112 protein-coding genes, 1 tRNA gene, 1 other RNA gene and 1 riboswitch (2 of these 115 cut by a window edge) are annotated in these 115,343 nt (G+C 38.7%); of the genes, 60 read left to right on the top strand and 54 right to left on the bottom strand.

Annotated elements, in window-relative coordinates; all coding sequences use genetic code 11:
* Both BVC88_RS05200 and BVC88_RS05195 read right to left on the bottom strand, forming a co-directional pair.
* A protein-coding gene (locus BVC88_RS05200) for an NAD-dependent succinate-semialdehyde dehydrogenase (RefSeq protein WP_175574376.1) crosses the window boundary here: on the bottom strand, positions 1-358 show its 5' end (the start). 1,013 nt of this gene lie to the left of the window's left edge; 358 of the gene's 1,371 nt are visible here — the first part of the coding sequence; the start codon lies at positions 356-358; its stop codon lies off the left edge, out of view.
* Positions 355-753: a rhodanese-like domain-containing protein gene (locus tag BVC88_RS05195; RefSeq protein ID WP_075349893.1), complete on the bottom strand. Its 399-nt coding sequence runs from the start codon at positions 751-753 to the stop codon at positions 355-357. The genes BVC88_RS05200 and BVC88_RS05195 overlap by 4 nt, the downstream gene beginning before the upstream one ends.
* A gap of 69 nt (positions 754-822) precedes the next feature.
* Between BVC88_RS05195 and BVC88_RS05190 the strand changes: the two genes are divergently transcribed.
* Complete coding sequence (locus BVC88_RS05190; protein ID WP_075349595.1) at positions 823-1,326, top strand: metallophosphoesterase family protein; 504 nt, start codon at positions 823-825, stop codon at positions 1,324-1,326.
* Between the two features lie 974 nt (positions 1,327-2,300).
* The gene (gene hisS, locus BVC88_RS05185; RefSeq protein WP_075349594.1) at positions 2,301-3,668 is read left to right on the top strand and encodes a histidine--tRNA ligase; all 1,368 of its coding nucleotides are present in this window, start codon (positions 2,301-2,303) and stop codon (positions 3,666-3,668) included.
* Here the strand turns inward: hisS and BVC88_RS05180 are convergent.
* A complete protein-coding gene (locus tag BVC88_RS05180) occupies positions 3,665-3,946 on the bottom strand; it encodes a hypothetical protein (protein ID WP_075349593.1) in 282 nt (93 codons plus the stop codon). The genes hisS and BVC88_RS05180 overlap by 4 nt on opposite strands.
* 169 nt (positions 3,947-4,115) lie before the next feature.
* Between BVC88_RS05180 and BVC88_RS05175 the strand changes: the two genes are divergently transcribed.
* Both BVC88_RS05175 and BVC88_RS05170 read left to right on the top strand, forming a co-directional pair.
* Entirely contained in the window at positions 4,116-4,451 is a 336-nt protein-coding gene (locus tag BVC88_RS05175) for a YbaB/EbfC family nucleoid-associated protein (protein WP_075349592.1), read from the top strand.
* On the top strand, positions 4,448-5,446 hold the full coding sequence (locus BVC88_RS05170; protein ID WP_075349591.1) for a glycosyltransferase family 2 protein: 999 nt from the start codon (positions 4,448-4,450) through the stop codon (positions 5,444-5,446). Before BVC88_RS05175 ends, BVC88_RS05170 begins: the two co-directional genes overlap by 4 nt.
* On the opposite strand, the gene BVC88_RS05165 is transcribed toward BVC88_RS05170, so the two are convergent.
* Positions 5,443-5,661: a PspC domain-containing protein gene (locus BVC88_RS05165; protein WP_075349590.1), complete on the bottom strand. Its 219-nt coding sequence runs from the start codon at positions 5,659-5,661 to the stop codon at positions 5,443-5,445. The two genes, BVC88_RS05170 and BVC88_RS05165, sit on opposite strands and share 4 nt — an antisense overlap.
* A 139-nt stretch (positions 5,662-5,800) precedes the next feature.
* Between BVC88_RS05165 and BVC88_RS05160 the strand changes: the two genes are divergently transcribed.
* The 4 genes from BVC88_RS05160 (at position 5,801) to BVC88_RS05145 (ending at position 16,706) form a co-directional block, all read left to right on the top strand.
* A complete protein-coding gene (locus BVC88_RS05160) occupies positions 5,801-7,519 on the top strand; it encodes a tetratricopeptide repeat protein (RefSeq protein WP_075349589.1) in 1,719 nt (572 codons plus the stop codon).
* Between the two features lie 475 nt (positions 7,520-7,994).
* Positions 7,995-11,249 (top strand): SusC/RagA family TonB-linked outer membrane protein, encoded by a 3,255-nt coding sequence (locus BVC88_RS05155; protein ID WP_075349588.1) that lies wholly within the window; start codon positions 7,995-7,997, stop codon positions 11,247-11,249.
* 54 nt (positions 11,250-11,303) lie between these two features.
* Complete coding sequence (locus BVC88_RS05150) at positions 11,304-13,037, top strand: RagB/SusD family nutrient uptake outer membrane protein (protein ID WP_075349891.1); 1,734 nt, start codon at positions 11,304-11,306, stop codon at positions 13,035-13,037.
* A gap of 138 nt (positions 13,038-13,175) precedes the next feature.
* The gene (locus BVC88_RS05145; RefSeq protein WP_075349587.1) at positions 13,176-16,706 is read left to right on the top strand and encodes a VCBS repeat-containing protein; all 3,531 of its coding nucleotides are present in this window, start codon (positions 13,176-13,178) and stop codon (positions 16,704-16,706) included.
* On the opposite strand, the gene BVC88_RS05140 is transcribed toward BVC88_RS05145, so the two are convergent.
* Entirely contained in the window at positions 16,707-17,468 is a 762-nt protein-coding gene (locus BVC88_RS05140; RefSeq protein WP_075349586.1) for a creatininase family protein, read from the bottom strand. It lies immediately after the preceding gene.
* Positions 17,469-17,555: 87 nt separating this feature from the next.
* Here BVC88_RS05140 and BVC88_RS05135 point away from each other — a divergent pair, with 87 nt between their 5' ends.
* The 4 genes from BVC88_RS05135 to BVC88_RS05120 all read left to right on the top strand — a co-directional run bounded on the left by BVC88_RS05135 (position 17,556) and on the right by BVC88_RS05120 (position 21,670).
* Entirely contained in the window at positions 17,556-18,545 is a 990-nt protein-coding gene (locus tag BVC88_RS05135) for a N(4)-(beta-N-acetylglucosaminyl)-L-asparaginase (protein WP_075349585.1), read from the top strand.
* Positions 18,542-19,285 (top strand): copper homeostasis protein CutC, encoded by a 744-nt coding sequence (locus BVC88_RS05130; protein ID WP_075349584.1) that lies wholly within the window; start codon positions 18,542-18,544, stop codon positions 19,283-19,285. Before BVC88_RS05135 ends, BVC88_RS05130 begins: the two co-directional genes overlap by 4 nt.
* Positions 19,282-20,820 carry an FG-GAP repeat domain-containing protein gene (locus BVC88_RS05125; protein WP_083639011.1) on the top strand — a complete coding sequence of 513 codons (1,539 nt, stop codon included), beginning with the start codon at positions 19,282-19,284 and terminating at the stop codon, positions 20,818-20,820. Before BVC88_RS05130 ends, BVC88_RS05125 begins: the two co-directional genes overlap by 4 nt.
* A gap of 388 nt (positions 20,821-21,208) precedes the next feature.
* Positions 21,209-21,670 carry a CBS domain-containing protein gene (locus tag BVC88_RS05120; protein ID WP_075349583.1) on the top strand — a complete coding sequence of 154 codons (462 nt, stop codon included), beginning with the start codon at positions 21,209-21,211 and terminating at the stop codon, positions 21,668-21,670.
* Positions 21,671-21,695: 25 nt separating this feature from the next.
* Here the strand turns inward: BVC88_RS05120 and BVC88_RS05115 are convergent, their stop codons facing one another.
* From BVC88_RS05115 to BVC88_RS05100, 4 genes are all read right to left on the bottom strand, one after another.
* Positions 21,696-22,871, bottom strand: a complete 1,176-nt coding sequence (locus BVC88_RS05115; protein WP_075349582.1) for a trans-sulfuration enzyme family protein — start codon at positions 22,869-22,871, stop codon at positions 21,696-21,698.
* A gap of 92 nt (positions 22,872-22,963) precedes the next feature.
* A riboswitch (SAM riboswitch) is annotated at positions 22,964-23,066 on the bottom strand.
* Positions 23,067-23,126: 60 nt separating this feature from the next.
* Complete coding sequence (gene pth / locus BVC88_RS05110) at positions 23,127-23,687, bottom strand: aminoacyl-tRNA hydrolase (RefSeq protein ID WP_075349581.1); 561 nt, start codon at positions 23,685-23,687, stop codon at positions 23,127-23,129.
* Between the two features lie 77 nt (positions 23,688-23,764).
* Positions 23,765-24,346, bottom strand: coding sequence for a 50S ribosomal protein L25/general stress protein Ctc (locus BVC88_RS05105; RefSeq protein WP_075349580.1), 582 nt, complete (start codon positions 24,344-24,346; stop codon positions 23,765-23,767).
* Between the two features lie 27 nt (positions 24,347-24,373).
* Positions 24,374-25,300, bottom strand: a complete 927-nt coding sequence (locus BVC88_RS05100) for a ribose-phosphate pyrophosphokinase (RefSeq protein WP_075349579.1) — start codon at positions 25,298-25,300, stop codon at positions 24,374-24,376.
* 301 nt (positions 25,301-25,601) lie between these two features.
* Here BVC88_RS05100 and BVC88_RS05095 point away from each other — a divergent pair, with 301 nt between their 5' ends.
* Positions 25,602-28,319: a M14 family metallopeptidase gene (locus BVC88_RS05095; protein WP_075349578.1), complete on the top strand. Its 2,718-nt coding sequence runs from the start codon at positions 25,602-25,604 to the stop codon at positions 28,317-28,319.
* A gap of 78 nt (positions 28,320-28,397) precedes the next feature.
* On the opposite strand, the gene BVC88_RS05090 is transcribed toward BVC88_RS05095, so the two are convergent.
* Positions 28,398-29,255, bottom strand: a complete 858-nt coding sequence (locus tag BVC88_RS05090; RefSeq protein ID WP_075349889.1) for a dienelactone hydrolase family protein — start codon at positions 29,253-29,255, stop codon at positions 28,398-28,400.
* 69 nt (positions 29,256-29,324) lie between these two features.
* Here BVC88_RS05090 and BVC88_RS05085 point away from each other — a divergent pair, with 69 nt between their 5' ends.
* A complete protein-coding gene (locus tag BVC88_RS05085) occupies positions 29,325-30,041 on the top strand; it encodes an EcsC family protein (protein ID WP_075349577.1) in 717 nt (238 codons plus the stop codon).
* A 91-nt stretch (positions 30,042-30,132) separates the two neighbouring features.
* Here BVC88_RS05085 and BVC88_RS05080 read toward each other — a convergent pair.
* A tRNA-Gln gene (locus BVC88_RS05080) sits at positions 30,133-30,205 on the bottom strand.
* Between the two features lie 307 nt (positions 30,206-30,512).
* Between BVC88_RS05080 and BVC88_RS05070 the strand changes: the two genes are divergently transcribed.
* On the top strand, positions 30,513-30,758 hold the full coding sequence (locus BVC88_RS05070) for a hypothetical protein (protein WP_075349575.1): 246 nt from the start codon (positions 30,513-30,515) through the stop codon (positions 30,756-30,758).
* Between the two features lie 70 nt (positions 30,759-30,828).
* Here the strand turns inward: BVC88_RS05070 and rplI are convergent, their stop codons facing one another.
* The 4 genes from rplI to BVC88_RS05050 all read right to left on the bottom strand — a co-directional run bounded on the left by rplI (position 30,829) and on the right by BVC88_RS05050 (position 32,987).
* Positions 30,829-31,272: a 50S ribosomal protein L9 gene (gene rplI / locus BVC88_RS05065; RefSeq protein WP_075349574.1), complete on the bottom strand. Its 444-nt coding sequence runs from the start codon at positions 31,270-31,272 to the stop codon at positions 30,829-30,831.
* A gap of 35 nt (positions 31,273-31,307) precedes the next feature.
* Positions 31,308-31,559, bottom strand: a complete 252-nt coding sequence (gene rpsR, locus BVC88_RS05060) for a 30S ribosomal protein S18 (protein WP_057937597.1) — start codon at positions 31,557-31,559, stop codon at positions 31,308-31,310.
* Entirely contained in the window at positions 31,556-31,927 is a 372-nt protein-coding gene (gene rpsF, locus BVC88_RS05055) for a 30S ribosomal protein S6 (protein ID WP_075349573.1), read from the bottom strand. The genes rpsR and rpsF overlap by 4 nt, the downstream gene beginning before the upstream one ends.
* 130 nt (positions 31,928-32,057) lie before the next feature.
* Complete coding sequence (locus BVC88_RS05050; protein WP_075349572.1) at positions 32,058-32,987, bottom strand: coiled-coil domain-containing protein; 930 nt, start codon at positions 32,985-32,987, stop codon at positions 32,058-32,060.
* Between the two features lie 23 nt (positions 32,988-33,010).
* Between BVC88_RS05050 and BVC88_RS05045 the strand changes: the two genes are divergently transcribed.
* Complete coding sequence (locus BVC88_RS05045; RefSeq protein ID WP_075349571.1) at positions 33,011-33,601, top strand: methyltransferase; 591 nt, start codon at positions 33,011-33,013, stop codon at positions 33,599-33,601.
* On the opposite strand, the gene BVC88_RS05040 is transcribed toward BVC88_RS05045, so the two are convergent.
* Both BVC88_RS05040 and apaG read right to left on the bottom strand, forming a co-directional pair.
* Positions 33,590-34,393, bottom strand: coding sequence for an O-methyltransferase (locus BVC88_RS05040; protein ID WP_245803598.1), 804 nt, complete (start codon positions 34,391-34,393; stop codon positions 33,590-33,592). The two genes, BVC88_RS05045 and BVC88_RS05040, sit on opposite strands and share 12 nt — an antisense overlap.
* Complete coding sequence (gene apaG / locus BVC88_RS05035; RefSeq protein WP_075349569.1) at positions 34,371-34,757, bottom strand: Co2+/Mg2+ efflux protein ApaG; 387 nt, start codon at positions 34,755-34,757, stop codon at positions 34,371-34,373. The genes BVC88_RS05040 and apaG overlap by 23 nt, the downstream gene beginning before the upstream one ends.
* A 62-nt stretch (positions 34,758-34,819) precedes the next feature.
* On the opposite strand from apaG, the gene ung reads away from it, so the two are divergent.
* Positions 34,820-35,482, top strand: a complete 663-nt coding sequence (ung, locus tag BVC88_RS05030) for a uracil-DNA glycosylase (protein ID WP_075349568.1) — start codon at positions 34,820-34,822, stop codon at positions 35,480-35,482.
* A gap of 41 nt (positions 35,483-35,523) precedes the next feature.
* Here ung and lepB read toward each other — a convergent pair whose 3' ends face one another.
* The 7 genes from lepB to BVC88_RS04995 all read right to left on the bottom strand — a co-directional run bounded on the left by lepB (position 35,524) and on the right by BVC88_RS04995 (position 43,420).
* On the bottom strand, positions 35,524-36,600 hold the full coding sequence (gene lepB, locus BVC88_RS05025) for a signal peptidase I (protein ID WP_075349567.1): 1,077 nt from the start codon (positions 36,598-36,600) through the stop codon (positions 35,524-35,526).
* Positions 36,601-36,614: 14 nt separating this feature from the next.
* Positions 36,615-37,337 (bottom strand): 4-hydroxy-tetrahydrodipicolinate reductase, encoded by a 723-nt coding sequence (dapB, locus tag BVC88_RS05020; RefSeq protein ID WP_075349566.1) that lies wholly within the window; start codon positions 37,335-37,337, stop codon positions 36,615-36,617.
* 3 nt (positions 37,338-37,340) lie between these two features.
* Positions 37,341-37,937, bottom strand: coding sequence for a DUF5683 domain-containing protein (locus tag BVC88_RS05015; protein ID WP_245803597.1), 597 nt, complete (start codon positions 37,935-37,937; stop codon positions 37,341-37,343).
* Between the two features lie 2 nt (positions 37,938-37,939).
* Entirely contained in the window at positions 37,940-38,851 is a 912-nt protein-coding gene (locus tag BVC88_RS05010) for a ParB/RepB/Spo0J family partition protein (RefSeq protein ID WP_075349565.1), read from the bottom strand.
* Between the two features lie 2 nt (positions 38,852-38,853).
* A complete protein-coding gene (locus BVC88_RS05005) occupies positions 38,854-39,636 on the bottom strand; it encodes a ParA family protein (RefSeq protein ID WP_075349564.1) in 783 nt (260 codons plus the stop codon).
* Between the two features lie 321 nt (positions 39,637-39,957).
* Positions 39,958-41,763: a membrane protein insertase YidC gene (yidC, locus tag BVC88_RS05000; protein ID WP_075349563.1), complete on the bottom strand. Its 1,806-nt coding sequence runs from the start codon at positions 41,761-41,763 to the stop codon at positions 39,958-39,960.
* 40 nt (positions 41,764-41,803) lie between these two features.
* Entirely contained in the window at positions 41,804-43,420 is a 1,617-nt protein-coding gene (locus tag BVC88_RS04995) for a CTP synthase (protein ID WP_075349562.1), read from the bottom strand.
* 254 nt (positions 43,421-43,674) lie between these two features.
* Here BVC88_RS04995 and BVC88_RS04990 point away from each other — a divergent pair, with 254 nt between their 5' ends.
* From BVC88_RS04990 to BVC88_RS04970, 5 genes are all read left to right on the top strand, one after another.
* Positions 43,675-44,451, top strand: a complete 777-nt coding sequence (locus BVC88_RS04990) for a hypothetical protein (RefSeq protein ID WP_075349561.1) — start codon at positions 43,675-43,677, stop codon at positions 44,449-44,451.
* Positions 44,452-44,566: 115 nt separating this feature from the next.
* A complete protein-coding gene (locus BVC88_RS04985; protein ID WP_075349560.1) occupies positions 44,567-44,968 on the top strand; it encodes a hypothetical protein in 402 nt (133 codons plus the stop codon).
* 941 nt (positions 44,969-45,909) lie between these two features.
* Entirely contained in the window at positions 45,910-46,467 is a 558-nt protein-coding gene (locus tag BVC88_RS04980; RefSeq protein WP_083639009.1) for a hypothetical protein, read from the top strand.
* Positions 46,464-47,894, top strand: coding sequence for a CCA tRNA nucleotidyltransferase (locus BVC88_RS04975; RefSeq protein WP_075349559.1), 1,431 nt, complete (start codon positions 46,464-46,466; stop codon positions 47,892-47,894). The genes BVC88_RS04980 and BVC88_RS04975 overlap by 4 nt, the downstream gene beginning before the upstream one ends.
* Positions 47,895-47,917: 23 nt before the next feature.
* A complete protein-coding gene (locus BVC88_RS04970; RefSeq protein ID WP_075349558.1) occupies positions 47,918-48,625 on the top strand; it encodes a tetratricopeptide repeat protein in 708 nt (235 codons plus the stop codon).
* Between the two features lie 562 nt (positions 48,626-49,187).
* Here BVC88_RS04970 and BVC88_RS04960 read toward each other — a convergent pair.
* The 7 genes from BVC88_RS04960 to BVC88_RS04930 all read right to left on the bottom strand — a co-directional run bounded on the left by BVC88_RS04960 (position 49,188) and on the right by BVC88_RS04930 (position 53,505).
* Positions 49,188-50,579: a S41 family peptidase gene (locus BVC88_RS04960; protein WP_075349886.1), complete on the bottom strand. Its 1,392-nt coding sequence runs from the start codon at positions 50,577-50,579 to the stop codon at positions 49,188-49,190.
* Between the two features lie 74 nt (positions 50,580-50,653).
* Positions 50,654-51,364 carry a cell division ATP-binding protein FtsE gene (locus tag BVC88_RS04955; RefSeq protein WP_075349556.1) on the bottom strand — a complete coding sequence of 237 codons (711 nt, stop codon included), beginning with the start codon at positions 51,362-51,364 and terminating at the stop codon, positions 50,654-50,656.
* A 6-nt stretch (positions 51,365-51,370) separates the two neighbouring features.
* On the bottom strand, positions 51,371-51,574 hold the full coding sequence (locus tag BVC88_RS04950) for a fructose-6-phosphate aldolase (RefSeq protein ID WP_075349555.1): 204 nt from the start codon (positions 51,572-51,574) through the stop codon (positions 51,371-51,373).
* 43 nt (positions 51,575-51,617) lie between these two features.
* Complete coding sequence (fsa, locus tag BVC88_RS04945) at positions 51,618-52,277, bottom strand: fructose-6-phosphate aldolase (protein WP_075349554.1); 660 nt, start codon at positions 52,275-52,277, stop codon at positions 51,618-51,620.
* 177 nt (positions 52,278-52,454) lie between these two features.
* An RNA gene (ffs, locus tag BVC88_RS04940) (signal recognition particle sRNA small type) lies at positions 52,455-52,541 on the bottom strand.
* A gap of 151 nt (positions 52,542-52,692) precedes the next feature.
* A complete protein-coding gene (locus BVC88_RS04935) occupies positions 52,693-52,923 on the bottom strand; it encodes a hypothetical protein (protein ID WP_075349553.1) in 231 nt (76 codons plus the stop codon).
* Between the two features lie 39 nt (positions 52,924-52,962).
* Entirely contained in the window at positions 52,963-53,505 is a 543-nt protein-coding gene (locus BVC88_RS04930) for a hypothetical protein (protein WP_075349552.1), read from the bottom strand.
* A 317-nt stretch (positions 53,506-53,822) separates the two neighbouring features.
* Between BVC88_RS04930 and BVC88_RS04925 the strand changes: the two genes are divergently transcribed.
* The 8 genes from BVC88_RS04925 to BVC88_RS04890 all read left to right on the top strand — a co-directional run bounded on the left by BVC88_RS04925 (position 53,823) and on the right by BVC88_RS04890 (position 61,537).
* Positions 53,823-55,235: an anthranilate synthase component I family protein gene (locus BVC88_RS04925; RefSeq protein ID WP_075349551.1), complete on the top strand. Its 1,413-nt coding sequence runs from the start codon at positions 53,823-53,825 to the stop codon at positions 55,233-55,235.
* Between the two features lie 9 nt (positions 55,236-55,244).
* Positions 55,245-55,811 (top strand): anthranilate synthase component II, encoded by a 567-nt coding sequence (locus tag BVC88_RS04920; protein WP_075349550.1) that lies wholly within the window; start codon positions 55,245-55,247, stop codon positions 55,809-55,811.
* Between the two features lie 83 nt (positions 55,812-55,894).
* Positions 55,895-56,905 (top strand): anthranilate phosphoribosyltransferase, encoded by a 1,011-nt coding sequence (trpD, locus tag BVC88_RS04915; protein WP_075349549.1) that lies wholly within the window; start codon positions 55,895-55,897, stop codon positions 56,903-56,905.
* Between the two features lie 8 nt (positions 56,906-56,913).
* Complete coding sequence (gene trpC, locus BVC88_RS04910) at positions 56,914-57,732, top strand: indole-3-glycerol phosphate synthase TrpC (RefSeq protein WP_075349548.1); 819 nt, start codon at positions 56,914-56,916, stop codon at positions 57,730-57,732.
* Positions 57,732-58,361, top strand: a complete 630-nt coding sequence (locus BVC88_RS04905; RefSeq protein ID WP_075349547.1) for a phosphoribosylanthranilate isomerase — start codon at positions 57,732-57,734, stop codon at positions 58,359-58,361. Before trpC ends, BVC88_RS04905 begins: the two co-directional genes overlap by 1 nt.
* Before the next feature lie 20 nt (positions 58,362-58,381).
* Positions 58,382-59,560, top strand: a complete 1,179-nt coding sequence (gene trpB, locus BVC88_RS04900) for a tryptophan synthase subunit beta (RefSeq protein WP_075349885.1) — start codon at positions 58,382-58,384, stop codon at positions 59,558-59,560.
* A gap of 181 nt (positions 59,561-59,741) precedes the next feature.
* On the top strand, positions 59,742-60,515 hold the full coding sequence (gene trpA, locus BVC88_RS04895; protein ID WP_075349884.1) for a tryptophan synthase subunit alpha: 774 nt from the start codon (positions 59,742-59,744) through the stop codon (positions 60,513-60,515).
* A gap of 2 nt (positions 60,516-60,517) precedes the next feature.
* Entirely contained in the window at positions 60,518-61,537 is a 1,020-nt protein-coding gene (locus BVC88_RS04890; RefSeq protein ID WP_075349546.1) for a bifunctional 3-deoxy-7-phosphoheptulonate synthase/chorismate mutase, read from the top strand.
* A gap of 141 nt (positions 61,538-61,678) precedes the next feature.
* Here the strand turns inward: BVC88_RS04890 and BVC88_RS04885 are convergent, their stop codons facing one another.
* Both BVC88_RS04885 and BVC88_RS21120 read right to left on the bottom strand, forming a co-directional pair.
* Complete coding sequence (locus BVC88_RS04885) at positions 61,679-62,842, bottom strand: 6-bladed beta-propeller (protein ID WP_075349545.1); 1,164 nt, start codon at positions 62,840-62,842, stop codon at positions 61,679-61,681.
* 10 nt (positions 62,843-62,852) lie between these two features.
* On the bottom strand, positions 62,853-63,110 hold the full coding sequence (locus tag BVC88_RS21120; RefSeq protein WP_139316527.1) for a hypothetical protein: 258 nt from the start codon (positions 63,108-63,110) through the stop codon (positions 62,853-62,855).
* 208 nt (positions 63,111-63,318) lie between these two features.
* On the opposite strand from BVC88_RS21120, the gene BVC88_RS04880 reads away from it, so the two are divergent.
* The 6 genes from BVC88_RS04880 to hisIE all read left to right on the top strand — a co-directional run bounded on the left by BVC88_RS04880 (position 63,319) and on the right by hisIE (position 67,623).
* On the top strand, positions 63,319-63,486 hold the full coding sequence (locus tag BVC88_RS04880) for a helix-turn-helix domain-containing protein (protein WP_175574375.1): 168 nt from the start codon (positions 63,319-63,321) through the stop codon (positions 63,484-63,486).
* A gap of 267 nt (positions 63,487-63,753) precedes the next feature.
* A complete protein-coding gene (locus BVC88_RS04875) occupies positions 63,754-64,539 on the top strand; it encodes a phenylalanine 4-monooxygenase (RefSeq protein ID WP_075349543.1) in 786 nt (261 codons plus the stop codon).
* 82 nt (positions 64,540-64,621) lie between these two features.
* Positions 64,622-65,218 carry an imidazole glycerol phosphate synthase subunit HisH gene (gene hisH / locus BVC88_RS04870; protein WP_075349883.1) on the top strand — a complete coding sequence of 199 codons (597 nt, stop codon included), beginning with the start codon at positions 64,622-64,624 and terminating at the stop codon, positions 65,216-65,218.
* 82 nt (positions 65,219-65,300) lie between these two features.
* The gene (gene hisA, locus BVC88_RS04865) at positions 65,301-66,017 is read left to right on the top strand and encodes a 1-(5-phosphoribosyl)-5-[(5-phosphoribosylamino)methylideneamino]imidazole-4-carboxamide isomerase (RefSeq protein WP_075349542.1); all 717 of its coding nucleotides are present in this window, start codon (positions 65,301-65,303) and stop codon (positions 66,015-66,017) included.
* A gap of 105 nt (positions 66,018-66,122) precedes the next feature.
* Positions 66,123-66,878 carry an imidazole glycerol phosphate synthase subunit HisF gene (gene hisF, locus BVC88_RS04860; RefSeq protein WP_075349541.1) on the top strand — a complete coding sequence of 252 codons (756 nt, stop codon included), beginning with the start codon at positions 66,123-66,125 and terminating at the stop codon, positions 66,876-66,878.
* A 124-nt stretch (positions 66,879-67,002) separates the two neighbouring features.
* Positions 67,003-67,623 carry a bifunctional phosphoribosyl-AMP cyclohydrolase/phosphoribosyl-ATP diphosphatase HisIE gene (hisIE, locus tag BVC88_RS04855; RefSeq protein WP_217694742.1) on the top strand — a complete coding sequence of 207 codons (621 nt, stop codon included), beginning with the start codon at positions 67,003-67,005 and terminating at the stop codon, positions 67,621-67,623.
* A 64-nt stretch (positions 67,624-67,687) separates the two neighbouring features.
* On the opposite strand, the gene BVC88_RS04850 is transcribed toward hisIE, so the two are convergent.
* The 8 genes from BVC88_RS04850 to BVC88_RS04815 all read right to left on the bottom strand — a co-directional run bounded on the left by BVC88_RS04850 (position 67,688) and on the right by BVC88_RS04815 (position 74,872).
* On the bottom strand, positions 67,688-69,007 hold the full coding sequence (locus tag BVC88_RS04850; protein WP_075349540.1) for a S41 family peptidase: 1,320 nt from the start codon (positions 69,005-69,007) through the stop codon (positions 67,688-67,690).
* A gap of 56 nt (positions 69,008-69,063) precedes the next feature.
* The gene (locus tag BVC88_RS04845; RefSeq protein WP_075349539.1) at positions 69,064-69,456 is read right to left on the bottom strand and encodes a Dabb family protein; all 393 of its coding nucleotides are present in this window, start codon (positions 69,454-69,456) and stop codon (positions 69,064-69,066) included.
* Between the two features lie 94 nt (positions 69,457-69,550).
* Positions 69,551-70,441: a hypothetical protein gene (locus tag BVC88_RS04840; RefSeq protein ID WP_075349538.1), complete on the bottom strand. Its 891-nt coding sequence runs from the start codon at positions 70,439-70,441 to the stop codon at positions 69,551-69,553.
* 124 nt (positions 70,442-70,565) lie between these two features.
* Complete coding sequence (typA, locus tag BVC88_RS04835; RefSeq protein ID WP_075349537.1) at positions 70,566-72,371, bottom strand: translational GTPase TypA; 1,806 nt, start codon at positions 72,369-72,371, stop codon at positions 70,566-70,568.
* 152 nt (positions 72,372-72,523) lie between these two features.
* Entirely contained in the window at positions 72,524-73,219 is a 696-nt protein-coding gene (locus BVC88_RS04830) for a hypothetical protein (RefSeq protein ID WP_075349536.1), read from the bottom strand.
* The gene (locus BVC88_RS04825) at positions 73,216-73,839 is read right to left on the bottom strand and encodes a hypothetical protein (RefSeq protein WP_075349535.1); all 624 of its coding nucleotides are present in this window, start codon (positions 73,837-73,839) and stop codon (positions 73,216-73,218) included. Before BVC88_RS04825 ends, BVC88_RS04830 begins: the two co-directional genes overlap by 4 nt.
* Positions 73,836-74,525 (bottom strand): hypothetical protein, encoded by a 690-nt coding sequence (locus BVC88_RS04820; protein WP_075349534.1) that lies wholly within the window; start codon positions 74,523-74,525, stop codon positions 73,836-73,838. The genes BVC88_RS04825 and BVC88_RS04820 overlap by 4 nt, the downstream gene beginning before the upstream one ends.
* On the bottom strand, positions 74,525-74,872 hold the full coding sequence (locus BVC88_RS04815; RefSeq protein ID WP_075349533.1) for a PadR family transcriptional regulator: 348 nt from the start codon (positions 74,870-74,872) through the stop codon (positions 74,525-74,527). Before BVC88_RS04815 ends, BVC88_RS04820 begins: the two co-directional genes overlap by 1 nt.
* Before the next feature lie 185 nt (positions 74,873-75,057).
* Between BVC88_RS04815 and BVC88_RS04810 the strand changes: the two genes are divergently transcribed.
* Positions 75,058-75,972 (top strand): glutaminase, encoded by a 915-nt coding sequence (locus BVC88_RS04810; RefSeq protein WP_075349532.1) that lies wholly within the window; start codon positions 75,058-75,060, stop codon positions 75,970-75,972.
* Between the two features lie 92 nt (positions 75,973-76,064).
* Here BVC88_RS04810 and BVC88_RS04805 read toward each other — a convergent pair whose 3' ends face one another.
* The gene (locus tag BVC88_RS04805; RefSeq protein ID WP_075349881.1) at positions 76,065-76,517 is read right to left on the bottom strand and encodes a YciI family protein; all 453 of its coding nucleotides are present in this window, start codon (positions 76,515-76,517) and stop codon (positions 76,065-76,067) included.
* A gap of 1,143 nt (positions 76,518-77,660) precedes the next feature.
* On the opposite strand from BVC88_RS04805, the gene BVC88_RS04800 reads away from it, so the two are divergent.
* The 3 genes from BVC88_RS04800 to BVC88_RS04790 are packed head-to-tail and all read left to right on the top strand — an operon-like array spanning position 77,661 to position 80,188.
* On the top strand, positions 77,661-78,458 hold the full coding sequence (locus BVC88_RS04800; protein WP_075349531.1) for an MlaE family ABC transporter permease: 798 nt from the start codon (positions 77,661-77,663) through the stop codon (positions 78,456-78,458).
* A gap of 3 nt (positions 78,459-78,461) precedes the next feature.
* Entirely contained in the window at positions 78,462-79,214 is a 753-nt protein-coding gene (locus BVC88_RS04795) for an ABC transporter ATP-binding protein (RefSeq protein WP_075349530.1), read from the top strand.
* Positions 79,211-80,188 carry an MlaD family protein gene (locus BVC88_RS04790; RefSeq protein ID WP_075349529.1) on the top strand — a complete coding sequence of 326 codons (978 nt, stop codon included), beginning with the start codon at positions 79,211-79,213 and terminating at the stop codon, positions 80,186-80,188. The genes BVC88_RS04795 and BVC88_RS04790 overlap by 4 nt, the downstream gene beginning before the upstream one ends.
* A gap of 8 nt (positions 80,189-80,196) precedes the next feature.
* Here BVC88_RS04790 and BVC88_RS04785 read toward each other — a convergent pair whose 3' ends face one another.
* Positions 80,197-81,204, bottom strand: a complete 1,008-nt coding sequence (locus tag BVC88_RS04785) for an endonuclease/exonuclease/phosphatase family protein (protein ID WP_245803596.1) — start codon at positions 81,202-81,204, stop codon at positions 80,197-80,199.
* A gap of 201 nt (positions 81,205-81,405) precedes the next feature.
* On the opposite strand from BVC88_RS04785, the gene acnA reads away from it, so the two are divergent.
* Entirely contained in the window at positions 81,406-84,177 is a 2,772-nt protein-coding gene (acnA, locus tag BVC88_RS04780) for an aconitate hydratase AcnA (protein WP_075349527.1), read from the top strand.
* Between the two features lie 164 nt (positions 84,178-84,341).
* On the opposite strand, the gene BVC88_RS04775 is transcribed toward acnA, so the two are convergent.
* Positions 84,342-85,103, bottom strand: coding sequence for an energy transducer TonB (locus BVC88_RS04775; protein ID WP_075349526.1), 762 nt, complete (start codon positions 85,101-85,103; stop codon positions 84,342-84,344).
* Between the two features lie 140 nt (positions 85,104-85,243).
* Between BVC88_RS04775 and pgi the strand changes: the two genes are divergently transcribed.
* Positions 85,244-86,887 carry a glucose-6-phosphate isomerase gene (gene pgi, locus BVC88_RS04770; RefSeq protein WP_075349525.1) on the top strand — a complete coding sequence of 548 codons (1,644 nt, stop codon included), beginning with the start codon at positions 85,244-85,246 and terminating at the stop codon, positions 86,885-86,887.
* A gap of 48 nt (positions 86,888-86,935) precedes the next feature.
* Positions 86,936-87,385 (top strand): GNAT family N-acetyltransferase, encoded by a 450-nt coding sequence (locus BVC88_RS04765; RefSeq protein WP_075349524.1) that lies wholly within the window; start codon positions 86,936-86,938, stop codon positions 87,383-87,385.
* A gap of 6 nt (positions 87,386-87,391) precedes the next feature.
* Here BVC88_RS04765 and BVC88_RS04760 read toward each other — a convergent pair whose 3' ends face one another.
* The 4 genes from BVC88_RS04760 to recQ all read right to left on the bottom strand — a co-directional run bounded on the left by BVC88_RS04760 (position 87,392) and on the right by recQ (position 92,835).
* Positions 87,392-87,847: a gliding motility lipoprotein GldH gene (locus BVC88_RS04760; protein WP_075349523.1), complete on the bottom strand. Its 456-nt coding sequence runs from the start codon at positions 87,845-87,847 to the stop codon at positions 87,392-87,394.
* Entirely contained in the window at positions 87,840-89,219 is a 1,380-nt protein-coding gene (gene ricT, locus BVC88_RS04755) for a regulatory iron-sulfur-containing complex subunit RicT (RefSeq protein WP_075349522.1), read from the bottom strand. Before ricT ends, BVC88_RS04760 begins: the two co-directional genes overlap by 8 nt.
* A 133-nt stretch (positions 89,220-89,352) precedes the next feature.
* Positions 89,353-90,642 (bottom strand): phosphoribosylamine--glycine ligase, encoded by a 1,290-nt coding sequence (gene purD, locus BVC88_RS04750; RefSeq protein ID WP_075349521.1) that lies wholly within the window; start codon positions 90,640-90,642, stop codon positions 89,353-89,355.
* Between the two features lie 15 nt (positions 90,643-90,657).
* Positions 90,658-92,835: a DNA helicase RecQ gene (gene recQ, locus BVC88_RS04745; protein WP_075349520.1), complete on the bottom strand. Its 2,178-nt coding sequence runs from the start codon at positions 92,833-92,835 to the stop codon at positions 90,658-90,660.
* 95 nt (positions 92,836-92,930) lie between these two features.
* Between recQ and BVC88_RS04740 the strand changes: the two genes are divergently transcribed.
* Both BVC88_RS04740 and BVC88_RS04735 read left to right on the top strand, forming a co-directional pair.
* A complete protein-coding gene (locus tag BVC88_RS04740; RefSeq protein ID WP_075349519.1) occupies positions 92,931-93,899 on the top strand; it encodes a KpsF/GutQ family sugar-phosphate isomerase in 969 nt (322 codons plus the stop codon).
* Between the two features lies 1 nt (position 93,900).
* A complete protein-coding gene (locus BVC88_RS04735) occupies positions 93,901-94,974 on the top strand; it encodes a mannose-1-phosphate guanylyltransferase (protein WP_075349518.1) in 1,074 nt (357 codons plus the stop codon).
* A 32-nt stretch (positions 94,975-95,006) separates the two neighbouring features.
* On the opposite strand, the gene rlmB is transcribed toward BVC88_RS04735, so the two are convergent.
* A complete protein-coding gene (gene rlmB / locus BVC88_RS04730) occupies positions 95,007-95,783 on the bottom strand; it encodes a 23S rRNA (guanosine(2251)-2'-O)-methyltransferase RlmB (RefSeq protein ID WP_075349517.1) in 777 nt (258 codons plus the stop codon).
* Positions 95,756-96,991 (bottom strand): GWxTD domain-containing protein, encoded by a 1,236-nt coding sequence (locus BVC88_RS04725; protein WP_075349516.1) that lies wholly within the window; start codon positions 96,989-96,991, stop codon positions 95,756-95,758. The genes rlmB and BVC88_RS04725 overlap by 28 nt, the downstream gene beginning before the upstream one ends.
* Before the next feature lie 61 nt (positions 96,992-97,052).
* On the opposite strand from BVC88_RS04725, the gene BVC88_RS04720 reads away from it, so the two are divergent.
* Positions 97,053-97,829 carry a class I SAM-dependent methyltransferase gene (locus BVC88_RS04720; RefSeq protein WP_075349515.1) on the top strand — a complete coding sequence of 259 codons (777 nt, stop codon included), beginning with the start codon at positions 97,053-97,055 and terminating at the stop codon, positions 97,827-97,829.
* Positions 97,830-97,907: 78 nt separating this feature from the next.
* Here the strand turns inward: BVC88_RS04720 and BVC88_RS04715 are convergent, their stop codons facing one another.
* Entirely contained in the window at positions 97,908-100,895 is a 2,988-nt protein-coding gene (locus BVC88_RS04715; protein ID WP_075349514.1) for a glycosyltransferase family 117 protein, read from the bottom strand.
* Between the two features lie 171 nt (positions 100,896-101,066).
* Between BVC88_RS04715 and trxA the strand changes: the two genes are divergently transcribed.
* The 13 genes from trxA to BVC88_RS04650 all read left to right on the top strand — a co-directional run bounded on the left by trxA (position 101,067) and on the right by BVC88_RS04650 (position 113,181).
* The gene (trxA, locus tag BVC88_RS04710; protein WP_075349513.1) at positions 101,067-101,387 is read left to right on the top strand and encodes a thioredoxin; all 321 of its coding nucleotides are present in this window, start codon (positions 101,067-101,069) and stop codon (positions 101,385-101,387) included.
* 90 nt (positions 101,388-101,477) lie between these two features.
* The gene (locus tag BVC88_RS04705; protein WP_075349512.1) at positions 101,478-102,899 is read left to right on the top strand and encodes an MBL fold metallo-hydrolase; all 1,422 of its coding nucleotides are present in this window, start codon (positions 101,478-101,480) and stop codon (positions 102,897-102,899) included.
* Between the two features lie 96 nt (positions 102,900-102,995).
* Positions 102,996-104,399 (top strand): hypothetical protein, encoded by a 1,404-nt coding sequence (locus BVC88_RS04700; RefSeq protein ID WP_075349511.1) that lies wholly within the window; start codon positions 102,996-102,998, stop codon positions 104,397-104,399.
* Between the two features lie 24 nt (positions 104,400-104,423).
* Positions 104,424-105,005 carry a YeeE/YedE family protein gene (locus BVC88_RS04695; RefSeq protein ID WP_075349510.1) on the top strand — a complete coding sequence of 194 codons (582 nt, stop codon included), beginning with the start codon at positions 104,424-104,426 and terminating at the stop codon, positions 105,003-105,005.
* A 10-nt stretch (positions 105,006-105,015) separates the two neighbouring features.
* Positions 105,016-105,501: a DUF6691 family protein gene (locus tag BVC88_RS04690; RefSeq protein WP_075349509.1), complete on the top strand. Its 486-nt coding sequence runs from the start codon at positions 105,016-105,018 to the stop codon at positions 105,499-105,501.
* Between the two features lie 253 nt (positions 105,502-105,754).
* Positions 105,755-106,909, top strand: coding sequence for an MFS transporter (locus BVC88_RS04685; RefSeq protein ID WP_075349508.1), 1,155 nt, complete (start codon positions 105,755-105,757; stop codon positions 106,907-106,909).
* Between the two features lie 4 nt (positions 106,910-106,913).
* The gene (locus BVC88_RS04680; RefSeq protein ID WP_075349507.1) at positions 106,914-107,633 is read left to right on the top strand and encodes an acyl-[acyl-carrier-protein] thioesterase; all 720 of its coding nucleotides are present in this window, start codon (positions 106,914-106,916) and stop codon (positions 107,631-107,633) included.
* Between the two features lie 100 nt (positions 107,634-107,733).
* Positions 107,734-108,789 carry a c-type cytochrome gene (locus BVC88_RS04675; RefSeq protein ID WP_075349506.1) on the top strand — a complete coding sequence of 352 codons (1,056 nt, stop codon included), beginning with the start codon at positions 107,734-107,736 and terminating at the stop codon, positions 108,787-108,789.
* Positions 108,789-110,129: a hypothetical protein gene (locus tag BVC88_RS04670; protein ID WP_075349505.1), complete on the top strand. Its 1,341-nt coding sequence runs from the start codon at positions 108,789-108,791 to the stop codon at positions 110,127-110,129. The genes BVC88_RS04675 and BVC88_RS04670 overlap by 1 nt, the downstream gene beginning before the upstream one ends.
* Before the next feature lie 408 nt (positions 110,130-110,537).
* The gene (locus BVC88_RS04665; protein WP_075349504.1) at positions 110,538-111,527 is read left to right on the top strand and encodes a fatty acid desaturase family protein; all 990 of its coding nucleotides are present in this window, start codon (positions 110,538-110,540) and stop codon (positions 111,525-111,527) included.
* 3 nt (positions 111,528-111,530) lie between these two features.
* Complete coding sequence (locus BVC88_RS04660) at positions 111,531-112,724, top strand: DEAD/DEAH box helicase (protein ID WP_083639008.1); 1,194 nt, start codon at positions 111,531-111,533, stop codon at positions 112,722-112,724.
* A 10-nt stretch (positions 112,725-112,734) separates the two neighbouring features.
* On the top strand, positions 112,735-112,974 hold the full coding sequence (locus BVC88_RS04655; protein WP_075349503.1) for a cold-shock protein: 240 nt from the start codon (positions 112,735-112,737) through the stop codon (positions 112,972-112,974).
* A 12-nt stretch (positions 112,975-112,986) separates the two neighbouring features.
* Positions 112,987-113,181: a cold-shock protein gene (locus tag BVC88_RS04650; protein ID WP_075349502.1), complete on the top strand. Its 195-nt coding sequence runs from the start codon at positions 112,987-112,989 to the stop codon at positions 113,179-113,181.
* A gap of 70 nt (positions 113,182-113,251) precedes the next feature.
* Here BVC88_RS04650 and BVC88_RS04645 read toward each other — a convergent pair whose 3' ends face one another.
* On the bottom strand, positions 113,252-114,253 hold the full coding sequence (locus tag BVC88_RS04645; RefSeq protein WP_075349501.1) for a 2-hydroxyacid dehydrogenase: 1,002 nt from the start codon (positions 114,251-114,253) through the stop codon (positions 113,252-113,254).
* Positions 114,254-114,310: 57 nt separating this feature from the next.
* Between BVC88_RS04645 and BVC88_RS04640 the strand changes: the two genes are divergently transcribed.
* Positions 114,311-114,736, top strand: coding sequence for a Dabb family protein (locus BVC88_RS04640; protein ID WP_075349500.1), 426 nt, complete (start codon positions 114,311-114,313; stop codon positions 114,734-114,736).
* On the opposite strand, the gene BVC88_RS04635 is transcribed toward BVC88_RS04640, so the two are convergent.
* Both BVC88_RS04635 and msrA read right to left on the bottom strand, forming a co-directional pair.
* On the bottom strand, positions 114,737-115,144 hold the full coding sequence (locus BVC88_RS04635) for a hypothetical protein (protein WP_075349499.1): 408 nt from the start codon (positions 115,142-115,144) through the stop codon (positions 114,737-114,739). It abuts the gene before it with no gap.
* Positions 115,145-115,274: 130 nt separating this feature from the next.
* Positions 115,275-115,343 carry the final stretch of a peptide-methionine (S)-S-oxide reductase MsrA gene (msrA, locus tag BVC88_RS04630; protein WP_245803595.1) on the bottom strand. Its footprint extends 1,005 nt past the window's final position, so the window shows 69 of its 1,074 coding nt (coding positions 1,006-1,074); its start codon lies beyond the right edge, outside the window; the stop codon is at positions 115,275-115,277.

The raw sequence follows: 115,343 nt of genomic DNA, 5'->3' as shown, positions 1-115,343 counted from the left end.
GTTTTACCTTGGCTTTTGCACCATCAGGTAAATCAATTCTGAGATCTGCCAAAAATGATTCAGCTTGGTCTGCATAGTAATCGCAGACCCAGGCGCATTTTTCAATTTCAGATCTAGATTCTTTAATGACTTTACCCATCTCCAGCGAGATCAGTCGAGCATATTTCTCTTTTTGATCTCTCAGTCTTTGACCTGCTTTCTTCATTAATCCAGACCTGAATTCAAAGCTCGTTTTCTTCCAAGTATCAAAAGCTGCATCACCATTGGCAAGTGCAGTCTCTATTTCCTGTTCAGATGGGGAAGTGAATTTTTTCAGGATTTCTCCTGTGAATGGATTAATGGAAGAGATTTGGGTCATTTTTCGATTGGTTTGCCTTCCTCTGTCCAGGCAGTTATACCGCCTTCAAGCATGTAAACATTTTTGAAACCGGCTGCTTTCATCAATGCACCAGCTTTTGCTGTTCGCTTGCCTGATCGACAATAGAGTAGGTACGTTTTATTTTTGTTTAGGCTTTCAATTTTCTCTGGAAAGCTTTCATCCAGAAAGTCAAAATTTAAAGCATTTATCAGGTGTCCTTCTGCCATTTCTTCTGGCGTCCGTACATCCAAAACAGCGTTTTTCTTCTTTTTTGCCATTTTCTCAAAAGTTTCTACACTGACTACAGTGGCAGAATCGGTACTTTGAGCAAGTGCAAAATTGAACTGGAGGAGAAAAAGAGCGAAGGCGAAGTAGAGGATTTTTGAAGTTTTCATAGCGAATAAGTTTGATGTAAAGATTTGCAATTCCATATTGAAATGAAAATTTAAACACTTTCAATTCAAATGTCCACGAAGATCGCTCTCATTTCTGACTCTCACAGTTACATTGATCACAAAACGCTTACCTATTTGCAAGATTGTGATGAGATCTGGCATGCCGGAGATATTGGTTCTATGGAAGTCATGAGGCAATTGCCTTCCGGAAAGACTATTCGAGCTGTTTTTGGAAATATTGACGATGCCGAAATACAGGAAAGCTATCCTGAATGGTCTGTTTTTTCTCAGGAAGGGGTTAAAGTGGCTATAACTCATATTGGGGGAAAGCCGCCTCGATATGCGAAAGGGGTGAAACAACATCTAAAAGAGATTCAGCCACAAGTGTTTGTTTGTGGGCATTCCCATATCTGCAAAGTGGAATTTGATTCAAATTTGAATTGCTTGTACATGAACCCCGGTGCAATTGGGCAGCAAGGTTTTCATGTGATGCGTACCTTGCTGCTTTTTGATTTGGAGCAAGGTCAGGTGAAAAATCTTAGAGTGGTAGAACTAGGCAAACGAGGAAAATGAAAATAGGCCCACGTCCATGTCTACCTAGCACGCCCTAAGAATGATAAACTTCAGAAACCTCCGGTTGAGACATATTGAGAGTGAATTTCCGTTTTGGAGGTGAATTTTGATTGGAGCTTTAAAACATTCCGTTTTAAATGACTACGGCACTGTAAAACCATTACCAGGCTATTCTTTGTTCTTTTGGCTTGGCCCAAAAGAACCAAAAACCCAAGACATGGAAATGCTTCTCCCCACATGCCACCGCCGGCCCGCTTCCATGTCCACCCACCGCGCCCTAAGAATGATAAATTTCAGAAACCTTCGGTTGAGACATATTGAGAGTGAATTTTCGTTTTGGAGGTGAATTTTGATTGGAGCTTTAAAACATTCCGTTTTAAATGACGACAGCATTGTAAAACCATTAATAACCCCGGGTGAGGTACGAAACCCGGGGTAGAGAGAAATAGGCTGATAGGTCTCCCGCGCAGGATTTACCCTTGGAAAAGGAAGGTAACCGCGGGAGGATGGAAACGGATCTTTTCATCACAAAAAAATATTAAGAACTCCATTAAAATCATGGTAATATCATTTTAAACCAATTTACCTTGGCTGAATCCAGTGAGTTCGAAAGGGTTTAAAATAAAAAAGACGACCAAAATAGTCGTCTTTAAAAAGATATCAGGGAAAGATTACTTTCCGAAAGATTTTTTAAGCTCTTCAACGTCCACGTTTTTAATTACTGGCATAGAACATAATTGCTTGATCTTAATAACACGTGTGGTCTGACTTTGTCTTTTTCTTTTTAGTTTTCTCTTAAGCGTAGTAACTGCCATGGTCGTATGTTTTTAATGAGTTGTTTCGAAACGAATCGCAAAAGTAAGGAAACATTTCTTTTTTGCCTAAGATAAATGTGGAATAAATTACTTCTGTTTTGCCATTTGATCCGGTGTTTCCCTTTTTTTGAATAAATTTGAAAGCTAATCACCAATAAAATATCAATGCAAAAGCCAAGTCTTCCAAAAGGAACCCGTGATTTTGGGCCAATCCAAATGGCAAGAAGAAACTATATCCTGGATCAAATTCGCTCTACCTTTCAGCTTTTTGGCTATAATCAGATCGAAACTCCCGCAATGGAAAATCTCAGTACCCTGACCGGAAAGTATGGAGACGAAGGAGATCAGTTACTTTTTAAGATTTTAAACAGTGGAGATTATTTAAAAAATGTAAATGCTGCGGACTTGGAAAAAGGAGCGGCTGCTACACTTTCCAAAGTTTCTGAAAAGGGACTTCGTTATGATTTGACTGTACCATTTGCGCGATTCGTCGTGATGAATCGCAATGATCTTACATTTCCTTTTAAGCGTTTTCAGATTCAACCTGTCTGGAGAGCCGATCGTCCTCAAAAAGGGCGGTATAGAGAATTTTACCAATGTGATGCCGATGTAGTCGGGACGGATAGTTTGGTTTGTGAAGCTGAGATTATTTTGATGATCCGAGAAGTGTTTGCAAAGCTCAAGCTGACAGATTACAGCATCAAATTAAATAATAGAAAGATTTTAACCGGAATCTCTGAAGCCATCGATGCGGCTGGCAAGGAAGGTCCTCTCTGTGTAGCTATTGATAAATTAGACAAGATAGGTTGGGATAAAGTACAGGAAGAATTACTCTCCAGAGATTTTTCAAATGCTTCCCTTGAAAAGCTCGCTCCATTAATTACTCTTTCGGAAAATTTTGAGGGGAAGATTCAATTCCTGAAAAAATTCCTTTCAAGAAGTGAAGTTGGCCTTCAAGGGGTGGCTGAGTTGGAAGAATTGGCGTACACTTTAACAGGTATGGGAGAAAATCTGGATTTTGTAGATTTCGATGTGATGCTGGCTAGAGGCTTGTCCTATTATACTGGGGCGATTTTCGAAGTTAAAGTGAATAATGCTTCGATTGGATCTGTAAGTGGCGGAGGTCGATATGATAACCTGACAGGAGTATTTGGTTTATCAGGTGTGTCGGGAGTCGGTTTTTCTTTTGGAGTGGATCGTTTATATGATGTGTTGGAGGAGTTGGATCTCTTTCCTGAGGAAAGTCTTCAAACATCAAAGATTTTACTTTGTCATTTCGACGAAAAGGGATTTACCTATGGTTTATCACTTGTACAGCAATTTAGAAAAGCAGGAATCAAGGCAGAACTTTATCCTGATTTGGCCAAAGTGAAGAAACAATTTGAGTTTGCCACGAAGAAGGGGATTCCTTTCGTGGGAATCTGCGGAGATAATGAAATAAGTGAAAGTCTGATTTCAATTAAAAATCTAGACACTGGGGATCAGGAAAGTATGACCTTGGAAGCAGCTTTTGCGAAGCTGACCTAATCAACTTTGTGGATTGCATTAATAGGAATTACCATGCCTCCTTTGAGAGAGATGAAATCATTTCCAACAGCCCATATAGTAGTTTCTACTTGAAAGATTCTACTATCTGCGGTTTCGAAGATAAGTTTTACTTTAGATTGGAGGAGATTTCCCAAAGTTTGGGCTCTCTGCAAGTCAGCAAATCGTCTTTTGAGATCGTCTGGAGTTAACAGAACTTCTTTCTTGGAAAATTGAAAATTTGAAATTTGTTCTTTGTCGATGATTTCTATCGTTTTCATAGGTTGATTATTTAGTACTTTGAGATACTTATAATCATCTGTAAATGTTACAGAAAATTACCTTATGGATCATATAAACGATCTTTATCAGTGGATAATTTTGATATTTTAATATTTTAAAAAATAAAATTCTGAATTGATTCTATAATTTGAATTTAAATAAAAAAACATGTTTGATTTAATGGGAATGATGGGCAAAGTAAAAGAAGCCCAAGCCAAAATGAAAGAAGCTCAGTCCAAGTTGCATCTGCTTACGGCAACAGGAGAATCGGGTGCAGGATTAGTCAAAGTGACCGTCAACGGGGAGCGTAAAGTATTGACGATTGATATGGATGAGAGTCTTTTATCCCCGAAAGACAAGGAAATGTTAAGTGATTTGATCGTGGCTGCTACAAATATTGCGATGCAATCAATTGATCAAAAGATCAAAACTGAGATGAAAGCTGCAACAGATGGAATGCTGCCGAATATCCCGGGGATGGACCTAGGTAGCATGTTTGGATGAAATCTTGCGCCATTGTCATATTGAATTATAACGGTGAAGAGACCATGGCGACATTCTTGCCATCGGTTATTGAGAATAGTTCAAATGATATTTGGGTAATTGATAATAATAGTACAGATGAGTCTTTGGAGTTTTTGAAACAAAACTACCCTCAGATTCTGCTGCTCCAATCTCCCGAGAACTTTGGCTTTGCAGGAGGATATAATTGGGGTTTGGATCAGCTGAAAGGAAAATATAAATACTATATTTTATTAAACTCTGATGTAGAAGTCACTAAATCCTGGGACGAAAGTCTAATTGAAAATCTTGAGTTGAATCCAGATTTTTCGGCATTTCAGCCAAAGATTTTGTCTTGGAAAAATAAGAGCCTTTTTGATTATGCCGGTGCAGGTGGTGGATTTTTAGATTCCTTTGGCTATCCATTTTGCAGGGGTAGAATCTGGGATTCCATCGAGACGGATTCCGGTCAATACGATGATGAAATTCAAGTGGACTGGTCATCCGGAGCTTGTATGATCCTAAGAGCAGAAGTCTTTCACCATTTAGGAGGATTTGATTCCGATTTCTTTGCCCACATGGAGGAAATAGATCTTTGTTGGAGGATGCGAAAGTCCGGTTGGAAGATTGGATATTCTGGTAAAACCGCTGTTTATCATCTAGGAGGTGCGACTCTTGATCGTGGAAGTCCCAAGAAACTTTACCTCAATATAAGGAATAGCCTAAGTATGATTTATAAGAATGTGAACGGACGAAGTTTCACATTTATATACGTAGTAAAATTTTTCCTTGAAAATTTTGCAGCATGGAGCTATTTGCTAAATGGACAAAAACCTTTAGCTCAGGCTATTTGGAAAGGGTATTCAGATTTTAAGGCAAAAAAGAGAAAGATTTTAAAAACAGAGTCATCGAAAAATGAAACTCCAAGTAAAAGCCCAGTTCGATTTATATTTTGGAACTGGAAAATTTTAGGTAAAAAATCATTCCAAGAGCTTTAATCAAAAAGAATAGGATTATTTTTCTTTCTAAAATAAGTTCTGATTTTCATCATCATCGCCATAGAAACATAAAGTATCACAGGCGATCCCATAGTGATGAAAGAAGCATAAATAAAAAATAAACGAATACTGTCTATAGGGAAATTAAGTTTTTCACCAAGCTTGGAACAAACCCCAAATGCGTGCTCCTCAAAGAATAATCTTAACTTTTCCATGGTTTCAAAAGGCTTAATAACTTTAAATTTATTAAAAAAGATAGGAATAAAAGCAAAACTAATGCAGAATCAACAAGTTAACACGCAAATATTCAGTCTCTTTTGTTTGTATTTTCTGTTTAGCTGCAGTTCAATAATAGTGCCTGAAAGTAATTTTCTGGAAGATGCAAAGGTAACACCTACAAATCTTGAATACCTACGTGACTCAATCCGATTTGAAGTGGAAGGCAAAATTCTTGTGGAATCTGTGATGATTCCACGTGACCCGATCGTCCGTCTCGAAATGAGATCTCCTGAAAAAAAACTTGCATTGGGAGAGCTTGAACTTCAAAAAGGGTTTGATGCCTATCGATTCAAAAAAGCTTTTACCATTCCCTATGAACAATGGATGGATGCTAGTTTATTGGAACTTCAATTCAATCAGGGAGAAAAAAATCTACCTGATCCAGATGAGCGAAAGGTTTTGGCAAGAGGAATCATTACAACTCCCTTGATGGCAAAAGTAGGAAAGGTCTATCCAAATGAGCCAATTCCAGATGTGGGCTTATACATTCCTACAGGTGTGGCAGCAATTGATATGAGCCGGTCTAGAGTTTTTGAGGTTTTATACAAACCAGGATCATCAAAGTTGGATTTAACCTCATCTAATGTCGAGGTAATTGAAAATCTAAAAACTTTTATCACCGAAAATCCTTCAATCATTAGCTTAAGAATAACCGGGATACAATCTCCGGAAACGAGCGAAGGGAAAAACAGCAGGTTGGGAAAAGATCGTGCAGATAACCTTTATCAATATTTGGCTGAGTCAGGACTGATGATGCGTGACAGTTTGACTGAGGTGAAATCAAGGTGGAATGATTGGTTTGATTTTCGATTGCTTCTTAGAGATTATTCCAAAATCTCCACTCAACGAAAGGATGAGTACTATTCGGTATTATTGAGTGGTGCAGAATTTCTGGATCAAGCGGAACAATTGAAAAAGATTTCCGGATTTTCTACTGTTTCAAGAGATCTTTTTCCAAGGCTTCGTGCCGCTAAAATTGAAATAGAGGCAAAACCGCTACCGGGATTGGATCAGAAACAAGCCATGGAGCTCAGAGAAATCTTAGACGAAAATAAGTTAGGGAAGTCACTGGACCTTGGTGAGTGGTCGATCGCTGGTGAGTTTTCTCCCAGATTACAAGACAAAGAAGTCATCTATAGTAAAATGACGGAGCTTTTTCGATCTGCATTGCCTTACAATAACCTGGCTGTAGTGAAAATGAGAATGGCCCAGCGTACACTTGATCCGGAAATCAAATCCAAGCTTTGGGAGGAAGCATTGGGGCTTTTAAATCAAGCATCCCGATTGGAGACTAGTCCTTATGTTTTGCATAATCAAGCTCAAATCATGATTTTAAAGGGTAATTATTGGGATGCCTACAAGAAACTATCTGATGCGTCGATACTTACAAAAAACGAAGACTTTTTGAAAATAAATGAAAGTCTGAGGGGAGCTTTGGATATAATACGAGGAGATTACAAATTGGCGACGCTTCGATTTGACTATCCTTATACTCAGGCAAAAGACTATTTCAACAAGGGTCTAGCTTACTTTTTGGCGAAGGATTATGGGAATGCAAGTCTATCATTTGAAGAATCGGTGATTGCTGATCGAGAATACGGCTATGGTTATTACGGCCTTGCGATGGTAGCTTCAAAAAATGGGCAGAAAGAGGTTGCCATTATTCAGTTAAAGAAAGCCATAGATACCAATGAGTTAATTTATCAAAGGGCTTTGATAGACCCTGTTTTTGAGGAAATTAGAAGCGAGCAAGCGTTTTTTGATATTTTCCGACAAAATATTTTTCAGAATTGAATTACAAAATCTTACCTGTCAAATATGTTTTTGAACTTTTCATGTTAAAATGCTGAATTGATAGCTGTTATCTTTTTGTTAATTCTTTTTTTCCTTTAACTTCATCTTGATAAAACCTATTTTTCAATGCTTTCTTCCACAAATTAAGATGAAAAGCCAAATATTATTTATGGTTTAAAATTTGAAATTTGTTTAAGAATCTTTAACATTGGAGATTAAGTATGAGACAAAAACCCAAAATATTTGCCAATGACCTATTAGCTAGTGATTACTACATCCCGCCCCGCATTCCAATAGATGCTCTCAAACCTATTGGTATTTCTTTAAGTCGGTTTTCAAATAACCAAGGTATAGTCGCAATAGAGTTCTGAATTTCAGACAATTATCTATTGCAATTATTTTGAGCGATATCGCAAACGATTGCATTAACAATTAAAGACAAGTTTTTAAATTATTCTTGTTACCCAATCTATCTATGTTTATGAAAAATCTTTACAAAAGTCTAGGTGCATTCTTAATGCTCCTGATGCTATCCAGTGCTACGGCCTTCGCACAGAAGACTGTAACTGGAACAGTGCTTGACGAGTACGATGTAGGACTTCCAGGGGTATCAGTCCTCGTGAAAGGAACAACTACAGGTACCGCAACTGATATCGATGGAAAGTTTTCCATCAATATCCCAAATGACCAAGCTGTACTTGTTTTCTCCTTTATTGGTTACACCAAAGTGGAGCAAGTGGTAGGATCCAGAAGTGTTGTGGATCTTAAAATGAAGCCAGATGAGCAGACGCTTACTGAGCTTGTTGTTACTGGTTATACCATTGACAGCAGAAGAGAGACTACTGGTGCGATTGCAACAGTGGATCCAAAGGACCTTACAGTAATACCAACAGGTAACGTAGAGCAAACCCTTCAGGGTCGAGTTTCTGGTGTTACAGTAATTACAAACGGTCAGCCAGGTACTTCTTCAATTGTCCGAGTTCGTGGTTTTGGAGCCTTCGGTGGTAATAACCCTTTATACGTTGTTGATGGAGTTCCTGTAGGAAATACAGATTTCCTTAATCCTGATGACATTGAATCTACCACTATATTGAAGGATGCTGCTGCTGCTTCTATTTATGGAGCAAGAGCTGCAAACGGTGTTATTATCTATACTACCAAGAAAGGTAGAAGAGGTGATCAAAAATTACGAGTGGATTACAATGGTATGTTTGGTGTTACTAACCCAGGTCAAGGTTTAGATATGATGAATCCTCAGGATTTCGCAAACACCACATGGTTAGCTGAGACAAACCAAGCTAGAATTGATGGAAGAGCTCCTGCATATGGACATCCTCAATTTGGTTCAGGAGCTACTCCTGTCCTTCCATATTATATCAACGTAGGTGGTGTAGCTGGTGTAGCTGGTCCGTTCTCTGCTGACAGAATTGAGCAGGAGCGTGCATTGTATAACACAGACCCATCTAAAGGTCCAATTTATCAGCTTGTTAGAGCTGCTACTGGAGAAGGAACAGATTGGTATGATGCTTTGACAAGAAACGCGCCGTTGAATAGACATTCAATTGGTTTGAATGGTGGGTCTGAGACAAGCAGATTCTATATCGGCTTAGGTTATCAGGATCAGGCAGGTATCATGATCGTAAATAATTTCAAAAGAATCACCTTTAGAGCAAACTCCGAATTTGATGTAACAAACAAATTAAGAATCGGTGAAAACTTCCAGGCTACATATCGTCAGGTATTGGGTCAGCAAGGTGGAGCTGGCGGAGCAGGTGTTTCTAGGGACGAAAATGATATCCTTCAGGCCTTCCGTATGCCATCAATCATTCCAGTTTATGATGAGTTTGGTGGATATGCAGGTACTGCAGCAAGAGGCTTTAACAACCCTAGAAATCCAGTAGCAAATAGAGACGGAATTAGAGATAACAGAGGATATTCATCCAGTGCATTTGGTAACGTCTATGCTGAGTATGATATCTTGGACAATTTGACATTTAGAACCGCTGTGGGTATCGATTATTCAAGTAACTACTTCTGGGGATATTCTAGATTGCAATATGAGAACTCAGAAAATAACTCTGCATTCGGATACAATGAAGGTTCAGGATTTAACTTTGGCTGGACATTCACAAACACTGTGTCTTGGAAGGAGACTTTTGATAAGCATGCATTTGATGTGATTTTAGGTCAGGAAGCATTGAATACAGGTGCTGGTAGATTTATGAGTGCAAATGGTCAGAATCCATTCTCAAGAGACCCAGACTTTATCAATATTTCAAACTTGCCAGTTTCTACAAGACAAGTTAACTCTGGACTTTACAGAGGAGTAAACTTTAACTCTTATTTTGGCCGTGTTAATTATACATACAACGATAAGTACTTATTCAGTGGAGTTGTAAGAAGAGACGGTTCTTCAAGATTTGGATCTAACAATCGTTACGGTGTATTCCCTGCATTCTCTGCAGCTTGGAGAATTTCTTCTGAAGGATTCCTTTCTGGCGCGACTTGGATTGATGATTTGAAAATCCGAGGTGGATGGGGACAAATGGGTAACTCAAACAACGTGGATCCAAACAACCAATATTCCTTATTTGGTGGTGACGTAGGAGCTTCTTCTTATGATATCACAGGGTCTAACTCTTCAGCTGTAATCGGTTTCAGAAGAACCCGAATTGGTAACCCAAATGCACAGTGGGAGACTGCTGTAACTACTAACATTGGTTTTGACGGTACTTTCTTTAATGGACGTTTGGATGTGATCTTTGATTGGTGGAAAAAGGATACTAAGGACTTATTATTCACAGTTCCTATTCCTCAAACTGCGGGTCCTAACGCTTCGCCTCCTTCTGTAAACATTGGACAAATGCTTAACAGAGGTTTAGATCTATTGGTTAGTACGAGAGGTAACTTATCAAGTGAGTTTACTTACGATTTGACTGTAACTGGTTCTGTTCTGAAGAATGAAATCGTTGCTCTAGCTCCAGGTTTGAATGTTATTACTTCCGTAAACCCTTCTTTTAGAGGGATACAGCCAATTCGAAATTCTGTTGGACAGCCTCTTTCCACTTTCTTTGGATATAATGTAGTAGGCTTGTTCAGAAATGCTGAAGATGTGTCAAGTCATGCTACTCAAGATGGAGCTGCTCCAGGTAGATTCAAGTTTGAAGATGTTGACGGTGATGGAGAAATTACCCCAGATGATAGAGTCAATTTGGGTAATCCTATTCCTGATTTTACTGGTGGTGTGAATTTCACTGTTGGGTATAAAGGATTTGACCTTTCTGCTTACTTATACACTTCTATAGGAAATGAGATTTTCAATCAGTCTAAGTGGTTTACCGACTTCTTCCAGACTTTTGAAGGCGCTGCAATTTCAGAGCGTTTGAAAAATGCTTGGACTCCTGAGAATTTGGATGCAACTATCCCAGTGGTAGAGAAAACTTCTAACTTCTCAACTTCTAACGTTGCTAATTCATTCTATGTGGAAAATGGATCTTACTTGAGATTGCAGAATGTGACTTTAGGTTACACGCTTCCTGCAACCTTATTGGAAAGATGGAGACTGGAGCGATTGAGAGTATTCGCATCTGCGAACAACCTCTTTACAATCACAGGTTATGAGGGTCTTGATCCTCAGGTAGGTGGCGACGCTGACTTAACATTTGGTATTGACGTAGGTAACTATCCAGTTACTCGTGGTTATACTTTCGGTTTGAATCTCAGCTTCTAAGCTTAAACACTATAAATGAAATCGAGTTATAGAAACTATAATAGATTAAAACAGATGAACAATTTTAAATTAAAAATCGGAGCGTTACTGTCATCAGGATTGATGATGGTAGCAGTGAGTTGTAGCGATGATTTCCTTGATGTTGCGCCGACAGGATTGTTGGCGGAGGCTCAGTTGACTTCGCTTGCGGGTATTGATGCTTCTTTGATTGCTGCTTATTCTCAAGTTAATGGTAGAGGCAATAGATTGGCTTCTCCTTCTAACTGGGTTTGGGGAAGTATCAGAGGTGGAGAAGCTAATAAAGGTACTGACCCTGGAGATTTTACAACTATTAACCCTATTCAGAGATTCGAAATAAACTCTGCTTCTGGTGATGTTGGAGCTAAGTGGGCGGGAGCTTACGAAGGAATAGCAAGGGCAAATAACGTTTTGCGTTTATTGCAAAACCCAGGTCCGGACGTTACTCCAGGAGATGTGACAAGAATTTCTGCTCAAGCAAGATTCTTAAGAGCTCATTATTACTTTGAATTGAAGCGTGACTATGGTAATACTCCTTATGTTGATGAGACTTTGGATTATGGTAGTGGCTTGGAAGATGTTAGTAATAATGTTGACCTATGGCCTTTGATTGAAGCTGATATGAAGTTTGCAGCAGATAATCTTCCACCTACTCAGCCTCAAGTTGGTCGAGTAAACTCTTGGGCAGCTAAGTCATACCTCGCAAAAATTTACTTGTATCAGAATAAGTTCGGAGAAGCGAAAACCCTCTTTACAGATGTAATCAATAATGGTGTAACAAGTAATAACTTAAAGTATGGCTTAGTACCTTATTATGATGATGCTTTCAGAGGAGCTAATGATAACCATGAGGAATCTGTATGGGCTTATCAAGCAGCTGCTGGTACTGGTTCTGTAAACAATGCAAATCCAGAATTTGATTTGAACTTCCCTTACAATACCGGCCCATCTGGTCCAGGTAACTGTTGTGGATTCTTCCAGCCAAGTTTCTCTTTTGTGAACGCATTTAGAACCAATGCAGCTGGTCTTCCATTGTTGGATAAGTCTTATAATAACCCTGCAAACAGAGTGAAAAGTGATATGGGCATTCAAACAGCTGATCCTTTTACTCCTGACACAGGAAACTTAGATCCAAGAGTTGATCATACAACTGGAAGAAGAGGTATTCCTTACCTAGGATGGCAGGATTTCCCAGGCGCAGCTTGGATCAGAAACCAGCCAAACGGTGGACCATATTCTCCTAAGAAGTATGTGTATGCAAGATCTGAGCAAGGTACTTTCCAGGATAACTCTTCTTGGACTCCAGGATATACTGGTATTAACTTCATGATTATCCGATTTGCTGATGTATTATTGATGGCTGCTGAGGCAGAAATCGAGACTGGTGGATTAGAGGTAGCTAGAGGTTATGTAAACCGTGTAAGAACAAGAGCAATGAACTCCAAGTTGATGCGTGAGGATGGTACTATGGCTGCTAATTACGTAATAGGTACGTATGACTCTCCATGGACTGATGCTGCAACTGCAAGAGCTGCTGTGAGAATGGAAAGAATGCTTGAATTAGGTATGGAAGGTCACAGATTCTATGATCTAGTGAGATGGAATACTGTTCAAGCTGAGCTTGACTTCTATTTTGCACTTGATGGAGTAGAATTGGCTGCTGCGCTTGGTGGCGCTAAGTTCACCGAAAAGTATAAATTAGTTCCAATACCTCAAGACCAGATTGACTTGGTAGGATCAGACATTCTGATTCAGAATCCAGGTTTCTAATCTTAAGTATTAGAAGTATTATTTAAAGGAAGGCTGAAAAGCCTTCCTTTTTTTTATGACAATCAAGTACATATTTTTTCCGCCTTTGTCTCAAAAGTGGTAATTTCAAAGTTCCCAAGCACCCAAATTGATTAATCTATGAAGTTTTCTAAATCTAGCCTTTTGGCTGTGGCCCTATTTGTTTTCTTGTTTTCATGTACTCAAGAATCCAAGTTGTTTAAACTTAAAACCCCAAAGGAAACTGGTGTTGATTTTTCCAATCAAATCACAGAATCCGATTCATTTAATATTCTTACCGATGAATATATTTTTAATGGCGGTGGTTTGGCAGTTGCTGATTTTGATCAAAATGGTCTCCCTGACTTGTTTTTTACAGGCAATCAGGTCTCAAATAGACTTTACCTGAATCAAGGGGATTTTAAATTCAAGGATATCTCGACAAGCTCTGGGATAGAAGCGAAAGATCGTTGGAGCACAGGGACCACTGCGGTCGATATCAATGGAGATGGGTGGATGGATATTTATGTCGCGACAGCAATGAAGACAGGCGAAGGTGAGCGGAATAATCTTTTATTTGTCAACCAAGGGAAAGATGCTGCGGGTAATATTTCATTCTTAGAACAAGCAAAGCAATATGGAATTGCAGATTCAGGAAATGGAATGGGAGCCTCTTTTCTAGATTATGATCTTGACGGAGACTTAGACTTATACGTCCTTAATAATGAGCAGAGCAAAGTAACCCCATCGAATTATCGAGAGAAAATAGTGGATGGATCTGCTATTAATAATGATAAATTCTATAGAAATAATGGTGATGGAACTTTCACAGACGTTACAATTGAAGCAGGAATCACAATTGAAGGCTTTGGACTTGGGTTGGTTGTTTCGGATTTAAATAATGATGGATGGCCTGATATTCACGTCAGCAATGATTATGTGACTAATGATATTCTTTATATAAATAATCAGGATGGTACTTTTTCCAATCGTTCCAAGGATTTTTTAAGGCATCAGAGCCAGTTTTCCATGGGATCCGATATCTCTGATTTTAATAATGATGCGCTCCCTGATTTGATTACAATAGATATGTTAGGGGAGGACAATTTCAGAAAGAAAACCACCATTGGGAAAAACTCCTACCAAGTCTATATCAGTAACGAGCAGTGGGGCTATGAATACCAATACGTTAGGAATATGCTTCAGATGAACAATGGAGCTGGAGTTCCATTTAGTGAAATCGGGATGCTGGCAGGAATTTATCAGACAGATTGGAGTTGGGCACCACTTTTTGGAGATGTTGATAATGATGGATTGCGGGATTTATTAATTACCAATGGATTTCCCAGAGATATTACCGATAAGGATTTTGCAAATTATCGGGCAGATGTAGGTGGAGTAGCCAGCATCCGTCAGTTGTTGGATTCAATTCCAATTGTCAAAATTCCTAATTACTCTTATCGAAACAATGGAGATTTGACTTTCAAAGATTCGGGTGAAGAATGGGGATTGAATATTCCTTCCTTTTCAAATGGTGCGGCCTATGTGGATTTGGATCAGGATGGAGATTTAGATTATATAGTTAACAATATCAACGATCCGGCTTTCATCTTCGAAAACACCTTAAATGATGCTAAAGAAAAGCCAAATTACCTTCGGATTAAACTCCAAGGTAAAGCATCGAATCCAAGTGGTCTTGGTGCGAAAGTTTCCTTGAAATTAAGTGATGGTTCAATTCGCTACCAAGAGCAGCAAATTGTTCGTGGATACATGTCTTCAATTGAGGATATCTTACATTTTGGGCTTGGTGATTTCTCTAATGTACCTACGGTCGAAGTAATTTGGCCTGATGGGAAGATTTCAACACTTTCAAATGTTGAAGCAAATCAAGTCTTACAAGTCAGTTACGCAGAATCAAAACAAGGAAAATTTTCTGTTGCTATTCTTGAGTCTGCTGAAGTAAATCCTTTATACAAAGAGGTTTCGAATGAACTTGGGATTAATTTTATCCATGAGGAAGCAGATAAAGTGGATTTCAATATTCAGCGAACTATTCCACATAAATTAAGTCAGTATGGTCCTTCTCTTACCGTTGGTGATGTAAATGGTGATCAGTTAGAGGATTTGATTGTAGGTTCATCGGCTGGGTTTTCTCCAAAATTATTCACTCAAAAATCAGATGGCACTTTCACTGAGAAAGAGTTGATTCCTGGAGAAAATTCAAATTTTGAGGAGATGGGTATGCTTCTTTTCGATTTGGAAAATGATGGAGATCTTGACCTATATCTAGTAAGCGGAAGTAGTGAGTTTGTTCCCGATTCGGACGAGTACTTGGATAGACTATACTTGAATGACGGTATGGGAAATTTTACTTTGAATAAAAATTTCTCAGCTGCAAAAGCAAGTGGTACGACTGTAAGAGGAGCAGATTTTGATGGCGATGGTTTTATTGATCTTTTTGTTGGTGGGAGAACTCCAATTGCGAAATACCCAATCGCCGATAAAAGCTTTCTATTCAGAAATAATCAGGGAATGCTTCAGGATGTCACTGATGAGCTGGCCCCTGAGCTTAGAAATATTGGAATGGTGACAGATGCCATTTGGTCTGATGTGGATTTAGATGGGAAGGTAGATTTAGTAGTCGTTGGCGAATTGATGGCAATTACCATCTTTAAGAATGATGGGTCTAAATTCTACAAAATGTCAACTACCGGTTTGGAGAATCATCTGGGATGGTGGAATTCGATTGCCTCTGGAGATTTTGACCAAGATGGAGATACAGATTTCATTGTAGGCAATTTAGGCGAAAACAATCCCCACCATCCTACAATGGAACAGCCTGTTAAAATTTATGCAAAAGATTTCGATGGAAATGGAAGTATGGATCCTGTCACTTTTGCATACTATAAAGACCGATCAGGTGTTTACAACTCTTATCCTAGTCATTTTTGGGATGATTTATATGGTCAAAGTACCCTTTTCCGAAGGAAATACGAGCGGTATAAATCCTATGCCTTGAGCACCGAGAATGATCTTTTCACTACTGAAGAAAAGGAAGGAGCAGTCATTTTGACTGGGAATTATGATAAGTCCGCATTTATTAAAAATAATGGTGATGGTACTTTTGAAGTACATAGATTGCCAACAGCTGCTCAAATAGCTCCGGTGAATGGGATATTGACTGAGGATGTAAATGGGGATGGTTATCTGGACGTGCTTTTGGTAGGGAATGACTTTGGAAATGAGATCTTCACAGGAAGATTGGATGCGCTGGTAGGACTTGTTCTATTGGGGGATGGCACTGGAGGATTTACCCCTGTCAGACCTAATGAGAGTGGATTTATTGTACCTGGGGATGCAAAGGCATTGGTGAAATTAAGTTCCGCACAAGGCCCCTCTCTCCTGATAGCTTCCCAGAATAGAAATTCGCTCCTTGTATTTAAGAAAGAGGAAAAAGACTCCGGTATGCGAACACTTACCCCGTCGTTAAACACAATGGCAATTATCGTCGAACTTGAAAGTGGAAAAAAACAACGGTTTGAAACCTCTTTAGGTGCAGGCTTTATATCTCAATCATCAAGAGAGATTTCCCTCCCAAAAAATTTGAAATCCATTACAATTATTGATTACAAAGGAGAAAGTACTCAGTTGGATTTAAATTCTTTGGATTAATTAAACATAGATTTGTCCGGGCTTTGCCTCACAAATATCCAAGATAAGATCCGCGACTTTGTCAGTAACATCTTCAAAATAGAGCCTTCCTTTTTCCGGGGAGGCTTTTTTTGGATTACCGATTCCAGTATCAGTGCTGACTTCAGACCATTTTCGCTCAGCCCATGCCCATTTCTCCCGAACACCCTTAATTATGGATTTTTTCTCATCTCCCATTCCGGCTTGGTCTAGAGGAAGTACAAGCTCCGGATGAAGATGCATGATCAATGCCGTTTCCATTTCATCAGCATGATCACCTGATTCTTCGAAGTACTTTGATTTGTCCAAAGCCTGAAACCAATTACAGGTAAATAGTAACATATCAGGAAATTTCAATCCCAGTTCTCGGAGCATGGTTTTAAAATCATTTCCCCCATGGCTATTGATAATCAAAAACTTTTTTATCCCTTGTCTATCCAAAACAGTCAAAATATCCTGAAGTATCAGTAACTGCGTGCTCGGATTTAAATTGATGTCTAAATAAATATCTGATTGTCCTGTATTTACACCAAAAGGAATCGTAGGCATAATCGTCACATTTGCTCCTTTTTCCCAAGCTTTTTTCCCGGAAATCTCAGCCACAGCATCTGCTTCATAGACATCCGTACCATAAGGCATATGGTAATTATGGGCCTCAGTGGCTCCCCAGGGTAAAACTGCCAATTCGAAACGATGGGTCTTTAGATCTTTCCAATTTGATTCTTTAAGTAGATAGGGTTTCATTTGATAGATTTTAAATGATTTGAATGAAAAATAAGCCGATTTAGAGGCATTTTTAATAATTTGAGAATCGATTCTAAAATACGTCTTATGTCCCAAAGAAGAAAGTTTATAAAGCAATCCCTGATTGGGACTGCCCTTTTTATCCCAAGTATTTCCACAGCTTGTGCTGCTGATGAAAAGCAAAACTCCAGCGAGTTAGGTGAAATGCCATTAATTCTATCTACATGGAATCATGGGCTACCTGCAAATCAGGCTGCGATGGATAGTCTTACTGCTGGAGGGACGATTTTGGATGCAGTTGAAGCAGGGGTTCGAGATACTGAATTGGATATGGATAATCTTTCGGTCGGGCTTCAGGGACTTCCTGACCGTGAAGGAATCACCACCCTCGATGCATCGATTATGACTGGTGATGGAAATTGTGGTTCGGTGGCTTTCGTGAGACAAATAAAGCATCCAATCACGCTTGCAAGAAGAGTAATGGAAAAAACACCACATGTCATGCTAGCCGGAGAGGGGGCTAGGCAGTTTGCGATAGCTGAGGGCTTTCCTTTGGAAAAAGAGGAACTTAGCCCTAAAGCGGCAATTGAATACGAAAAATGGAAAAAAACTAGCCAATACAAGCCAATCATCAATATTGAAAATCACGATACCATAGGAATGATTGGAATAGATGCTAAAGGGAATATGGCAGGGAGCTGTACCACAAGTGGTCTGGCTTACAAAATGCATGGTAGAGTAGGGGACAGTCCTATAATTGGAGCTGGTCTTTATGTAGATAATGAAGTAGGTGCCGCTACTGCCACTGGTTTGGGAGAAACAATTATCAAGATTTGTGGTAGCTTCCTGATTGTGGAATTAATGCGTCAGGGGAGAACTCCTCAAGAAGCTTGTGAAGAAGCAGTGAGAAGGTTGATTTCAAAAAATAAGAATATCAACGATATCCAAGCTGGATTTCTTGCGATCAACAAAGAAGGTGTCACAGGAGCTTTTGCGGTTCATCCTGGATTTAATTTTGCCAAAGCAACTCAAAGCGGAAACGTGTTAATTGATTCAAACTCTCACTTTAAACCATGAGTAAAATTCTTCTTGAAGCGCCCGTTTATAGTTTGGAGGCTTGTATGCAAGCAGCGGATGCTGGCGTAGATCGACTGGAGCTTTGTTCTAATTTCCCGGAAGGGGGAGTGACCCCAAGTGCCGGAATGCTCAAGATTCTTAAATCAGAAATTGATCTTCCAGTTTTTGTAATGATCCGTCCTCGAGGTGGTGATTTTGCTTATTCTCAGAAAGAATTGATGGTAATGAAGCGTGATATCGAGATTCTTGGAGAGTTAGGGACTGATGGATTTGTCTTTGGCGTTTTAGACTTTCAGGGAAAAGTGAATGTTGATGCCTGCGAATCGTTGATTCGCTCCGCAAGCGGAAGGCCTTGTACTTTTCATCGTGCTTTTGATGCTTCATCAGATTATTTTGATTCTTTAGAGAAAATCATTGCCTGTAAATTTCAGCGAATTTTGAGTTCAGGCGGGAAAAATACAGTAGAAGAAGGGGTTCCATTATTAAAGGAATTGATGGAAGTCGCCAAAGATCGAATTACAATAATGCCAGGTGGAGGTACCAAGCCAAAGCATGTCACGGAACTCAAAAGGACCGGATTTCTTAGGGAAATCCATGCCTCTTGTAAGATTTGGAGACCTTCAAAAAATCAATTTATCAATCCGGATTTATCATTTTCTGATGATCCCAAATCTTTTTCCCATCATTTAGAAATAGATCAAAACATAGTTAATGAATTTTTGGAGGTGCTGGATCAATGAAGATTAGAGTTTTAATTGGAGTAGTTATTTCAATAATTTTTGCATCCTGTAATCCTATTTCAGAGCGAAAACAGCCACCTCTGACATTAGAACAGCTTGCAACCATCGATTTAAAATTGAATGGGGAGCAATTGGCAAATGCTTATTGTGGAAGTTGCCATCTAAAACCTGAACCTTCAATTCTTGATAAGAAGACTTGGTCTGAAAATGTACTTCCTGATATGCGGAAAAGGATGGGGCTTTATTTAGAATCCGATTTTGGATCTATACTTCCTGAGGATGCTGGCGTACCCGAAGGTATTTATTCCAAAGCGCAATTGATTCAACGAGATGACTGGCAAAAAATCCTTGATTACTATCTTGAAAATGCTCCGGAAAATCCCTTGCCACAGGCAAAAAAAGAAAATCCAAGAGTTGGGATTCTCGGGTTTGAGGTCATTCAGCCAAATTATGATTTCATCTATCCCAACCTGACTACCATGGTGAGAATCCATCCTGAAACAGGGGATTTATGGTTGGGGAATCGCTTCCGGAAGCTATTTGTGCTGGATTCGAAAAATAGTTTTCGGCAGAAAGATTCAATTGAGACCGATATAGCTCCAGTGGAAATTGAATGGCTTGAAGGAGGGAAGTTTGAATTATTGACTATGGGACTAATGGATCCTTCCAATGACTCTATTGGTTCGCTCTCAGTTTTTTCAAAAGAGGGTAAAGGGTGGAAAAGTGAAAAAATTCTGGATAGTTTGATGCGCCCTGTACATCAGCTTAAAGCGGATTTGGATGGAGATGGAAAAAAAGAATATGTCACCGCGCAATTCGGAAATCATCTCGGAAAACTGGCCTTGCATTTTGGCAATGGGGAAGAGAGTATTTTAAATGCTCAGCCAGGTGCAAGAAGAACAATTGCTAGAGATTTAGATCAGGATGGCGATTTGGATTTGTTGGTTCAGATGACTCAATCTAACGAAGGGATTTTGGAGCTGATTAATGATGGTAAAGGAAATTTTTCTTCAAAATATGTATTGAGATTTCAACCAGCCTTCGGGTCAAGTGATTTTCGATATGATGATATGAATGGAGATGGGTTTGATGATTTGATAGTAGTAAATGGTGATAATGCAGATCAATCCCAAATTCTGAAAAACTATCATGGAGTTCGGATATTCTTGAACAATGGAGAAAATGAATTTGAAGAATCTTGGTTTTACCCGATGAATGGAGCAAGTGGCTTGGAAGTCGAAGATTTCGATGGAGATGGTGATCTAGATATTTTTGCCTTGGCATTTTTTCCGGATCCGAGCCAAAAACCTTCCCAGGATTTAATTTATTTCAGGCAGGAATCTCCCAGTAAATTCACTCCTTTTGTATTGGCTGAAAAGTTCGATTCTCATTGGTTGACCATTACAAAAGGAGACGTTGATCGAGACGGAGATGCTGATGTGGTGGTGGGTACATTTGAGTTTGATGATTTATATAAAAAGCCTTCAAAAAATTGGAAGCCTTTCATTCTCTTAAAGAATACCTCCGCTAAATAGGATTGCTTGATTCCAGCCTCTGTTGTTCTATGGGGAAAGTTTGTTTTTTGATATTTGGTTTAATTGGAAAAAATCATAATTACATGATTTTTCTAGAAAGATGCGAGTTGACTTATTTCTTTGCTTTTCTAGAGGGATGTCGGATGACCGTTGACTGATGTAAACCAAATTTAGGTCTAACCCTAATTTTATTAGGGCTATCTCTTTCTACTGATGTAAAGGCGGGTATACATATTAAATTAAAAGCATAAAGTTTTCTCAAAATAATAAACTGGATATAAGAATATATTCAGTTTATTATTTTGATTATTTAGTTTTTCAAAACTCTTATTTGCTATTTCACTATTTTTTCAGTAAGTTATTTTTCGCTCAATAAATTATTTTAGTCATGGTAAAAAGTTTTCAAGGGGTTCGAGTGGTAGAACCAAAAAAGGCTCCAATTCAAAATATCACTGTTAAGGATCATATGTCTACCAAATTAATCACTTTCAAGGAGGATGATACTATTGAACAGGTTATGGAGGCCTTGACAAAGAAGAAAATCTCAGGTGCGCCTGTAGTTGATCATTCTGGGGCCTTGGTAGGTATTATTTCAGAGGTCGATTGTCTCCGGGAGATCATCAAGGGGAAATATTCCAATACTCCCAAATTTCCTGCAAAAGTGAGTGAACATATGACCAAGGACGTGATTACACTTTCACCTGATCTTTCACTTTTTGATGCGGCACAAAAATTTTTGGAATTGAGAATAAGGAGATTCCCTGTCCTTAAAGAAGGGAAATTGGTAGGGCAAATTAGCTTGAGTGATGTGATTCGCGCCTTTCCAAAGCTAAATCAAACTACTTGGTAAAAAGAAAGCCCGAAAAGGGCTTTTCTTATTTTGACTGATCTAATGCTTGTGACACGTCTGAGATAATGTCTTCAAAATGCTCCAATCCTACAGATAATCTAATCAATCCATTAGTGATTCCCACCTGTTGGCGCTCCTCTTCACTAAGTTTGCTGTGAGTGGTCGAAGCGGGATGAGTCACAATACTCCTGCTATCTCCAAGATTTGCAGTTACAGAGATCATCTTAAGCTTGTCTATGAATCTCTGAGCTCGCTCCAATCCTCCTTTTAGATCCAAAGTAATAATTCCACCTCCTTGACTCATTTGCTTTTTGGCTAAATCGAACTGCGGATGAGATTCTAAAAAAGGATATTTTACAAAATTGATTTCTTTAGTTCCATCGAAATACTCGGCAACTTTTAAGGCGTTGGAGCAATGTCTATCCATCCGAACACCGAGCGTTTCCATACTCTTTGAAAGAATCCAGGCATTGAACGGTGAGATTGCAGGCCCAGTATGACGAGTAAAAAACTGGACTTCTTTGATCAAATCAGCCCTTCCAAGTATTAATCCTCCTAAGACTCTTCCTTGTCCATCGATGTATTTGGTAGCGCTGTGAGTCACTATATCTGCTCCCCATTTGGCTGGTTGTTGCAAATAAGGGGTAGCAAAACAATTGTCTACCACTAAAATCAAATTATGCGCCTTTGAAAATTTACCAGCCCATTCCAAGTCAATGATCTCCAGTCCCGGATTAGAAGGGGTTTCAATAAAAAGCATTTTGGTGTTTGGTTGAACCAGTTTTTCCCAATTCTCAAAATCGGAAATATCACCATAAGTCGAAGTGATTCCCCATTTGGGAAATACTCTTGTAAGCAGTTGGTGTGTAGAGCCGAAAAGTGACCTAGCAGCTAGAACATGATCCCCTTGCTGAAGTAATGAAGCAATACTTCCAAACATCGCAGCCATACCAGATGCAGTGGCAATACCATCATCAGTTCCTTCGGCTGAACAGACTTTCTGGATCAAATCACTTGAATTTGGATTCGCATACCTGGAATAAATATTACCCTCGATTTCATCCGCAAAAGTTGCTCTTGCTTCTTCTGCTGAATCAAAAGTAAAACTTGAGGTCAAATAAAGCGGTGCGCTGTGTTCCTTTTGGTTAGACTTGGAAGGGGAAATCCGGATAGAATTGGTTTCGAAATGTGTACTCATCATGGTGTGGGTTTAAAATAGACTTTCCAGAAAGATTCTAAGAAATCTTACCCGATGAGAATCAAGAATAAAAAATGGGATTAAAGATGTAAGCCAATTTATCATTCCCGGATCGGGTAGGATTTGGCACCTTTTCGAAATATCGAATGGTTGCCAGAGGGTCATAGAGCCTAATCTCTCGCCTCTTCTTTATAAATCAGTTTCCTGAAGTGAGTACAAATAAATGCCGAATAACTGGAAATCCAAAATTTGGATCAATCAATCGTTGAATTGATTCATTGTCCGCTCAATACCAATGGTACAAAAGGCTAGAATCATTTCAATGGCCTTGTCCATCATGGCTGGCAAGGCATCAAACTCGCTTTGGGTAAATCTGCCCAAAACAAAGTCTACTTGCCTCCCTTTTGGAAAATTATCTCCAATTCCCATTCGGAGACGGGGGTAATTTTGACCACCAGTAAGTTCTTCAATGTTTTTTAGCCCATTATGACCGGCAGCACTTCCTTTAGGTTTCATTCTTAGCTTTTCGAAAGGAATAGCCACATCATCCACCACCACCAGAATATTTTCTTTCTGGATTTGAAGGGTTTTCATCCAATAATTTACTGCCTTTCCACTTAGGTTCATGTAGGTCGTGGGCTTGATCAAATGAATAGATCTGCCTTTATGTTTGAATTCTGTTTTGAATGCAAGGCGATCGCTAGTCCAAGTACATGATTCTTTTTCAGCTAATCTATCTAAAGTCAAAAAGCCAATATTGTGTCTTGTGAGCTCATACTCAGGACCAATATTCCCCAATCCTATAATTAAGTATTTCATTTTTCGATTCTAAAATGCCATGAAAATAAAAAATCCTGCCTAAAAGGGCAGGATTTAGAATTAATTTATAGAAAAGATTATGCTTCTTCGCCAACCTTCTTACCTCTAAGTGCTCTTGGAATTCCAATAGTCACGATAGAAACGTTTGGACTAGTCAAGATTTCAAAACCTTCTACAGATAGATCTTCAACTTTGAAAGATTTACCTAAGTCAAGCGAAGAAATATTCACCTCAACGAAATCAGGAAGTGAATTTGCAAGACCCTTAACTTTAAGAACTCTGGTTTTTAATTCCAACTTACCACCTTTGGCAATACCTGGGGAGTTTCCTACGATTTTAACAGGAATTTCAAATTTAATTGGCTTTTCTTCAGAATAAGCAACAAAATCAGCATGAAGGATCATTTCACTAACTGGGTGAAACTGTGCATCTTTCAAGATCGCTTTGATGATTTTTCCTTCGATGTTCAACTCAACTAAGTGAACTTCAGGAGTGTAAATTAAGTCTCTGAACAAAATGATCGGAGAGTAGAAATGAATCTGCTCTGGAATACCTGGTCCGTAAACGACGCAAGGAACATTGCCAGCTTCTCTTAGCTCAGTTAGACTTGCACTGTCGAGATTTGCTCTTTTAAACCCTATAACCTCTAGTGTTTTCATATATGTGTATTTTAAAATTGGTTCTCTTTAAATAAATAAGGAACTGATTGAAGTGTTTCCTGTCACTGCATGAATCGCTTTTCCAAACAATTCAGCTACAGTCAGCGCTCTGATCTTTGAAGATGACTGCTTCATCGAAATCGTGTCTGTAATAACAAGTTCTAACAATTTCGAATTTTCAATATTTTCGTAAGCCTTTCCAGAAAGGACTCCATGTGTAGCAATAGCTCTTACTGAAGTTGCTCCTTTCTCAATGAGGATTTCAGCAGCTTTGCAGAGCGTGCCTGCTGTATCTACCAAATCATCTACGAGAATCACATCTTTTCCTTCTACATCACCAATAACCTGCATGGATGCAATCTCATTGGCTCTTTTTCTATGCTTATCACAGACTACCATTTCTACCTCAAAATGCTTGGCGTAGGCCCTTGCTCTGGCTACTCCTCCCACATCTGGTGCTGCGAAAATCATATTTTCCAACCGCAGTGAGTTCAAATAGGGCACAAAAATAGCTGATCCATTCAAATGATCCAAAGGTATGTCGAAAAAACCTTGAATTTGTCCGGCATGAAGGTCACAAGTCATGATTCGATCTGCTCCTGCAGAAGTGAGCATATTAGCAATTAGCTTAGCTGCAATAGACACACGAGGTCTATCCTTTCGGTCTTGACGAGCATATCCGAAGTAGGGGATCACTGCGCAAACTTTATATGCACTTGCACGCTTAGCCGCATCAATCATGAGGCAAAGCTCTAACAGATTGTCACTTGGAGGTGTGGTGCTTTGCACTAAGAAGACGGTACAGCCTCTAATAGATTCGTCAAAACTTGGAGACAGTTCCCCATCGCTGAATTTAGAAAGGGTGAGCTCTCCCAACCTCTTCCCATAACTTTTAGCGATTTTTTCTCCTAATTTTTGACTGTTTGTTCCGGCAAAGATTTTGACCTCGGACATAGCTGAGTAGTTTTTTTGAAAGAAATTTAGCTTGGTTAGGCAAAAGTAACAATTCCTTTTTAGGAAGGCTAAATCCTATGAAGACATTCAAAAGTTTCTTCTCTCTATTTTTTGGTTAAGGCAGAAAACATATGAAAATACTTCAAAAGTATCTGGGATGTGTTAAACCATTTCTAGACTTCAATGCTTAAAATTCCCGATCCTGTAATTTTTTGACATAAACAGAGAATACTTCCACTTCCCCTTAGTTTTTCATGCTATTTTAGGAATTAGGTCCTATTTCGAACCAAATTATACCCTTATGAGAATACGTTTTACATTCTTTGTTCTGCTGCTCTTTTGCGTTGCAAATCTATCCGCGCAGAATATTCCAACACCAAAATCCCATTTTGGATTTGATATTGGCGATGATTATATGCTCGCTAATTTTACTCAGACTGAGGCTTATTTTAAAAAAGTAGCAGATGCTAGCGACCGGGTTCGACTTAGCAGTATTGGAAAGACCGAATATGGTCGTGAGCAACCAATGATGATCGTAACTGCTCCTTCAAACTTTGCGAAGCTTGACCGCTATAAAGAGATTTCTCAGAAACTAGCTCGAGCCGAAATGAGCCGTGAGGAAGCCGAGCAGCTGATTATCGAGGGGAAACCTGTCGTTTGGATTGACGGGGGGCTTCATGCAAATGAAGTAGTAGGTCCTCATCAATTAATCCAAACACTTTATGAATTGGCATCTAGGAATGATGCTGAGACCATGAAGATTTTGGATGAGGTGATCATTCTTTTGGTTCATGCTAATCCTGACGGAATGGAAATCATGTCCGATTGGTACATGCGAAAAGAAGATCCGACCAAGCGTGACCAGAATATTCCTATTCTTTATCAGAAATATGTGGGTCATGATAACAATCGTGATTTCTACATGAACAATATGAGTGAAGCTGAGAATATGTCCCGTCAGCAATACATTGAGTGGATCCCTCAGATTATCTATAATCACCACCAATCTGGACCTGCTGGTACTGTAGTTGCCGGACCTCCTTATCGTGATCCGTTTAATCATGTATTTGATCCCTTGATCATCACTAGTTTGGATGCAGTAGGTGCTGCAATGATTAATCGTCTTCACCAGGAAGATCGTCCTGGCTATACAAGACTGGGAGGCTCAGTCTTTTCTACTTGGTGGAACGGTGGATTAAGAACCACACCTTATTATCACAACCAAATAGGAATCTTGACAGAGATTATTGGAAACCCGACTCCTTCCAGTGTCCCTCTAGTTCCAGACAGATTAATTCCTAACAATGCAAATCCTTTCCCAATTACTCCAAGGGATTGGCATTTTAAAACTTCGATCGATTACTCAGTTTCTTTGAACTATGCGATTTTAAATCATGCAGTTAGGAGTGGCGATGATTTGCTTCGTAATATCTATATCATGGGAAGAAGATCTATTGACCGAGGAAACACAGATACATGGACCATGTATCCAAAAAATTCCCAGGCAATAGAAGCTGCTTATGCCAAGGCTCAAAAAGCAAAAAAAGAGGATGATGAGGAAGAGGCATATTTTGGTTTCAGATCTGGAGTTCCCACTCAATTTTATGATTCAATCTATAAAGATCCTTCAAGAAGAGATCCAAGAGGGTATATACTTTCTGCAGATCAGCCTGATTTCCCTACTGCAATCAAATTTTTAAATGCATTGATTAAGTCTGGAATCCAAGTTCATCAGGCTACTAGTGATTTTAAAGTCAATGGAAAATCATACCCTGCCAATTCCTACATCGTCAAAACAGCACAGGCTTTTCGACCTCACGTGATTGACATGTTTGAGCCACAAGATCATCCAAACGACTTTCTCTATCCAGGAGGCCCTCCAATTCGGCCATATGATGCTGCTGGTTGGACGCTGGCTTTTCAAATGGGTTCTGAGATTGATAGGATCTATGAGGATTTCTCAGGCCCTTTTAAAGCTTTACCATACGGAGAGCTTCAAACTCCTCCTTCCAAAGCTCTTGCCAATGGATCTGGGTATCTTTTAGATGCAAGGAATAATAACAGTTTTATGGCTGTGAATGACTTATTAAAAGCCAAAGTGAAAGTCTATAGAACAACTACAGCCTCCAACGGGATGCCGGCGGGGTCTTTTTATATTTCAGGTGGGAAAGCACTTTTGAGTAAAGCAGCAACTGAGTATGGGGTTTATCCAGAGCCGGTAGCAGCAATGCCAAAGGGTGCCAAAGAGATTAAGCCTTCAAGAATTGCACTTTATGACTATTATGGAGGTTCAATGCCATCTGGATGGGTACGCTGGATGATGGAGCAGTTTCATTTTGATTACCAACTGCTTTTCGCCAAGGAGATCAATGAAGGTGGACTGAATGATAAATATGATGTCATACTGTTCATTGGTCCAGGTATTCCAGGTCCGAACCAAGGCCGCTATGGAAGATCACTTCCTAAGCCTGAAGAGGTCGACTCCAAATATCATCACATGCTGGCAAGTTTTACCAAAGCGGAGTCTGTACCACAGTTGAAATCCTTCTTGGAAAAAGGCGGAGAAATTATCACAGTAGGTTCGGCTACAGATCTAGCTTTTCATTTAGGCTTACCTGTAAATGATGCATTGGTAGAATTGAATGAGAAGGGTGTAAGTAGGCCATTGAGTGGAGAGAAATATTATATCCCAGGATCTGTGCTGGAAATGCATGTCGATAATTCAGTTCCAATAAACTATGGCATGGGAGATAAAGCCTATATCATGTTCAATCGAAGTCCAGTATTCACCCTTTCGCCAAATGCGACCAATCAGGGAGTGAAGCCAATTGCTTGGTTTGGTGAGGAAGCGCCATTGAAAAGTGGATGGGCTTGGGGGCAATCCTATTTGAAAAACGGGGTAACAGCGTTTGAAGCAGAAATAGGAAAAGGTAAATTCTATGCTTTTGGACCTGAGATCACGTTCCGAGCTCAATCTCATGGTACGTTTAAAATGCTTTTCAACGGCTTATACAAGTAATCTTAATTTTCATTAAACAAGAAAAGCTATCAATTCCAATTGATAGCTTTTCTTGTATTAGTTTGTAGAGGATATAATTTAAACTTGAAATTTCCCTCTTAGATAGGTGATTGCCATTTCGTATGCTTCAGCGCTTGCTTCTGCATCATACTTAGGGTTGCTTGGGTTTGAAAATCCATGAACAGCTGGGAAGATTTTATAGGTCAACTTTTTGCCTGCCTCATCCATCTTTGAAGCAAAATCCTTGATGATTTCTTCAGAGATATATTGCTCCGTCGCAAAAAGACCCAAAACATCCGAATTCAATTTTTTGAGTTGCTCCAAATCTCTTACAGGCATACCATAGTACATTACTGATCCTATATTTTGTTCGGCAGTGATTAAAGCAGAACGAAGTGACCAAGCACCACCGAAGCACCAGCCTACATTAGCGATTTTAGCATTGGATCCAGCTAGTGCTTGTGCTCCTTTCACGATAGCTGTAAGTCGATCTTCATTTGCGCCCTGCATTAGTTTACCGGCTTCCTGAGGATTGGATGTGACTTGTCCATCGTACATGTCAAGAGCGATTACATTAACTTTTCCTTCCAGATCATGATAGAATTCATCAGCTTTAGATTTAATATGATCGTTTAGCCCCCACCATTCTTGGTATACAAAGAGCCATTTATCTGATGGTCCGTTTGATTTGATCAAATAGCCACTGGCGGTTTTTCCATCTGCTGTAGGATAAGTGGTCATTTCTCCATTCCCTGAAAATTCAATTTCTAAAGGAGCAGGGTGAAAAGATGCAAACCCAGGAGAATTTACAAACTGAGCCATGTCATCGGAATGACAGATGGTGATGTTCGTAAAAGGATCTATATTTTTTTGTTTTTCATTTGGGAAAAGAAAACCCCCTAACAGAAGAATGAGTAAATAAATAGGCTTAATCATATTGTTTAGATTTGGTATGTGGAATGATAGAGTAACCTGAAATTCCAATTTAAGTTTTTCAAACAGGAAATGGATAATTATACAAATTATGCGCATGCAGAACTAGGACTATGGCTATATCAAATGAAAAAGCCTCCTAGTTTCACAGGTCGGATTACTCATGGGATTCAAAGTAAAATTAATGACTGGATTCCTGAAAAAGTGCATCTGGCAATAACCACGGCTATTGAAAATATGGTGAAAGCGGTTATTTCGGGTTCAAGTTGGATTGTTCCTAAGCCTCACGAAAGTCTATCATTAAAGCAGCGAGAGTTCAAAGTAAGAAATAGAATTAAATGGTATAGGAATACCGCCTCAGTTGAAGGAGCGGTCACAGGAGCAGGAGGAATTCTGCTTGGTTTTGCGGATTTTCCTGCTTTTCTAACTATCAAAATGAAAATGCTTTTTGACATTGCAGCGCTTTACGGCTTTGATACCAAGAATTACCAAGAGCGTCTATTTCTACTGTATATTTTTCAAATCAGTTTTTCAACCCAAAGTAGGAGAAATGACTTAATTGGATTATTGGAAAATTGGGAGAGTTACCGCCATGATCTGCCAGAAGATTTGGGTGCTTTCGATTGGAGGACTTTTCAGCTGGATTATAGAGATTATATTGATTTGGCTAAGCTGGCTCAGCTCGTCCCAATAATCGGAGCAGGAGTGGGAGCGATAGCTAATTACAGATTGACAGAACACTTAGGGAAAAATGCAATGAATGCTTATAGGCTTCGAATTTTGAAATAGCCGGAAAGTGATCCCTTCACTATTTTATTAATCTGAAATAGAGTCGAACTAATAAAAAAAGCCCCGAATCTTTCGAATCGGGGCTTTTCTGTTGGTCTACTAGGGCTCGAACCTAGACTCTTCTGAACCAAAATCAGACGTGTTGCCAGTTACACCATAGACCAGTTTGACTCCTGAAACCTGGTAGGGTTCTTTAAAGTGTGACAAAGGTAGAATCTTAGCTGTTTTTTTCCAAACCAAGAATTAAAGTTTTTCCATTTTTTCAATAAATGCCTTTAGATCAGGGGGAAAAAAATGCTGGATAATTTCTTTTGAAATGGGAAAGTTTCAAAAAGATCATTTTTTTTGACTTATGCAATCGATTGAAAATTATGATTGTGATAATTATTGATGCTAAAAATTGTAAAAACAAAAATATTTATTCAGTTTTGGTCATAATTCATCAAGAAAACTACCAAACCTTAAAAAACTATGCAAATCGAAAAATTAGAAAAAACAGTTCCTGAAGTAGTTCAGAAGTTAGAGAAAGTAAAAGGTGGAGAAACTTTAGCTGCAGAATTATCTTGGTGCTGGGTGAGCTTCCAAAATGATCAAAATCCTATTGGAGTAATTCAAAAAGGAGAAGAGGCTATTGCGCTTTTTAAAGAAGCTAGAGAGAAAAACAGCAAATCTGTATCAAAAAAATTGATTGAAAGCTTTGAAAAGGCTTTGAGCTAAGTATCAAAAAGCTTAAGACATAAAAAAAACCCCGATTATTCGGGGTTTTTTTATGGGATGTGGATCAGTATTATTCTGCTACCACCAAGAATTTAGCTTGAGTTTTCACTTCTCTATGAAGGTCAACTTCTGCAGTAAATTCACCAGCTCCGTCTACAGGAGTGTTGATAGAGATTTTTTTACGATCAATTTCGATTCCGTGAGTAGCTAACGCGTCAGCGATTTGAAGTGTAGTTACTTTTCCGAAAATTTTACCTGATTCACCAATTTTTGCTTTGATCTCCAAAGTGATCGCTTCCACTTTAGCAGCGATGTTTTCAGCTTCTGTCTTGATTTTTTCAGCTTTATGAGCAGCTTGCTTGATGTTTTCAGCAAGAATCTTTTTGTTCGAACCTGTTGCTAAAACTGCAAATCCCTGGGGGATAAGGTAGTTTCTTCCGTAACCTGGCTTTACATCAACCAAGTCATTTTTATAGCCAAGACCTTTGATGTCTGTCTTTAGAATGATTTCCATTTGTAATGTTCTTTAATGTTGGACGATACAAGAAATTATTTCAACCCATCGGTTACGAATGGCAACAAAGCCAAATGTCTTGCTTTTTTGATGGCCTGAGCCACTTTTCTTTGGAACTTTGCAGAGTTACCTGTAAGTCTTCTTGGAAGGATTTTACCTTGCTCATTAACAAACTTCAACAAGAAATTAGGATCCTTGTAGTCAATGTACTTGATGCCGTGCTTCTTGAATCGGCAATACTTTTTTCTGATTTCGCCTCTATTGATTGGCTCGTTTACTAGTGTCATTTGGCAGCTTCCTCCTTAGCTTCAACTTTTTTGTTAAACTCTCCTTTTCTTCTTCTTTCGGCGTAAACAATTGAATGTTTGTCCAAAACAGTAGTCAAGAATCTCATCACTTTTTCATCTCTTCTAAATTCTAATTCGAATTTACGGATGATCGTTGGATCGGCCTTGAACTCAACCATCACATAGAAACCAGTAGTCTTCTTGTCGATAGCATAAGCCATCTTCTTGAGACCCCAATTTTCCACATTAATGACATCTGCCCCCTCTTCTTTTAACAAGTTTACAAACTTGTCGACAGTATCCTTCATCTGAACATCAGACAAAACGGGAGTTAAAATGAATACCGTCTCATAATTTCTTTGGAACATTTTGTAATGTGTTTAAGGAATTTGAATAAACAGACCGCAAAAGTAGTGGAATATCAGCTGTTTTCCAAATCATTATCCAAATGAAACGCGAGGTAAAAGTAAAAAAAAACCTCCCGTAGGAGGCTTTCGTTTATTTTACAGTGAAACTCTTCGAGCCAACTTGATAATTGTCTACAAAAATCCTGACTTCATGTGGTCCAGATACATAATCAGACCCTTTTTCATAGTAGAATACTAGTTCATTACCGGAATTGTCAAAGATCACATCTTGCTTAACAGTGTAGAATTGCTCATTGCCATTCATCATAAATGTTCCAGAACCCTTAGCTACATCAAAAATAGGTTGTGAATTAGGTGCTAAAACCTGTACGTAAATATTTCTCGGGCCTTTTTCAGCTACCTTATTGTCAGCTAGATTGAAGCTTACCTTTATTCGTTCGATTTGTCGGTTCTTAAAGTCTTTTGTGGTTTCCACTCGCTCTTTTCCTTTTGAATTTACTGCTGAAATCGATATGTTTTCAGCCTTCAGCATGGAGGCCACATTGACTTTTGCCTGTAGATTCTCTCTTTGAATATTCAATTGTGCCACTTCTTCTTCAATCTCGGCTTGAGTTGTTTTCAAATCTTGATTTTCAGAGTAAAGCTGCTGATTCATAGCACGTAGTTCAAGGATTTCCTGATCTTTTTCGGCGATCATTCCATTGTATGAATTGATTTTAGCATTTAGTGTAGCTATCTCAGATGCGCTTCTCTGACGGGATGAGTTACGTTCTGCAACTAATTGATTCTTTACTTCCTCTAGAGCTTTGATGTCTCCTCCGAGCTTTTCAATCTCTTGGATTCTGAGGTCTAACTGATAAGTAACGGAGTCTAATCTTTTGTTTAGATCGTTATTCTCTGTGGAAAGGATTAAGATTTCTTCTGTCTTTTTTGTACGATCTACGTAGTCAGTGTATAGCTTGATTCCACTAATGATGACTAGCAAGACCAAAACAATAATAATAATGTTCTTACCTTGTCCTTTCTTTTGAGCCGAATTTTTTTCAAATTCTGAATTCATAACTGAATTAATTTATAGGGATTATGATGTTTTTAGATGAAAACTACTGGACCGACAGGTACAAATTAGGTAAGACCGGTTGGGATATTGGGTTTCCATCTCCACCCATATTGCAATATTTAGACCAATTTGAAAATAAGGATGTTAAGATCTTGATCCCTGGGGCAGGAAATGCATATGAAGTAGAATATGCTTACGAAAATGGCTTCCAAAATGTGCATTTGCTAGATTTCTCTTCAGAGCCTATTCAAAGATTTAAAGCTAAAAATCCTGAATTTCCTGATAATCAAATTTTTCTGACTGATTTTTTTGAGCATCAAGGTCAATACGATTTAATTATTGAACAAACTTTCTTTTGTGCCTTGGATCCAGAACTTAGACCTGATTATGTTTCCAAAATGAAAAGCCTCCTCAAGCCCGGAGGAAAACTTGTTGGAGTGCTGTTTGATAGGAAATTCGATTTTGAAGGACCTCCTTTTGGAGGGGATAAGGTGGAGTACCTCAGTTATTTTGATCCGTTTTTTGAGATCAAAACTTTTTCGCCTTGTTATAATTCTATTCCTGAAAGGTTAGGTTCTGAGCTATTTATTATCCTGGAAAACTCAAAAGTCTAAGATTAGATGAGTTTTTTCGCCTGGGAATTGAAAGAATAAAACTCCTATTTCATAAAAATCTAAGCTCAATTTTACCTCGGGAAATTCTTGGATTTCTTTCCAAGCCTTTTCCATGCCTTTTGACCAATGAATATCTCCAATCGCAATGATTGATTCTGGACTTGTTTTTGAAATCAATTCTTTAAAAGACTTCATTGTGCCTTCGTAAGTATGGTTGGCATCAATAAAAGCAAAATCAATTTTCTTAATCTCGCTTAGCTCTTCAGGCAATGTGAAATTAATATCACCCGCCACGAATTTGACTTTGGATAGTTTGGAATCACCCTTTGCTACCTTTATTAATTCATCGGAAGCTTCAAATGTTAAAAGTTTGGTTTTTGTCACTTTATTAAGATATCGAGTAGTGATTCCTACACAGGTTCCTAATTCAATGACAATTTCCCCGTTTGTTTGAGTGCAAAAGTACTGCAGGAGTTGTGCAAATTTTCGGTTACTTGTACTGTATTTGGTGATTTTCGCTACTTCCCGAATAGGAGTGTTGACTTTTTTTGAACCTGCGCCTAGGTCAAGTACTGGAATTAACGTTTGACTTTGAAGAAGCTGATTTCTGAATTCTTCGATTTCAAGATCAGTATTTTTTCTTTCTTCAATAAATTTGAATAATTCCTTGTAGTGGTTGTATAATAACGGGGATTGAAGTGCGTATTTATCTTCTTTTTTCAGCCAATAAGAAAGGTACGCGAGAAAGGAATAGACCTTTTCGTTCAAATCAATTGTGGAAAATATTAGCAATCATCTGGAATTCTGGAACCTTTACTTCGATAGACTTTCCATCCATCAGCCGCTCCATAAAATATGAACCTCTCATTTTCCCTAAGCCTGATTTGAGGTTACAGCCAGACACATAACTATGCGACTCTCCGGGTTCTAAAATAGGTTGTTGGCCCACAACACCATTGCCTTCAACGATTTTTGGGGTTTCCGCAGCATCAAAAATCTCCCACTTTCTTCTTAAAAGTTGAATAGTCTGGTTGCTTTTGTTTTCAATGTTTACCTTGTAAGTAAATACATAATGATGTTGATGAGGACTAGAAAATTCTGCCTGATAGGTTACCTCTACACTGACTTTGACTCCGTCTGTTACTGCTGTGACCATTATGATTGTAGGTTGAAAGACTGTAAAGATACAATTCCAAATTAGAAATTCAATAATTATACATGGAAGTACAAATTGAACCCTCCTGGAAAGATGCTCTAAGTTCCGTTTTTGAACAAGAATTTTTTAAAGGATTAGTTTCCTTTGTGAAAGACGAGTTCAGACAAGGAAAAGTTTTTCCTCAAGGAAAAGATATATTCAATGCCTTTGAGCATTGTCCTCTAGATAAGGTGAAAGTGGTGATTCTTGGACAGGATCCTTATCATGGTCCGAATCAAGCACATGGTTTATCTTTCTCTGTGAGACCAGGGACTCCTTTTCCACCGAGTCTTCTGAATATTTTTAAAGAGATCAAAACAGACTTAGGGATTCCCATGCCTCCAAATGGAGATTTGACTCGATGGGCTGATCAAGGTGTATTCTTGCTTAATGCAACTTTGACAGTGAGAGCTCATGAAGCAGGATCCCATCAGAAAAAGGGCTGGGAGGAGTTTACTGATGAGGTGATTAGACTGATCAGTGTAAGAAAGGAGCATGTTGTTTTTTTGCTTTGGGGAGCATACGCACAGAAAAAAGTTGATTTGATCGACCAATCAAAACATTTGATTCTGAAAGCACCTCACCCAAGCCCCCTTAGTTCGCATCGAGGATTTTTTGGGTGTAAGCATTTTTCCAAAACGAATGACTATCTAATCGCCCAAGGTAAAGAACCAATAAATTGGTAAGAAAGAACGCCTCAAGAATATCATTCCCGAGGCGTTCTTTCTTATTCTATTCCTTTAAAGAATCTACTCCATCGAATTTTACTGAACATGGACTCATCTTTATCAAGTGAGAGCCAGAGAAACCATGCTTTGCCCACAATGTGATCTTCTGGTACAAATCCCCAATATCTTGAATCATAGGAATCGTGCCGATTGTCACCCATCATGAAATAATAATCTTGAGTAAAGGTATAGCTGTCCACTTTTTTGCCATCGATTAAAAGTTGGCCTTCTCTCAATTCCACATTTTCCAAGCCTTCATATTTCTCAATTGCAAAGCCATATTTTACTACATTCTCTTGAGTCATTTCAATTGTCCAGCCTTTCGCGGGAATTTTAAGTGGGCCGTAATTATCTCTATTCCAGCCAACCATATTACCATCAGGGAATATCCCTGTCTCCCCGGCCCCTGCAGATTGAATTCTTTTGGTCACAGAAGTAACCACAGGAGAGGATTCGAGTCTTTTAATTATTTCCTCTGTTGCAAATACCAAGTATCCAGCTCCATTACTAAAAGTCCCGAAGCTATCCTGATTTATACCGTATTCTTTGAAGAACTCTGCGTTTAAAGGTCTATTGGTAATTACATCATAGGAGAACTGCATCTCTTCTGGTTTGAATCCTACCTCTCCATTAACAATCAATTCACTTAACTTTATTTCAATTATATCACCAGGAGTACCCACTGCTCTTTTGATATAGTTAGTCTTGAGGTCGGTCGGGTATTGGAATTCTGTTGGATAGTTGAATACTACTACATCATTTCTTTCAACATCTGAAAATCCAGGAAGTCTATAATAGGGAAGTTGAATTGCATCACTATAGGAAGGGATCTCAGTACCCCAAATTTTTTGGTGAGTCAATGGTACTTGAAGAGGAGTTTTAGGGATCCTAGTTCCGTAATGCATTTTACTTACAAATAGAAAATCTCCCACTAGAAGGGATTTTTCCATTGAGGCTGTAGGGATTGTAAAGGGTTCTAGAAGTAGCCATCTGATTAAACTGGCAGCTACTACAGCAAATACAAGGGCGTCTACCCATTCTCTTGCCGGTGATTTTTTTGCTTTAGATTTACTCATATTAGGTTAAATGTTCAGAAAGATAGAAAATCATCCATAGAAAGTACCCCTTTCTTATCTTGAATCCACTCAGCAACTAAAATTGCACCAAGTGCAAAACCTTCTCTGCTATGAGCGGTATGTTTGATCTCAATGGTGTCTATCGTGGAAGTATAACTAATGATGTGCGTTCCAGGCGCAGGGTCTATCCTTTTGGATATAATTGGAAGTGAATGTTCATTTACACTTATCTGATCAGCTAATTGCCAGGTATTCAAAGAATCAATGTTACCAAGGATGCCTTCCGCAAGTGTGATAGCTGTGCCTGAAGGAGCATCTTTTTTGGCTGTGTGGTGGATCTCTTCAATAGCAGCTTGATATCCAGAAGTTTCATTCATCAGTTTAGCCAGAAACTGATTTACTTTAAAGAAGATATTGACTCCTATGCTGTAATTTGAGGCATAAAAGAATGTGCCATTTTTAGACTCAGTCAGGTTATCCAATTCAGCTTTTTGATCGAGCCATCCAGTAGTTCCAGATACAATTGGGATTCCTTTTTCTAAAGACCATTTAATGTTGGTGACAGCAGCTTCTGGTTGACTAAATTCAATAGCTACATCAACAAGTGAAGAATCTAATTTTTCTAAATCTGCAGTATTATCAATATTTATTTTTCCGACAATTTGATGGCCTCTTGATTCGGCGATTGCACCGATTAGTTGCCCCATTTTTCCATAGCCGAGTAAAAGAATTTTCATTATTTAAAATTTCAATTTGATAGAAAAGCCAACGGAATTATTATTAGCTGAGAAACTCTCGAGTTTAGGATCAATCTTTAATGCCAAATCATCTGATATATCAAACCCTGAAAGGTGTGCGTCAACGTTTGCATCAATTAGATTGAGTGCATAGATCGCTCCCAAAAGTATATAGCAAAGGTCTCGATTTCCCCTCCAATAATCTACATTTCGAACCAGTCCGTCCCGATTTAGATTTGGGAAATCTGTTGGCTCTCCATTGTCAGAAGCAATTAATGCTTCTTTGAAAACCTGATACCTGGTGTTATTATACCCGATAAAATATACATCCGTGATCAAGCCAGCATAAATGATTGGTACTTTCCAAGCCTTTTCATTGTAAACCTGTCCTGCTCCAGGAAGGATTGCTGAAAGCATGGTTGCCTTTCTTGGATTTTTTGGGAGATTGGAGTAATCCGGTTTTACTTTCTTTACAGGTTTGGGCCTGCTGGTTACTTCTTGACCGAAGGAAAATTGTGATGTAAGTAAAAACAAGAATATAAAGGCAACCAATGGTAGCTTTGCAAAATGGTAGCTATTATTTGGTTTGGGTAAGTTCAAGTTTAAATAAGATCGAGAATTTCTAAAATTCTGTTCAGGTCAGAAGTTGAAGTGAAAGGGATTTTGATCTCACCCTTATTCTTAGAATTCGTTTTCAAAGCCACTTTTGTTCCAAAATGTGAAGCAAGTTTCTGTTGAAGTTTGTTGATTTCGTATTTTTTAACAGGATCCAACTCTACTTTTTCTTTCTTTTCGGATCCGCCTTCGCTTAGTGCTTTCACCAAAGCCTCTACTTTTCTCACACTTAATTCTTCTTCAAGAGCTTTGTTGAATATAGCCAGTTGCTTGTCTACGTTTTCAATATTGATCAAAGCTCGGGCATGCCCCATTGAAAGTCTTTGATCGCGGATAGCTGCCTGGATTGTGGGAGGGAGTTTTAGTAATCTAAGGTAATTGTTGACAGTAGTTCGGTTTTTTCCAACACGGTCACCAAGCTCTTCTTGCTTAAGATCACATTCGGCGAGAAGTCTCTGGTAAGATTGCGCTATCTCCAGTGCATTTAGATTTTCTCTTTGAATATTTTCAATTAGCGCCATTTCCAGCATCTGCTGATCATTGGCAGTACGTACGTAAGCAGGAATTTCTGTCAATCCTGCCAACTTTGATGCTTGAAATCTACGCTCTCCTGAGATAAGTTGATACTCATCTGTATCAAGTTTCCGAACAGTTATTGGCTGGATTATCCCTTGAACTTTGATGGATTCTGAGAGTTCAAGCAAAGCCTCCTTGTCAAAATAGACTCTAGGCTGATAAGGGTTGACTTGAATCTGAGTAACTGGGATTTCAAATATTCCCGTTTTGACTACTTCAGGAAGGAGGTCTTCAGATTTATGTTTTGCAGGACTATCTTCTAGCAAAGCACCTAATCCTCTTCCTAATGCACTTTTTTTCTTTATGGGTTTTTGATCTGCCATGATTAATTAGTCACTGTAGTAAGGCCGTTGCGCTGAGCTATCTCAGCAGCCAAATTCATATATGCAATTGCGCCTTTACCATCTGCATCAAATGCGATAGCTGGCAATCCAAAACTCGGAGCTTCACTTAATCTCACATTTCTTGGGATGATGGTTTCGAAAACCATTTTTTTAAAGTGAACTCTCACTTCTTCCACTACCTGATTTGAAAGTCTCAGGCGCATGTCATACATAGTCAACAAAATACCTTCAATTTCGAGATCAGGGTTGAGGCGAGTCTGAATAATCTTGATCGTATTTAATAATTTCCCCAATCCTTCCAAGGCGAAATATTCGCATTGTACGGGAATAATGACAGAATGAGCAGCCGTTAAGGCATTGATTGTGATTAGGCCAAGTGAAGGAGAGCAATCAATGATAATAAAATCATAGACATCAGTTAGTCCTGAAATTACTTTTTTCATTTTCTCCTCCCGATTTTCCATGTTAATCATCTCGACTTCTGCACCTACTAGATCAATATGAGATGGCACCAGATCAAGATTTGCGATTCCTGTAGAAACTATAATTTCACTGACGTCGATACCATCTACCATACATTCGTAAATGCTGGTATTAACAGCCTTTGGGTCTTGTCCCAGACCTGAAGTGGTATTAGCTTGAGGGTCAGCGTCGATAATTAGAGTTTTGTATTCCAAAACAGCCAGACTAGCTGCCAAATTCATCGCTGTGGTAGTTTTACCTACTCCGCCTTTTTGATTAGCAATTGCAATGATTTTTCCCATGTTGGTTTGAAAGGAGATTTTGAATGTCAATATTAATCAAAATCGGCTCTTTTCTGTTGGATTTTGATGTTTTTTTAAGGCTTGCTCTTAATGACTCTGGTACTGACTAAACGGGTGATATTTGTCTAGCGTACTGATTATCAAAGAATTTTTATTCTTTTTTGGGTATTTAGGTTAACATTTTTTATGTGTACTCAGAAACTCTTCTATCCTGAACTATAGATTTGATAAATAACTGAGCTTTATCAGAAATCATCCGAAAATTGGAATGTTTTACCAAGAAAAGGATAAAAAAAGAGCCTTATTTAAGGCTCTTTAATTTTATTTTTTCCGATTAGAATCTGCAGCTTTCATCGCATCTTCCAGTTTTTGTTGGAATTTTGACTTCTTTTTATTCACATTTTTCACTTTGCTTTCATCCACTTTTGCTCTGATTTTCGCATCATCCACAAATAGTTTGATTAGTGCTTGCTGACCAAAAGTCACCATGTTGGATACAAAGTAATAGAAACTCAAACCAGCAGGGTAGGAGTTAAGAATAAACATGAACATCACTGGCATAATGTATCCCAAGTTTTTCATTGGTCCAGTGGCAGTTGTCAACTGATTGTTGAAATGAGTATACACGATCTGAGACACAGTCATCAAGAGTGTAAATAAACTCACATGAGATCCGTAAAAAGGGATTGTGAATGGGAGTTTTAGGAAAGTGTCATACGTTGATAAATCAGATGCCCAAAGGAAAGATTCTTGGCGAAGCTCGATTGCATTTGGGAAAAAGAAGAACATCGCAAACAAAAATGGCATTTGAAGTACCAATGGCAAGCAACCCGAAATCGGACTAACCCCGAGTTGGGAAAATAGCTTCATCTGCTCCTGTTGCATTTTGGTAGCATCATCACCATACTTCTCCTTCAGTTCATCGATTTCCGGTTTGATTACTCTCATCTTAGCCATTCCTATATATGACTTATAAGTCAATGGAAACAAGGCTAATTTGATCAGAAAGACGATAATGATAATGATTACACCATAATTGCTGAAAAACTTTTCAAGGAAAGCAAACAGGTTTACAATAATGTACTTATTCACCCAGCTGACAAAGAAGTATCCCATGTCCACATTGTCCTCAAATCCTGGAGTAACTTTTTTCAGGACTTTGTATTTGTCGGGACCGAAATAAAAGGTGAAGCCAGCTTTTCCATCTACCAATGGAATATTGAAGGCCGCGCTCATATTTCGTACAATAGTGCTGTCTGTTGGAGTGGACTGAGTAATCTTTACAGATTGAAATGTACTGTCAGAGATAATTGCTGCTGAGAAAAACCGTTGACTAAAGGAGATCCATTTCACTGGTTCTTCAATTGTCTCCTCCTCTAAATCATCGCCAGCACCTAAATTATCAAATGAGCCTGAGGCAGTGTAATAGTTTAATCTTGATTGACGCTTTGACTCAGCCAAATTGCTTTCCTGCGCCTTAATTTGATAATCCCAAGAAAAAGAAATTGAATTGCCTGTAAAAACCCCTGAATAACGGTCTATTTCAAAAGTCTTCTTCAGTTCATAGGTGCCGTCTTTTAGGATAAACTTATGAGTCAACTGGCCACTTTCTGTTGCTGCCGAAAATGTCAAGGTTTGTGTTTTTACTCCCTCTTCATCCACTGTGCTCTCAATTGAGCTATTGAAATAAAGATCATTAAGATTGATTTGGCCTGATTTTGTGTCAATCATAAAGTTCATCTGTGAACTTTTCTCGCTGATCAAATCCAGCGGATTCATATCCCAGCTCTTGTACTCTTTCAGAATGACTTCTTTGACATTGGCTCCCTTACTTGAAATTTTGACTTGGATAAGATCGTTCTCCAGAAGAACATCTTCTTCAGTACCCATTGTCATAGCCGCAAGGACTCCATATGTAATGATTCGAGATTGACTTAAAATGCTGTCATTTTCGATAGCTTGTGCAATATCCGGCGAAGCAATACTGCTTGCAGGATCTATGGCTTCTGTTTGAGTGATTGCTACAGTTTCTCCTTCGGGAATTTCCGGTCCACTCGCAAAAAAGATAGAGTAGATCAAAATTACTGCAGCGAAAAGAATCAAACCTGTTGCTTGATTTTTGTCCATATTGTTAATCGTAATTCCTGAATCAACTCAGGAGGGTAAATTATTTTAATTTATTATCTATAGCAGCTTGGATGAATTTCACAAACAATGGCTGCGGATTTAAAACGGTACTTTTGTATTCTGGATGAAACTGAACACCAACAAACCAAGGATGGTTTTTCAGCTCGACTATTTCAACTAATCCTGTTTCCGGATTTTTTCCGGAGGCTATCATGCCTTTGCTTTCGATTTGCTCCAAAAAGGAGTTGTTGAATTCATATCTGTGGCGGTGTCGCTCTTGGATTTTAGTTTTTCCATAAGCTGCATAAGCTTTGCTAGATTTTTTCAGGTCGCAAGCATACGAACCTAATCGCATTGTTCCACCCATTTGATCCACTTTCTTTTGTTCTTCCATCAATGCGATCACTGGATATGGAGTATTTGGGTCCATTTCAGTGCTATTTGCATTTTCCAGACCAAGCACATTTCGGCTAAATTCGATCACGGCTACCTGCATGCCAAGACAAATTCCCAAAAATGGAATTTTGTTTTCTCGCGCAAAGCGTACAGTTTCTATTTTGCCTTCAAAGCCTCTTTCTCCAAACCCTGGAGCTACAACGATTCCATCCAAATCTTTGAGTTTGCTTTTGAAATTATCAGAGTTGATTTCTTCTGAAGAAATCAACTTCAAGTTGACCTCACATTCGATGGATGCTCCGGCATGAGTGAATGCTTCAATAATTGATTTATATGAATCTGGAAGTGATACATATTTTCCTACCAAACCAATGTTTACAGCCTGGGTTGGGTTTTTTAATTTGCCCAAGAAATCTTTCCAATTGTCCAGATTAGCATTCGTTTTTGAAGAAAGCTTCAACTTGGACATCACTCTCTCATCAAGTTTTTCTTTCTTCATTAGCAGTGGTACATCGTAGATAGACTCTGCGTCCATTGCTTCGATGACACTATTTAATTGAACGTTACAGAAAAGCGCTAATTTCTTTTTCACATCCGGGGGTAAGTGATATTCAGTCCTACAAACTAGGATGTCCGGTTGAATACCAGCTTCCAGCAATTGCTTAACAGAATGCTGGGTCGGTTTGGTTTTAAGTTCTTTTGCTGCTTTTAGAAAAGGTATCAAAGTCAGATGGATGACCAAGAAATCATTGGGAGAAAGATCCCATTTTGCCTGTCTCACCGCTTCAATAAATGGTAGGGATTCAATGTCTCCCACACATCCGCCGATTTCAGTGATTACTACATCGTATTTTCCCTCTTCACCCAGTTTATAAAAATTGGACTTAATCTCATCTGTAATGTGTGGGATCACTTGAACAGTTTTTCCCAAATAGTCGCCTTTTCGCTCTTTTGTAATGACATTATTATAGATTCTACCCGTAGTGATGTTGTTGTTTTGAGAGGTAGGGATATTTAGGAATCGCTCGTAATGTCCCAGGTCAAGATCCGTCTCGGCTCCATCATCAGTGACATAGCATTCCCCATGTTCGTATGGATTCAAAGTTCCCGGATCAATATTCAGATAGGGGTCAAATTTTTGGATGGTGACACTAAAGCCTCTGGATTGAAGCAGTTTGCCAAGTGAAGCGGCAATAATGCCTTTTCCTAGCGAGGATGTCACTCCTCCGGTAATAAAGATGTATTTCGTGTTGGAAGCCATAAGAAGGGCGAGTGGTGAAATTGTTTGGTTTCTTATGGGATACAAAATTAGGGAAAATTCCTGAGTAATGACCCTTTTTCAAAAAGTTGCATTTACATTTTTGAAAGCAGTGATCAGTTCTGTTAAATCTATTTATTGACACTTAGTGTCAAAAGTTTTTGAAATGAATAGGAATGATCTACTTTTAATTGTCGGTTTGAGCATTAAGATTTTATGTTCTTCCCAAAAAGTGGAATTCTTAAACAAATTATACTATGAAAAGAATCAGAAGAAAAATTATCCTTACCGGACAGAGATCCAATTCAATGAATTTGACATTAGACGGATTTCAATTTTTGAGTAAAGAATATCTGTATTTTGATCCAGTATCTTTGTTCTCTGAGATAGATTGGACTAATTATGAAAATAGTGTAGATACTTTAAATCATGTTTATGGTAAACTCTTTGATGAATTTGTAATCGAAAATAAGACTTTGGTTTGTTATTGGCCTAGTTCTAACTTTCCTGATAGTCATTGGTTTGATCTACTTAGTCTAGCTGCAAAAGCCAGTGTGTCCATTGAAATTAACCTTTTGAACGAGAGTGAAAATATAACTGAAGAGATTCCTGAGGAACTTCAACATACATGGAAAAAATTTATTTTAGAAATGGTAGATTCATTGTCTGAGGATATCAAATTAAATGAGGGGCTTGAAGAAATAGCTCACCTTAAAAGTAGTGATCAATCTATTATTATATATTGTCAAAAGGATTTAGAAAAATACAAATACTTTTATTTGACATCCTCTCAGGAGATTTTCCAATTTGAACCGCAATATGAATTTGAGAAGAAAGAAAATATAGACTACGTGGAAGAATTTAATGATTTCGAATCATTAGTTGAACAAATTCAAAGAAAAACCGATCTAAGTTTATTTGAAAGTTCTTTTTTCAACGCTGCGTTAGAAAAGATTTATTTCAATGCTATTCTTAAAATGGATTTTCCTATTAATCTTATTCAAAATTGGGTGAAGAATTACTCTTTAAATTGATTCTTATCTTAAATTATAAACTCATGATGTTTTTATAGATTGTTTTTCTAGGGAAACAGATAATATATATTTATATTGCTATCGATTTTTACAAAACCCCTTAAATAATAGGAAAATGAGAGATTTAATTAAAGAAGCAATTGCTGATCTAAAGAAAGGTGATGGTTTTATTTATGTTACTTCTGATGGAAGTAAGATCGATTTGCATGAGGCTGCATCCAAAGGCATCGCAGTTACTCCTGTAAACCCAAAGGATCAAGTTATAAAGAAACTGGAGGCTGCTGGTCTTCATTTGAATGATGGAAGATTTCTAAATGAATTGAATGAGCTAATTTCTCTTGTTACAGGAAATGTAGTATCAAAAGGTTCTAAGAGAAGATCTTTCTCTGATTCTGAGAAAAGTAAAATCATTGAAGAATGGAAAAAGGTAGAAGCAGCGGGGAAGAAGACCAAAGCAGCATTTGCTAGAGAAATAGGAGTTGGTTACCAGACTTTTATTAATTGGTTGAGAGGTTAATATCTACTTCTTGAAAATATAAGGCTACTGATATATCAATTCAGTAGCCTTTATTTTTTTAGTAATTTATTTTTCTCGGATTCACTATTATAAAAACACAAGAGATTATACTAAATATTAGAATGAAAGAACTCAAAATAAGGTTAGTTTCTTTGTTTAGTTTGAGGATTTCAGGAGTTGTGATTTGAATTTGGTTTTTTTACTCCTGAAAATGTCGACAAAAATCCCGAATTAATTGCTTGAGGTGAGTAAATCATGTCTAAGACAGATAAAGAAGCAGTTCAAATTGAAAATCTAAGAGTCAATGCATTAATAGCAGGTTGATACTCTGGTTTTAATTTAAGTGTTTCTAATTTCCTGATAATTATTTTATAAAACTTAGGAAACTGACTATCTCTCACTGACTCTTTAATCTATTTGCCTAGTGGCCTGATTCATCTTAGGATTTTTTTTCATAATAATTTTACTAATTATTTATTTGTCATTTTTTCTAACACAGAATAATGTTTTTTTATTCCCCGATGGAACAGTATTTTAACTTGGGATTCTGAGTATGAAGTAATCATTACAATTTCTTTTATGCTTAGTTCTTGGAGATAAAATAACGTAAGAACAGAGAGTTCATGTCCTTGAAGGTATTCCATACCATTCTTTATTATTTCTATTTATTGGCTTCCTGAAGACTTTGAATTCCATCACAAAAAATTGCTGGAAATCTATTTTGAGTTTTTGTTTCTTTAACGAGGGAGTGTTCGGTCTTATTTTTCCGTACCCTTCATAAAGCTTTTTGTAAACAATTTTATACAGCCAAGTGCTAAATTTTGATTTCCCTTCAAATGCTCTGATGATTGGTCTACTTTCATTAAAGATTTTTGGGCAGATTCCTCTGGCTCTAATGCATTTTTAAAAATCCTCGATCAAAGCGTGAAGTTAAATTTTTCATGCTTTTGGTTGAGGGGAGCTTTTTTTGGTTTTATAATAAACCCGCTCCTATAGATATTCTGGTTATTTTTGTAAAAAAAACAGCTTTGGATCTATCTCAACTCGCAGCAGAATTTAAAAAAACAGGGATTCTACACATTCAGGAAGGAAATGGGAAAGTGATTTCTTTGATCAAACCAGAGAATTGGACTCCCGAATTAGGACAAGATTGGATTTTTCTTCTCTTTGATATGTTCCAAATTAGAACGATTTGTGAAGCTTTTTCAGAGGTTTCTTTAGATATCGTGGAGTATGCCAGTAAGCCGACTATTTATCATAGTACTCCAAATCGAGTCATGAAGTCAGATTTGGTTCGTGATGGTAAATTAAAATTTGCGCTAATTCGTGAGCCGAATTGGAATAAGTTTCTGTTTCAAATTTCTCAGCCTATTTTGGTAAAACTTGATTCCAACGAAAAGCCTACTGATAAAATAGATGTTCCATTTCCGCTTAATAGCCCAAGTGTCAAAGAGCTATTTTTAAGTCCGGATGGAGATGTAAAAATCATTAAAGCATGAATTTCAAATCACATCTTGATGAATTTGAGGTCTTTTCAAAAGTCGCACAAGCTGCTCAAAACTTAGGCCTTGAAACCTATTTAGTGGGTGGCTATGTGAGAGACCTAATATTGAAAAGAAATAGTAAGGATATTGACTTTACCTGCATAGGGAGTGGAATTAAACTTGCAGAGGAAGTTGCTAAGCAATTTGATTATCACGTCCCAGTTTCCGTATTTAAAAATTTCGGGACTGCGATGGTAAAACTTGAAGATTGGGAATTGGAATTTGTCGGCGCTAGAAAGGAATCTTATCGACTTGAATCCAGGAAACCAATTGTTGAAAATGGAACTCTCCTAGAAGATCTGGAGCGCAGGGATTTTACGATCAATGCGATGGCTATTTCTTTAAATAAAGAGGACTTTGGAAGTATATTAGATCCATTTGACGGCTTGGTTGATATCAAGAAAAAAATAATCCGAACTCCTTTGGATCCCTCTATTACTTTTTCGGATGATCCACTTCGAATGCTACGGGCAATTCGTTTTGCTGCTCAACTTGACTTTGATATCGATCCAGATACTTTCTTTGCCATAACAGAAAATGCCTCCAGACTTAAAATTATTTCTGCAGAGCGAATTATTGTTGAGCTGAATAAAATTATTCTAGTTAAAAAGCCTTCCTATGGATTTAAATTGCTTTTTGCTAGCAAGTTATTGCATGAGTTTTTTCCGGAAATGGTGGATCTCCAAGGGGTAGATTCTGTGGATGATAAATCTCACAAAGATAATTTCTATCATACCTTACAGGTCTTGGATAATGTCTGCCAAGTCAGTGATGACTTGTATTTAAGGTGGGCAGCAATTCTCCATGATATAGCTAAACCTGCAACCAAGCGATTTAATCCTAAGGTTGGCTGGACATTCCATGGACATGAAGATAAGGGCGCAAGGATGGTTCCGGATATTTTTAGAAGATTAAAGCTTCCGATGGATGATCGGATGAAGTATGTTCAAAAGCTGGTGCGCCTTCATTTGAGGCCTATTGCATTAGTTAAAGACGAAGTGACGGATTCAGCTTTGAGAAGATTACTCTTTGATGCTGGAGATGATATAGAAGACTTAATGAAACTTTGTAGGGCAGATGTCACTTCCAAAAACAATAAAAAAGTAAAACGATATCTTGAAAATTTTGATCGAGTGGATCAAAAACTGTTGGAAGTAGAAGAAAAAGATCAAATGAGGAATTTTCAACCTCCTATTTCCGGTGAAGAGATTATGGAAATATTTAATCTTGAGCCTTCAAAAATCGTCGGTGAGATTAAAGAAGAGATTAAAGAAGCTATATTGGAGGGCAAAATTCATAATAATCCTATAGAGGCACGGGAATTGATGTTTTCCATTGCTAAAAAGAAGGGCCTAGAGCCTCAAAATAAATCCCCTAAATAAAAAACTAAATAAAATTAACACCAATGAAGCACGTTTTATCCATGCTGTTTCTGCTGATTTGCGCTAGTGCTGCATTCGCCCAGAACACAGATTCTATCCAGCCAAGACTGGATGCCAATACCAGAAAAATTCTGAACAATCAAGATCAAGCAGCTTATCAGTTGGCCATTCGGTACAATGATTTTCAAGCCGCAAAAGATAAACTTTATAGTCTAATTGTAAGAAATCCGGATGACCTGCGCTATCCGGAATTATTAGGATCACTTTATTTCGAAAATGGAATGTCTACCTCTGCTGCTTTGGTAGCTTTGGATATTCTGGAGGTAAATGATAAAAGCATAGGGTCTTTAGAAATTGCAGCTTTTTCTCTTGAGCAACTTGGAGCTCTGGATCGGGCACTTCCGCACTTTGAAAGACTCTTTCTTCTTACTGGAGATAATTTTAGTTTATATAAATCAGGATTTATTCAGTATAGTTTGAAAAAGTATCAGGAGGCAATTAATTCGACTGATATGTTGATCAAAAACGCAAAGGCAGATGAGAAAATAGGCTTTCCTGTCTCGCAGACAGAAACTCAGGAAATTGGAATGAAAGCTGCCGGACTAAATCTAAGAGGAATGATTTATTTGGATCAGGGTTCAAAGGCTGAGGCCAAAACTGCATTTGAGGAGGCAATCCAATTGGAACCAAACTTTACACTTGCTAAAGAAAATTTGAAAAAGGCGATGTAATTCTTTGTTCACTAAATTCTAAAACCGGCTTTTTAAAAGGTCGGTTTTTTTTTAGCCTATAGAAAAATGAAATATGCTGCAGTAGTGGTAATCAAAGAAAGTATTAAGCTAAGAAGGATGATTTTTGAGTAATTAGTCTCCCAATGACCTTTTTCTTGATTCCCGTCTCTTATCAAATGCTTATTCGGTCGTATGATTTCTTGAACTAAAGCTAGGCTTCCTAAGAAATAGATTGATAGAATTAATAGAAAACTGGCAACTAGCTCTAGCACTGATAGATGATTTTGGTCAAAGTTAACTGCATTCCAGAAAGAAAAAGACTGATCATCAAAAATTAATTAGTGGAACAAGAAAATAATTATCTCATTTTTCCTCATATGAATCTCAACAATGCTTGCAACGTAACCTGATTTTTTTGCTAATCAACAAAAAAACTGAACAAACCATAATTCAGGTTTCATTGCAATATCCTAAGTGTTAAAATCTAAATGATAGCTTAAAATTCTAAAAACAAATTTTTCTAGATTGATTTAGCTCGGATTTAATAAAATATTGAGCTCCGCTACTTTAGTATTTTATTTTCAATCATTCTACCTGTTCGAATTTTTTGATCTAACGAACTGGCAACATCTAATCTTTCAGATTTTAGAATTCGTCCTGAAGGTGCTGTCCCTGTAATTTGGGTAATTGCCTTTCGAAGCAATTGCTCATTAATGTCACCTAGTGGAAGTAGCAACTCTGCTGACTCCAAGGCTACCACATTGGGATTAAATCCTGTGGTATAATCTGACTGATCCAAACTATTGAAACTTTGTGTTACGATCGGAAGGATTCCGTATTTGTTATCCGGGTTGGCTTCATCCTCAAAGGGAATAGAACCAACATTTTTACCTGTTGTTGTATTTCCAATCAAGAACACATCCATGTAAGGTTTTAATCCGTTTATGATCAATTCGGATGCAGAGGCAGTACGATTTGATGTTAAAATATAAACCCTATTTCCGTCTAGTGTATTACCAAGATTTTCGGCTTTGGCTTTGAAAGTAGTTTTCACATCTCTTAGCTCAGGAATCTGCTCGGCTATAAACGAATTATACTTTGTTTTTGAGAAAATGTCTGTAGTACTTACTCCGGGACCGATAAGGCTTGCTAGGTTTACAGCCGAAGAAACGAATCCACCTCCGTTGTATCTTAAATCTACAATCAAATGATCGATCGACTCTGATTTGAATTTCCCGAAAATCGCATCCATTTCATTGTCAAATTGTGTGCTTCCATTACCCGGACCTGGAGTGAAAAAATGATAAATTACGTAGCCTATTTTTTCATTATTGATGGTATATATAGTATCTAAAAAATTAGGGTCCTCAGAAAGCTGAATAGGAGTTAAGCTAATGCTTGGTTGTTCTACAAATTGATTGGATGTTTCATCATATCTTGTGTATTCAAGGCTATGGGTAGATTCGGTAAGTCCCAAGACCTCACGAAAATTATCAACGGTAAACAAAGTTCCGTTAATGGATCGAATTCGATCGCCACGTTTCAGATCAACGGCAGAAGCTGGGCTGTTCTTTTTGATGTAGGTGATTTCTGCAAAGACTTTGTCACTTGAGGCACTTTCTCTATAAAGAATAAACTCGTATCCTGATTCAAGGGAGATCCCATTCAAAGAATTAATCAGCTCCTGGTAATCAGAATAAATCACCGAAAATCGATCGGTTGGTCTGAAAAGTAGGGCTTCGAAATAATCCTCAGGATCTGCATCTTCACTTATAGGTGTCCCCAAATCTCCAAGCCAATAATAGACCTCATCCATAATGTCAATAATCCATCTATTCACTGCAGCATTGGAGGTCGGATCTACTGCTGGTAGTTCTTCATCCTTATTACAACTGGAAAGTGATACACCAATTATTGAAAATAGTAGGATGTTTTTGAAGAGGGAGAGTTTCATAAGCTTTACATTATACCAACAATCAAACGAAGAAATAGGACTCATGTTACCTAAGTGGGACAATATGATAAGGATTAAAAAGAAGTTCCGAAGGAAACGTCGTGAGTTTTACTATCCTGCAGAACTCCATTTTCGCATTTTAAAACCCGATAGGGATATTTCCGGAGTAAATCATGGTTGTGGGTTGCCATCAGGATAGCAGTACCTTTTTTGTTGATTTCTTGAAATAGTTTAAAAATCCCATCTGCAACATCAGGATCAAGGTTACCTGTTGGTTCATCTGCAAGAAGAATGGATGGTTCGTTTAGTAACGCTCGTGCAATAACAACTCGTTGTTGTTCCCCTCCGGAAAGCTGATGAGGCATTTTTTCCAAGGCATCATTTAGACCAACTAGCATGAGCACTTCTGCCATTCGTTCTCTGATTTTAAGCTTGTTGTTCCAACCGGTAGCTTTCATTACAAAAGACAGATTCTCTGCGACCGTTCGATCATTGAAGAGTTGAAAATCTTGAAATATGATTCCAATTTTTCTTCTGAGAAAAGGAATTTCTTTTTGTTTAATCGTCCCCAGATCAAACCCGGCTACTTCTACCACGCCACTTTTCAATTCCAAATCGGCATAAAGCGTTTTTAAAAGTGAACTTTTACCACTTCCAGTTCGACCGATTAGAAAAACAAATTCGTGTTGCTCTACGGAGAAGTTGACATCGGTAAGGACAGGATTTAATCCTTGAAAAATAGTAGCCTGATTGACCTGCAGTACGGGTTGAGTTGAGAAATCCATGTTACTTTAAATCTCTAATTTTTGCAATTTTCCAAAAGATAGACCCTTGATTAACGCCTCTAATTCTTCTTCCTTACCCTCCAAGCCAAATTTTTCCATATTTTTCAAAGGCCTGTCAGCTCTGAAATAAGCGATTAAAACAAAGTTTTCATCCCGAATTTGGATGTAATCCGGGATTTTTGCTTTGCCTTTGACTTTGATTATGTACATAATTGAGAGAGAAAAGAGCCGACCGGAGTCGGCATAATAAAATTTATTTGCCAGCAGCTTTTGCATGGTCGGCTAAGAACGTAGCGAGACCAGAGTCAGTTAGTGGGTGCTTTAGGAGACCCGTGATTACCTTCAATGGGCAAGTTACCACATCTGCTCCTACCTCTGCACACTTTAATAAGTGCATAGAATGACGCACTGATGCTGCCAAAACCTCCGTTTCAAAGTTATAATTCTGATAAATATGAACGATTTGCGCGATCAGTTCCATACCGTCATAAGAGATATCATCTAATCTGCCAATGAAAGGGGAAACGTATGAAGCTCCTGCTTTTGCCGCTAAGAGCGCTTGGCCTGCAGAAAAAATTAGAGTGCAATTGGTACGAATACCCTCACTGTGAAAATACTTAAGCGCTTTCACTCCATCTTTGATTATCGGGATTTTAACAACGATTTTATCATCGATTTTAGCAAGCTCTTTACCTTCTTTTATCATTCCGGCAAAATCAGTTGAGATAACCTCAGCACTCACTTTATCGTCAACGATATTGCAGATCGCTTTGTAGTGGGCTCTTACGTTGGCGTCACCACTGATGCCTTCTTTGGCCATCAAGGATGGATTGGTAGTCACACCGTCTAAAACGCCTAAGTCATAGGCTTCACGGATTTCATCAAGATTTGCGGTGTCAATAAAGAATTTCATATTTATCAGATTGATTTTAAAGGTAACATGATTTTAGGATGTCGCTAAATAAAATTGGTTAATCGTATTTAGTATGCTAATCTCACGAAGTTTTAGGTTTGATTATTTGAAACAAAGTTAGAAGATTAATCAGGAATCGAAACCGGGAAAAGGTGCCTTGAAAAAAAATAAGGCAAAAAAGAAGCGGCATCGCACCGCTACAACCGCCTACCCTTGCTTCCTTCCGGACCTGGGGGATTCAGCAGGAGCTGGTCGTGCCGCTAGGCCACAAAGGTAAATCAAAATTTTTTGAATCCAATCTCATGATGCTGATTTTAGCAAGCAGACCTCCCTAGTCTTGATAATCAGTGAGAATACTTTCAAAGTAAAATCTAAAGTCAGCAAACTTCATCCCGAAATGACTAAAAACAGAAACTCACTTGACTTTAGCGTGATACATCTGAAACTCTAAGACATTGCAATGGATGAATTCATCTTCAGCCAAATCTTCAAAAATTTCCTCATCAAAGGTCATTTCAGTTTTTTCGATTTTTCCATCAGGATGAACAATCAATTCCAATCCAGTGAAATCATTTGGATTTACTTGGACCAACACTTGGTAGTCATCAAAGACGCGCTTGAAATACTGTGGAAAAGCTTTTGCCATTGTTTTATTAATTATTCCATAAAGTTTGGAAAAATAATCTTACCAAGTCGAACTATAGGTAGTATATACTACTATATCCTGTGGAGGTTTCTGAGTGGTTTTAATCCAATCAAAAACAAAAAAAGCTTGCGAAAGAAAGTCCTTTTCTCCATAGGTTTTAACTGGGCTGATTGCTTGATTCTCTATTTTAAATAGTTCTCCGTAAGGTCCAATAATGGTATAGCCGTTCTGATTTCTTTTGCGCTTCAACTTTACCGTTTCCCCATCAATGAATTCAATTCGGCCATTTCCCCAAAAAATATTTCCTCTACCTTTTGCAATTTCAAGTCCGGATTTTTGATCCACTATTCGGATATTTTTTGTTCGCATGTCATTACGATTATAAAATAACCGAAAATCTCTATCATGATGCTGAAGATTTGCATACCGAAGTCCCGGATCCACACCTAAAACAGATTCTTCTCCAGTTTGGGATTTGAATTTTACCTCATTCAATTTTTGATTCCAGCCAGATTCTATTTGCGCAGAAACGGTCATGAAAGTGCTAATAATAAAGAGGAATAGTAAGATGGATTTTTTCATAAATAGAAAAATAGAAACTCATAAGTTACACGATTGAGTTGTTTTAAGGTTTTGTCCCAAAATGATTGAAACGCGTCAATTAGAGTTTTAGGAGAATAAAATTGAGAAATAAATTAAAAGATGCTTTGTACTTAACAATCACTTTCTAATTTTGCACTTACTCTTATGAAAACAATCGCAAACAAATATTGGTGGTGGCATTCTTATTCTTCCCAAAAGGAAATTTAGAAAGCCCCTGCATTTTATTTTGCGTTACAACATAGTAAAAAGGCTTACTGGATTTCCGGTAAGCCTTTTTTCATGCAAAATTCCTAAAAATGACTCAAGTGAAATTCCCCATCTTAACTACCCATCGCAAGCGATTAGCTGATACTATAACTCCGGTAAGTATCTATTTGCAGATTAGAGATCGATTCACTAATCCTATTTTACTTGAAAGTTCGGACTACCATGGTCAGGAAAACAGCTTTTCTTACATCTGCTTTAACCCACTTGCCACCTTTTCTTTCAACGGGGGAAAAGTGACCGAAACTTTGCCTTTTGGTGAAACTTTGACCTATGAGGTGACAGAGGAGAAGCCCTTGATGGTCGCTTTAAGAGCATTTGGAAATAAGTTTGACGTAGCTCCGGATAATTTTAAGTTCAGTTCAAACGGTTTATTTGGCTATATCCAATACGATACACTGGCTTACTTTGAGGATATCAATTTGGAAAATACGATCCCAAATGAAGTGCCTATGATGCAATATTCAGTGTATCAGAATATAATAGTAGTTGATCATTATAAGAATGAGTTGAATTTATTAGAACATCGGGTAGCAGGTGCGGAAAATCCTGAAATGATAGATGAAATCGAAATGCTGCTCAACAGTAAAAATATTCCAGCCTACAGCTTCAAGAAAGTGGGAGAGGAATTTTCTAATTATACAGATGAGGAGTTTTTGAAGATTCTCAATCAAGGGCGGGAGCATTGCTTCCGAGGGGATGTCTTCCAGATAGTACTTTCCAGAAGATTTACCACACAATTTAAAGGCGACGAATTCAATGTTTATCGCGCACTTCGTTCGGTGAACCCTTCACCTTATTTATTCTATTTTGACTATGGTTCCTTTAAAGTTTTTGGAAGTTCTCCGGAAGCCCAAATTGTAGTAAAAGGAAATAAAGCCACGATTTTCCCTATAGCAGGTACTTTTAGAAGAACTGGAAATGATCAGGAAGATGCTGCGCTCGCGAGACAACTCTACGATGATCCAAAAGAAAATTCAGAGCACGTGATGTTGGTGGATCTGGCTAGAAATGATCTCTCCAGAACTTCTGTCGAAGTCAATGTGGAAGTTTTCAAAGAAATCCAATATTACTCCCATGTCATTCACTTGGTCTCAAAAGTGACTGGAAAGTTGCCTGAAGGAGCAAATCCACTTCAACTGGTAGCAGATACTTTTCCTGCTGGAACATTGTCAGGTGCACCTAAATACAAAGCGATGCAGCTTATTGATCAACTTGAAAATAGTAGCCGTCAATTCTATGGTGGAGCAATTGGTTTTTTAGGATTCAATGGCGATTTCAATCATGCAATTCTAATTCGATCATTTGTATCTGAAAACAATACCCTTCGTTTCCAGGCTGGTGCAGGAGTGGTCGCAAAGTCGACGATTCCATCTGAATTGCAGGAAGTAGCAAATAAATTAGAAGCCTTGAGGGTAGCATTAAGAGCAGCTGAGAAGATATAATTGGAAAACATGAAAATACTAGTTCTCGATAATTACGATTCATTCACCTACAATCTGGTTTACATCGTTCGTCAACTCGGATATGGAGCTGTAATGGATGTCTTCCGAAATGATAAAATAAGTCTCGATGAGGTAGAGGCCTATGATAAAATCCTACTTTCTCCAGGTCCAGGAATACCAGAAGAAGCTGGAGTCATGCCCGAGCTTTTAAAAAGATATTCGCCGACCAAGTCCATTCTGGGAGTTTGCCTTGGACATCAAGCCATCGGAGAGGCCTTTGGAGGTACATTGACCAACCTGTCTGAAGTGCTACATGGCGTGGCTTCAAAAGTTACCGTAAGTCAGGATTTGCTTTTTGAGGGCATTCCCGATACATTTAGTATTGGAAGATATCACTCCTGGGTCATCAATGAAAACACCCTTTCACCTGATCTGGAAGTAATCGCCCGAACACCCGATCAGCAGATTATGGCAGTTAGACATAAAGTGTATGACGTAAGAGGAGTTCAATTTCACCCTGAAAGTATCCTTACAGAAAATGGAGTGGCCATTATGAAAAACTGGTTATCTGCCTAAAAAAAATCACCCTAAGCTTATGAAATCAAGCATGATAAATTCGGCATATAGAGGGATGACAATTAAAAATCAATCATAAATAGATGAAAGACATTCTAAACTTATTGATCGAACACCGTACGCTTTCTCAAGATCAAGCGAAAGACGTTTTAAAAAATATAGCAACTGGATCATACAATACAAGCCAAATCGCGGCCTTTATGACTGTGTATTTGATGCGAAGTATTACAGTGGATGAGCTACGTGGCTTTCGTGATGCCATGCTGGAGCTATGTATTCCGGTAGAAATAGCTGAATACGATGCCATGGATCTTTGCGGTACAGGAGGCGACGGAAAGGATACCTTTAATATTTCCACCTTATCCTCTTTTGTGGTGGCTGGTGCTGGGCAAAATGTCGCCAAACATGGTAATACGGGTGTATCTTCTATCTGTGGTTCCTCAAACTTACTTTCCTATTTTGGCTATCAGTTCACAAATAATATTGACGAAATCAAGCGTGGGCTAGACGAAGCTGGAATTTGTTTTCTGCACGCGCCACTTTTCCACCCTGCGATGAAAAATGTTGCTCCGATTCGAAAAGAACTCGGCGTAAAAACCTTTTTCAATATGCTCGGACCTATGGTCAACCCTAGTTTTCCGAGAAAACAATTGGTAGGAGTATTTAGTCTAGAGCTAGCACGTCTTTATGGGTATTTGTATCAGGAAATGGAAGGTAGATTCTCAATTCTTCACGCACTTGATGGATATGACGAGATTTCATTGACGGGGTCGTTTAAAATGATCTCAAACGGAGGCGAGCGGTTGCTTTCTCCGGAAAGTATAGGTTTAAAAAAGTTAGATGCAAAAAGTATCGCTGGAGGAGAAACTGTAGCAGAATCTGCAAAAATCTTTGAAAATATCCTGAAGGGAAAAGGGACTGAAAGTCAGAATTCAGTAGTCATTGCAAACTCTGCAGCCGCCCTGGTGACTGCAAAAGATGGACTTGAGTTTCCAGAAGCAGTATCCATTGCAACAGAATCGTTATTATCCGGAAAAGCCCTGAACGTGTTCAACGGCTTAGTAAATCCTAAAACCTCAATTTCATTTGCTTAAACTTTACTATGAATATTTTAGATCAAATCATTGCTGCAAAGCATATTGAAGTATCCGAGCGAAAAAGCTTAGTTCCAGTCAAATTATTAGAGCAAAGCATCTTCTTTGACGGGAAAGTAGTCTCGATGAAAAAGTATATCTACAACCCTGAGAAGACCGGGATCATTGCTGAATTCAAGCGAAAGTCTCCCTCCAAAGGAATGATAAATGCATCAGCAAAAGTAGAGAAAGTGAGTATTGGCTACATGCAAGCAGGGGCATCTGCACTTTCCATTCTGACTGATTCTGCTTATTTCGGAGGAAGTTCTGAAGATTTAAAGGCGGCACGTCACTTTAATTTTTGCCCCATTCTACGCAAAGATTTTGTGGTTGATGAATATCAAATTGTGGAAGCAAAATCCATTGGAGCAGATTGTGTTTTGCTTATTGCTGCAGCTTTGGAACCTGAGAAATTAAAATCGCTTGCATATTTTGCCAAAAGCCTTGGACTCGAAGTATTGATGGAAGTACATGATGGCGAAGAATTGGATCGAAGCCTTTGTGATGCCTTGGATTTGGTAGGAGTAAATAATAGAAACTTGAAAACTTTCGAAGTCTCCCTTCAAACTTCCTTGGATCTAGTCAATCGGATTCCTTCAAACTTTGTAAAAATCTCTGAAAGCGGGATTTCTGATCCTGCGACTTTGATTCAATTAAAATCAGCTGGATTCGATGGATTCCTGATCGGAGAAAGTTTCATGAAGTCAGCAAGACCCGAGCAGGCAGCTTATAATTTTATCAAAGAATATAAAAAATTGGCTGAAGGATCAGTGCTGAGCAAAGTCTAATGGAAATCAAAGTCTGTGGGATGCGTGAATCAGAAAATATTTTCCGATTAATCGAGGAGATTAATCCCGATTGGATGGGGCTTATTTTCTATTCCAAATCTCCCAGATTTGTTTCAGATGAGCAATCGCTTGAACTGGCGAAAATTTCGATTTCAAAAGTTGGCGTCTTTGTGAATGAAACAGAAGCTGAGATTTTAAGAAAAGAAGCCCTTTTCAATTTGAAAGCTGTCCAACTTCACGGTGGTGAATCGCCTGAATTCGTGGAGGAGCTTTCGAAGAAAACAAAGGCAGAAATCTGGAAAGTTATATCGGTGAATGATCGAATTGATTGGGGAACTTTAAAAAGTTACTTCCCTTTCGTGAGCAAATTTCTTTTCGATACGGCTTCTCCAAAACACGGAGGAACCGGAAAGAAATTTGATTGGTCAATTTTGGAAACTTATCCATTCGACAAAGGCTTTCTCTTAAGTGGGGGGATAGATGAAGAGAGTGGTGAGGAAGTTTTGACTTTTGCAGCAAAAAACCCAATGATGCTAGGAGTAGATTTGAATTCGAAGTTTGAAGATGCACATGGGCTCAAGAATATTGAAAAACTGAAGAATTTTATACAACAACTCCCGAGAAATTGATCGGGTAAAACGTGAAGAATATGATCAGAGTGGATGAAAAGGGCTTTTATGGGAAATTTGGAGGGGCGTACATTCCTGAGATGCTGCATCCAAATATTGAAGAGCTGAGAGAAAATTATGAGGCGATCGTCGCCACTACGGAGTTTCAGGAAGAGTTTCAAATGCTTCTTCGAGATTTCGTTGGTAGACCGACTCCTTTGTATTTCGCGAAGCGGATGTCAGAAAAGTACGGTGCTAAAATCTACTTTAAGCGAGAGGATCTTTGCCACACAGGAGCACATAAGGTGAATAACACCGTCGGTCAAATTATTTTAGCCAAAAAGCTCGGTAAAAAACGAATTATTGCGGAAACGGGTGCTGGTCAACATGGCGTAGCTACTGCGACGGTTTGTGCTTTAATGGGAATGGATTGCACCGTTTACATGGGAGAGTTGGACATTCAGCGTCAGCGACCAAATGTAGAGCGTATGAGAATCCTTGGAGCGAAGGTAGTGCCTGCGACTTCCGGTTCGAAGACACTTAAAGATGCTACAAATGAAGCCATGCGTGCTTGGATCAATGATCCTGTTGGGACTCATTACATCATCGGTTCGGTGGTAGGACCTCATCCTTATCCGGAAATGGTTGCCCGATTCCAATCGGTAATTTCGGAGGAAATCAAATGGCAGTTAAAAGAAAAAGAAGGAAGAGAGAACCCTGATTTAGTAATTGCTTGTGTGGGCGGGGGGAGTAATGCTGCTGGTGCATTTTATCATTATTACAATACTCCGGAAGTTCGGCTGATCGCCGCAGAAGCAGCTGGTCTAGGTGTGACTTCAGGGAAATCGGCAGCAACCACAGCTTTGGGTACTCCCGGGATTTTACATGGATCGAAAACACTGTTGATGCAGACTGAAGATGGACAGGTGATCGAACCACATAGTATTTCGGCAGGATTGGATTATCCAGGAATCGGCCCTGTACATGCACATTTGTTTGACATCGGTAGGGGAGAATTTGTGGCTGTGGAGGATGAAGATGCGATGAAAGCAGGAATCGAACTCAGCCGAATGGAGGGTATCATTCCGGCAATTGAGACTGCGCATGCGATTCATGCCTTGAATCTAATCGAATACCGCCGAGACGATGTGATCGTGATTAATCTCTCTGGTCGAGGTGACAAGGATCTAGAGACGTATATTAAATGGGGCAACTATTGATTTATGATTTATGATTTCAGATTTACGAAATCATTTTGAACTCCAATCCAGATTGAAGAGTCCTGAATTTCTAAATAATGAAGGGAGAACATTGAATATAAATGCTGTATGCTAATCCGGCTAGGTTTGAATTTCGAATCTTTCAATGTTCCAATCTTTCAATTTTTCAATACCTAAAAAAATGAACCGAATACACTATTTATTCAATACCAAAAAGGAGCGGGTACTCTCGATCTACTTTACTGCGGGTTTTCCAAAATTGGAAGATACCCTTCCGACAATGGAGGCGATTCAGGCAGGAGGAGCAGATATCATTGAGATTGGGGTTCCTTATTCTGATCCCATCGCGGATGGTCCTACGATTCAAGAAAGTAACTTAGCCGCTTTGGAAAACGGGATGAGTCTTAAAAAGCTGTTTGATCAATTGGTAGGCTTTCGTGCCAAAATCCATGTTCCAGTGGTTTTGATGGGTTATTTAAATCCAATCATGCAGTTTGGGATGGAAGAGTTTTGTAAAAAATGCAAAGAAGTAGGGATCGATGGATTAATCCTCCCCGATCTTCCGATGCAACAATATTTGGAGGACTACAAAACCCTATTCGATGACTATGGTTTAGTAAATACCTTCTTGATCTCGCCTGCTACAAGTGAAAAACGAATCCGGGAAATTGATTCCCATACCAATGGCTTTATCTATATGGTTTCTTCCAATAGCATCACCGGAGCAAAAACTGGAATCAGTGAAGAGCAAATCGCCTATTTTGAACGGGTTCAAGCAATGAATCTCAAAAATCCCCGACTAATCGGATTTGGAATTTCTGATGCTGAATCATTCAGCACAGCTTCTAAGTATGGCAATGGAGCGATCATCGGATCGGCCTTTATCAAGACAGTTAAAAACTCAAGCAACTTGGATGCTGATATTCAGCAATACATTCAATCTGTAATCAACTAATTATGATTATTCAACTTCAGCCTGATATTTCCGAAGTACAAAAGGAAAAACTGATTGCCAAAGTAAATGGCATAGGCTATAAAACTACCGAGGTCAAAACGCAATTAGGTGACTACCTGATCGGAATCGGGAAAAACGATTTTGATATCCGAAAAATCGGCCAAATGGACGGAATCTCGGATATTCATGTGGTCTCTGATGAGTACAAACTCGTTTCTAAGAAATGGAAAGCCAAGCCGACTTCGGTGGATTTGGGTGACGATGTATTTATCAAAGACGGAGAAATGGCCATTATCACCGGTCCTTGTTCCATCGAGTCTGAGGAGCAAATACGTAAAGTTGTGCAACACTGCGTGGACAACGATATCAAAATGATGCGTGGTGGAGTGTTTAAGCCAAGAAGTTCGCCTTATGCCTTCCGTGGCTTGGGATTGGAGGGATTGAAACTCTGGTATGATATCGCTTCTGCTGCTGGGATCAAGATTGTCACTGAGGTAATGCAAACTTCCCAAATCGAAGAAATGTATCCGTATGTGGATGTTTATCAGGTAGGAGCGCGAAATTCGCAGAATTTTAACCTTTTGGATGAATTGGGCAAGGTGGATAAGGCTGTGATGATCAAGCGGGGAATCTCCGGAACGATCGAGGAATTACTTCAATCGGCAGAATACGTGTTCTCCGGAGGAAATGAAAAACTGATTCTTTGCGAGCGAGGTATCCGAACTTATGAGCGAGCTTCCCGAAATACATTGGATCTGAATGCCATACCGATTTTGAAGGCCAAGTCGCACTTACCGGTGATTGTGGATCCTTCGCATGGAATTGGAATCCGCGAATATGTACCTCAGATGGCACTTTCCGGAGTGATGGCGGGAGCGGATGGAATCATCTATGAATCGCATGAGATTCCGGAGAAAGCCTATTCTGATGGTCAGCAGACCTTGGATTTTGCGCAAAGCGCTAGATTAGCTTCATGGATTAGACAAAGCTTCGCAATGCGTAAAAATTTCGACCTTTTGTAAAAATAGTATTGATTATGAGTTTAAAATAAAAGAATGAGGCCGTATACAAAGTTGGATTAGCCTCATTCTGATTTTTTTAATATTACCACAGAGGTGACCTCTTTTTGTGGTAATATTTTACTAAACCAATCTGGAATTTAATTAATTATCTATTAATCGATTTTTGAAGTTTAAAAATATCATTACATGTCTGTCATCAGTTAATTCTTCGTCATGTTTTTTTATAAATTCATGAATATTGGTTTTAGGAGATTTTTCAGTTATTCTGTTTTTAGACCTTTGATAAAGGTCATAGATAAATGTCGAATGTGAATAAAAAACAAGTTGATTTTCGGTTTTTGATATTGGATAAAAGAAAAAATTAATTCCGTCTATATCATTGACTAAATTTTTAGCTGAAAACTCCACCTCGTTATTTTCATTAACCATAAAATGATATCCTTTCCTATTAAAGAATTGAGAAACCCAATAAAAATTATGGAAAGGAAAGTAAACGTTAATTTTTTCTGGTTGGTAGTAAGTTTCTCCAGGGTTTGGTTGTGGAATTTTAAGAAAATCAAATTTTTTCAAATTTTTCAAGTAACCCAATGAATCCAAAGTGGCTATCTGATATGTGTAGGGTATTGTAATGGAGACTTCTTTCGTTTTTTCATTTGACACAAAGCCGTGTAAAAGCCGTACACCTCCCTGATTGCTTTTCTCTGGTAGTTTAAAGAATGATTCACGGATCAAATTATCTGATTTTCTCATAAAAATATTACCATCAGAATTTGAATAACCACTAAAAAAAAGAAGAGTAAAATTATTTCCAACATGGAAATTTGTAGCCCCATTTTTTTCGAGATTCTCTCTTAAAAATTTACCTTCAAGGTTAAAAAATAAAATTTTTCCTAATACACGATCATAAATTAAAACAGTATCTCCTTTAATTTGAAAATCTTCAATTTGCCGAAATTGGCCAGGTCCATCTCCAGTGGATTTAAAAATTGTTTTCAGTTCTCCTCTTAAATTAAATTTGTGTAGGTTGTTCAACTCATTATCCTCAATATAAATGAAGTCATTTTTTATGAGGGTTTTCATGTTTCCAACTAGAGGAACTGAATCATTAGACTCAAGAAAAACATATTCTATGGATTCAAATAAAGTGGAGAATGTTGCTTGTTGAATTTTATCCAACTCTATTTTAATTGAGATAGGACTAATATTATTTGTATTTTCAGTTTTTTCCTCATCTTTTTTTTTAGAGCAAGAAAAATGAAATACTAAAACCAAAAGAATGCAGAGATTTTCTTTTTTGATATTCATTTTATAAAAATCAAGTAAAATATGGTGGTCCAGGGCAAAGTGTTTGTGCACTAGCTTGACAATAACCTCCTCCAGATTCTCTACAAATCTTGTGGTCAATATCCCACCATTGGGAACAAGGCTCCCACATTAGCTGATATCCCCAAATGAATTCATTTTCTTGTGCTTGTGTTTGATATGAGGTGTGGAAAGATGATTGCTCAAAGTTGAATTTCAGATTGAAAAACAAAATTAAGGTCAGGACGAAAATTAATCTTAATTTCTTCATTTCTATTCGATTAATTAATTGCTATACAGCAATTTGGAGATTTTTAATTTTTTTTAACAGGATAAAATCGGACAAAATCGGACAAAACTAGTTTAACTGACCTTAATTAGAGTTTTTTCTTAAAAAATGAGTTTGATAACATTAATTTTCTATTTAGTTTAAATCTCCAAATTAGAATGATATTATGTCTCATTTGAGTAATTTTTTTATGAAACAAAAAGTAAAAACTAGACAGCAAGTGGCTGATGAATACGGGATTTCTGCACGTACCCTTTCAAGATGGTTCCAAAATAAAAAATTACGCATTCCGAAGGGATTACTTTCTCCAAAAGTTCAGGAATTGATCTACCAAGAATTTGGTAAGCCCATTTCTTAAAAGTGCTTTTTCAAAAAAGCATTTGAAATTTCGACCTTTTATAAAAATAATATTGCTGATCCTCTTTTACATGCTTACTTTAGTATCATGAATCCAACACCACGAACTTTCGTACATCATTCTCACTATCGTCTTCAATGAAGGGATAGGATGACTATGTGTTTTTGGTAAAAAATATAAAGGCCTATTCCAAATTGGATTAGGCCTTTTTAGTTTCATAAACTTCATGACTTGAGAACAGTTGATAAGATATAAACCCAAATAAAAATGAATAGTAAACCGAAAGACTGGGTCTTTACTGACCCCAGATTGCAGGACCTCAGGCAGGATTACGCTGCTTACACTGGTGAGGATTTTAAAGTTTGGAAGATTCTCTTTGAGCGCCAAATGCCAAATCTTCCCAAAGCCGCTTGCAAGGCCTATTTGGAAGGCGTGGACATTGTAAAGTTTAATGCAGATGAGATAGCCAATTTTGAGAAATTGAACAAAATTCTAGCAGATACAACCGGTTGGGAAGTTCAGGTAGTTCCAGGGTTGATCGATGATGATTTGTTCTTTGGATTGTTGAATAATAAGCGTTTTCCTTCTTCGACTTGGCTTCGCAAAATGGAGCAACTCGATTATTTGGAGGAGCCGGATATGTTTCATGATGCCTTTGCGCATATGCCCCTTTTGACAAATCCGCATTACACTGGATTTTTGGAGAAGATTTCCGGCATTGCACTCAAGCATATCAAGGATCCTTACGCCATCAATATTTTGAGTAGGATTTATTGGTTTACGATTGAGTTTGGCTTGATTCGAGAAGATGGGGAATTGAAAATCTACGGCGCTGGAATTTTAAGTTCGGCAGGAGAGACGAAGTTTAGCCTTTCTGAGGAACCTTTACATCTTCCTTACGACGTGCGCACGATTATGAATCAGAGCTATTGGAAAGATAAATTCCAGGATCGCTACTTTATCGTCGATAGTTTGGAGCAGCTTTTTGATTCCTTGCCTGAAATAGAAAAGGTGTTGGAGGAGATGTTATTGGAAAAGAAGTCAAAGGCCTAATAAGTTGAAATAAAGCCGGGTGTCCGATGACCGATGTCGGATGTGCATCGGTCAACTGACATCGGTCATCGGACATAAAAAAATGAAAATAGCAGTCATCAAATACAATTCCGGAAATGTGCAATCCGTCCTCTACGCTTTGGAGCGATTGGGTGCGGATGCTGTATTGACCGATGATCCGGATCAAATCCGGGCGGCAGACAAGGTGATTTTTCCAGGACAGGGGGAAGCGAGCACGGCGATGAAGTATCTGAAAGCCCGAAATCTTGATACGCTGATTAAGGAGCTAAAGCAGCCTTTCTTGGGAGTTTGTCTGGGTTTGCAGTTGCTTTGTGAACATTCGGAAGAAAACGATACCGAATGTCTAGGAGTCTTTCCGGTGAAAGTGAAAAAGTTTATTCCAGAGAATTCTCAGGAATTTAAAGTGCCTCATGTAGGCTGGAATGAACTCGAAAACTTGGCAGATAACCCGCTTTTGAAAGATCTCCCTGAAAATCCATTTGTGTATTACGTGCATAGTTTCTATGCGGAATTGGCTCCTGAAACGATCGCCAGCACACATTATATCCATGATTTCTCAGCCATGCTCCATCGGGATAATTATTATGCGATACAGGCACACCCGGAAAAAAGTGGCTTGGTCGGGGAGAAGTTGCTGGCTAATTTTCTTAGCCTCTAATTTGGCTAAAATCGAAAATTATCATTCATGACTTAGACTTATTCCAATATTTCAATTTTCAAATCTTTCAATTTTCTAATTGATGTACATCATTCCAGCAATCGACCTTATCGGAGGTAAATGCGTCCGACTCAGCCAAGGCGACTATTCCAGTAAAAAAGAATACCACGATAATCCTGTCGAAATGGCGAAGCGATTCGAAGCAGCTGGGATTACTCGACTTCATTTAGTTGATCTGGATGGGGCAAAAGCTAAAAAGATTGTCAACGGAGTTGTTTTAGAGGGGATTTGTAGGCAGACTAGTCTGACAGTGGACTTTGGTGGCGGAATTCAAGCCAATGAAGAAATCGAAAAGGCCTTTGAATTGGGAGCAAGCCAGGTGACTGGAGGAAGTATTGCAGTGAAGAATCCGGTTCTTTTTCAGGAATGGATTAGAAATTATGGGGCTGATCGAATTATTCTTGGTGCTGATGCCAAGGATCTAAAGATCGCTGTCGGAGGTTGGGAAGAGACCACCAAAGTGGATTTGATTCCATTTATCAAGGATTATGTAGCAAAAGGAATTAGCTATGTGATCTGTACCGATGTTGCTAAAGACGGCTTACTTCAGGGGCCTTCAGTAGATTTGTACCAAGAAATTCTTCAGGAGATTCCAAGTTTGAAGTTAATTGCGAGTGGAGGAGTTTCTTCCATGAAGGACTTAGAAGAATTGGAAAAAATTGGAGTTTATGGTGCGATTGTAGGTAAAGCCTATTATGAGGGCAGAGTGAGTTTGGAAGAGCTGGCAAGTTTTGTATAAGTATCAAGACTGTAAATCGATGAGAGAATTCAACCTTACCACGTTATCAATTTCCAACCATAACCTTAATTTTCCAATCTTTCAATTTTCCAATTTTTCAATAGCATGCTAACCAAAAGAATCATCCCCTGCCTGGATATCAAAGATGGCCGTACGGTCAAAGGAGTCAACTTTGTGGAGTTGCGGGATGCAGGCGATCCGGTGGAGTTGGCGAAGATCTATTCCGATGAGGGAGCGGATGAATTGGTGTTTTTGGACATCACTGCTACCGTGGACAAGCGGAAGACTTTGGCAGAATTAGTCACTAAAGTGGCGAAAGCAATCAATATCCCTTTTACCGTAGGTGGAGGAATCTCTACGATTGAGGATGTGAAGGTTTTGTTGAATGCCGGTGCTGATAAGATTTCCATCAATTCTGCGGCTGTTCACAATCCTCAAATTATCAATGAGATGGCAGCTGAGTTTGGCTCTCAATGTATTGTGGTAGCAATTGATACCCGAAGTGTGGACGGGATTGATTTTGTGCATACGCATGGTGGAAGAAAAGCGACTTTACTACGAACTCAGGCTTGGGCTCAGGAAGTTTGCGATCGAGGAGCCGGTGAAATCTTGTTGACTTCCATGGATCATGATGGAACGAAGGCTGGTTTTTCGAATGAAATTTTGGCTGAGATTTCTTCCATGCTGAGTATTCCTGTGATTGCTTCAGGTGGAGCGGGGAATATGGCCCATTTCAAAGATGTGTTTACCTTCGGGAAAGCGGACGCAGCTTTGGCAGCGAGTATTTTCCACTTCAAGGAGATTCCGATTCCAAGTTTGAAGAGTTATTTGGATAGGGAGGGGATTAGTATTAGGAAATAATTAGCTTATTAAAGCGGATAGAAAGATATGCTCCGCAATATATTATAAGATAAACTTCGTAAGATATCTTGGCTTTAGCCACATCTTAAATTTATCTGTTTTGCTATCTTAAGATGTAAGTGCAATGTCAATTTTAGAAGAAGAAAATATGAACATAGATTTTAATAAAATGAATGGTCTAGTCCCGGCAATCGTACAAGATGCGCTTAGCGGCAAAGTTTTGATGCAGGGTTATATGAATGAGGCTGCATTGGCAAAAACCAAAGAAACAGGAAAAGTTACTTTTTATAGCAGAAGTAAAGAGCGGCTTTGGACAAAAGGAGAAACCTCCGGTAATTTCATGGAATTGGTAAGTATGGCTGGAGACTGTGATGGAGATTCAATTCTAATTCAAGCAAACCCACTTGGGCCCGTTTGTCATACGGGTTCGGATACTTGTTTTAATGAGATCAATTCTTCCAAAACCGGTTTTATCGATCAGCTTCGTGCCATCATCAAAGACCGGAAAAACAATCCGTCAGACCAATCCTATACGGCATCACTTTTTGCCAAAGGAATAAATAAAATAGCCCAGAAAGTGGGAGAGGAGGCTGTGGAGATTGTGATTGAAGCGAAGGATGACAACAAAGATTTGTTCCTAGGTGAAGCGGCTGATTTGCTTTTTCATTACTTGGTTTTGCTTGAGGCAAAAGAAATTGAACTGGATGAAGTGATGGAGGTTTTGATCGAAAGGCATAAGAAATAATTCCAAACAAATAAGACGGTCAAAAAAAAATCCCGACTCATCAATGAGTCGGGATTTTTTTGTTTTAGTATGCAGGAAACTCCTGTTGCAAGCCTTTGAAGGCATCGATCATTTCCCATTTAGGTCGGTAGTAGGTGTTTGCCATTCGACCACTTACAGTTCCATTTTGGATGTATTGAAGTGCTGCGGCAAATCTCAAATCGCGAGAATCCCCCCAATTGAATTGAGGAGAATCTCCTACAGCGAAGTCAGCAGGGAATCCATCAAAATATTCTGCTTTGCCTTGGGAATTTGCTGTGGCAAAAGTGATTGGTACTAATTCTACATTATTTTCTACCAACGTTCTATTGTATCTGGAAAGAGGAAAAGAACCCACTGGTTTACCGAAGGTGTTATCACCGATCAAAACCAAATCCATGTAAGGATCCAAGCTGTTGATGACTAATTCTGAAGCCGATGCTGAACCTCTGGAAGTAATAAAGATTACTCGACTTAAATTCAAAGTTCCAATTTTTTTAAAATTCTCAGTTGTTTGAAGAGAGGTTTTCAGCGAATTCAGCTTATTAGTGTACATCAGCTTATTACTATTTGCAGCTTGAATAAGGTTATTCATAATTTGCTCGGCTACTGCAACTGATCCGCCACCATTATATCTCAGGTCGATAATCAATTCATTGATGCCTCCAGCTTGGAAAAACTCCATGGAGCTTTTTACTTCATTACTGCTGGTTGGAGAAAGTCCTGCAGTTGCCTTGAAACTTTGATAAACCCAATAGCCAACTTTCTTAGCTCCGACCTCCAGAATTTCCTGATGCAGGACGGAATTGGACTGATATTCTGCCTTTACATTCGTTCGAGTAGTAGTACTTCCATCAGGAAGTTTGAATGTAAAAGTGTTAGAGATTCCCGGATCAGAAGTGCCCAGTTTAAAATCATAGCCGCCGGAAGCAGTCTTGTATTCAGGAATAGATTTTCCATTGATTCCTATAATTTCCCAACCTCGCTGCCAACCATCTTTTCCTGCAGGAGCTTCACTAAATACAAAACTGAGGAAAAGCTTTTCCTCTGAATCAAAAGCAAATCCAAATCCGTGTCCAGCATTTCTTCCTACAAATGAATTATTGAACGCTTCTTGGGTGGTGAGGTAAGAAAAACGATCTAATGGCTTAAATGTAATGGCATCTAAATAGGCTTCATTGGAATCGAACTTGGATGCATCAGGCGCAGCTGGAAGTTCGTTATTCCAGAAATACCACTCTTCCATTGACTTGTAGATCGCATCTTTTACTACGTCGGCTGTTGGGTTTGGAACTGGATCTTCTTTTGGATCACATGCCCAAAAGCTTACCAACACTAAACCTAGAATCCACTTCACTTGCTTCATATTCGATGATTGATTGTGTAGGAGGTACTTACGATGAAAGTCAGGTAAAGGGTTTATTAGATAGCAATATCGTAAACCTTTACAGTGCTCCACATCGAGGAATATTTCTCAATGAATTCCAAATGAAGTGGGTCTGACTGATAGGCAAGTTGATCTTCTAAGCTGTCGAAAAATATGGTGCAGGAGACTTGGAAGCTATGATCCACAACATCTCGATCCTCAGTGGCTGCGGGCACACCTGAAATGAATTTCCCAACATTTTTACATCTTCCTAGCATAGGAACAGCTTCTGTTAAAAACTCCTGTGTATTATTTTTATCGTGTAGCCAGAAATATACCTGGTGAATCATTTTTTGCTTTGCCATATCGTTTGCGATTGTAGAGATTGGAAGGAGTGAAGCAGCACCTGCTACTCCTAGTGTTTTTATAAAATGTCTTCTTGATTTCATTTGATTGTAGCTTTCTCCGTGGAGGAGTTTTCAAAGATAAAAAAAACCCTCAAACTTTCGTCTGAGGGTTTTTGGACCTGATATTTAATATGCGCTACAAGATTGTCTGAACACTTTTCATGAAGTCACTTCCTTCAGTATAAAAAATATAGTTAATGACGCTGTTTTTATGCTTTTCCATAATGGTTAAAATTCCATCTTGAAATCTGATCACTTCGAGTTCATCGGTTTTAGAGCGGAAACCTTTAATACTTGCATAGAGTCTACCGTTTTGCACTTCTAAGTTTGTAATTTGATTGATTACCGGTTTACGATTTTCATCATATCTTAACGATATTTCTGATTTTGGGCTAAAATCATTTCTATTGAGGGAGTGAGTCTGGTGGTGAACCAATTTTAAACCCTGAAGTACTTTACTGAGTTGTTCCACATTTATAGGAGTTGAAGTATATGCCTGTCCAAAAAATACAGTTTGGGTAGACTGACTTGGGGAGTTTTCATTTCCGTAATAGTTTCCCCGAGATTGTGCATTTGAAATTAATACGACGTTAGCTCCTATCATGGAAGCTTCAGTTTTCATTTTATCCAACGAGCGATTTTTTACATTTGACATATTTGAAAATACAGTTACTCCAGTAGCCTTACTGTAAAGTTCCCCTAGGTTCAATAATCCATTTATCTCGATCGGATTATAGGTGACAAAAACTTGATCTACATCATTCAGCCCATTTACTTCTTTAAAAGGGATTTCAATAATCTCTTCTCTGCCGCTTGAAAATTTTATTTTTTCCACTAAAAACCTATTGATTGAATATACTGTCGTTTCATTAGGATACGAGTACTTTATTTCATCTTTTCCTACTTCGATGATCTTTACTCCCTTTGTTTCACCATCTGTCAAGAATAAGGTATCTAAATTGCTTTGAGCATAACCAATGAAAAAGAAAGTAAATAATAGGAGAGAGGTTAAAATTTTAATTTTCATATAGACTTAGTCCATTTAGTTTAAGGTGAATGACGGAATATTAAACCTAAAAGTTATTTAAAAATTCAAAAAAAAACCCTCAAACTTTCGTCTGAGGGTTTTTTTGAATTATAGCTCGGCTGATTTAAGAATCCTTCTTAGCCATTCTTGTTCTTTCACCTTCGTCCAAGTAGATTTTTCGCATCCGCATGGATTTTGGAGTGATTTCTAAATACTCATCTTTTTGGATGTATTCCATAGACTCTTCTAGGGAGAATTTTTTGGCAGGAATGATTCTGACGTTATCATCAGAACCGGAAGCTCTCATGTTAGTCAATTTCTTTCCTTTCTGTACGTTCACTACGATGTCATTGTCACGGGAGTTTTCTCCGATAACTTGACCTGCATATAGCTCATCTCCTGGATCTACGAAGAAGGTTCCTCTATCCTGAAGCTTATCGATTGCATAGGCAGTACACTGTCCGCCTTCCATAGAGATCAATGATCCATTTACTCGACCCGGGATAGGGCCTTTGAAAGGCTCATAGGCGGTAAATCTATGGTTCATGATTGCTTCACCTTGCGTCGCAGTAAGCATATTATTTCTTAATCCAATCAAACCTCTGGAAGGAATGCTGAACTCCAAATGCTGCAAGTCGCCCTTAGGCTCCATGATTAGCAATTCACCTTTACGCTGAGTGGCAAGTTCAATTACTTTACCTGAAGTCTCTTGAGGTACATCTACTACCAAGGTTTCGATTGGCTCACATTTTACGCCATCAATTTCTTTGAAAATCACTTGAGGCTGGCCTACCTGAAGTTCGTAACCTTCTCTTCTCATCGTTTCGATCAAAATAGACAAGTGAAGGATACCACGACCATAAACCAAGAATTTATCTTCAGAGTCTGTAGACTCTACGCGAAGGGCAAGATTCTTCTCAGTTTCTTTCATCAATCGATCTCTTAGGTGACGGGAAGTCACAAACTTTCCTTCTTTACCGAAGAAAGGAGAGTTGTTGATTGTGAAAAGCATATTCATCGTAGGCTCATCGATGGAGATTCTTGGAAGTGCTTCCTGATTGTCTACATCTGAAATAGTATCACCAATTTCGAAATCTTCAATACCAGTCACAGCACAGATATCTCCTGCTAAAACTTCTTCTACTCTAAATTTACCTAGACCTTCAAACACGTGAAGTTCTTTTACTTTCATTTTTTTAACCGAACCATCTGCTTTCATTAAAGCGATCTGCTGGCCTTCTTTAATTGTTCCTCTTTTCACTCGACCGATCGCGATACGACCTACGAAGCTGGAATAATCCAAAGAGGTGATTTGCATCTGAAGTGTTCCTTCGTCAATTTTTGGAGCTGGGATGTGCTCTAAAATAGCATCTAAAAGTGGAATGATAGAATCCGTAGGGTTTTTCCAATCCGGTCCCATCCAATTCTGCTTAGCAGAACCGTAAAGCGTCTGGAAGTTCAATTGATCTTCAGTTGCGTCCAAGTTAAACATCAAGTCAAATACTGCCTCATGCACTTCGTCTGGACGACAGTTTTCTTTATCTACTTTGTTTACTACTACGATCGGAGTCAAACCCAAATCCAGGGCTTTACCTAATACGAATCGGGTTTGAGGCATTGGACCTTCAAATGCATCCACCAAAAGGATGACACCATCGGCCATTTTCAATACACGCTCCACTTCACCACCGAAATCGGCGTGACCAGGCGTGTCAATAATATTGATTTTAGCGTCTTTGTAGCGTACAGATACGTTTTTGGAAAGGATAGTGATTCCTCTCTCTCGCTCCAAATCGTTGCTGTCCAGGATCAAATCATCAAATTGCTGATTTTCTCTGAAGATTTTAGAAGCGTGAATGATCTTATCCACGAGTGTAGTCTTGCCGTGGTCAACGTGTGCGATAATCGCGATATTCCGAATATTTAACATGCTTTGCTTATTGAGGCTGCAAAAGTACAAATAAAATTTTGGAGTAAGGTTATCGAATTGTAAAGTCTAAGGTTAAAAGTCTGAAATACCGTGAATTGAATCGGGTTTTAGAATTCTTTTTGGTTTTTGATAATTCCATTTTAAATAGGAGTTTATCCTTCGTATATCGCTTGGAGCTTTTTGGTATCCTCAGTGGCTCTATTCAAAACAAAGGGTAGAATTATAATCGCAAAAAAGCTAATAAAAGTCCCGGTCAAACAGATCCAATAAAGAATGCTTGATAAATCAAATTCAGTAGGAATTTCTTTATCAAAATGAATAATCCCTTGAAAATTCAGTTGTAGGAGAAAGTTTAAAATACCATAAGCCTCAAAAGAATTGGTAAACGAGACATAATTCTTGTATTGTTTATAATCTTTGCGAAACTGAACTAGGCTAAAAATCAGGCCAATAAAAAAGAAAGCAACAATCCAAATCTGTACATTCCAGTCTAGTCCGAAAAGCTGATCATTTTTACTTATCCAATAGATCAAAAACCCAAAGAATAGCGGAAATATGATTTTGTAGCTAGTGAATAGTTGGATAAACTCTTCTATAAAATACCCTCTATACCTCTTTCTAATGCTCGCTTTGTAGGATTCTGCTAAATCTAAGAATCCAAATATTCCAAACTCTGTATGCACTTTTCGAAAGGCATCGTCTAGGGAAAGTTTAGGATTCTCCTCAAGCATCACTTCCACCTTGCAAGCCACATGATCTAAGATCTCGTATTGTAGATCAATCTCTGGGTATCCTTTATAGGAAATCAGTTTTTTGAGGGTAGTGATTTGGTCTGTGGAGAGTTTCATATGGTTTGAACTTTAGTAATTCGATTTGCCAATAACCTAAAACCGGCCGTCAGAATCAGACAAAACCAGAAAGTTAGACCATGTAATAAGACCTGATCAGAAAACCCAGTCCACTGTAGCCATTCCAAGCGGAGGAAATATTGACTTAGGCTTCCCATTAGAAATAGGGTGTTTCCGGCAGCCATCACTTGCGAATTTCTCATTAGGCGTGTACTAAATAAGCCTAGGATCGCTGATAAAGTAATCGCAATCATCATGGAGACCTTGAGTAAAGTCTCTGAATACGCTGGGTTTTCGGCTGCAAAAAGATTCATAAATCCTACAATTACCAAAGTCATCAGGAGCACTTTGAATAAAATCCGGAAGTTGCCCATCTCTTGGAAAATGTTTTTCAGCATTCCAAGATGGGTATGAAGCAAAATTTCTCGTTGGAATTTCGATTCATTGAAATTCTTGAGCTGGTTACTCATGGCTTGCTCAAAAGTTAGGCCTTCTTCCATATCCCTTTCAATAGCGCTAGCTCGGTGATCCACTAGTTCATCCTTGATATCATCATAGTAGATATTACCGGATGCTAAAGAAGACTGGATTTGGTTGATTTGATTCGTGGATAAGCTCATATCAAAGCAGTTTTAGATTTGATCTTCCAGACTTCCAAAAGAGAAATAGCATAAAGTGTGAGCAAGACTGTAATCATCCCTGCAAGTGCTGATAAAAAAGGAGCAAGTTCCAGATTAGGGAATATGATTTTCGGAAGATATACTAAAACTTGGGCCAGCAATACTGGTAAATATATTCTTTCTGAGATTGGTCGTGCTAGCGAGGAGTAGATCGGGATGCCTATTCCCTTGAAGGTTTTTTTAATTGGTCTGAGCTTTTTGAAGTTTTGATAATCGAAAGCGAAGTTGGCAAAAACCAACAGAATCAAGGGTGACAATAAAAGTATTCCAAGCTCTTGTTGGCTTCTTGTCTGAGTGGAAATGTAAAACACAAGAACCAAGATCCCTGCTAAAAACAGCCATCTGGAGCCGCAGAAATACTTTTGGATGACCATCCACTGGGTTTTGGCTATGTCGGCTTTGGCTTCTTTGTTGAATTTTGATTGCAAGGCATGACAATAACCATAGCTGAACTTCTGATCCAACTCGAATAGCTCTCTACTGAATTGCTCTTCAGAAAACTCCTGAAGATGGCTGATGTAGTGATCATAGATTTCCATCAGAATCTCTGCAGAAGAAATCTCTTTGCGCATAATGCTTTTTTGAACTTCGGTCAGTTCACTCGCTGATAAAACTCTTCTTTCCATTAGATCCCCAGTTTTGGTTCTACACCTGGATTTAAGATTCGCTGCAGATTCTCCACGAATGCATGCAATTCGGACATTTTGGTTGCAGTCTCAGTTTTCCCGGACTTCGTTAGACTGTAGTATTTCCGCACTCGATTATCTACTTGCTCTATTTCGGTGGACAATAAGCCTTCTGCCTCGAGTTTATGGAGAGCGGGATAAAGAGCCCCTTCTGTGATTTTGATTTCGCCAGCTGTAAGTTCCTTCACTTTCTGGGTGATTTCATAGCCATACATGCGTTCGTTCTCCTCCAGAAGTTTGAGGATGATGGTTTGAAGACTGCCTTTGATGAGGTTGTTATTTGACATCGAGTTATTTTACCTAATGAAGTCAAATATATAAAAAATTTATATACATAAGAAAATTGGGTATTTATTTTAAACCCTTGTTGACTTACGGTCAATAGGGGTAAGATAAAAGAACTAATTCTTAAAAAACTCAATTCTTAAAGCTTATACTTTTCAAGTCTTAAGAATTTAACCAATTTACCGTGATGGACTATAAGCAAATAATAGAAGAGGTGTATCAAGAAGTACAGGAGGAAAACCAACGGGGGAAAGTGGCGGATTACATTCCTGAATTGGCGACAGTGAGCCCTGATCAGTTCGGAATTGCCTTAGTTGATTTGAAAGGGAATGTCTATGGTGTCGGTGACTATCAAGTACCCTTTTCGATCCAAAGTATCAGCAAAGTCCATACGCTAACCATGGTTTTCAATGTGTTTAACAATAAACTATGGTCTCGGGTGAATGTAGAGCCTAGTGGGGATCCTTTCAATTCAATTGCTCAGCTAGAATACGAAAAAGGAATTCCTAGAAACCCATTTATCAATGCTGGAGCTTTGGTGATCACAGATGCGCTGTGTAGTAAATTTGAAAAGCCAATCCAGCAGATCACAGAGTTTATCAATGAACTTGCTGGTGAGACCTGCGTGAAAATCAATGGCGATGTCAAGAGTTCGGAATTTAAGCATGGGGAGCGTAATACGGCTTTAGCTTATTTTCTGAAATCATACAAGAATTTTAATAATAACATTGACGAGGTATTGGAGGTATATTTTTCCCAATGTGCTATTGAGATGAGTTGTGTTGACTTGGCAAAATCTTTCTCTTTTTTAGCCAACGATGGTTTTTCGATTTTTGCCAAGCAACAGATTATTTCTGAGAGTAGCGCAAGACGTATCAATGCGCTGATGTTGACTTGTGGGTTTTATGATGAAGCAGGTGAATTTGCTTACAGAGTAGGATTGCCAGGCAAGAGTGGGGTAGGTGGAGGGGTTGCAGCTGTGATGCCACACAAATTCAGCATCGCCGTCTGGAGTCCAGAGTTGAATGATAAAGGAAACTCAGTAAAAGCCATCAAAGCTTTAGAGCTGCTGACAGATAAATTATCTTTCTCACTATTCTAAATTTTTTTAAGAAAATTGACGATTTAAACCATTGATTATCCACTATAGGATTTTCGAAAATGGTCTCAGAAAATCCGGACTTAAGTGTTTCCTCAAATAGCTTCCTTAGCGATCTTCGCATGCAACTCCAGCAGTAGTGGCAGTGCGGCAGACCCATACCATTCTTTCATGTCCATTCGGAGAATTCCTGCCTGAATGGAAGGATCAGTTGCGGTTAGTTTTTCGGCCTCTTCTATGCTTTCCACATTGAAAAAAAACAGCCCTCGAAGTTCTTCATTTCCGAAAAATGGACCAGCTAAAACAAGCTTCCCTTCGGTCGCCAATCGAGTGATATTTGCCAGGTGCCCTTTCTGAAATTCCGCACGTTCCTCGGCTGAATATTCTGCAATTCGATCCCCTCGATAGAGGAATGCGATCACATATTTTTTCATTCCATATTCGTCGGCCCCCAGTTGCTTTGCTAATTCTGGATCATAAGAATTTTGAGCATTTGTGATTAAAGTTGAACTAAGAAGTAGAAATAGAAGAAGTAGAAAATTTTTCATAGGGTGGGGAATTTTATTTACAGAATAGGGAAGAATCTGAACTGTCAAGAAAGTATAATTTATAAAAGACAGAGTAAAGATCGGTACTATTTTAGATTAATAATATTGAAAAATTGGATCGAAGGAAGAGGTGTAATTCATCTATATTTTTTCTGGGAAATCAGTCTAGTAAAAGGAGGTTAATCGAACTTTGTTTCAAGATCAAATTAATAATGAATTCAATAATTTTTATGGATCTATCGACTCATGATTTCATCCTATTTTTCATTTCGGGAGATACATTTTAATTGAGAGATTATTCCCGATTAAAGTAGGGGAGGAGAAGACTAATTACTTTTGTTTTTTCACTTAAATTTGGAATAGTTATGAATTTTTATTCCAGGCCAAATTAGCTTTCTGGTGAGTATCTTCTCAGTATTTTACTAAATAGAGCCTATTTTTTCATCTAAAGCAATTTCCTTCACCAGTCTGAAAATTGGAAATATGCTTCCTCCAAATCACTTCAATAAAATATTATTAAAATATTGATTTAAAGAATTATAAGTCTCTTTTAGGGTTAACAAAATAAGGTTAGGCTAAAAAAATTAGACTTGACTAAAAATATAAAAAATCTATGCTTTTATTCTTAAATCAGAATTTTATCCAGTCAACTGATAAAATCAAAAAAACAAACCGGATAAAGAATGAATTAAAAAAATACAATAACCGCACCAATTGAAAAAGGTGAGTTTGACTTACTTTTTACTTGAATTTGAAGAGTGAGAAAAGGAATGTGAAATCTATTTATTTGGAAAAAAAGGGATGCGAAAAGTTGATTTAATTAAGCCCATGAAACACAGTTTTTATCGATCATTCAACATGCATTTATGACTTAAATTTTGAGGAAAATTTATGCTGTTCTTTCCCTTTTTTCGGAGTTGATATTTCACGAAAAAGAGCATTTTTTTGACGACAAAATATTTTCTTTTTTTACATTTTTTTTCGATCCGGAGGACTAGGCATATGAATTGATCTATGTAAAACTCGGATTTAAAAAAGTAATTTCAAGAATACAAATTGGCATCTTCATTATCTTTTTTTTGAAAAATATATGGCTGAGGCTTTTGAATATTTTCCGTATTTTTGGGCCATCAAAATTATACAATGAGCGAAAAAGAAGACGACAGAAAACCCTTCCTATCCAAAAAATTTGATAAGTTTTTTACTGGCTTAGCGAATGCTTGGAGTTTCGTGCGAAGATTTTTCAGCGAGGTATTTATACCTCCCTATGAGTTCAAAGAAGTTATCCATCAGTGTTATAGAATCGGAGTAGAATCACTACCCTTGATTTCATTGACTGGATTTATAGTTGGCCTGGTGTTTACCAATCAATCGAGACCTTCCCTATCTGAATTTGGTGCAGCTTCCTGGTTGCCTTCCTTGATTTCAATTGCCGTAGTAAGAGCGATGGGACCATTGGTGACAGCCTTGATTGCAGCAGGAAAAGTAGGTTCAAGTATAGGTGCTGAAATTGGTTCGATGAAAGTAACTGAGCAGATTGATGCCATGGAAGTTTCGGCAACAAACCCATTTAATTTTCTGGTGGTTTCCAGAGTTCTTGCTACTACTTTCATGATTCCTCTCTTGGTTATGTACACTGATTTTGTAGCCTTGATGGGTTCATTTCTAAGTGTCAATGCCAATGAGATGGTGAGTATGTCCACCTTCTTTGTGCAGGTTTTTGAATCAATTACCTTTTTGGACATCTTTTCATCTGTGATGAAATCGATTCTTTTCGGTTTCACCATTGGAATTGTAGGTTGTTATAAAGGTTATAATTCTTCTAAAGGAACTGAAGGAGTGGGTCAAGCTGCTAATTCAGCAGTTGTTATTTCGATGTTTTTGATTTTCATTGAGGAGTTGCTCTCACTTCAAATTGTAAATGCCATTCGTGGAATGTAAGCTATGGAAGAGAAAGTCGTAGAAATTAAAGGCCTCAAGAAGTCATTCGGAGACTTGAAAGTACTTCAGGGAGTTGATTTGGATTTGCATAAAGGAGAAAATCTGGTTGTGCTTGGTAAGTCTGGTTCAGGAAAGTCTGTTTTAATCAAAATAATGGTAGGCCTATTGCGTCAGGATGCAGGAATGATGCAAGTGCTTGGGCAAGAAGTCTCCACCTTAAATACAAAAGCACTTAATGCGCTTCGTTTGAAAATTGGTTTTTCATTCCAGAACTCAGCACTTTACGATAGTATGACAGTTCGGGAAAATATGGAATTTCCGCTTGTACGAAATGTGAAAAACCTTACGAGAGGAGAAATTACCAAAAAAATTGAGGAGCTACTGGATAGTGTAGGATTACCTCAATCTATCAATCAAATGCCTTCAGAGCTATCAGGAGGACAAAAGAAACGAATTGGGGTAGCAAGAACATTGATTTTAAACCCAGAAATCATGCTCTATGATGAGCCTACAGCAGGTTTGGATCCAATTACCTGTAGCGAAATCAATAATCTTATCATTGAAGTGAAAGAGCGCTTTAATACCTCATCAATTGTCATCACGCACGATTTGACTTGTGCAAAAGATACTGGTGATCGAATGGCAGTGCTTTTGGACGGTCAATTTAAGGCTATGGGAACGTTTGAAGAAGTCTTTACACATGCAGATGATCAGCGTGTAAAATCATTTTACGATTATAATTTTATTCATTCATGAAAAGTGAAAATAAGCGATCAGTCATAGTTGGCATTTTTGTTTTTATAGGCATTGCCATTTTGGTCATAGGTATTCTTACCCTTGGAGGGCAGCAAAAGAAATTTGTGAAAGCCATCCATTTGAAAGCAGTTTTCGATGATATCGGAGGTTTGCAGACAGGAAATAACATTTGGTTTTCAGGTGTGAAGATTGGAACAGTACGTAAAATCAATTTTTACGGTGATTCCCAAGTGGAGATTGAGATGAATGTGGAAGAGGCCGTGGTTGAATTTATCCGGAAGGACGCTAAAGCCACAATAAGTTCAGATGGACTGATCGGGAATAAGATTATTGTAATCTATGGAGGGACTACTCTGGCACCGCCAGTACAAGACGGAGATAGACTGGAGTCAGTGATGCCTTTGGATACCGATAAAATGATGGAAACCCTTCAGGTGAACAATGAAAACTTGGTTGAAATCACAGCTGATTTGAAAACTTTAACTTCCAAATTGGCGGCTGGTGAAGGAATAGTAGGGGCAGTAATGACAGACTCTTTGCTGGCACAAAATTTCAAATCTATCTTGTTCAATCTGGAAAGAGCTTCAGTCAACAGCAATCGAATGCTGACTGATTTGAACAAGTTTACCTCTAAGTTGAATCAGGAAGGCAACTTATTCAATGAATTGGTGACTGACACGACGATCGTAACCGAAATCAAATCAACTATGTCGAGCTTGAAGACTTCTGCAGAAAATACAGAAAAGCTGACCAATGATTTGAACACGATAACAGAAAAGTTTAATTCAAAAGATAATGCCATTGGCGTATTCTTGAATGACCCGCAATTTGCAGAAGATCTGAGAAGCACTTTGGTGAATACGGATTCTGCAACTTACAATTTGAATAAAGGCCTGGAAGCTTTGCCGTATACATGGCCATTCCGCAAAGGTTTCAAGCGTAAGGCAAAAGAAGAAGCCAAATCGGATAATTGAAATCAATATTAATCCTCATTACTTAGCCCGCGATTTATCTTTTCGCGGGCTTCTTTTTTTTCATCCCCATTTGCCTTTTTGGTGTTTGTGTTATTTTCTATAGTTAGCCGAGCGATCATGCTGATTGGAAAATGATCTGAACCTATTGATTTATGAACTTTGATAGATACTAAGCCGAAATGTTTGCTGAGAAACACGTGGTCTAAGGGCCATCTTAAAAAGGGGATTTTAGCGTGAAAAGTATTGAAAACACCTCTTCCTTTTCTTGGATCGGCCATTTCGGAGATTTTTAGAAACAACTCAGTGGTATAGCTCCAAGCCACATCATTCAAATCTCCAATTACTAATGCTGGTTTGTCCAAAAGCTTTACTTTTTTACCCACCATCAAAATTTCTGCATCTCGGTCTGTGCTTTTTGGATTTTGGGTTGGCACGGGCGGAGTAGGATGTATGCCATGAATCTTAATTACTTTCCCATTTTTCAGCTTCACATTCAAATCTAGGGAGGGAATTCCAGGATCAATTAGGTAATTGATCTCGTGAGAGATGATTTCTAATTTGGAATATAGCAACAGGCCATAGGTGTTGTCTAAAGGAAGTTTTATAAGGTGTTTATAATCTTTTTCGAGCGATTTTAGTCCTTTTTCCCAATGGGAATCAGTTTCAACCAAAAAGATTAGATCGGGGTTTGTTTCATGTACCAACTTGATTAGCAACGGATGTTGAGTATTTGGCTGAAATACATTTCCTATTAGAATATGAATTGAAGAAGTTTCATCGAATTCCACAGTTTCAACCATTTTTTTCCCAAAAGGGGAAAAAGGAATCACTTTTATCAAAAGAAAAATTGCTGCCGCAGCCAATAATAAAAGAAAAGTCCACAATTCTTTCTGGGTAGCTTCATGTGGTAGTACCACCCATAATAGGAGTAAAGTTAGGATTATGGTCAGTTTCTGAAGCCTTGGGTAGTCAAAAACTCTAATCCACCAATGATTCCATTTTATGAAAGGAATCAAGGTTGCTATTATAAAAAAGCAGCTAAAAATTCGTAATATAAGTAGTGTCATTTATCAAAATGCCTAGTGAATTAATTCTTTATAAGTTTATTAGAAATCAATTTGGATTGATCAATCTAAGATTTTCAAGGCAATAAGGAATCCAAAAGCTTCAAATTCAGTTTAATCTTTGTACTTCTTTTTCATCTAAAACAAAAAAAAATGAATCAAGACCACTTTAACATCAAGACTAGTTTAAAAACAGACTCAGGTGATTTTTCCTATTGGAGTCTTCAAAAACTTCAGGACTTGGGTAAGAATATTAATCATTTGCCTTTTTCGATTCGTATTTTACTTGAAAACGCCCTTCGCAATTATGATGATTTTGCAATCACCAAAAATCATCTCGACACCCTTTTAGGCTGGTCTCCAAATCCTTCAGATAGTGATATTCCTTTCAAGCCTGCCCGAGTGTTGATGCAGGATTTTACCGGCGTGCCGGCGGTTGTGGATATTGCCTCGCTCAGGTCTGAAGCTAAACGGAAAGGAAAGGATCCTAGTAAAATCAATCCGTTGATTCCTGTAGATCTGGTGATCGATCATTCGGTCCAAGTAGATTTTTTTGGGACCAATTACAGCTATGAAAAGAATGTGGAAGTAGAATATCAGCGGAATTCAGAACGCTATAAATTTTTGAAATGGGCACAAAAATCCTTTAATAATTTCTCTGTTGTACCTCCAGGAATGGGGATTTGTCATCAAGTGAACCTCGAATATCTAGCCAAGGGAGTCATTACTCGCGATGGGATGGTATTCCCTGATACCCTTGTTGGTACGGATTCACATACACCAATGGTCAACGGAATAGGGGTTGTTGGATGGGGAGTAGGGGGTATTGAAGCTGAAGCTGCTCTACTAGGTCAACCGATTTATTTTATTATGCCAGAGGTGGTGGGATTGAAGCTTACCGGAAAATTACCTGCCGGAACTACAGCGACTGATATGGTTCTTACCATTACTGAATTGCTGCGTAAGCATGGTGTTGTCGGTAAATTCGTGGAAGTTTTCGGCGGAGGATTGGATCATCTTTCCGTGCCGGATCGGGCTACAATTTCCAATATGTCGCCTGAGTTTGGATGTACTGTTACCTATTTTCCGATTGATGACCGAACCTTGGACTACATGGGGAAAACCAACCGTTCTGCTTCACAGATTAAGTTGGTAAAGGATTATTGTCAAGCGAATATGCTGTGGAGAAAAGATGAAGAATTAATAAAATATTCATCTGTTGTGGAACTTGACCTTGGTTCAGTTGAGGCAACTGTATCAGGACCAAAGCGTCCTCAGGATAAAATTCTGGTGAGAAACTTCAAGCCACGTTTTGAAGCTCTCCTTCATGAGGTTCATGGCAGATCTTATATTCCGATTGATAAAAGAGAAGTATCTCGTTGGTATGCAGAAGGTGGAGGCCAAACTAATGAACCCAAAATCGAATCTCCTGATGGCGTAGGATATGAGACTAAAGTCAAGGATGGTATGAAAACCGTAACCGTAGAGCTACACAACGAGAAATTCGAGCTGTATGATGGTTCAATAGTAATCGCCGCTATCACTTCCTGTACTAATACTTCCAATCCCTCTGTGATGCTGGGAGCAGGACTAGTTGCAAGAAAGGCAAGGGAAAGAGGTTTAGATGTTAAGCCTTGGGTAAAAACTTCATTGGCCCCGGGATCTAAAGTAGTAACGGATTATCTCGAGAAGGCAGGGTTACTGGATGATTTGGAAGCATTGAAATTTCACACCGTAGGCTATGGATGTACATCCTGCATTGGCAACTCAGGGCCACTGCCAAGACATATTGCAAAAGCGGTAGAGGAGAATGACCTTATCGTGGCTTCAGTGCTGTCCGGTAATCGGAATTTCGAAGCTCGTGTACACCCTCAGGTAAAGATGAATTACTTAATGTCTCCCATGCTGGTTGTGGTTTATGCAATAGCTGGAAGAGTGGATGTGGATCTGTACAATGAACCAATCGGTTTTGACCCGAATTTAGAACCAGTGTATCTGAAGGATGTCTGGCCAACGAACGAAGAAATTGCTGAATTCAGCAGAATGGTTCTCTCTCCTGATGATTATGAGAAGAACTATGGGGAGATTTTTGAAGGAGATGACTTTTGGAAAAAGCTCGAGTCGGGTAAAGGAGAGATTTATCCTTGGGATGATTCCAGCACTTATATCAAGGAAGCCCCCTTTTTCAAAGGCATTTCAGCTGATGTCGCATCACCTAAAAACATCAAAGAAGCACTCGTATTATTAAAATTGGGAGATTCGATTACTACGGACCATATTTCTCCTGCTGGGTCATTCCGCGAAAATTCCCCAGCAGGTCAATACCTAATTGGTAGAGGTGTGCAGCGTCCGGATTTTAATTCGTATGGCTCCAGACGTGGAAATGACGAGGTGATGGTTCGAGGGACTTTTGCTAATGTTCGTATCAAAAATCAGCTTAGCGAACAGGAGGGAGGCTTTACTACCTATATTCCGGAGGATAAAGAAATGAGTGTCTTTGAAGCTGCGGAAAAGTACCAAGCAGCAAATACTCCATTAATCGTCTTGGCCGGTAAAGAATATGGCTCCGGGTCTTCCAGAGACTGGGCAGCCAAAGGAACCAGGCTATTAGGTATCCATGCAGTGATCGCCGAAAGCTACGAGCGGATTCATCGAAGCAATCTAGTGGGCATGGGAGTTCTTCCGCTGCAATATTTGCCAGGCGAAAATGCCGAATCATTAGGACTGACTGGTAAAGAACAATTTTCAATTCTAGGAATTGAGGAAGGCTTGACTCCCGGTCAAAAATTTAAAGTGGTGATAAAAACTGGAAACGAAACCAGAGAGATCAATGTGCTCTCAAGACTCGACTCTGCTGTAGAAATTGAATACTATACCCATGGAGGAATCTTGAATTATGTACTCAGAGATTTTCTGAAAGATTAAATATCTTTTTTGTTCTCACTGATGAAAGCAATCTTATTCGCTTTATTGGCAGAAAATCCTATAGGGACTGAATTTAACCCCTTATCCGATTTTAAAGAGGTAAATTATTAAACCTGCTAAAAGAGGATAATCAAATAAGTATTAATAAAAAAAAGGAAGATTCTTCAGCTTCCAAGCTTGAAGCGAACAGGAATTCGAAGCCAAGCTTCGACGGGGTTTCCTTCTAGATCGGTTGCGGCGATGAATTTTCCTTTATATAAACTTGCAACACGAATTGCTTCATCCCCCAAAGATTTAGCTACGTCCATCGGATTGGCGATCTCAATTCGCACTAGATTTGAATCCTTATCTACCAACAGCGCAAGAAAAACTGTACCAGATTGACCTATCCTCCTCGCCTGTACAGGGTATCTGAGATTTTTTAATAGATTTTCTTGCCAGAGCTGCTTATCTGTAAAAGGTACTGGTTCGAATTCATTCCGGTCAAGAAAGACTGGCTGATTTGTATCCGCTCTTTTGCTTTCGAAAGTACCCACACCATCAAAAATGACATCTCCAACCAATACTTCGTTTTTATAATAAACTGCGTAATACTTGTTATTATCCTGATTTATGGTCGTTAAACTGGAGATTTTCCCGAGCTCATCATACTTCTCAATCACTTTTTGGCGGAAGGTTCCTTCTTCATTGAATCCTATTTTGATCGCTTTTACGAGTCGCATTTCCTTGGTATAAAATTTTTCCACCCTTTCATTTTCATTAATAAGCTTGAGTACAGAATAGTAAGCCAAATTTGTGCTGTCCTTTTCGCTGATTGGATAAAAATGCTGATTGAGCGTTTGTATTTTTCGATCTTGGGCAAAAGAATAATTATTAAAACTTAAAAACAAAAAGATGAAAAATAAACGAAATAAATTACAGTTCATTGAAATGAGGTTTAGGATTGAAAACTAATAATTATCAAGTTGATATAATACTGTTATTTTAAAAATTTACTCTTTCTTCTTTCCCTTTCATCCATTGATTTAAGTCTTAATTTTGTGACTCAAACCTTTTGTACCAACCAATGAAATCAATTAATCCGACTACCACGCCAGCTTGGGAAAGACTTACTCTACTGGCTGAAAAATATAAAGACCTTCAGATTCTTTCCCTTTTCGAAGAAAGGGAACGGTTTGAGCGATACAGCATTGAGATAGAAGATATGCTAGTAGACTACTCCAAAAACCGAGTAAATGATGAAATACTGGAGGCTTTAAGAGATTTGGCGGAAGAAACCAAGCTGACAGATGCGATCAAAAGCATGTTTGAAGGCGAGCCGATCAATCAAACTGAAGGAAGAGCAGTACTTCATACCGCACTTCGAAATCGAAGTGGACATGCTGTATACCAAGATGGTCAAGATGTCATGCCTGAGATAAACGCTGTTTTGGCTCAGATGAAGAAATTCGCGGACCAAGTGAATGGTGGAAAATGGCTTGGATACTCTGGTAAACCAATTAAATCTCTGGTGAATATTGGAATTGGAGGTTCAGATCTCGGACCAGTGATGGTGACAGAAGCCTTAAAGCCTTATCAAGCTGCTAATCTGGAGATTTTCTTTGTATCCAATGTGGATGGAACGCATATCGCAGAAACATTGAAAAGAGTCGATCCTGAAACTACTTTGTTTTTTATTGCGTCCAAGACATTTACCACTCAAGAAACCATGACAAATGCCCATACGGCAAGGAATTGGTTTTTGGAGCACGCAAAAGATGAGGCAGCAGTTGCCAAACATTTCGTAGCACTTTCCACCAATTTGAAAGGTGTAGAGGCATTTGGTATTGATCCCCAGAATATGTTTGCGTTTTGGGATTGGGTCGGGGGTCGATATTCTCTTTGGTCTGCAATTGGACTTTCAATTGCATGTACGATCGGCTTTTCTAACTTCGAAAAGCTACTCGCTGGTGCGCATACAATGGATGAACATTTCAGACATTCTCAATTCAATAGAAATATCCCAGTCATTTTGGCTTTGATAGGGATTTGGAATACGAATTTTCTTGGAGCAACTTCCGAGGCGATCCTTCCTTATGATCAATATCTTCATCGCTTTGCGGCATATTTTCAACAGGGAAATATGGAAAGCAATGGGAAATATGTGAACCGATCAGGTGAAAAGGTCAATTATACTACTGGTCCAATTATTTGGGGGGAGCCAGGGACTAATGGTCAGCATGCCTTCTATCAACTGATCCATCAGGGTACACATCTAATTCCTTGTGATTTTATTGCACCGGCTATTTCACACAATCCAATAGGAGATCATCACCAAAAGTTGCTATCTAATTTCTTTGCTCAAACGGAAGCCTTGATGAAAGGCAAATCACTTCATCAGGTCCGAGATGAGATGAATAAAGCTGGCAAATCCGTTGAGGAGATAGATCGCATAGCTCCACACAGAGTTTTTGAAGGTAATAGACCCACCAATTCTATTTTAATTAAAATGATTACACCATATACACTTGGGATGCTGATAGCCATGTATGAGCATAAGATTTTTGTTCAGGGTGCGATTTGGGATATATTCAGCTTTGATCAGTGGGGAGTGGAATTAGGAAAAGTTTTGGCAAATGGGATTTTGCCTGAATTGATGGATCAAAATAAGGTTAATTCCCATGATGGATCCACCAATGGATTGATCAATGCTTACAAGAAAATGAGGTAATTTAATTAGGCCACTGGAGAAATTCAGTGGCTTTTTTTAACCAAAAGGATGATGGAAATTAATCGTTGTACAGGGATAGATCCAGACTTTTCAGGCTTGGTAACTTTGTTGGATCAATACTTGGCTGAAAAAGATGGTCGGGAACATGATTTTTACAATCAATACAATGGAATCTCTGAGATAAAACATGCGGTGGTTATTTATTCGGAAGGAATTCCCGTAGCCTGTGGTGCGATCAAGGAGTTTGCTCCTCTAGAAATGGAGATAAAACGAATGTTTACTCATCCTTCATTTAGAGGAAAGGGATTTGCCGGCAAGGTTTTATCTGAATTGGAAAATTGGGGTAAAGAATTAGGAGCAAGGAGATTCGTTTTGGAAACTGGAAAAAAGCAAATCGAAGCCATTAAGCTTTACGAGAAAAGTGGATTTGTAAGAATTCCAAACTATGGACAATACATTGGAATTGAGAATAGTGTCTGTTTTGAGAAGAATATATAGAAAGAACTATTTCAAGATCTTTATTCCAACCGCCTCAATTCCATCAAGTTGATTTTGTCTCATATATTGAACAAACGACACTTTTTTGGTTTCAATGTTTAACAAAAACGGAATCGTGTCATATCGGGTGTAGGAATTTCCGAAGCCTTTTCCGAGAGGTTTACCAGATTTTGAATCAAAAAGTGGAACGTTGATTAGCTTATTTTCTATGACCTTGTTTAATGAGTCTATACTGAGTACTCTTATATAGCAATTTGAGAAAGAATAATTCTCATTGAATCGAACCGCTATCAAAGAGGTTCGATTCTCGAGATCTAATTCATTCAATTCAAAGGAAATACTATCATTGACACCCCAGCTTCCGCTTTCAATAGATTTAAAATCCTCAAAAAGCCGATCTCCTGAGCAGCTAAAGAAGGTTGAAAAAACAAATAAAATAAGTACAAATCTGATCTTATTCATTTCCGGAGGAATTGGGATTAGGACCTTGGTTTTTTCTTGGAGGAAACCTTCTTTTCGCCTGAGGCTTTTGTTCTCCCGAATTATCCTGAGGAGTACTAGGCTTGGGTTTCTCTACATTTTGACGTTTTGGTTTCGACGGATTTGGAGAAGGGTTTACATTCTCTGGCTTTGTATTAGGGGCTTGTCCGCCTTGTGGGTTGCGAGGCTTATTTCGGTTTTTATTACGACGCTTTTGTGGATTTTGACCTGTCCTTGGCTCATTTTGCCCTTCACTTTTAGGCTGATTATCTTGAGGTTTAGGTTGGTTTACGGCCGCAGGTGCTTGATTTCTGTTCGCTGAGTCAGTATTCCGCTTATTTTTTGATTTTTTCTTTCGTGTAGGTTTGATAGAAAACTTCTTATCCAGAAGTTCCAATTCACGGGTAGACTTAGCCGCTAAATCTTCAATATCAGAAGACTTATCTACCTGAAGATTAAATACTTTGATGCCTTTCTCATTAAGTTCTTGGATCTCTCTAACTCGATCGCAGGAAATCGTATGCCAGTCGTTATCGTTGTTGTAACTAAACCACATCAACTTGCGGAAAATGTCAGTTTTCTGGAGCTTTGCAGGTCCAGATTCAGTCATCAATGGTCTATCCACATTTGGGATATCCTTGATAGCATCCATGTAGGTATCCAACTCATAATTCAAGCAGCATTTCAATCGACCGCATTGTCCACTTAGTTTTCCAGGGTTTAGTGAGAGATTTTGGTATCTGGCAGCTGAAGTGCTAACATTTTTGAAATCTACCAACCAAGTGGAGCAGCAAAGTTCGCGTCCACAAACTCCGATTCCTCCAATTCTTCCTGCTTCCTGACGCAAGCTGATTTGCTTCATCTCTACACGAATCCTGAATTCTCCAGCCAACAATTTGATCAATTCTCTAAAATCGACTCGCTCCTCAGCGGAATAGTAAAAAGTAGCTTTGGAGTTATCTGCCTGATATTCAATGTCAGACATTTTCATTTTTAGTCCAAGTTCATCAATGATTTGACGACAGCGATACAGACTTGGGATTTCTCTGTTTTGGGCTTCTCCCCATCGCTCCATATCTTTTTGGTTGGCTACACGATAGATTTTAAGGATATTATCATCATCTCTGATTTTTCGCTTTTGCATTTGAAGTCTGACAAGCTCCCCTTGTAGGGAAACATGCCCGATATGATGGCCGCTTGGTACATCCACGACTACAGGATCTCCAGTATGGAGCTGTATATAATCTACATTTCTATAATATTCCTTTCGTCCACCTTTGAATTTGACTTCAACAATGTCAAAATTATCAACCTCTGGAATGCCCATATGACTTAACCAGTCAAAGGCATTCATTTTATTACAATCGCTCGTCCCACAAGTACCATTACTTTGGCAGCCTCCAGTTCCCCCTGAGGAAGTGGAGCAAGTACTACATCCAGCCATATATTATATTCACAGGGTTTCCCCTGAATGATTTTGGGTTTATTTATCTATTTAATTTAAGGATATCTTGACCGATATCTTTTCTAAAATATGCTTTGTTCCAAGTGATAGAATTCACTGTACTGAAAGCATGATTAAGTGCTTCGGCCAGGGTTTTTCCCTGACCTGTAATCGCGAGAACTCTTCCTCCCTGATTGGTTAATTCTCCCTGCGAATTAAAAGCTGTACCCGCATGGAAAATAACACTTCCAGAATGTTCTTTTGGTAAAGAAATTGGAAATCCTTTTTCATACGAACCTGGATATCCTCCGCTGACCATGACGACAGTCGTCGCATAATCTTTGGAAATCTCCAAGTTATAATTCGCTAATGTTCCGGTTGCTATACCTTTCAAAAGCCCTAGAAAATCACTAGTAATTCGGGGAAGAACTGCCTCCGTTTCCGGATCTCCCATTCGGACGTTGTATTCTATCACGAATGGATCGCCATTGTTGTTCATTAGGCCTATAAATAAGAATCCTTTATAAGGAATTCCTTCTTTAGAAAGACCCTCAACTGTAGGCTTCACCACGCGTTCTTCCACTTTTCTCATAAAAGCCTCATCGGCAAAAATCACAGGGCTGACAGCGCCCATTCCACCGGTATTCAATCCAGTGTCACCTTCGCCGATTCGTTTGTAATCTTTTGCCTCTGGCAGTATTTTATAGTTTTTTCCATCTGTAGCCACGAATACTGAAAGCTCAATTCCGGTCAGAAATTCTTCGATAACTACCTTGGATGATGCCTCACCGAATTTTTGATCCAAAAGCATTTCCTTCAAAGAAGACTTTGCCTCCTCTAGCGTTAGGCAGATTAAAACTCCTTTTCCCGCAGCTAATCCATCAGCTTTGAGTACAATAGGGAGTTTTTGCTTTTCGAGATAGGAGAGTCCTTCTTCTAGTTCTGACGCAGTAAATGTTTCATAGGCAGCAGTAGGAACTCCATTTCGCATCATAAAGCGTTTTGAAAAATCCTTGCTTCCCTCAAGTGTAGCGCCCAATTGAGAAGGGCCAACTACAGGAACAGCAGCAGTTTCAGGTTGGTTTTGGAGGAAATCTACTATTCCTTTTACCAAAGGCTCTTCAGGGCCTACGACAACTAATCCTATCTCTTTTGCTAAAATAAAATTTTTAATCGCCTCAAAATCAGTAATTCCGAGAGAGACGTTTGTAGCAATATCGGCAGTTCCGGCATTGCCGGGTGCCACATAAAGATTGGAGCAATCGGGACTTTGTACGATTTTCCATGCGAAAGCATGCTCTCTGCCTCCGCTTCCCAATAAGAGTATATTCATTGACTCAATTCTTTTTTAATTGGCATGTTCGGAAATAAACTTGATCCGATAGACTCGCAACTCATCTTCTGCAAAGTCCTCGTCTTCAAGCTCTTCCAATGCCTCTTTAATGTTATCGCTACTAGCTGTCATGAAATAATCATGTAGGAGATCTTCTCGCTCCTCATCCATGATATGATGAATGTAGTAATCGATGTTTAGTTTTGTACCACTATAGATGATTTGCTCAATTTCCTGGAGCAATTCTGACAAAGTTATGTTAAGATTTTCGGCAATTTCATCCAAATCAGTCTTACGATCGATTTGCTGAATAATTGAAATCTTCACCTTCGATCTTGTACCGGAGGATTTCACGACGACATCAGACGCAGTCTCTATTTCATTTTCCTCAACATAAGTTGCAATCAACTTCAGAAATGGAGCACCGAATTTAGCGACTTTTCCCATACCTACCCCATTGATTTGGGCTAGCTCTTCTCGGGTAGTTGGATAAACGGTTGCCATTTCTTCCAATGAAGGGTCTTGGAAGATTACATAAGGAGGCAGTCCTTTTGATTTTGCAACTTTTTTCCGCTCTGCTTTCAGTAATTCAAAAAGCTTCTCATCATAAGCGATACCTGCATTAATTTCAATTTCTGCTTGTTCTGTTTCTACTTCGGCATCAAAGTCATGGTCCTTAAATAGATCTATTGAATAAGGAGCATCCAAGAAATCTATCCCTTTCGGGGTCAGCTTTAGAACACCATAATTTTCAATATCTTTTTCCAGAAAATCCTTGATCATTGCTTGCCGAATCACACTTACCCATGTTTTGGCAGTTTGATCTGCGCCACTTCCAAAAATTGGCAACTCATTATGCTTGTAGCTTTCGACGTAGTCGGTCTTTTCACCGATGAGTACACTGACTAGGTGATCTAGCCTAAATCGCTCATTGGTTTGCTTGGCTGCTTCCAAGGCTTTAGTTACTAATTCCAATCCTTCGAAAGTTTCTCGCTGACGCTTGCAATTATCACAGAATCCACAATCCTCATCCATCGTTTCTCCGAAATAATTGAGGATGAATTTTCTTCTGCAAACTCCGGTTTCCGCATATGCAGCCATTTCCTGTAAAAGGACTTTTGCATTCTCTCGCTCTGTGACGGCTTTGTCCTTGTTGAATTTGTCCAACTTGACAATGTCATCATAGCGGTAAAACATCAAACAATGACCCTCTAGGCCATCTCTACCCGCCCGGCCGGTCTCCTGATAATATCCCTCCAATGATTTGGGGACATCGTAATGAATGACATAGCGTACATCCGGCTTGTCGATTCCCATTCCAAATGCAATGGTTGCCACGATGACATCCAACTCCTCGTTTAGAAAATCGTCTTGGTTTTTGATTCGCACTGCTGAGTCAAGACCCGCATGATATGGAGCAGCATTAATCTGATTGACCTGAAGAAGTGCGGCGATTTCCTCTACCTTTTTTCTACTCAGGCAATAAATAATGCCAGATTTACCTTTATGACCTTTGATGAATTTGATTAGACTTTTCTTCGAATCATTTTTCACTTTTGGACGGACTTCATAAAAAAGGTTTGTCCGGTTGAAAGATGACTTGAAAAGATCTGCTTCCTCCATTTGGAGGTTTCGCTGTATATCCTGTTGCACTTTTGGCGTAGCTGTCGCAGTAAGTGCTATTATGGGTAGGTTTGGCCCTATTTGGGCTACAATTGCTTTGATTCTTCTGTATTCTGGCCGAAAGTCATGTCCCCATTCAGAGATACAATGTGCTTCGTCTATGGCTACAAAACTCAAATTTGCTTTCTTTAGAAACTCGATGTTCTCCTCCTTAGTAAGCGACTCCGGAGCAACGTAAAGTAGTTTTGTCTTTTGACTTAATACTTCATTTTTCACCTTAGTGGCTTCGGATTTATTGAGCGTAGAATTTAGAAAATGCGCATTGATTCCTAAAGCATTCAATTGATCTACCTGATTTTTCATCAGGGCTATCAAAGGAGAAATCACTATTGCCGTACCTTCATTCATGACGGCCGGAAGCTGATAGCAAAGTGACTTGCCTGCTCCGGTTGGCATGATTACGAATGTATTTTTCTTATTAAGAAGGTTATCTACAATCATTTCCTGATTTCCACGGAACTGACTGAAGCCAAAGATTTTTTTAAGATCTGCTTTTACTTTTTCTTCCACAATGAAAATGAATAAGGGTGATGAAAGCCTGTCAAACAGGAATGATTAATAAGTTTTATACCTTTGTTTGACTCAGATGATAAACTCAGCCAAAATTGAATTTAGCTAAAAATATTAGAATAACAGCCACAAGAGTACTTCAAAATGAAGCGAAGGCAATACTTAATCTTATTAATTACCTGGATCATGATTTTGATGCTTGTGTAAAGCAAATTCTTGCCTCTAAAGGTAGGGTAGTGGTCACTGGAGTAGGCAAAAGTGCGATAATCGCGAATAAAATTGTTGCGACTTTAAATTCGACAGGCACGCCCTCACTTTTTATGCATGCTGCTGATGCGATCCACGGAGACTTAGGAATGATTCAATCTGAGGATATCGTAATCTGTATCTCAAAAAGTGGAAATACACCCGAGATAAAAGTTTTGGTCCCGCTTCTTAAAAAATCCGGATCTGTTTTGGTCGGGTTAGTATCAAATACGAAAAGCTACCTAGCCGAGCATGCAGATTTTGTTTTAAATGCCACTATTGAAGAGGAGGCTTGTCCTAATAATCTTGCGCCTACGACCAGTACCACCGCTCATTTGGCTATGGGAGATGCATTGGCGGTATGCCTTTTAGAAGCAAGAGGATTTACCCCGGAAGATTTTGCTAAGTTTCATCCTGGAGGCTCCCTTGGAAAACAGCTATATCTTAAAGTTGAAGATGTTTTGGGAAAGGATCAGATACCAAAAGTTTCAGAAGATGCTGGACTTACGGAGGTGATTCTGGAGATTTCTGGTAAGCGCCTCGGTGCTACCGCTGTTGTAGATAAAAATGATCGTTTGGTAGGAATCATTACAGATGGGGATCTTCGAAGAATGCTTCAAAAAACACTTGATATTCAGTCGGTTAAAGCATCTGAAATCATGACTGTTAATCCAAAAACTATTTCAAAAGATGAGTTTGCCGTTCGTGCGTATAATCTCATGCGTAATCACAATATTACGCAGCTAGTAGCAATGGATGGAGATTATATTGTAGGATTTGTTCATATTCATGAATTGATGAAAGAAGGAATAGTTTAAAATGAACGGTAGACCCTATATAGTGATCATGGCTGGAGGAATCGGCACTCGAATCTGGCCGCACAGCAGACGAAGGAGACCCAAGCAATTCTTGGATATCCTAGGTACGGGTCGTTCACTTCTTCAGATGACCTATGATCGATTCATAGAGATCGCCGATCGGGATAGATTTGTAATAATCACCTATAAAAAGTACCTCCATCTAGTAAAGGAACAACTTCCAGAGCTGAATGAGGATCAAATATTGGTAGAGCCACTTCGAAAGAATACTGCAGCTTGTATCGCTTATGCTTCTTATAAAATCCATTCGATTGATCCTCATGCAACGTTGGTTGTTTCTCCAGCCGATCATTTAGTTTTACAAGAAGGAAAATTCGCAAAGACTATTACCCAAGCGATTGCTGCGGCTCAGACGCCTAAGCGATTGATTACGCTTGGGATTACTCCAAACCGTCCTGAGACGGGTTATGGTTATATACAGTATCTTGATAATCCAGGTTCCTCGGTAAAAAAGGTTAAAACCTTTACTGAAAAACCAAATCTTAAACTTGCAAAGACATTCCTTGATAGTGGTGATTTTGTATGGAACTCAGGCATGTTTGTTTGGAAAACCAGTAGCATAATCCATGCTTTCGAAAAGTACATGCCTGACTTGGCAGAGGTATTCGATGAAGGATTGGCTTTCTTTGGTTCTGAAAGTGAAGGAGCATTTATCTCTCGTGCGTACACGCAATTGAAAAGTATTTCGATTGACTATGGAATTATGGAGAAATCCAATCATGTCTATGTGCTTCCATCTGATTTTGGTTGGTCAGACCTTGGTTCATGGAATAGTCTATATGAAATAGCTAAGAAAGATGGGTCTAAAAATGTTGTGGAGGCCAATGTGATGCTTTACGAAACTGAAAATTGCTACATCAAGGCAAGTCCGGATAAGCTGGTAGTAATCCAAGGCTTGGATAATTATCTGGTAAGTGATAACGGAAATGTACTTTTGATTTGTAAGCTGGATGCAGAAAAAAAATTCAGAGAGTTTGTATCAAGTGCAAGAAAAAAAGGGGAGGAATTCATCTGAAATCCTCCCCTTTATAGTTCTCTTTACCAGATTTAATTTTTCCGTTGTCGAATCGCTTCATAAATCGCTACCCCTGCAGAAACCGACACATTCAAGCTCTCGATGTGTCCAGCCATTGGGATTTTGACTTTATCATCCATGATTCCCAAAAGATCTTGAGAGATGCCATCTTCTTCAGAGCCCATGACCATTGCAACCGGTACAGAAAAGTCAGCTTCATACATGGATTTTTCAGTCTTTTCAGTGATCGCAATCAGTAGCAATCCAGACTTCTGTAGGTCTCTACAAGTGTAAAAAAGGTTTTTAACTCGTGCGATAGGAAGATGATTAAGCGCTCCTGCGGAGGTCTTCAGGGCATCAGCATTGATCTGAGCACTTCCTTTTTCGGGAATCACGATGGCATCTACTCCTGCGCATTCTGCAGTTCTTGCGATTGCTCCAAAGTTTCTCACATCCGTAATCCTATCCAAAATAAGGATCAAGGGAGATTTTCCGACAGCAAAGCAACTTTCGATCACATGGTCGAGTGAAGCATATTCAATTGCCGACATCTGAGCAACCACTCCTTGATGATTCTTCCGAGTAATCCGGTTCAATTTCGCGTCTGGGACACGAACAACAGGGATTTTTTCAGCTTTGCAAAGCTGAAGCAATTCCTTGATCAGGTCATTGTTGAGTTCTTTTTGTACGAGGACTTTATCGATGTCTTTACCTGCCTGGATTGACTCCATAACAGCTCTTGTTCCAAAGATAAAATCCTTTTCGTGGGCTCCTTTTTCAATTAGAAAGCCATCTTTCCGCTTCTCCATAGGGATATATTCTTGAACCAAACAGGCTGATAGGCTCTAGATCGGTTCAACGTGTAATAATGAGGGCTGAGAATATTCTTAACCCGGGCAAAGGTAAAGCGAATTTTCGAACTCTCATTCATTCCGCCATAAGTCCAGACTTCTCTGTCCAATCCAAAATTGACCTCTTGTGGGGCACCCATTACTACATAGACCATTCCCTTATCAGTTTTCCAGCCTTCTTTGAAGTCTGTAAAAAGTAAATTTGCAAACTCGATTTGTCGGAAATACTCTCGAATCAGATCTTTTGCTGTATCAGGATTGCGAGTCAGATTGATCCAGTATTCATCAAGGGCTTTCTTTTTATCAGTGGCTAAAAGAAGGGTTTCATGCTCTTTTCGAGTTGAAATATAGGTCACCATTTGAACCATCTCTTCCCAGTCTTTCACTTTTGGAAAAGCTTCATGAACTGTCTTAAGCAATAGCCCTGCTACTTTGGAAGTATCACTTTGGATAAAGTAATATCCTATCTTATCGAGTGATTTTGGCACATTTGCTAAAAAGTCTCCTTCATCAATCACCTGAAGTTCCCTTGGTACTGCGGCAGGCTTGGTTTCCATGGGTGGATAGGGCACTTCAAATTCCATGGGATAATAGAATGAATGAAGGTTTGGTCCTCCACTTGATTTAAATAAGAGCGATGAACCTGTGTTGAGGTAGGTCTGATCGAACCCTACATTGTTGGCATAAAAAGCTCCAAAGTTAGGATGATCAAAAATGAAGGGACTTTTCAAATCAATATGGTAATGGTATTCATCGCCTTGTCTGGTATCCAGTCCTGTGAATAAAAGAATCGCATTTTGATCTCCTTGTTCCAGATTGAATTCTTTCTCAAAAACCCAATGTCTGTCTGTATCGATTGTCAAGTCCTCAGAAGTAAGGATACTGGTTTGATCACTTAGAATTTCCTCGGTATAGGAATTTAACAATGCGAAAGTGAAACTAAAGGTGTTAAACTCTTGATTATCTTCGATTTTCTCCACTACAAACTGCACCTTAAATTGATTCTCTGCAGTTTTGATAGGTAGTATTTTTAGCCCAAGTCTAGCGTATCTGGAATATCGAAGGGCTTGATTGATATTAGATAAGTTTTTTTGAGAGAAAGCTTGGAATCCCAAGCCTAGGAATAGAATTATAAAAAATAGGTGCTTAATCGTGTATTGCTTCATTGGGTGTTGATCTCGGGTTTTAAAAATTAACCTTACTTTTGCCAAAATAGTAAAATTTTGAATGGCTACCTATACAACGGAAATCGCCTCTGACAAGTTGGTCAGTGACAACCCAATTCATCAACGATTGCTTAAAGCATACATTGCAGCAAAGCCTTGGATTACCGGCAAACTACTCGAAGTAGGTTGCGGAGAAGGAAGAGGAGTGGAGACTTTATTACCCTTAGCGGAGAGCTATCTTGGATTGGATAAAATTCAGGAAGTGATCGATTCTTTGACTTTGAGGTTTCCTAAAGTTGATTTTCGGCAAGCTGTAATTCCTCCATTTGAGGGTATATCCGACAATTCTTTTGACACGGTGGTAAGTTTTCAGGTAATCGAGCATATTCCAAACGATAAGCTTTTTCTTCAGGAGATTTATCGAGTTTTAAAACCAGGTGGAAAAGCAATTATTTCCACTCCAAATATCAACCACACGCTCTCAAGAAATCCTTGGCATGAGCGGGAATATACTCCTCAGGAATTAATTGATTTAGCGTCAGGGATTTTCGACAGCGTCCAAGCAAATGGAATCGGAGGCAATGAGAAAGTATGGGCATATCATGAGGCAAACCGCAAGTCGGTTCAGAAGATTATGCGCTTTGATATCTTTGATTTGCAACATAAACTACCAGCGTCTATTCTAAGAATGCCTTATGAAATCCTTAATCGCATGAACCGAAACATACTCCATAAAGAGCAAGGAAAATCTGTAGTCGATATTTCTCATGAGGATTATTTGGTGGTCGAAGACCCGGCAAAAGGATTGGATTTGTTTTATGTGTTAGGGAAAAAGTAAGGGTCACAAGTATTAATTAAGATTGCACAAAAAAGCGAGCCCAATTTCTTGAGCTCGCTTTTTATTTTTCTTGAATTATTACCTCCTGTCGAGTAAACTTCCTCCACTGGATTCTTCGGCTCCGAGTAAGGAACTCATTCTCAACTTGAGCTCTTGTGCTTTTTCCTGATAGCCTCGCTCTTCAAGAAGTGGAATGAAATACTTCACCATTTCGATGGAAATCATCATTTCTCGATCATAATCTCTGTTTTGAGTCTGGTAAAACTCGATCATATCCAGTGATTTTTTAGAGACCTTATCAATGATATCCATGGCTTTTTCATCTTCACCTACTTCAAAGAAGAGTGGTACGGACTGTCCACTGGAAAGGTCATATGGGATGGCTTCGTTAGGCATCACTTCAAGCCCATAATTCAATAAGTCGGCGGCTTTTTCCATATCATCCTGATCCAAAAGTGCGATCACAATGCTATTTACTGCACTTCGGTGATTGGAAGCAAATCGGCGATATTCCTCGTCCAAATAAGCATCGGGATTATTCATGCCACGGAAAGCAAAATTCTCTTTGAAATTCTTATAGGCCAATTCTGCATTGACTAATTCCTCCCGAATAAACTCAGGCTTACGGATTGGAAGTAGACGATAAGTCAACCCTTCCATCACCACATGCTCATCTATATTGATTCCGATGGTAGCAAGCGAAGTATTGTTGAAGTAAATTGGCCGCTCCCAATTATTGGAAGTGATCAAGTCAATCAGCATCAATGTACCCTTTGTGACGTACTGTCCTTTGACTTGGAGATTCATCTGTGGCACGAACAATTCGGTAAATTCCTCTGGAATGATATTTTGATCTGCTACAGCAGCACTGTCTACCTCAAGAATCAAATTGCGTGAAGGGACCATATTGACTACACTTTTCCCTCCGGTTTCCATTTTCAAAAGTGGCGAACCTCCATCGAGTAATTTCAGGTATTCCTTTACAGAAATCGCATTTAAACCTTCTCTTTCGGTCACATACAAGACATCATTGGTGCCTTTCTGATAGCGCTCTGGGCTTAGACTAAATGGTAAGGGCGCTGATTCATCTGCCTGTTTGGTCATCTGCTCGACATACCAATCGGTATCAAAGTAGCTCAGTACGATAACTCGCACGTCTGTTCTAAAACCTTCTACTTCCTGTACGTACCAGAGCGGGAAGGTATCATTATCTCCTCCTGTGAATAGGATCGCATTTGGAGCACAGGATGCTAAGAAATTACGAGCTGAATCCACAGAGAAATAGCGACCTCTGCGATTGTGATCATTCCAGTTTTCACTAGCCATTAGTCCGACGACTGGAAGAGTTAGCAAGGTGGCAATGATTCCAGCTGTAGCCAAATTCTTATTGGCTTTGGCAATCAAGTGAGCAATCGCAAGAACGCCCATCCCAACCCATATCGCAAAGGCATAAAAACTACCTACATATATATAGTCTCGCTCCCGCGGCTCTACTGGCGGAGAGTTTAGATAGAGTACCAAGACCACTCCCATCATTAGGAAGAGCATCAAGTTCACATAGAAAGATTTTGGATCCACCTTGGCTTGAAAGAATAATCCAACAATTCCAAGTAAGAGTGGAAGCATCAGGTAATTGTTATGGCCTTTGTTTTCGGTGATGTATTCCGGATAATCGGTTGAAATAGCATCAGTGATCCCAATCCAGGGTGCGTCTGAAAAGTCCGATTCTCTTCCTGAGAAATTCCACATAAAATAGCGCCAGTACATATGACCCAACTGATGTGAAAACATGAAATACAGATTGTCCCCAAAAGTAGGGTCTTCACCTTCTCTGAGTCCTAATTTTTGACGGTAGATTCGCTTGTGGCTTTCCTGAGTGGAATATACTCGAGGAAGAATGGTGGTTTTAGTCGGGTCATAAGTGTTGACTAAGCTGTAGTCTACGATTTCATACTTGTCCTTTCCTTTCATGTACACCGGATCACCCTCTACTTGATCTACAAGTTTTGCGGTAAAATACTGACCATGCAAAAGTGGTCTGTAGCCATATTGTTCCCGTTTCAAATAAGAAACATAGCTAACGATGTCTTTTGGTGCATTTTCATTGATGATAGGATCCTGATTTGCTCTGATTACAATCAATGCATAAGAAGAATAACCAATAAGAATAAAGATCAATGAAAGTAGCGCAGTGTTGAGAATTGCCAATTCCTTTTTTCGGGAATAGCGGTAAGCATAAAATACGGTAGCGAGAAAAAGTGCTATAAATACAACTATTCCAGATCCGAATGGCAAGCCCAAACTATTTACAAAAAAGATTTCCATTGATCCAGCCAAGCTTGGTAAACCGGGAATGATCAGATTGTTGATAATAATTAGTGCCACTCCGCCCAAAAACATGGCAATGAAAGCTCCTTTGATGCTTGGATTCTGGTATTTTTTGAAGTAATAAATTAACGCCAAAGCAGGAAGCGTCACCAAGTTGAGCAAGTGAACTCCAATGGATAGCCCTACGAGGTAGGCTATAAAAATCATCCATTTATTCTCTTCGCGAGGATCTTTGATCACATCCCATTTCAAAAATGCCCAAATCACAATGGCTGTGAAAAAGGAAGACATCGCATACACTTCTGCTTCGACTGCCGAAAACCAAAAGCTATCAGTGAAAGTGTAAACAAGGGATCCTACCAGTCCCGCGCCAATCAATGCGATTGTTTGGCCTTTGTTTTCCTGACCTTCCTCTATTTTGAAAAGTCTTTTTCCAAAAAGGGTGATGGACCAAAACAGAAAAAGAATAGTGAATCCTGAGAAAACTGCACTTCCTATATTCATCCAGTATGCAACCTGGAGAGGATCTCCCATAGCCAAAAAGCTAAACATACGGTATACCAAAAGCATGAATGGGGCTCCCGGAGGATGTGGTACCTGAAGCTTGTAGGACACAGCAATAAATTCTCCCGGATCCCAAAAACTAGCTGTTTGCTCCACGGTAAGGATATATACCAGAGTGGCTACAGCAAAGACTACCCAGCCAGTGACATTATTGATTTGCTTGAAATTGAGCATTTATATAAAGAATTAGAGTGGCGAAAATAAAAAAATAATTCCCAAGTCAGGGGATTTTAATACTTTTTAAAACTTCTTCAATAGGATCTCCAGTGTTTCCATGTGATAAAAATTACTGACTAGAACTCAATTGCCTTGTACTTTTGTTGTGTAAATTAAAACTTGGATACTATGAGTACGCAACCAAAAACATTTCAAGAGCTAATAGATGGTGATACGCCTGTATTGGTGGACTTCTTTGCTACCTGGTGTGGACCTTGCAAAATGATGCAACCTATTCTCGAAGATACTTCCAAACATATGGGCGAAAAAGTAAAGATTGTTAAAGTCGATGTTGACAGAAATCAACTTGCAGCCAGTAAATTTCAAGTAAGAGGAGTACCAACTTTAATTTTGTTTCACAAGGGAAAAATTCTTTGGAGGGAGTCTGGAGTAGTTCCTGCTCATCAATTGATTAAAACACTCGAAAATAATTTGATGCATACTGCCTAAGTCATAAGTCAAATGTGACAAAAGTCATTTATACTAGAACTTGTGCCCTGTACTTTTGATATATCTTTTAGAAAATAAACAACTTACAATATGAAAATCGAACAAATCTATACTGGTTGTCTAGCTCAAGGAGCTTATTACATTGAGTCAGACGGTGAAGCTGCGGTAATCGATCCGCTAAGAGAAGTGCAGCCTTACATTGAAAAGGCAGAACGTAGAAATGCGAAGATCAAATATGTATTTGAGACTCACTTTCATGCTGACTTTGTTTCAGGTCACATGGATTTGTCTGCAAAAACAGGAGCACCTATCGTTTATGGACCAACCACCATGAAAATGGGCTTCGATGCTATTGTTGCAGAAGATGGTCAGGAATTTAAGATTGGTAAGGCCAAAATAAAAGTAATTCACACTCCAGGTCATACGATGGAAAGTTCTTGTTTCTTGCTTTACAATGAGGAAGGTAAACCAGAAGCTATTTTCACAGGAGACACCTTGTTTATTGGAGATGTAGGAAGACCAGACTTGGCACAGAAAGTCATTGCTGATCTTACTCAGGATAAATTAGCTGGATATTTATATGATTCTTTGAGAAATAAGATCATGCCTTTACCGGATGATTTGATTGTATATCCTGCGCACGGAGCTGGCTCAGCTTGTGGTAAAAACATGAGCAAAGAGACTTCAGATACTTTAGGAAATCAAAAGAAGACCAATTATGCGCTTCAGGATATGACTAAAGAAGAATTCATCAAAGAAGTTATAACTGGTTTAACACCTCCACCTGCTTACTTCCCGCAAAATGTAATGATGAATATCGAAGGATATGATAGCATTGATGAGGTTTTGGAAAGAGGAGTAAGACCTTTGACCCCTGCTGAATTTGAGGCTGCAGCAAATGAAACTGGAGCTTTGATATTGGATACCAGAGCACCACAAGAGTTTGCTAAAGGTTTTGTCCCTAATTCGGTGAACATCGGAATTGATGGAAGCTTTGCAGTATGGGTAGGAGCGATGATTCCAGATTTGAAGCAAGAAATCCTTATTGTCGCAGAAAAAGGTCGCGAAGAAGAAGTGATCACTAGATTGGCACGGGTAGGATATGATTATTCCCTGGGTTATTTAGAAGGTGGAATTGATTCTTGGAAAAAGTCAGGTCACGAAGTTGATCAAATTGAGTCTATCTCTGCAGAAGAATTAGCTGCTAGGAAAGCAAAAAATCCTGAAATCAACATTCTTGATGTTAGAAAGAATAGCGAATACTTATCAGAGCATGTAGTGGATGCCGAAAACGCTCCGCTGGATTATATCAATGATAGTATGCTCAAAGTAAATAAAGATAAAACGTATTATGTGCATTGTGCTGGGGGATATAGATCCATGATCTTTAATTCCATCCTAAGAGCAAGAGGTTATGATAATCTAATCGATGTAGATGGTGGATTCAAAGCCATCAAAGAATCTGAGAAGTTTAAAGTTACTGATTACGTTTGTCCAACTACGCTTCTTTAAAAGAGTTAGAAAAGTTGCTTAATCCCCAAAATGGCAGGTCGATTGACTTGCCATTTTTAATTTAATGATTTCACGTGTGATTAAAGTCACATCATTATGACTAGTCTATTTCGCATTTTTGTAGTTCTATTAGTTTGGCTTAATTGGTCCCAACTGGCCATGGCGCAACATGGCGCTGAGGAGACAGTAGAGCATGATCCTGACAAAAAGTTGTTTGGCGATAAATTGAAAACTGGGTATTTCGAGTTCCATCTGAGGTCCTTTTACATGCACACGGAAAACCAACCGGGTCTTTTGGATTATTCTACTTGGGGCTCTGGTGCAGGTCTGGGATATTTCAGTCCGAGGTGGAAAGGATTTGGGGTCGGATTTAGTGGGTTCTTTGTTTTTAGACATTTTGAACACAATCTCACCATTAAAGATCCAGCTACCGGACTTGGTAATCGATATGAACTTTCCTTGTTTGACGTCCACCATCCTGAAAACCATCATGATATGGATCGCTTGGAGGAGTTTTATGTTTCTTATGAAAAAGAAAAATTCTCTACCTGGTTTGGGAGGCATCACTTCGAAAGTCCACTTCTAAATGCATCGGATAATCGAATGCGCCCAAATCTATTTAGCGGTCTATCTGTGGATTATCGACCTGGAAAAGTGCGATTAACAGGGGCTTGGTTTACACATTTGATCTCCAGGGGTTCTTTGGAATGGCTTTCAGTGGAGGAATCAATTGGATTTTATCCGACAGGAAGAAACCCTACAGGCTCAGAAGAAAATTATCATCATCACCTTGAATCAAAAGGAATCGGGGTATTTGGATTGGAATTCGATAAGGAAAAAATCCAAATGAAATCTTGGACTTACCTGGCTGAAGGGATTTTCGCTACCTCTTTCGGAGAAATAACCGGGAATCTACCGATCTCTGAGGGAAATAGATTCCTCTACGGGATTCAGGGGTTTTATCAGTCTGCGGTCGGTGACGGTGGCAATCCAGATCCTGCAAAAGCATATACTCTTCCTGGGGAAAAAACCTATGGAGCCGGACTTCGAAGTGGAATTCATTTTGGACATTCAGAGTTAACTTTCAATTACCTCGGGATTTCAGACAGTGGTAGGTTTCTTTTTCCCCGTGAATGGGGGAGGGAGAAGTTCTTTGTAAGCATGCAGCGAGAGCGATTTGAAGGATTGGGAGGGGTACATGCACTAGGGGTTCTATTTGATCAAACCTTCATCCATGACAAACTAAAGGTGTCACTTGGAGCAAGTCACGTACAAACTCCTGATATTGAAAATATTGAATTGAATAAATATGGCCTGCCAAATTATTATCACTTCACTGGTTTGATCGATTATAGATTCAGTGGATTCTTCAAAGGACTTGATTTACAGCTACTAATAGCTCACAAAAAAGAAGATTCAGACAGAGAAATTCCACTTGAATATGTTATAAATCGGGTGAATATGACAAATTTAAATTTGATTTTGGATTACAGATTTTAAGAAAAACTAAAAACAAAATATAATATGAATCAATTTATTGAATGGCTGTCTCAGCCTTGGCCTTGGTATGTGGCTGGTCCCATGATTGGACTGACTGTGCCAGCGTTATTGATAATAGGTAATAAAACCTTTGGGATTTCATCTTCGCTTAGACACGTCTGTGCGATTTGTGTACCCTCTGGAATACCTTTTTTCAATTATAACTGGAAAAAGGAAACTTGGAATCTCGTATTCGTCTTAGGAATATTAATTGGAGGCTTTGTTGCCACCACTTTCATATCCAACCCGAATCAGATTGTAATTGCAGCAGAAACACAACAGGAGCTTGCAGCTTTGGGAATCACTGATTTTTCCGGATTGATGCCTTCAGACATCTTTTCTTGGGAAAATTTATTTACTGCAAAAGGCTTATTATTCTTCGTAATTGGAGGGTTTTTGGTTGGTTTTGGAACAAGGTATGCCGGAGGATGTACTTCAGGCCATGCGATAATGGGAATCAGTTCCCTTCAATGGCCATCTTTGGTGGCTACGATATTTTTTATGCTTGGTGGATTTCTGATGACTCATGTCATCATGGAACCGTTAATGAAATTGGTTGGATTCTAAATTTATAAAGATGAAAGTAGTAGAAAAAAAGGCAGAAGGATTTGTATGTGATGCGCCAAATACTCAGGCTTCCGGAGAAAAAGGTTTAGCGCTGGTTAAATATTTAATTTTAGGTATTCTATTTGGGATTGTTTTTGTGAAAGCAGAAATCATCTCTTGGTTTAGAATTCAGGAAATGTTCCGTTTGACTTCATTTCATATGTATGGAGTGATTGGATCAGCAATTGTAACAGGTATCATCTCGATCCAACTTATCAAAAGACTTGGGATTAAGTCTATTTCAGGTGAGAAGATCAATATACCCACCAAAGAATTTCGAAAAGGTCAGATTTATGGCGGATTTATCTTTGGTTTAGGCTGGGCATTGACTGGAGCTTGTCCGGGACCACTGTTTGCACAGATTGGAAGCGGTTTTACAATCATCATTATTACACTATTGTCAGCTATTGCTGGTACTTGGGTATATGGTCGATTTGCTGATAAATTACCAAATTGACGAATTCAAATAACTAAAAAAGCCACTTTCTTAATCGGGAAGTGGCTTTTTCAGTTAAATACTTTTTTGATTATAAATCTGATTAACAAAATTATCGAGGCAATGATGACCCCTACTATTACAAATTCCATCACATTATTTTTCAGACAAAACCCATATTATCTGAAATAGTTTCCTGGAACTCATTAAAAGTGATTCGGGATTTTGTCTTATTCTTCTTTACTTTTGACTGCCTTTAGACCTATTTAAATTTATGAATCTACTTTCCAAAAGAAGAATTGCGCTGGGAAGCATGTTTTTTTTTGTCGGCCTTTGTTTTTCAAGTTGGGCGGCGCGAATTCCTGACGTCCAAGCTAAATTCCAACTTTCAGAAGGGCAATTGGGTACCCTATTACTTTTTTTACCCTTAGGTTCGGTAATCGGTCTGCCTATAGCAGGATGGTCGGTCCATCAATATGGGAGCCGGAGAGTGATCATGATCGGGAGCTTTGCCTATGCAATAACTCTTCCTTTGATCGCTTTAAGTCCGACGACTTGGGTGATCGTTTTAGTTTTAATCCTCTACGGAATGCTGGGTAATATCATGAATATTTCACTGAATACTCAAGCCTTAAGCCTAGAAGATCAGATGGGAAAAAGCATTCTTGCATCGTTTCATGGACTTTGGTCTATGGCGGGATTTACAGGCGCAGGTATAGGTGCAGGTATGATTTTTCTGGGAGTTTCTCCTACATTCCATTATTTGACTGTAATGGGAATTTCATTTCTAATCATTTTTGCTGCTCAACGCTTTATTGTGAAAGAGCAAAAAGCCTCAGAAGGAGGAGGATTGGTATTGAAAAAGCCGGATGACTTATTACTTAGAATCTCTCTGATTGCTTTTTTGGCCATGATGGCGGAGGGCTGCATGTTTGACTGGAGTGGAGTTTATTTCAAAAAAGTCGTTCAAGCTGATCCATCCTTGATTGCTTTAGGCTACGTGGCGTTTATGGGTTCGATGGCTTCTGGAAGATTTTTGACAGATAAAGTAGTGCTTCGTTTTGGAAAAGTCCATGTGATTCAATTCAGTGGATTAATGATTACGCTTGGCTTATTGATTTCAGTGATTTGGCCTACCGTAATTGCTGCTACCATCGGATTTCTTTTTGTAGGATTTGGGGTTGCTTCATTGATTCCGGTTTCATATAGTATTGCAGGTCGATCTAAACTTTATTCCCCAAGTGTAGCTTTGGCCATGGTGTCAACAATTTCCTTTTTTGGCTTCCTAATTGGACCTCCATTAATCGGGTTTATTGCCGATTTATTTGATTTGAAGGTTTCATTTATGATAATCGCGCTGAATGGTATTGGAATATTTATCCTTTCCTCAATAAGAAAACACGTGTTTCTTGCCCCAATCAAATCATAATTATATGACTGATCAAAACTCTTTTCAGTACAGTAAAGAATTTGAGGTAGGATCATTTCAGGTGCATCCGGATGGAAAACTTCGATTAAATTCATTGGCAGACTTCTTTCAGGAAGTAGCTTGGAGACACGCGGATTCTGCCGATTTTGGCCGAAATCTTATGGCTGAAAACCTCAGTTGGGTTCTTTCTAGATTTGATATCAAAGCAACCCATCTCCCAACTTGGGGGGATCCTATTCGAGTATTTACCGCTGGTAGGGGAGTTGATAAGCTTTTTGCTTTCCGAGAATTTTTAGTGACCGATCTTCAGGGAAAAGTGCTTGCAGAGGCAATGTCATCTTGGGTGCTTTTGAATACTGAAACCAAGAAGCTACATCGGCCAGAATCGGTTTTGCCGGTAGCACTTTTTGATCCAAAATTAAAGCCTGACTGGCAACCTGATCGGATTCGGCTCAGTGGGAAACTGGAGTTTGAAGAACGGAAAAAAGTCAGATATTCAGATTTGGATTTGAATAACCATGTGAACAATACAAGCTACATCAGGTGGGTTGAGGACTTGATAAAGAGTTTTGGTTTAGCTTCCAATAATATGTCTATCAATTACTTAGCAGAATGTATTTTGGGTGATGAGATTCAGATTGAACTGTGGAGGAATGAAAATCAGGTACTTGTTCTAGGTAAAGTGATTGAAAAGACTGTTTTTCTTGCTCAATCAGTGGTCTAAATTGCATTAGAGATCCCTTTTCCCTAATTTCCAAATCATGTGATAAGAGTCACAACTTTTTGACTGACTCATTTAGCATTTTTGTAAAAAGATTAAAAATATGGATAAGCTAGGAAAACCATTTATTCAGTTGATTACCCTGATGGTAGGACTTTTGGCACTTGCTTCTGTTTTGGTAGGTGTGATTGGGTTGGCGATTTACCTCGCATATTCTGGTTTTAGCCCTTTAGAACAAGAGAAAATTGAATTAGCCGAAGTTGAGAAGGTAGAGTTACCAAAGATAACCCCGCTAATGGACCCGGTAGGGATGTGGCAGGCTCCTGATTGGTCTAAAGTAGACGATGAACCCAATGCTGAATCTATCAAATACGGAAAAGAGTTAATAGCTAACACGGCAGAATACCTTGGTCCTAACGGAAAAGTAAGGAAGATATCAAATGGGATGAATTGCCAAAACTGCCATCTTCAAGCAGGAACAGTGCCTTTAGGAAATAATTATTCCGCAGTATCCTCTACCTACCCTAAAGTAAGGGGGAGGTCAGGCAAAATGGAGGATATTCCTAAGCGGATCAACGATTGTTTCGAACGTAGCTTGAACGGGGAGGGCTTGGCTGTCTCGAGCAAAGAAATGGTAGCTATGGTTGCCTATATGGAGTGGCTGGGTAAAGATGTACAGAAAGGAGAAAAGCCAAAAGGAGTAGGTATCTATGAGGTTCCACTTTTGGATAGAGCTGCTGATCCAATTAAAGGCAAAAGTATCTATGTCCGACAATGTCAATCATGTCATATGGAGGATGGTCTGGGTGTTCCTAAACCCGATGGTAGTGGATATACTTATCCACCACTTTGGGGTGCTAATAGTTACAACCAAGGGGCAGGTTTATTCCGAATGTCAAGGTTTGCAGGATATGTGAAGGCAAATATGCCTTTTGGGGCCACTTATGAGAGGCCAATGCTTTCCGATGAAGAAGCTTGGGATGTAGCGGCATACGTGAATAGTTTGGATCGTCCATCTAAGGACCTCACAGGGGATTGGCCTGATATTTCTAAAAAACCAATGGATCACCCATTTGGACCATATTCTGACAGTTTTCCTGAATCTCAACACAAATTCGGACCATTTAAACCCATACAGGCAGCAAAGGCCAGTAACTAATGTTTCGAATTAACGTTCTGCTTTTAATTTTCTTGCCATTATTCGGGTTTGCCCAGCAAGAAAAAAAAGGAATAATTCTGTCTCCCGATCTGCATTTTAGGACATTTTGGATGAGCACCAACTATCCAAGTGATTTTAAAAATGACTTCGCATTGGGGTCAAGTTTGAATCTTGGAGCAAAAGCACGGATTCAAAAATTTGAGCTTCAGGTAGGTTACCGTGTTTTCGCAAATCTATGGAGTTCAGACTTGGCCTCACCAGATCCACTCTCAGGTCAGCCAAACCGATATGAAGCAGGTTTATTCGACTTATTAAACCCTAAGGATAAATTCTTTGGAAAGTTAGAAACACTTTCTATTTCCTATCAGAATAGTAATTGGGGTGCATCTTTGGGTAGAATGGGAATCAACTCGGATTGGATCAATGCCCAGGATGGAAGACTTTCTCCAACGGCAATTGAAGGACTTCATACCTGGTTTTCTACTTCAGATGATTGGAAGTTTGATGTTTGGGCTATTTCTAGAATAAGTATTCGTGGGAGTAGTGAATGGTTTGGAGTAGGTGAGTCTATGGGGATTTTGCCAGTAGGTAGAGATATCAATGGAAAGCCTGCAGCTTATTTTGGAAATACTGAGAGTGATTGGATCGGAATTTTTGAATTATCAAAGAAATGGAAGATCCTTTCAGCTTCTTTTTCAAATACCTTGGTGGAAAATGTGTCAAATACGGTTTGGGTTTCCGCAGATAGAAATTTTGAAAAGAAAAATGTGACGTGGATTACTGGTATTCAGGCAGGATATCAAATCGGGATTGGAGATGGTGGAAATGCAGACTTAGCACTTGCCTATAAAAATCCTAAGGATAAGAATTGGGTTATCTCAGGAAGATTTGGTGGGAAAAAGGGGCAATGGACAAGTCACCTTAGCTACACCAAAGTGGGTGGAGATGGTCGATGGTTAAGTCCTAGAGAATGGGGAAAAGATGCTTGGTATACTTTTATACCAAGGGAACGAAATGAGGGCTTTCAAAGTCTGGATGCGATTACGGGATACATCGAACACCAATTTATAAATCAAAGGCTTGTCGCTTATTTAAACATGGGCTTTCATTGGCTGCCGGATTTAGATGATGCAATTGCAAATAAGTATAATTTCCCATCTTACAGGCAAATCAATCTAGGGTTAAAATATAAACCTGAAAATATTAAGGGGCTTGATTTCCATTTAATTGTCATGAATAAAGAAGCCTTAGGCAATGAACAACTAAAGCCGAACCAACGCTATAATAAAATCGAAATGATCCATTTTAATTTGATTGCAAACTGGAAATTTAATAAATGATCGAGTGTGAAATAATTTAATATTCCAATGAGGAATTAGGTTTTACGGATTCTATGTATCACCTTTGTATGATAAAGGCAATGTATCAGTTAGATGATAAATCCTTTTTACTTGAAATAAAGGTATGTGTTGATTATCGACCTGCTTAAGTAGCAAATTCAAGAGTTTCCCCCCGCAAAGGTTTTAATTCTTCTTCTTTCTACTTTTTTAATCTTAGTTGTTTATACTGAAGATTAAAACCTGCAGATTACTTCCTTCGGGAAACATGAGTTTATCACTATTAATTAAAAGTCTATTAAAACAGTAAGGTTCTCAGAATCAGAATTATCTGAATTCTCCCAAACATTAAGATCGAGGGTATATGGTCATTTTAAGACCACAGGCCGCTCAAAATTTGCCACACCATCAATGGTTATCAAGACCGTGATATTGGTTTCCCTTTATTTAGTGCCTCTTGCACTAATCACTACTGGGGTTGCATCCACTACTTTCCAAATGTTCGCTTGTTTTGTGCTATCAGGATTTGGTATGGCAGGCGTAGGTATGGGTGTTATGCATGATGCCAATCATGGATCATATTCTAAAAATCCACTTGTAAATAAATGGGTTGGTCATACTTTGGATATGGTTGGCGCTAGTTCCATTGTTTGGAAAATGCAACATAATGTACTTCATCATAGCTACACTAATATTGATGAGCACGATGATGATATCAATGCTCCTTTCTTTTTGAGATTTTCGCCTAATGCGCCTCAAAACAACTTACATAAATACCAGCATTTATATGCTTGGTTTTTCTACTCTCTTTCTACACTTTCTTGGGTTACCGTTAAGGATTTTATCCGATTAAAGCGATACTATAAAAAGGGTTTAATGAAAGGGAAAAATGCCTATAGAAATGCTGTATGGAAACTTATAGCTTGGAAACTTGGGTACTTTAGTATCATACTAGGTCTTCCTTTGATTTTCGCTCCGTTCTCTGTAGGAATGCTACTCTTAGGATATGTTGTAATGCACTTTGTGACTGGTTTCACAATTACTATGGTGTTCCAAATTGCACACATTGTTGAAGATGTAGAGTTTCCTTTACCAGATTCAGAGGGTATTGTTGAAGGAGAAAGAATCCTTCACCAGTTAGCTACGACGTGTAATTTTGCTCCTAATAATCGATTCTTATTTTGGTTTATCGGAGGTCTAAATTATCAAGTAGAACATCATTTATTTCCAGACATTTGTCACGTACACTATCGGGAGATCGCTCCTATAGTAAAGGCAACTGCAGAGGAATTTAACATACCATACCACTCAAAGCCTCATTTTTTATCGGCTGTTCTTGACCATTTTAAAATGCTTTATGTTTTGGGGAATATGCCTAAGCTAGAGCCAGTAAAAGCCTAGTTTATGAATAATTTAAAAAGAAACGCCAAGCCAGCTGCCCAGAATAGAAATTCTAGGCCAGCCGGAAGACCGGCTCAGAAGAAGAAAGAATCTACACTTGATCCCAATCTTCTTGTGAAAAAAGCTCAACCTAGCGGTCAGGAAGGATTCCAATCAGTTACTCCTTTTACCGGGTTGAACCTTAATACCATTTTGCTGAAAAATATTCAGGCAAAGGGTTACGAGAATATGACCTATATCCAAGAGAAGTCCATTTTGCCACTTTTAGATGGTAGAGACCTTCTTGGGATTTCAAATACTGGATCTGGAAAAACGGGAGCTTTTTTAATTCCTATCATCGAGCATGCTAAAGCTGATCCATCTGGATTTACAGCTTTGATCGTGACTCCGACTAGGGAACTAGCGCTTCAGATTGAAGAGGAGTTTAAAAGTCTTACAAAAGGAATGAATCTATACTCCAATACATTTATAGGAGGAACGAATATCAATTCTGATTTTAAGGCATTAGGAAGAAGACTTCACGTTATTGTAGGAACCCCTGGCAGACTTCTAGATTTGGCAGATCGAAAGTTGCTTCATCTTAATCGAATAAATACATTGGTTCTTGATGAGTTTGATCGAATGCTTGACATGGGTTTTGTTCACGATGTGAAGAAGCTTGTCAATGCAATGACCAAACGTGAGCAGACCATGCTTTTCTCAGCGACACTTGAGCCAACACAGAAAAAGTTAATTGATGGTCTCTTGCAAAATCCCGTTGAAGTGAAAGTAAACACTGGTGGGACTACCAGCGAAAATGTTGATCAAGAAATTATCCGTGTACCAGAAGGGAAGGATAAGTTTGATGTATTAGCTGGATTATTCAAAAATCAAGCTTTGGATCGTGTTATTATTTTCACCGAAACAAAAAGATTAGCTGATCGAATTGCAAAAAAATTAAATCAAACAGGAGTAAAATCCGGTCTGATTCACGGTAATAAATCCCAGAATTTCCGAAACCGGACTATAGAAGAGTTCAAGAACGGAACAACTAGAGTGCTTGTAGCTACAGATGTGGCGGCAAGAGGTATAGACGTCGCTGATGTATCCCATGTGATCAATTATCAGCTTCCCATGTCTATGGATAGCTATATCCACAGAATAGGCCGGACAGGCCGGGCCGGAAAAACCGGCAGGGCCATAACATTTGTCAATTAATATCGCCGAAATGTCAAAAAATCAGAACACATTTATCAAAAAACAGAAAGCAGAACTTAAAAAAAGAAAGAAAAGAGAAAAACAAGAAAAAATGGCAGCCCGAAAGGATAACCCTAAAAGTGGAGATCTAGACGATATGCTGGCTTATGTGGATCAATTCGGAAATATATCTGATACACCACCAGAGCCAGAGCCACCTAAAAAAGAAATTAATCCGAGTCAAAAATTTAATAGAAACAACAAATTTTAAAAGTTAGTAATCATGAATGAAGGAACAGTAAAATTCTTTAACACAACCAAAGGTTTTGGTTTTATCACACCAGCAGACAACAGTGAAGATGTATTCGTACACCACTCTGGTCTTGTACACGAAATCCGTGAGAACGATCGTGTTACTTATGACGTAGTTCAAGGTAAAAAAGGCGTTAACGCGGTTAACGTAAAGGTAGCTAAGTAATTTATCTCGGGTTTTCCCGAAAAATATACTTTATCCGATGCCTGCAGATCTTTGATTTGCAGGCATTTTTTTATGCTTTTTTAAAAGTTATTTCATTTGTAAGCTGTTTCCCTGACTCCAGCTCATTCAAATTGTTTAGAGTTGTCAGAGCAATTTGGTGGAGTGCCTCTCTTGTCAAAAAAGCCTGATGGCCTGTGATCAAAACATTTGGGAAAGTCATTAGTCTTGCGATATCTTCATCTTGAAGAATTTCCTCTGATAGATCCTGAAAGAAAAGATCTTCCTCTTGTTCATAGACATCAATTCCTAAGTAGCCAACCTTTTTCTTTTTCAGTGCTTTGATCACAGCTTTGGTTTCAATCAAGGCACCTCGACTTGTATTGATGATTGCTACACCTGATTGCATTTCCTCAAGTCTTTTGTCATTAATCAAGTGTTTTGTTTCTGGAGTTAAAGGACAATGCAAAGAAATTATAGTACTCTGATTAAAAAGTTCATCTAAGTTGCAATAAGTGACACCTAGTTTTTTCAAGTCTTTGTTTTCATAGTGATCTACAGCCAGAACCCGGCAACCCATTCCCAGCATTATTTTGCAAAAAGCGCTTCCAATAGCACCCGTGCCAATGACTCCCACTGTTTGTTTGAAAATATTAATACCGATTAGTCCCTCTAATGAAAAATTGTTTTCGCGTACCCTATTATAGGCCTTGTGAGTCTTTCTTACTACGGTCATTAATAGTGCTAATGCATGCTCCGCAACTGCTTCAGGACTATATGCTGGAACCCTGCATATTCGGATACCGAGACTTTTGGCATATTTGAGGTCTACTTGATTATATCCCGCACATCTTAGGACCACATTTTTCACTTCAAGTTCTGATAATTTCTTGAGTACTTTTTGATCCAAATGATCATTTACAAACGTGCAGATAGCATCATGGCCATGAGCCAAATAGACAGTGTCTTGATCAAGCTTGGCTTCAAAATAGCTGAATTGATGGTTGAAATCCGGCGTCAATTGATCAAAACTTGACTTGTCGTACGATTTAGCACTGAAAAAAGCCACTTTCATCTAGTATGGGATTTAATTAAGTTTAGAAATAATGCTACATTCAAAATAAAAAAAGAAATGAAAAAATTACTATTATTCATTCCCGTTCTTTTTCTTTTGTCATGTGGTGAAAAGGAAGAAACTATGGAATCCACAGAAACTGTTATAAAAGAAATGCCTATGTCCGCCACTCCTGATTCAGTACTTCGACATGTTGTTTACTTCAGCTTTAAGGATACTTCTTCTCCCGAGGATATTCAGGGTGTAGTGGATGCTTTCAGAAACCTACAAAACGAAATCGATGGAATCGAGTCCTTTGAATGGGGAGTTAATTCCAGTCCAGAGGGAATCAATCAGGGTTTAACACATGCATTTACACTTACTTTTTATTCAGACGCTGCTCGTGATGCATATCTTCCCCATCCATCGCATAAGGCTTTTGGAGAGATTCTAGGTCCACACCTTGACAAAGTCATGGTCTTAGACTACTGGACCAGGAAGTAATTATTGATCATATGGCAAAGCCGAGGAGTCGGTTTTGCCTGCGTCATTGATGGTTAAAACTTCTGTCACTACGAAGTTGCTGGTTCCTCTCCAAGGCAAAATGCCATTATATTCTTTGTAACGAAGCTCTACATGTTTTCCAGATGATCGTTCTAATTCTTCTGCCACAGAAGCATCCACTACGCTAAATCTAAATTCGTTGCTTTGCAATCCTCCTGCTGTTGGGCTTTGAAATCCTTCTTGTACCACTCTTCCTTCATAGGTTTTAAAAATTACCCCTTTCTTCACAAAGTAATTTAAGCTGCCTGCTTTGACTCCTTCTCCAAAAACGAAAAGGTATTTGTACCAAAAAAATCCGGCTAATACGACAATTAAAATAAGGCCAATAATCCAAGCGATTTTTTTCATAATTAGAAAAAGGTTTTGATAAATATAAGTATCTCAAGCCTTATTCGTAATTACAAATCAAAAAAAACTCTAAAATCTAAAGGCATAAAAAAAGAGACTATCTTCTAGAAATAGTCTCTTTTATTGAAGTTTAATCAACTAGCCATAGGAAATCTCCATAACCTTTTGCTTCCATTTCTTCTTTCGGGATGAATTTCAT

The sequence above is a fragment of the Algoriphagus marinus genome, assembly GCF_001936475.1.
In the GTDB taxonomy this organism is placed as follows: domain Bacteria; phylum Bacteroidota; class Bacteroidia; order Cytophagales; family Cyclobacteriaceae; genus Algoriphagus; species Algoriphagus marinus.
The sequence above is the reverse complement of the archived record's forward strand: the minus strand, read 5'-3'. Positions and strand labels throughout refer to the sequence as shown.

Excerpts from the sequence above, each read along its gene's own strand:
- BVC88_RS05195 (WP_075349893.1), bottom strand. The coding sequence starts at position 753 with ATGAAAACTTCAAAAATCCTCTACTTCGCCTTCGCTCTTTTTCTCCTC.
- BVC88_RS05190 (WP_075349595.1), top strand. The coding sequence starts at position 823 with ATGTCCACGAAGATCGCTCTCATTTCTGACTCTCACAGTTACATTGAT.
- BVC88_RS05180 (WP_075349593.1), bottom strand. The coding sequence starts at position 3,946 with ATGAAAACGATAGAAATCATCGACAAAGAACAAATTTCAAATTTTCAA.
- BVC88_RS05175 (WP_075349592.1), top strand. The coding sequence starts at position 4,116 with ATGTTTGATTTAATGGGAATGATGGGCAAAGTAAAAGAAGCCCAAGCC.
- BVC88_RS05170 (WP_075349591.1), top strand. The coding sequence starts at position 4,448 with ATGAAATCTTGCGCCATTGTCATATTGAATTATAACGGTGAAGAGACC.
- BVC88_RS05165 (WP_075349590.1), bottom strand. The coding sequence starts at position 5,661 with ATGGAAAAGTTAAGATTATTCTTTGAGGAGCACGCATTTGGGGTTTGT.
- BVC88_RS05155 (WP_075349588.1), top strand. The coding sequence starts at position 7,995 with ATGTTTATGAAAAATCTTTACAAAAGTCTAGGTGCATTCTTAATGCTC.
- BVC88_RS05150 (WP_075349891.1), top strand. The coding sequence starts at position 11,304 with ATGAACAATTTTAAATTAAAAATCGGAGCGTTACTGTCATCAGGATTG.
- BVC88_RS05145 (WP_075349587.1), top strand. The coding sequence starts at position 13,176 with ATGAAGTTTTCTAAATCTAGCCTTTTGGCTGTGGCCCTATTTGTTTTC.
- BVC88_RS05140 (WP_075349586.1), bottom strand. The coding sequence starts at position 17,468 with ATGAAACCCTATCTACTTAAAGAATCAAATTGGAAAGATCTAAAGACC.
- BVC88_RS05135 (WP_075349585.1), top strand. The coding sequence starts at position 17,556 with ATGTCCCAAAGAAGAAAGTTTATAAAGCAATCCCTGATTGGGACTGCC.
- BVC88_RS05130 (WP_075349584.1), top strand. The coding sequence starts at position 18,542 with ATGAGTAAAATTCTTCTTGAAGCGCCCGTTTATAGTTTGGAGGCTTGT.
- BVC88_RS05125 (WP_083639011.1), top strand. The coding sequence starts at position 19,282 with ATGAAGATTAGAGTTTTAATTGGAGTAGTTATTTCAATAATTTTTGCA.
- BVC88_RS05120 (WP_075349583.1), top strand. The coding sequence starts at position 21,209 with ATGGTAAAAAGTTTTCAAGGGGTTCGAGTGGTAGAACCAAAAAAGGCT.
- BVC88_RS05115 (WP_075349582.1), bottom strand. The coding sequence starts at position 22,871 with ATGATGAGTACACATTTCGAAACCAATTCTATCCGGATTTCCCCTTCC.
- pth (WP_075349581.1), bottom strand. The coding sequence starts at position 23,687 with ATGAAATACTTAATTATAGGATTGGGGAATATTGGTCCTGAGTATGAG.
- BVC88_RS05105 (WP_075349580.1), bottom strand. The coding sequence starts at position 24,346 with ATGAAAACACTAGAGGTTATAGGGTTTAAAAGAGCAAATCTCGACAGT.
- BVC88_RS05100 (WP_075349579.1), bottom strand. The coding sequence starts at position 25,300 with ATGTCCGAGGTCAAAATCTTTGCCGGAACAAACAGTCAAAAATTAGGA.
- BVC88_RS05095 (WP_075349578.1), top strand. The coding sequence starts at position 25,602 with ATGAGAATACGTTTTACATTCTTTGTTCTGCTGCTCTTTTGCGTTGCA.
- BVC88_RS05090 (WP_075349889.1), bottom strand. The coding sequence starts at position 29,255 with ATGATTAAGCCTATTTATTTACTCATTCTTCTGTTAGGGGGTTTTCTT.
- BVC88_RS05085 (WP_075349577.1), top strand. The coding sequence starts at position 29,325 with ATGGATAATTATACAAATTATGCGCATGCAGAACTAGGACTATGGCTA.
- BVC88_RS05070 (WP_075349575.1), top strand. The coding sequence starts at position 30,513 with ATGCAAATCGAAAAATTAGAAAAAACAGTTCCTGAAGTAGTTCAGAAG.
- rplI (WP_075349574.1), bottom strand. The coding sequence starts at position 31,272 with ATGGAAATCATTCTAAAGACAGACATCAAAGGTCTTGGCTATAAAAAT.
- rpsR (WP_057937597.1), bottom strand. The coding sequence starts at position 31,559 with ATGACACTAGTAAACGAGCCAATCAATAGAGGCGAAATCAGAAAAAAG.
- rpsF (WP_075349573.1), bottom strand. The coding sequence starts at position 31,927 with ATGTTCCAAAGAAATTATGAGACGGTATTCATTTTAACTCCCGTTTTG.
- BVC88_RS05050 (WP_075349572.1), bottom strand. The coding sequence starts at position 32,987 with ATGAATTCAGAATTTGAAAAAAATTCGGCTCAAAAGAAAGGACAAGGT.
- BVC88_RS05045 (WP_075349571.1), top strand. The coding sequence starts at position 33,011 with ATGATGTTTTTAGATGAAAACTACTGGACCGACAGGTACAAATTAGGT.
- apaG (WP_075349569.1), bottom strand. The coding sequence starts at position 34,757 with ATGGTCACAGCAGTAACAGACGGAGTCAAAGTCAGTGTAGAGGTAACC.
- ung (WP_075349568.1), top strand. The coding sequence starts at position 34,820 with ATGGAAGTACAAATTGAACCCTCCTGGAAAGATGCTCTAAGTTCCGTT.
- lepB (WP_075349567.1), bottom strand. The coding sequence starts at position 36,600 with ATGAGTAAATCTAAAGCAAAAAAATCACCGGCAAGAGAATGGGTAGAC.
- dapB (WP_075349566.1), bottom strand. The coding sequence starts at position 37,337 with ATGAAAATTCTTTTACTCGGCTATGGAAAAATGGGGCAACTAATCGGT.
- BVC88_RS05010 (WP_075349565.1), bottom strand. The coding sequence starts at position 38,851 with ATGGCAGATCAAAAACCCATAAAGAAAAAAAGTGCATTAGGAAGAGGA.
- BVC88_RS05005 (WP_075349564.1), bottom strand. The coding sequence starts at position 39,636 with ATGGGAAAAATCATTGCAATTGCTAATCAAAAAGGCGGAGTAGGTAAA.
- yidC (WP_075349563.1), bottom strand. The coding sequence starts at position 41,763 with ATGGACAAAAATCAAGCAACAGGTTTGATTCTTTTCGCTGCAGTAATT.
- BVC88_RS04995 (WP_075349562.1), bottom strand. The coding sequence starts at position 43,420 with ATGGCTTCCAACACGAAATACATCTTTATTACCGGAGGAGTGACATCC.
- BVC88_RS04990 (WP_075349561.1), top strand. The coding sequence starts at position 43,675 with ATGAAAAGAATCAGAAGAAAAATTATCCTTACCGGACAGAGATCCAAT.
- BVC88_RS04985 (WP_075349560.1), top strand. The coding sequence starts at position 44,567 with ATGAGAGATTTAATTAAAGAAGCAATTGCTGATCTAAAGAAAGGTGAT.
- BVC88_RS04980 (WP_083639009.1), top strand. The coding sequence starts at position 45,910 with ATGCTTTTGGTTGAGGGGAGCTTTTTTTGGTTTTATAATAAACCCGCT.
- BVC88_RS04975 (WP_075349559.1), top strand. The coding sequence starts at position 46,464 with ATGAATTTCAAATCACATCTTGATGAATTTGAGGTCTTTTCAAAAGTC.
- BVC88_RS04970 (WP_075349558.1), top strand. The coding sequence starts at position 47,918 with ATGAAGCACGTTTTATCCATGCTGTTTCTGCTGATTTGCGCTAGTGCT.
- BVC88_RS04960 (WP_075349886.1), bottom strand. The coding sequence starts at position 50,579 with ATGAAACTCTCCCTCTTCAAAAACATCCTACTATTTTCAATAATTGGT.
- BVC88_RS04955 (WP_075349556.1), bottom strand. The coding sequence starts at position 51,364 with ATGGATTTCTCAACTCAACCCGTACTGCAGGTCAATCAGGCTACTATT.
- BVC88_RS04950 (WP_075349555.1), bottom strand. The coding sequence starts at position 51,574 with ATGTACATAATCAAAGTCAAAGGCAAAGCAAAAATCCCGGATTACATC.
- fsa (WP_075349554.1), bottom strand. The coding sequence starts at position 52,277 with ATGAAATTCTTTATTGACACCGCAAATCTTGATGAAATCCGTGAAGCC.
- BVC88_RS04935 (WP_075349553.1), bottom strand. The coding sequence starts at position 52,923 with ATGGCAAAAGCTTTTCCACAGTATTTCAAGCGCGTCTTTGATGACTAC.
- BVC88_RS04930 (WP_075349552.1), bottom strand. The coding sequence starts at position 53,505 with ATGAAAAAATCCATCTTACTATTCCTCTTTATTATTAGCACTTTCATG.
- BVC88_RS04925 (WP_075349551.1), top strand. The coding sequence starts at position 53,823 with ATGACTCAAGTGAAATTCCCCATCTTAACTACCCATCGCAAGCGATTA.
- BVC88_RS04920 (WP_075349550.1), top strand. The coding sequence starts at position 55,245 with ATGAAAATACTAGTTCTCGATAATTACGATTCATTCACCTACAATCTG.
- trpD (WP_075349549.1), top strand. The coding sequence starts at position 55,895 with ATGAAAGACATTCTAAACTTATTGATCGAACACCGTACGCTTTCTCAA.
- trpC (WP_075349548.1), top strand. The coding sequence starts at position 56,914 with ATGAATATTTTAGATCAAATCATTGCTGCAAAGCATATTGAAGTATCC.
- BVC88_RS04905 (WP_075349547.1), top strand. The coding sequence starts at position 57,732 with ATGGAAATCAAAGTCTGTGGGATGCGTGAATCAGAAAATATTTTCCGA.
- trpB (WP_075349885.1), top strand. The coding sequence starts at position 58,382 with ATGATCAGAGTGGATGAAAAGGGCTTTTATGGGAAATTTGGAGGGGCG.
- trpA (WP_075349884.1), top strand. The coding sequence starts at position 59,742 with ATGAACCGAATACACTATTTATTCAATACCAAAAAGGAGCGGGTACTC.
- BVC88_RS04890 (WP_075349546.1), top strand. The coding sequence starts at position 60,518 with ATGATTATTCAACTTCAGCCTGATATTTCCGAAGTACAAAAGGAAAAA.
- BVC88_RS04885 (WP_075349545.1), bottom strand. The coding sequence starts at position 62,842 with ATGAATATCAAAAAAGAAAATCTCTGCATTCTTTTGGTTTTAGTATTT.
- BVC88_RS21120 (WP_139316527.1), bottom strand. The coding sequence starts at position 63,110 with ATGAAGAAATTAAGATTAATTTTCGTCCTGACCTTAATTTTGTTTTTC.
- BVC88_RS04880 (WP_175574375.1), top strand. The coding sequence starts at position 63,319 with ATGAAACAAAAAGTAAAAACTAGACAGCAAGTGGCTGATGAATACGGG.
- BVC88_RS04875 (WP_075349543.1), top strand. The coding sequence starts at position 63,754 with ATGAATAGTAAACCGAAAGACTGGGTCTTTACTGACCCCAGATTGCAG.
- hisH (WP_075349883.1), top strand. The coding sequence starts at position 64,622 with ATGAAAATAGCAGTCATCAAATACAATTCCGGAAATGTGCAATCCGTC.
- hisA (WP_075349542.1), top strand. The coding sequence starts at position 65,301 with ATGTACATCATTCCAGCAATCGACCTTATCGGAGGTAAATGCGTCCGA.
- hisF (WP_075349541.1), top strand. The coding sequence starts at position 66,123 with ATGCTAACCAAAAGAATCATCCCCTGCCTGGATATCAAAGATGGCCGT.
- hisIE (WP_217694742.1), top strand. The coding sequence starts at position 67,003 with ATGTCAATTTTAGAAGAAGAAAATATGAACATAGATTTTAATAAAATG.
- BVC88_RS04850 (WP_075349540.1), bottom strand. The coding sequence starts at position 69,007 with ATGAAGCAAGTGAAGTGGATTCTAGGTTTAGTGTTGGTAAGCTTTTGG.
- BVC88_RS04845 (WP_075349539.1), bottom strand. The coding sequence starts at position 69,456 with ATGAAATCAAGAAGACATTTTATAAAAACACTAGGAGTAGCAGGTGCT.
- BVC88_RS04840 (WP_075349538.1), bottom strand. The coding sequence starts at position 70,441 with ATGAAAATTAAAATTTTAACCTCTCTCCTATTATTTACTTTCTTTTTC.
- typA (WP_075349537.1), bottom strand. The coding sequence starts at position 72,371 with ATGTTAAATATTCGGAATATCGCGATTATCGCACACGTTGACCACGGC.
- BVC88_RS04830 (WP_075349536.1), bottom strand. The coding sequence starts at position 73,219 with ATGAAACTCTCCACAGACCAAATCACTACCCTCAAAAAACTGATTTCC.
- BVC88_RS04825 (WP_075349535.1), bottom strand. The coding sequence starts at position 73,839 with ATGAGCTTATCCACGAATCAAATCAACCAAATCCAGTCTTCTTTAGCA.
- BVC88_RS04820 (WP_075349534.1), bottom strand. The coding sequence starts at position 74,525 with ATGGAAAGAAGAGTTTTATCAGCGAGTGAACTGACCGAAGTTCAAAAA.
- BVC88_RS04815 (WP_075349533.1), bottom strand. The coding sequence starts at position 74,872 with ATGTCAAATAACAACCTCATCAAAGGCAGTCTTCAAACCATCATCCTC.
- BVC88_RS04810 (WP_075349532.1), top strand. The coding sequence starts at position 75,058 with ATGGACTATAAGCAAATAATAGAAGAGGTGTATCAAGAAGTACAGGAG.
- BVC88_RS04805 (WP_075349881.1), bottom strand. The coding sequence starts at position 76,517 with ATGAAAAATTTTCTACTTCTTCTATTTCTACTTCTTAGTTCAACTTTA.
- BVC88_RS04800 (WP_075349531.1), top strand. The coding sequence starts at position 77,661 with ATGAGCGAAAAAGAAGACGACAGAAAACCCTTCCTATCCAAAAAATTT.
- BVC88_RS04795 (WP_075349530.1), top strand. The coding sequence starts at position 78,462 with ATGGAAGAGAAAGTCGTAGAAATTAAAGGCCTCAAGAAGTCATTCGGA.
- BVC88_RS04790 (WP_075349529.1), top strand. The coding sequence starts at position 79,211 with ATGAAAAGTGAAAATAAGCGATCAGTCATAGTTGGCATTTTTGTTTTT.
- acnA (WP_075349527.1), top strand. The coding sequence starts at position 81,406 with ATGAATCAAGACCACTTTAACATCAAGACTAGTTTAAAAACAGACTCA.
- BVC88_RS04775 (WP_075349526.1), bottom strand. The coding sequence starts at position 85,103 with ATGAACTGTAATTTATTTCGTTTATTTTTCATCTTTTTGTTTTTAAGT.
- pgi (WP_075349525.1), top strand. The coding sequence starts at position 85,244 with ATGAAATCAATTAATCCGACTACCACGCCAGCTTGGGAAAGACTTACT.
- BVC88_RS04765 (WP_075349524.1), top strand. The coding sequence starts at position 86,936 with ATGATGGAAATTAATCGTTGTACAGGGATAGATCCAGACTTTTCAGGC.
- BVC88_RS04760 (WP_075349523.1), bottom strand. The coding sequence starts at position 87,847 with ATGAATAAGATCAGATTTGTACTTATTTTATTTGTTTTTTCAACCTTC.
- ricT (WP_075349522.1), bottom strand. The coding sequence starts at position 89,219 with ATGAATGCCTTTGACTGGTTAAGTCATATGGGCATTCCAGAGGTTGAT.
- purD (WP_075349521.1), bottom strand. The coding sequence starts at position 90,642 with ATGAATATACTCTTATTGGGAAGCGGAGGCAGAGAGCATGCTTTCGCA.
- BVC88_RS04735 (WP_075349518.1), top strand. The coding sequence starts at position 93,901 with ATGAACGGTAGACCCTATATAGTGATCATGGCTGGAGGAATCGGCACT.
- rlmB (WP_075349517.1), bottom strand. The coding sequence starts at position 95,783 with ATGGAGAAGCGGAAAGATGGCTTTCTAATTGAAAAAGGAGCCCACGAA.
- BVC88_RS04725 (WP_075349516.1), bottom strand. The coding sequence starts at position 96,991 with ATGAAGCAATACACGATTAAGCACCTATTTTTTATAATTCTATTCCTA.
- BVC88_RS04720 (WP_075349515.1), top strand. The coding sequence starts at position 97,053 with ATGGCTACCTATACAACGGAAATCGCCTCTGACAAGTTGGTCAGTGAC.
- BVC88_RS04715 (WP_075349514.1), bottom strand. The coding sequence starts at position 100,895 with ATGCTCAATTTCAAGCAAATCAATAATGTCACTGGCTGGGTAGTCTTT.
- trxA (WP_075349513.1), top strand. The coding sequence starts at position 101,067 with ATGAGTACGCAACCAAAAACATTTCAAGAGCTAATAGATGGTGATACG.
- BVC88_RS04705 (WP_075349512.1), top strand. The coding sequence starts at position 101,478 with ATGAAAATCGAACAAATCTATACTGGTTGTCTAGCTCAAGGAGCTTAT.
- BVC88_RS04700 (WP_075349511.1), top strand. The coding sequence starts at position 102,996 with ATGACTAGTCTATTTCGCATTTTTGTAGTTCTATTAGTTTGGCTTAAT.
- BVC88_RS04695 (WP_075349510.1), top strand. The coding sequence starts at position 104,424 with ATGAATCAATTTATTGAATGGCTGTCTCAGCCTTGGCCTTGGTATGTG.
- BVC88_RS04690 (WP_075349509.1), top strand. The coding sequence starts at position 105,016 with ATGAAAGTAGTAGAAAAAAAGGCAGAAGGATTTGTATGTGATGCGCCA.
- BVC88_RS04685 (WP_075349508.1), top strand. The coding sequence starts at position 105,755 with ATGAATCTACTTTCCAAAAGAAGAATTGCGCTGGGAAGCATGTTTTTT.
- BVC88_RS04680 (WP_075349507.1), top strand. The coding sequence starts at position 106,914 with ATGACTGATCAAAACTCTTTTCAGTACAGTAAAGAATTTGAGGTAGGA.
- BVC88_RS04675 (WP_075349506.1), top strand. The coding sequence starts at position 107,734 with ATGGATAAGCTAGGAAAACCATTTATTCAGTTGATTACCCTGATGGTA.
- BVC88_RS04670 (WP_075349505.1), top strand. The coding sequence starts at position 108,789 with ATGTTTCGAATTAACGTTCTGCTTTTAATTTTCTTGCCATTATTCGGG.
- BVC88_RS04665 (WP_075349504.1), top strand. The coding sequence starts at position 110,538 with ATGGTTATCAAGACCGTGATATTGGTTTCCCTTTATTTAGTGCCTCTT.
- BVC88_RS04660 (WP_083639008.1), top strand. The coding sequence starts at position 111,531 with ATGAATAATTTAAAAAGAAACGCCAAGCCAGCTGCCCAGAATAGAAAT.
- BVC88_RS04655 (WP_075349503.1), top strand. The coding sequence starts at position 112,735 with ATGTCAAAAAATCAGAACACATTTATCAAAAAACAGAAAGCAGAACTT.
- BVC88_RS04650 (WP_075349502.1), top strand. The coding sequence starts at position 112,987 with ATGAATGAAGGAACAGTAAAATTCTTTAACACAACCAAAGGTTTTGGT.
- BVC88_RS04645 (WP_075349501.1), bottom strand. The coding sequence starts at position 114,253 with ATGAAAGTGGCTTTTTTCAGTGCTAAATCGTACGACAAGTCAAGTTTT.
- BVC88_RS04640 (WP_075349500.1), top strand. The coding sequence starts at position 114,311 with ATGAAAAAATTACTATTATTCATTCCCGTTCTTTTTCTTTTGTCATGT.
- BVC88_RS04635 (WP_075349499.1), bottom strand. The coding sequence starts at position 115,144 with ATGAAAAAAATCGCTTGGATTATTGGCCTTATTTTAATTGTCGTATTA.